Annotated in this window: 122 protein-coding genes (2 of these 122 cut by a window edge); 32 read left to right on the top strand and 90 right to left on the bottom strand. The window is 41.6% G+C overall.

Annotated features, from left to right (window positions below; all coding sequences use genetic code 11):
• Together MHI08_RS16585 and MHI08_RS16590 are read left to right on the top strand one after the other, a co-directional pair.
• Positions 1–1,009, top strand: partial view of an SWIM zinc finger family protein gene (locus MHI08_RS16585; protein WP_041115535.1) — the 3' portion only. Its footprint begins 599 nt before the window's first position; only the last 1,009 of its 1,608 coding nucleotides appear in the window; its start codon lies beyond the left edge, outside the window; the stop codon is at positions 1,007–1,009.
• Positions 996–3,773 carry a DEAD/DEAH box helicase gene (locus MHI08_RS16590; protein ID WP_034624472.1) on the top strand — a complete coding sequence of 926 codons (2,778 nt, stop codon included), beginning with the start codon at positions 996–998 and terminating at the stop codon, positions 3,771–3,773. The genes MHI08_RS16585 and MHI08_RS16590 overlap by 14 nt, the downstream gene beginning before the upstream one ends.
• A 68-nt stretch (positions 3,774–3,841) precedes the next feature.
• On the opposite strand, the gene MHI08_RS16595 is transcribed toward MHI08_RS16590, so the two are convergent.
• From MHI08_RS16595 to MHI08_RS16605, 3 genes are all read right to left on the bottom strand, one after another.
• Positions 3,842–4,630, bottom strand: a complete 789-nt coding sequence (locus tag MHI08_RS16595) for an STAS domain-containing protein (RefSeq protein ID WP_029706346.1) — start codon at positions 4,628–4,630, stop codon at positions 3,842–3,844.
• A gap of 153 nt (positions 4,631–4,783) precedes the next feature.
• Entirely contained in the window at positions 4,784–5,644 is an 861-nt protein-coding gene (locus MHI08_RS16600) for a Cof-type HAD-IIB family hydrolase (protein WP_342500202.1), read from the bottom strand.
• 406 nt (positions 5,645–6,050) lie between these two features.
• Positions 6,051–6,407 (bottom strand): hypothetical protein, encoded by a 357-nt coding sequence (locus tag MHI08_RS16605; protein WP_024426317.1) that lies wholly within the window; start codon positions 6,405–6,407, stop codon positions 6,051–6,053.
• Between the two features lie 117 nt (positions 6,408–6,524).
• Here MHI08_RS16605 and MHI08_RS16610 point away from each other — a divergent pair, with 117 nt between their 5' ends.
• Positions 6,525–6,935, top strand: coding sequence for a YwpF-like family protein (locus tag MHI08_RS16610; protein ID WP_024423692.1), 411 nt, complete (start codon positions 6,525–6,527; stop codon positions 6,933–6,935).
• A 27-nt stretch (positions 6,936–6,962) separates the two neighbouring features.
• On the opposite strand, the gene mscL is transcribed toward MHI08_RS16610, so the two are convergent.
• Positions 6,963–7,358, bottom strand: a complete 396-nt coding sequence (gene mscL / locus MHI08_RS16615) for a large conductance mechanosensitive channel protein MscL (protein ID WP_024423693.1) — start codon at positions 7,356–7,358, stop codon at positions 6,963–6,965.
• A gap of 127 nt (positions 7,359–7,485) precedes the next feature.
• Positions 7,486–7,920, bottom strand: coding sequence for a 3-hydroxyacyl-ACP dehydratase FabZ (gene fabZ / locus MHI08_RS16620; RefSeq protein WP_012011512.1), 435 nt, complete (start codon positions 7,918–7,920; stop codon positions 7,486–7,488).
• Between the two features lie 219 nt (positions 7,921–8,139).
• Between fabZ and MHI08_RS16625 the strand changes: the two genes are divergently transcribed.
• Positions 8,140–9,195: a tetratricopeptide repeat protein gene (locus MHI08_RS16625; RefSeq protein WP_151039776.1), complete on the top strand. Its 1,056-nt coding sequence runs from the start codon at positions 8,140–8,142 to the stop codon at positions 9,193–9,195.
• Positions 9,196–9,209: 14 nt separating this feature from the next.
• Here MHI08_RS16625 and MHI08_RS16630 read toward each other — a convergent pair whose 3' ends face one another.
• The 4 genes from MHI08_RS16630 to spoIIID form a co-directional block, all read right to left on the bottom strand.
• Complete coding sequence (locus MHI08_RS16630) at positions 9,210–10,028, bottom strand: flagellar hook-basal body protein (protein WP_024426319.1); 819 nt, start codon at positions 10,026–10,028, stop codon at positions 9,210–9,212.
• A 30-nt stretch (positions 10,029–10,058) separates the two neighbouring features.
• On the bottom strand, positions 10,059–10,898 hold the full coding sequence (locus MHI08_RS16635; RefSeq protein ID WP_024426320.1) for a flagellar hook-basal body protein: 840 nt from the start codon (positions 10,896–10,898) through the stop codon (positions 10,059–10,061).
• A gap of 124 nt (positions 10,899–11,022) precedes the next feature.
• Positions 11,023–12,024: a cell shape-determining protein Mbl gene (mbl, locus tag MHI08_RS16640; protein WP_007497573.1), complete on the bottom strand. Its 1,002-nt coding sequence runs from the start codon at positions 12,022–12,024 to the stop codon at positions 11,023–11,025.
• Positions 12,025–12,208: 184 nt separating this feature from the next.
• On the bottom strand, positions 12,209–12,487 hold the full coding sequence (gene spoIIID / locus MHI08_RS16645; protein WP_008343327.1) for a sporulation transcriptional regulator SpoIIID: 279 nt from the start codon (positions 12,485–12,487) through the stop codon (positions 12,209–12,211).
• A gap of 347 nt (positions 12,488–12,834) precedes the next feature.
• Between spoIIID and MHI08_RS16650 the strand changes: the two genes are divergently transcribed.
• The 3 genes from MHI08_RS16650 (at position 12,835) to MHI08_RS16660 (ending at position 15,165) form a co-directional block, all read left to right on the top strand.
• A complete protein-coding gene (locus MHI08_RS16650; RefSeq protein WP_024423697.1) occupies positions 12,835–13,248 on the top strand; it encodes a MarR family transcriptional regulator in 414 nt (137 codons plus the stop codon).
• 15 nt (positions 13,249–13,263) lie between these two features.
• Positions 13,264–14,451 (top strand): MFS transporter, encoded by a 1,188-nt coding sequence (locus MHI08_RS16655; RefSeq protein ID WP_197202549.1) that lies wholly within the window; start codon positions 13,264–13,266, stop codon positions 14,449–14,451.
• Positions 14,452–14,565: 114 nt separating this feature from the next.
• A complete protein-coding gene (locus MHI08_RS16660; protein ID WP_024423699.1) occupies positions 14,566–15,165 on the top strand; it encodes an undecaprenyl-diphosphatase in 600 nt (199 codons plus the stop codon).
• Positions 15,166–15,203: 38 nt separating this feature from the next.
• On the opposite strand, the gene MHI08_RS16665 is transcribed toward MHI08_RS16660, so the two are convergent.
• Complete coding sequence (locus tag MHI08_RS16665; RefSeq protein ID WP_034622560.1) at positions 15,204–16,592, bottom strand: MFS transporter; 1,389 nt, start codon at positions 16,590–16,592, stop codon at positions 15,204–15,206.
• 199 nt (positions 16,593–16,791) lie between these two features.
• Between MHI08_RS16665 and MHI08_RS16670 the strand changes: the two genes are divergently transcribed.
• From MHI08_RS16670 to MHI08_RS16690, 5 genes are all read left to right on the top strand, one after another.
• Entirely contained in the window at positions 16,792–17,637 is an 846-nt protein-coding gene (locus MHI08_RS16670) for a transporter substrate-binding domain-containing protein (protein ID WP_225315515.1), read from the top strand.
• Positions 17,638–17,679: 42 nt separating this feature from the next.
• Positions 17,680–18,357, top strand: a complete 678-nt coding sequence (locus MHI08_RS16675) for an amino acid ABC transporter permease (RefSeq protein ID WP_080652918.1) — start codon at positions 17,680–17,682, stop codon at positions 18,355–18,357.
• A gap of 10 nt (positions 18,358–18,367) precedes the next feature.
• Positions 18,368–19,108: an amino acid ABC transporter ATP-binding protein gene (locus tag MHI08_RS16680; protein WP_342499787.1), complete on the top strand. Its 741-nt coding sequence runs from the start codon at positions 18,368–18,370 to the stop codon at positions 19,106–19,108.
• Between the two features lie 192 nt (positions 19,109–19,300).
• Positions 19,301–20,509, top strand: coding sequence for an ammonium transporter (locus MHI08_RS16685; RefSeq protein ID WP_024426325.1), 1,209 nt, complete (start codon positions 19,301–19,303; stop codon positions 20,507–20,509).
• A gap of 18 nt (positions 20,510–20,527) precedes the next feature.
• Positions 20,528–20,875, top strand: coding sequence for a P-II family nitrogen regulator (locus MHI08_RS16690; RefSeq protein ID WP_024423704.1), 348 nt, complete (start codon positions 20,528–20,530; stop codon positions 20,873–20,875).
• Positions 20,876–20,959: 84 nt separating this feature from the next.
• On the opposite strand, the gene MHI08_RS16695 is transcribed toward MHI08_RS16690, so the two are convergent.
• Entirely contained in the window at positions 20,960–21,856 is an 897-nt protein-coding gene (locus MHI08_RS16695) for a peptidoglycan DD-metalloendopeptidase family protein (protein WP_034281210.1), read from the bottom strand.
• A 116-nt stretch (positions 21,857–21,972) separates the two neighbouring features.
• Here MHI08_RS16695 and MHI08_RS16700 point away from each other — a divergent pair, with 116 nt between their 5' ends.
• Positions 21,973–22,482: a GNAT family N-acetyltransferase gene (locus tag MHI08_RS16700; protein ID WP_029706351.1), complete on the top strand. Its 510-nt coding sequence runs from the start codon at positions 21,973–21,975 to the stop codon at positions 22,480–22,482.
• A gap of 31 nt (positions 22,483–22,513) precedes the next feature.
• Here MHI08_RS16700 and MHI08_RS16705 read toward each other — a convergent pair whose 3' ends face one another.
• Genes MHI08_RS16705 through MHI08_RS16715 form a run of 3 tightly spaced genes read right to left on the bottom strand, consistent with a single transcriptional unit; the run spans position 22,514 to position 25,399 of the window.
• The gene (locus MHI08_RS16705) at positions 22,514–23,044 is read right to left on the bottom strand and encodes a thioredoxin fold domain-containing protein (RefSeq protein ID WP_125585877.1); all 531 of its coding nucleotides are present in this window, start codon (positions 23,042–23,044) and stop codon (positions 22,514–22,516) included.
• On the bottom strand, positions 23,041–23,598 hold the full coding sequence (locus MHI08_RS16710) for a MauE/DoxX family redox-associated membrane protein (protein WP_044333378.1): 558 nt from the start codon (positions 23,596–23,598) through the stop codon (positions 23,041–23,043). Before MHI08_RS16710 ends, MHI08_RS16705 begins: the two co-directional genes overlap by 4 nt.
• Before the next feature lies 1 nt (position 23,599).
• Positions 23,600–25,399 (bottom strand): ABC transporter ATP-binding protein, encoded by a 1,800-nt coding sequence (locus tag MHI08_RS16715; protein ID WP_135031387.1) that lies wholly within the window; start codon positions 25,397–25,399, stop codon positions 23,600–23,602.
• 98 nt (positions 25,400–25,497) lie between these two features.
• On the opposite strand from MHI08_RS16715, the gene MHI08_RS16720 reads away from it, so the two are divergent.
• Positions 25,498–26,007: a thiol:disulfide interchange protein gene (locus MHI08_RS16720; protein WP_342499788.1), complete on the top strand. Its 510-nt coding sequence runs from the start codon at positions 25,498–25,500 to the stop codon at positions 26,005–26,007.
• 46 nt (positions 26,008–26,053) lie between these two features.
• Here MHI08_RS16720 and MHI08_RS16725 read toward each other — a convergent pair whose 3' ends face one another.
• Positions 26,054–26,449, bottom strand: a complete 396-nt coding sequence (locus MHI08_RS16725; RefSeq protein WP_342499789.1) for a hypothetical protein — start codon at positions 26,447–26,449, stop codon at positions 26,054–26,056.
• A 525-nt stretch (positions 26,450–26,974) separates the two neighbouring features.
• Here MHI08_RS16725 and MHI08_RS16730 point away from each other — a divergent pair.
• The 4 genes from MHI08_RS16730 (at position 26,975) to rpsN (ending at position 29,257) form a co-directional block, all read left to right on the top strand.
• A complete protein-coding gene (locus MHI08_RS16730) occupies positions 26,975–27,397 on the top strand; it encodes a DUF5362 family protein (RefSeq protein ID WP_024426331.1) in 423 nt (140 codons plus the stop codon).
• 144 nt (positions 27,398–27,541) lie between these two features.
• On the top strand, positions 27,542–27,691 hold the full coding sequence (gene rpmG, locus MHI08_RS16735; RefSeq protein WP_024423713.1) for a 50S ribosomal protein L33: 150 nt from the start codon (positions 27,542–27,544) through the stop codon (positions 27,689–27,691).
• Between the two features lie 83 nt (positions 27,692–27,774).
• A complete protein-coding gene (locus tag MHI08_RS16740; protein WP_024423714.1) occupies positions 27,775–28,971 on the top strand; it encodes a GTP-binding protein in 1,197 nt (398 codons plus the stop codon).
• 16 nt (positions 28,972–28,987) lie between these two features.
• Positions 28,988–29,257 carry a 30S ribosomal protein S14 gene (gene rpsN / locus MHI08_RS16745; protein ID WP_025093900.1) on the top strand — a complete coding sequence of 90 codons (270 nt, stop codon included), beginning with the start codon at positions 28,988–28,990 and terminating at the stop codon, positions 29,255–29,257.
• Between the two features lie 253 nt (positions 29,258–29,510).
• Here the strand turns inward: rpsN and moaA are convergent, their stop codons facing one another.
• Both moaA and fdhD read right to left on the bottom strand, forming a co-directional pair.
• Positions 29,511–30,518 (bottom strand): GTP 3',8-cyclase MoaA, encoded by a 1,008-nt coding sequence (moaA, locus tag MHI08_RS16750; RefSeq protein ID WP_342499790.1) that lies wholly within the window; start codon positions 30,516–30,518, stop codon positions 29,511–29,513.
• Between the two features lie 10 nt (positions 30,519–30,528).
• Positions 30,529–31,317 (bottom strand): formate dehydrogenase accessory sulfurtransferase FdhD, encoded by a 789-nt coding sequence (fdhD, locus tag MHI08_RS16755; protein ID WP_041115522.1) that lies wholly within the window; start codon positions 31,315–31,317, stop codon positions 30,529–30,531.
• A gap of 134 nt (positions 31,318–31,451) precedes the next feature.
• On the opposite strand from fdhD, the gene MHI08_RS16760 reads away from it, so the two are divergent.
• Entirely contained in the window at positions 31,452–32,717 is a 1,266-nt protein-coding gene (locus MHI08_RS16760; protein WP_024423718.1) for an OFA family MFS transporter, read from the top strand.
• An 82-nt stretch (positions 32,718–32,799) separates the two neighbouring features.
• The gene (locus MHI08_RS16765; RefSeq protein WP_056765565.1) at positions 32,800–35,148 is read left to right on the top strand and encodes an FdhF/YdeP family oxidoreductase; all 2,349 of its coding nucleotides are present in this window, start codon (positions 32,800–32,802) and stop codon (positions 35,146–35,148) included.
• 51 nt (positions 35,149–35,199) lie between these two features.
• On the opposite strand, the gene MHI08_RS16770 is transcribed toward MHI08_RS16765, so the two are convergent.
• From MHI08_RS16770 to MHI08_RS16795, 6 genes are all read right to left on the bottom strand, one after another.
• Positions 35,200–35,877, bottom strand: a complete 678-nt coding sequence (locus MHI08_RS16770) for a VWA domain-containing protein (RefSeq protein ID WP_024423719.1) — start codon at positions 35,875–35,877, stop codon at positions 35,200–35,202.
• Positions 35,878–35,960: 83 nt separating this feature from the next.
• Positions 35,961–36,659, bottom strand: a complete 699-nt coding sequence (locus MHI08_RS16775; RefSeq protein WP_034622539.1) for a VWA domain-containing protein — start codon at positions 36,657–36,659, stop codon at positions 35,961–35,963.
• A 323-nt stretch (positions 36,660–36,982) separates the two neighbouring features.
• Positions 36,983–38,008 carry a stage II sporulation protein D gene (gene spoIID / locus MHI08_RS16780; protein ID WP_024426338.1) on the bottom strand — a complete coding sequence of 342 codons (1,026 nt, stop codon included), beginning with the start codon at positions 38,006–38,008 and terminating at the stop codon, positions 36,983–36,985.
• A gap of 259 nt (positions 38,009–38,267) precedes the next feature.
• On the bottom strand, positions 38,268–39,575 hold the full coding sequence (gene murA, locus MHI08_RS16785) for a UDP-N-acetylglucosamine 1-carboxyvinyltransferase (protein ID WP_024423722.1): 1,308 nt from the start codon (positions 39,573–39,575) through the stop codon (positions 38,268–38,270).
• Between the two features lie 32 nt (positions 39,576–39,607).
• Positions 39,608–40,342: a YwmB family TATA-box binding protein gene (locus MHI08_RS16790; RefSeq protein ID WP_024423723.1), complete on the bottom strand. Its 735-nt coding sequence runs from the start codon at positions 40,340–40,342 to the stop codon at positions 39,608–39,610.
• A 129-nt stretch (positions 40,343–40,471) separates the two neighbouring features.
• The gene (locus tag MHI08_RS16795) at positions 40,472–40,702 is read right to left on the bottom strand and encodes a DUF1146 family protein (RefSeq protein WP_024423724.1); all 231 of its coding nucleotides are present in this window, start codon (positions 40,700–40,702) and stop codon (positions 40,472–40,474) included.
• A 137-nt stretch (positions 40,703–40,839) separates the two neighbouring features.
• Here MHI08_RS16795 and MHI08_RS16800 point away from each other — a divergent pair, with 137 nt between their 5' ends.
• Positions 40,840–41,346, top strand: coding sequence for a hypothetical protein (locus tag MHI08_RS16800; RefSeq protein WP_235566664.1), 507 nt, complete (start codon positions 40,840–40,842; stop codon positions 41,344–41,346).
• A gap of 41 nt (positions 41,347–41,387) precedes the next feature.
• On the opposite strand, the gene MHI08_RS16805 is transcribed toward MHI08_RS16800, so the two are convergent.
• From MHI08_RS16805 to prfA, 21 genes are all read right to left on the bottom strand, one after another.
• Entirely contained in the window at positions 41,388–41,783 is a 396-nt protein-coding gene (locus tag MHI08_RS16805; RefSeq protein WP_003214592.1) for a F0F1 ATP synthase subunit epsilon, read from the bottom strand.
• Between the two features lie 24 nt (positions 41,784–41,807).
• Positions 41,808–43,229, bottom strand: coding sequence for a F0F1 ATP synthase subunit beta (gene atpD / locus MHI08_RS16810; RefSeq protein ID WP_008354929.1), 1,422 nt, complete (start codon positions 43,227–43,229; stop codon positions 41,808–41,810).
• Positions 43,230–43,253: 24 nt separating this feature from the next.
• Positions 43,254–44,120, bottom strand: a complete 867-nt coding sequence (locus tag MHI08_RS16815; RefSeq protein ID WP_024423727.1) for a F0F1 ATP synthase subunit gamma — start codon at positions 44,118–44,120, stop codon at positions 43,254–43,256.
• An 88-nt stretch (positions 44,121–44,208) separates the two neighbouring features.
• Positions 44,209–45,717, bottom strand: coding sequence for a F0F1 ATP synthase subunit alpha (atpA, locus tag MHI08_RS16820; RefSeq protein ID WP_024423728.1), 1,509 nt, complete (start codon positions 45,715–45,717; stop codon positions 44,209–44,211).
• A 16-nt stretch (positions 45,718–45,733) separates the two neighbouring features.
• On the bottom strand, positions 45,734–46,279 hold the full coding sequence (locus tag MHI08_RS16825) for a F0F1 ATP synthase subunit delta (protein ID WP_041115517.1): 546 nt from the start codon (positions 46,277–46,279) through the stop codon (positions 45,734–45,736).
• Positions 46,276–46,797 carry a F0F1 ATP synthase subunit B gene (atpF, locus tag MHI08_RS16830; protein WP_008354935.1) on the bottom strand — a complete coding sequence of 174 codons (522 nt, stop codon included), beginning with the start codon at positions 46,795–46,797 and terminating at the stop codon, positions 46,276–46,278. The genes MHI08_RS16825 and atpF overlap by 4 nt, the downstream gene beginning before the upstream one ends.
• A 120-nt stretch (positions 46,798–46,917) precedes the next feature.
• Positions 46,918–47,130 (bottom strand): F0F1 ATP synthase subunit C, encoded by a 213-nt coding sequence (gene atpE, locus MHI08_RS16835; protein WP_003214968.1) that lies wholly within the window; start codon positions 47,128–47,130, stop codon positions 46,918–46,920.
• Between the two features lie 48 nt (positions 47,131–47,178).
• On the bottom strand, positions 47,179–47,913 hold the full coding sequence (gene atpB, locus MHI08_RS16840; protein WP_024423730.1) for a F0F1 ATP synthase subunit A: 735 nt from the start codon (positions 47,911–47,913) through the stop codon (positions 47,179–47,181).
• 7 nt (positions 47,914–47,920) lie between these two features.
• Positions 47,921–48,304, bottom strand: coding sequence for an ATP synthase subunit I (locus MHI08_RS16845; RefSeq protein ID WP_024423731.1), 384 nt, complete (start codon positions 48,302–48,304; stop codon positions 47,921–47,923).
• Between the two features lie 497 nt (positions 48,305–48,801).
• Positions 48,802–49,431, bottom strand: coding sequence for a uracil phosphoribosyltransferase (gene upp / locus MHI08_RS16850; protein WP_003214553.1), 630 nt, complete (start codon positions 49,429–49,431; stop codon positions 48,802–48,804).
• A gap of 147 nt (positions 49,432–49,578) precedes the next feature.
• Positions 49,579–50,826: a serine hydroxymethyltransferase gene (glyA, locus tag MHI08_RS16855; protein ID WP_024423732.1), complete on the bottom strand. Its 1,248-nt coding sequence runs from the start codon at positions 50,824–50,826 to the stop codon at positions 49,579–49,581.
• A gap of 177 nt (positions 50,827–51,003) precedes the next feature.
• The gene (locus MHI08_RS16860) at positions 51,004–51,543 is read right to left on the bottom strand and encodes a TIGR01440 family protein (protein ID WP_024423733.1); all 540 of its coding nucleotides are present in this window, start codon (positions 51,541–51,543) and stop codon (positions 51,004–51,006) included.
• Positions 51,544–51,555: 12 nt separating this feature from the next.
• Positions 51,556–52,005, bottom strand: a complete 450-nt coding sequence (gene rpiB / locus MHI08_RS16865) for a ribose 5-phosphate isomerase B (protein WP_003214714.1) — start codon at positions 52,003–52,005, stop codon at positions 51,556–51,558.
• A 133-nt stretch (positions 52,006–52,138) separates the two neighbouring features.
• Positions 52,139–52,597 (bottom strand): low molecular weight protein arginine phosphatase, encoded by a 459-nt coding sequence (locus MHI08_RS16870; protein ID WP_024423734.1) that lies wholly within the window; start codon positions 52,595–52,597, stop codon positions 52,139–52,141.
• 63 nt (positions 52,598–52,660) lie between these two features.
• On the bottom strand, positions 52,661–53,215 hold the full coding sequence (locus tag MHI08_RS16875) for a manganese efflux pump (RefSeq protein ID WP_024423735.1): 555 nt from the start codon (positions 53,213–53,215) through the stop codon (positions 52,661–52,663).
• A 60-nt stretch (positions 53,216–53,275) separates the two neighbouring features.
• Positions 53,276–54,328: an L-threonylcarbamoyladenylate synthase gene (locus tag MHI08_RS16880; protein WP_342499791.1), complete on the bottom strand. Its 1,053-nt coding sequence runs from the start codon at positions 54,326–54,328 to the stop codon at positions 53,276–53,278.
• A gap of 161 nt (positions 54,329–54,489) precedes the next feature.
• On the bottom strand, positions 54,490–54,933 hold the full coding sequence (locus tag MHI08_RS16885; protein WP_044330897.1) for a general stress acyl- n-acyltransferase: 444 nt from the start codon (positions 54,931–54,933) through the stop codon (positions 54,490–54,492).
• 63 nt (positions 54,934–54,996) lie between these two features.
• Positions 54,997–55,650, bottom strand: a complete 654-nt coding sequence (spoIIR, locus tag MHI08_RS16890; RefSeq protein ID WP_024426346.1) for a stage II sporulation protein R — start codon at positions 55,648–55,650, stop codon at positions 54,997–54,999.
• A gap of 122 nt (positions 55,651–55,772) precedes the next feature.
• The gene (locus tag MHI08_RS16895) at positions 55,773–56,252 is read right to left on the bottom strand and encodes a hypothetical protein (RefSeq protein WP_024423739.1); all 480 of its coding nucleotides are present in this window, start codon (positions 56,250–56,252) and stop codon (positions 55,773–55,775) included.
• 141 nt (positions 56,253–56,393) lie between these two features.
• Positions 56,394–57,278 carry a peptide chain release factor N(5)-glutamine methyltransferase gene (prmC, locus tag MHI08_RS16900; RefSeq protein ID WP_208946304.1) on the bottom strand — a complete coding sequence of 295 codons (885 nt, stop codon included), beginning with the start codon at positions 57,276–57,278 and terminating at the stop codon, positions 56,394–56,396.
• Complete coding sequence (gene prfA, locus MHI08_RS16905) at positions 57,268–58,335, bottom strand: peptide chain release factor 1 (RefSeq protein WP_024423741.1); 1,068 nt, start codon at positions 58,333–58,335, stop codon at positions 57,268–57,270. Before prfA ends, prmC begins: the two co-directional genes overlap by 11 nt.
• Before the next feature lie 210 nt (positions 58,336–58,545).
• Between prfA and racA the strand changes: the two genes are divergently transcribed.
• On the top strand, positions 58,546–59,094 hold the full coding sequence (gene racA, locus MHI08_RS16910; protein WP_056765560.1) for a chromosome-anchoring protein RacA: 549 nt from the start codon (positions 58,546–58,548) through the stop codon (positions 59,092–59,094).
• 35 nt (positions 59,095–59,129) lie between these two features.
• Here the strand turns inward: racA and MHI08_RS16915 are convergent, their stop codons facing one another.
• The 10 genes from MHI08_RS16915 to MHI08_RS16960 all read right to left on the bottom strand — a co-directional run bounded on the left by MHI08_RS16915 (position 59,130) and on the right by MHI08_RS16960 (position 69,524).
• Positions 59,130–60,086 (bottom strand): AEC family transporter, encoded by a 957-nt coding sequence (locus MHI08_RS16915; protein WP_024423743.1) that lies wholly within the window; start codon positions 60,084–60,086, stop codon positions 59,130–59,132.
• 90 nt (positions 60,087–60,176) lie between these two features.
• Entirely contained in the window at positions 60,177–61,877 is a 1,701-nt protein-coding gene (gene malS / locus MHI08_RS16920) for an oxaloacetate-decarboxylating malate dehydrogenase (protein ID WP_024423744.1), read from the bottom strand.
• A 279-nt stretch (positions 61,878–62,156) separates the two neighbouring features.
• Complete coding sequence (locus MHI08_RS16925) at positions 62,157–62,759, bottom strand: thymidine kinase (protein ID WP_024426350.1); 603 nt, start codon at positions 62,757–62,759, stop codon at positions 62,157–62,159.
• A gap of 87 nt (positions 62,760–62,846) precedes the next feature.
• The gene (gene rpmE / locus MHI08_RS16930) at positions 62,847–63,047 is read right to left on the bottom strand and encodes a 50S ribosomal protein L31 (protein WP_003215407.1); all 201 of its coding nucleotides are present in this window, start codon (positions 63,045–63,047) and stop codon (positions 62,847–62,849) included.
• 132 nt (positions 63,048–63,179) lie between these two features.
• A complete protein-coding gene (gene rho, locus MHI08_RS16935) occupies positions 63,180–64,463 on the bottom strand; it encodes a transcription termination factor Rho (RefSeq protein ID WP_008354975.1) in 1,284 nt (427 codons plus the stop codon).
• Between the two features lie 365 nt (positions 64,464–64,828).
• The gene (gene glpX, locus MHI08_RS16940; RefSeq protein ID WP_012011567.1) at positions 64,829–65,794 is read right to left on the bottom strand and encodes a class II fructose-bisphosphatase; all 966 of its coding nucleotides are present in this window, start codon (positions 65,792–65,794) and stop codon (positions 64,829–64,831) included.
• A gap of 32 nt (positions 65,795–65,826) precedes the next feature.
• Complete coding sequence (locus MHI08_RS16945; RefSeq protein ID WP_024423746.1) at positions 65,827–67,116, bottom strand: UDP-N-acetylglucosamine 1-carboxyvinyltransferase; 1,290 nt, start codon at positions 67,114–67,116, stop codon at positions 65,827–65,829.
• Positions 67,117–67,363: 247 nt separating this feature from the next.
• A complete protein-coding gene (gene fsa, locus MHI08_RS16950; protein WP_024426351.1) occupies positions 67,364–68,002 on the bottom strand; it encodes a fructose-6-phosphate aldolase in 639 nt (212 codons plus the stop codon).
• Between the two features lie 111 nt (positions 68,003–68,113).
• The gene (locus MHI08_RS16955) at positions 68,114–68,971 is read right to left on the bottom strand and encodes a class II fructose-bisphosphate aldolase (protein ID WP_024423748.1); all 858 of its coding nucleotides are present in this window, start codon (positions 68,969–68,971) and stop codon (positions 68,114–68,116) included.
• Positions 68,972–69,149: 178 nt separating this feature from the next.
• The gene (locus MHI08_RS16960) at positions 69,150–69,524 is read right to left on the bottom strand and encodes a response regulator (protein WP_003214681.1); all 375 of its coding nucleotides are present in this window, start codon (positions 69,522–69,524) and stop codon (positions 69,150–69,152) included.
• Positions 69,525–69,704: 180 nt separating this feature from the next.
• Between MHI08_RS16960 and MHI08_RS16965 the strand changes: the two genes are divergently transcribed.
• A complete protein-coding gene (locus tag MHI08_RS16965; protein ID WP_056765558.1) occupies positions 69,705–70,235 on the top strand; it encodes a DUF2529 domain-containing protein in 531 nt (176 codons plus the stop codon).
• Positions 70,236–70,275: 40 nt separating this feature from the next.
• Here the strand turns inward: MHI08_RS16965 and pyrG are convergent, their stop codons facing one another.
• The 8 genes from pyrG to MHI08_RS17005 form a co-directional block, all read right to left on the bottom strand.
• Positions 70,276–71,883 carry a CTP synthase (glutamine hydrolyzing) gene (pyrG, locus tag MHI08_RS16970; RefSeq protein WP_056765557.1) on the bottom strand — a complete coding sequence of 536 codons (1,608 nt, stop codon included), beginning with the start codon at positions 71,881–71,883 and terminating at the stop codon, positions 70,276–70,278.
• Positions 71,884–72,122: 239 nt separating this feature from the next.
• Positions 72,123–72,662: a DNA-directed RNA polymerase subunit delta gene (rpoE, locus tag MHI08_RS16975; protein WP_024423751.1), complete on the bottom strand. Its 540-nt coding sequence runs from the start codon at positions 72,660–72,662 to the stop codon at positions 72,123–72,125.
• 216 nt (positions 72,663–72,878) lie between these two features.
• On the bottom strand, positions 72,879–73,076 hold the full coding sequence (locus MHI08_RS16980; RefSeq protein ID WP_024423752.1) for a hypothetical protein: 198 nt from the start codon (positions 73,074–73,076) through the stop codon (positions 72,879–72,881).
• A 146-nt stretch (positions 73,077–73,222) separates the two neighbouring features.
• On the bottom strand, positions 73,223–74,365 hold the full coding sequence (locus MHI08_RS16985; RefSeq protein ID WP_342499792.1) for an acyl-CoA dehydrogenase: 1,143 nt from the start codon (positions 74,363–74,365) through the stop codon (positions 73,223–73,225).
• 16 nt (positions 74,366–74,381) lie between these two features.
• The gene (locus tag MHI08_RS16990; protein ID WP_342499793.1) at positions 74,382–75,494 is read right to left on the bottom strand and encodes an acyl-CoA dehydrogenase family protein; all 1,113 of its coding nucleotides are present in this window, start codon (positions 75,492–75,494) and stop codon (positions 74,382–74,384) included.
• Between the two features lie 11 nt (positions 75,495–75,505).
• Complete coding sequence (locus MHI08_RS16995; protein ID WP_342499794.1) at positions 75,506–76,369, bottom strand: 3-hydroxybutyryl-CoA dehydrogenase; 864 nt, start codon at positions 76,367–76,369, stop codon at positions 75,506–75,508.
• A complete protein-coding gene (locus MHI08_RS17000; RefSeq protein ID WP_342499795.1) occupies positions 76,369–77,562 on the bottom strand; it encodes an acetyl-CoA C-acetyltransferase in 1,194 nt (397 codons plus the stop codon). The genes MHI08_RS16995 and MHI08_RS17000 overlap by 1 nt, the downstream gene beginning before the upstream one ends.
• A gap of 103 nt (positions 77,563–77,665) precedes the next feature.
• Positions 77,666–79,777: a heterodisulfide reductase-related iron-sulfur binding cluster gene (locus tag MHI08_RS17005; protein ID WP_024426357.1), complete on the bottom strand. Its 2,112-nt coding sequence runs from the start codon at positions 79,775–79,777 to the stop codon at positions 77,666–77,668.
• Positions 79,778–79,920: 143 nt separating this feature from the next.
• Here MHI08_RS17005 and cls (MHI08_RS17010) point away from each other — a divergent pair, with 143 nt between their 5' ends.
• The 3 genes from cls (MHI08_RS17010) to MHI08_RS17020 all read left to right on the top strand — a co-directional run bounded on the left by cls (MHI08_RS17010) (position 79,921) and on the right by MHI08_RS17020 (position 82,420).
• Positions 79,921–81,117: a cardiolipin synthase gene (cls, locus tag MHI08_RS17010; protein WP_024423757.1), complete on the top strand. Its 1,197-nt coding sequence runs from the start codon at positions 79,921–79,923 to the stop codon at positions 81,115–81,117.
• A gap of 12 nt (positions 81,118–81,129) precedes the next feature.
• A complete protein-coding gene (uvsE, locus tag MHI08_RS17015) occupies positions 81,130–82,092 on the top strand; it encodes a UV DNA damage repair endonuclease UvsE (protein ID WP_056765545.1) in 963 nt (320 codons plus the stop codon).
• Positions 82,093–82,165: 73 nt separating this feature from the next.
• Complete coding sequence (locus MHI08_RS17020) at positions 82,166–82,420, top strand: hypothetical protein (protein WP_056765544.1); 255 nt, start codon at positions 82,166–82,168, stop codon at positions 82,418–82,420.
• 229 nt (positions 82,421–82,649) lie between these two features.
• Here the strand turns inward: MHI08_RS17020 and MHI08_RS17025 are convergent, their stop codons facing one another.
• From MHI08_RS17025 to cls (MHI08_RS17035), 3 genes are all read right to left on the bottom strand, one after another.
• Positions 82,650–83,648 carry a S66 peptidase family protein gene (locus MHI08_RS17025; protein WP_056765543.1) on the bottom strand — a complete coding sequence of 333 codons (999 nt, stop codon included), beginning with the start codon at positions 83,646–83,648 and terminating at the stop codon, positions 82,650–82,652.
• Positions 83,649–83,851: 203 nt separating this feature from the next.
• Positions 83,852–85,567: an ABC transporter ATP-binding protein gene (locus tag MHI08_RS17030; RefSeq protein WP_056766823.1), complete on the bottom strand. Its 1,716-nt coding sequence runs from the start codon at positions 85,565–85,567 to the stop codon at positions 83,852–83,854.
• Between the two features lie 105 nt (positions 85,568–85,672).
• Positions 85,673–87,175, bottom strand: a complete 1,503-nt coding sequence (cls, locus tag MHI08_RS17035; protein WP_056766821.1) for a cardiolipin synthase — start codon at positions 87,173–87,175, stop codon at positions 85,673–85,675.
• Between the two features lie 152 nt (positions 87,176–87,327).
• On the opposite strand from cls (MHI08_RS17035), the gene MHI08_RS17040 reads away from it, so the two are divergent.
• From MHI08_RS17040 to MHI08_RS17050, 3 genes are all read left to right on the top strand, one after another.
• Positions 87,328–88,302, top strand: coding sequence for a S66 peptidase family protein (locus tag MHI08_RS17040; protein ID WP_342499796.1), 975 nt, complete (start codon positions 87,328–87,330; stop codon positions 88,300–88,302).
• 97 nt (positions 88,303–88,399) lie between these two features.
• Positions 88,400–90,403 carry a P-loop NTPase fold protein gene (locus tag MHI08_RS17045; protein ID WP_342499797.1) on the top strand — a complete coding sequence of 668 codons (2,004 nt, stop codon included), beginning with the start codon at positions 88,400–88,402 and terminating at the stop codon, positions 90,401–90,403.
• Positions 90,404–90,748: 345 nt separating this feature from the next.
• Entirely contained in the window at positions 90,749–91,066 is a 318-nt protein-coding gene (locus MHI08_RS17050; protein ID WP_342499798.1) for a hypothetical protein, read from the top strand.
• A gap of 41 nt (positions 91,067–91,107) precedes the next feature.
• Here MHI08_RS17050 and argS read toward each other — a convergent pair whose 3' ends face one another.
• From argS to speE, 5 genes are all read right to left on the bottom strand, one after another.
• Positions 91,108–92,781 (bottom strand): arginine--tRNA ligase, encoded by a 1,674-nt coding sequence (gene argS / locus MHI08_RS17055; RefSeq protein WP_342499799.1) that lies wholly within the window; start codon positions 92,779–92,781, stop codon positions 91,108–91,110.
• A complete protein-coding gene (locus MHI08_RS17060) occupies positions 92,778–93,200 on the bottom strand; it encodes a DUF1934 family protein (RefSeq protein ID WP_003215400.1) in 423 nt (140 codons plus the stop codon). The genes argS and MHI08_RS17060 overlap by 4 nt, the downstream gene beginning before the upstream one ends.
• Positions 93,201–93,324: 124 nt before the next feature.
• Entirely contained in the window at positions 93,325–93,672 is a 348-nt protein-coding gene (locus MHI08_RS17065; protein ID WP_034621833.1) for a hypothetical protein, read from the bottom strand.
• A gap of 78 nt (positions 93,673–93,750) precedes the next feature.
• Complete coding sequence (gene speB / locus MHI08_RS17070) at positions 93,751–94,623, bottom strand: agmatinase (protein ID WP_024423766.1); 873 nt, start codon at positions 94,621–94,623, stop codon at positions 93,751–93,753.
• A 69-nt stretch (positions 94,624–94,692) separates the two neighbouring features.
• A complete protein-coding gene (speE, locus tag MHI08_RS17075; RefSeq protein ID WP_024423767.1) occupies positions 94,693–95,523 on the bottom strand; it encodes a spermidine synthase in 831 nt (276 codons plus the stop codon).
• Positions 95,524–95,747: 224 nt separating this feature from the next.
• Here speE and MHI08_RS17080 point away from each other — a divergent pair, with 224 nt between their 5' ends.
• The gene (locus MHI08_RS17080) at positions 95,748–97,817 is read left to right on the top strand and encodes a transglycosylase domain-containing protein (RefSeq protein WP_342499800.1); all 2,070 of its coding nucleotides are present in this window, start codon (positions 95,748–95,750) and stop codon (positions 97,815–97,817) included.
• Positions 97,818–97,941: 124 nt separating this feature from the next.
• Here the strand turns inward: MHI08_RS17080 and MHI08_RS17085 are convergent, their stop codons facing one another.
• Together MHI08_RS17085 and MHI08_RS17090 are read right to left on the bottom strand one after the other, a co-directional pair.
• Positions 97,942–98,460: a YwhD family protein gene (locus MHI08_RS17085; protein ID WP_024423769.1), complete on the bottom strand. Its 519-nt coding sequence runs from the start codon at positions 98,458–98,460 to the stop codon at positions 97,942–97,944.
• A 12-nt stretch (positions 98,461–98,472) separates the two neighbouring features.
• The gene (locus tag MHI08_RS17090; protein ID WP_024423770.1) at positions 98,473–99,129 is read right to left on the bottom strand and encodes a site-2 protease family protein; all 657 of its coding nucleotides are present in this window, start codon (positions 99,127–99,129) and stop codon (positions 98,473–98,475) included.
• A 113-nt stretch (positions 99,130–99,242) separates the two neighbouring features.
• Between MHI08_RS17090 and MHI08_RS17095 the strand changes: the two genes are divergently transcribed.
• On the top strand, positions 99,243–99,428 hold the full coding sequence (locus MHI08_RS17095) for a 2-hydroxymuconate tautomerase (RefSeq protein WP_003214939.1): 186 nt from the start codon (positions 99,243–99,245) through the stop codon (positions 99,426–99,428).
• 50 nt (positions 99,429–99,478) lie between these two features.
• On the opposite strand, the gene MHI08_RS17100 is transcribed toward MHI08_RS17095, so the two are convergent.
• The 4 genes from MHI08_RS17100 to MHI08_RS17115 form a co-directional block, all read right to left on the bottom strand.
• The gene (locus tag MHI08_RS17100; protein WP_024423771.1) at positions 99,479–100,291 is read right to left on the bottom strand and encodes a zinc-dependent metalloprotease; all 813 of its coding nucleotides are present in this window, start codon (positions 100,289–100,291) and stop codon (positions 99,479–99,481) included.
• A 224-nt stretch (positions 100,292–100,515) separates the two neighbouring features.
• The gene (locus tag MHI08_RS17105; protein ID WP_024426378.1) at positions 100,516–101,016 is read right to left on the bottom strand and encodes a YwgA family protein; all 501 of its coding nucleotides are present in this window, start codon (positions 101,014–101,016) and stop codon (positions 100,516–100,518) included.
• Positions 101,017–101,046: 30 nt separating this feature from the next.
• Positions 101,047–102,348 carry an HD domain-containing protein gene (locus MHI08_RS17110; protein ID WP_007497716.1) on the bottom strand — a complete coding sequence of 434 codons (1,302 nt, stop codon included), beginning with the start codon at positions 102,346–102,348 and terminating at the stop codon, positions 101,047–101,049.
• 170 nt (positions 102,349–102,518) lie between these two features.
• Positions 102,519–102,740: a DUF1450 domain-containing protein gene (locus MHI08_RS17115; RefSeq protein WP_003215259.1), complete on the bottom strand. Its 222-nt coding sequence runs from the start codon at positions 102,738–102,740 to the stop codon at positions 102,519–102,521.
• Positions 102,741–102,980: 240 nt separating this feature from the next.
• On the opposite strand from MHI08_RS17115, the gene MHI08_RS17120 reads away from it, so the two are divergent.
• Positions 102,981–103,790, top strand: coding sequence for an RsfA family transcriptional regulator (locus MHI08_RS17120; protein ID WP_024423774.1), 810 nt, complete (start codon positions 102,981–102,983; stop codon positions 103,788–103,790).
• A gap of 32 nt (positions 103,791–103,822) precedes the next feature.
• Here MHI08_RS17120 and MHI08_RS17125 read toward each other — a convergent pair whose 3' ends face one another.
• The 14 genes from MHI08_RS17125 to MHI08_RS17190 all read right to left on the bottom strand — a co-directional run.
• Positions 103,823–104,056: a DUF5970 family protein gene (locus MHI08_RS17125; protein WP_034621844.1), complete on the bottom strand. Its 234-nt coding sequence runs from the start codon at positions 104,054–104,056 to the stop codon at positions 103,823–103,825.
• Positions 104,053–106,329 (bottom strand): glycosyltransferase, encoded by a 2,277-nt coding sequence (locus tag MHI08_RS17130; RefSeq protein ID WP_342499801.1) that lies wholly within the window; start codon positions 106,327–106,329, stop codon positions 104,053–104,055. The genes MHI08_RS17125 and MHI08_RS17130 overlap by 4 nt, the downstream gene beginning before the upstream one ends.
• Positions 106,330–106,447: 118 nt before the next feature.
• Complete coding sequence (locus MHI08_RS17135; RefSeq protein ID WP_125585832.1) at positions 106,448–106,933, bottom strand: tetratricopeptide repeat protein; 486 nt, start codon at positions 106,931–106,933, stop codon at positions 106,448–106,450.
• 40 nt (positions 106,934–106,973) lie between these two features.
• Positions 106,974–107,819 carry a lipoate--protein ligase family protein gene (locus tag MHI08_RS17140; RefSeq protein WP_024423778.1) on the bottom strand — a complete coding sequence of 282 codons (846 nt, stop codon included), beginning with the start codon at positions 107,817–107,819 and terminating at the stop codon, positions 106,974–106,976.
• A gap of 241 nt (positions 107,820–108,060) precedes the next feature.
• On the bottom strand, positions 108,061–108,456 hold the full coding sequence (locus MHI08_RS17145) for an SMI1/KNR4 family protein (protein ID WP_087976033.1): 396 nt from the start codon (positions 108,454–108,456) through the stop codon (positions 108,061–108,063).
• Between the two features lie 160 nt (positions 108,457–108,616).
• Positions 108,617–109,006, bottom strand: coding sequence for a hypothetical protein (locus tag MHI08_RS17150; RefSeq protein WP_087976032.1), 390 nt, complete (start codon positions 109,004–109,006; stop codon positions 108,617–108,619).
• Positions 109,007–109,022: 16 nt separating this feature from the next.
• Positions 109,023–110,714, bottom strand: a complete 1,692-nt coding sequence (locus MHI08_RS17155; RefSeq protein WP_087976031.1) for a T7SS effector LXG polymorphic toxin — start codon at positions 110,712–110,714, stop codon at positions 109,023–109,025.
• 11 nt (positions 110,715–110,725) lie between these two features.
• Positions 110,726–111,004 (bottom strand): YwqI/YxiC family protein, encoded by a 279-nt coding sequence (locus MHI08_RS17160; RefSeq protein WP_056765510.1) that lies wholly within the window; start codon positions 111,002–111,004, stop codon positions 110,726–110,728.
• Between the two features lie 4 nt (positions 111,005–111,008).
• Positions 111,009–111,404 carry a DUF5082 family protein gene (locus tag MHI08_RS17165; RefSeq protein WP_056765509.1) on the bottom strand — a complete coding sequence of 132 codons (396 nt, stop codon included), beginning with the start codon at positions 111,402–111,404 and terminating at the stop codon, positions 111,009–111,011.
• Positions 111,405–111,579: 175 nt separating this feature from the next.
• Positions 111,580–111,846: a hypothetical protein gene (locus tag MHI08_RS17170; RefSeq protein WP_034281262.1), complete on the bottom strand. Its 267-nt coding sequence runs from the start codon at positions 111,844–111,846 to the stop codon at positions 111,580–111,582.
• Positions 111,847–111,859: 13 nt separating this feature from the next.
• Entirely contained in the window at positions 111,860–113,194 is a 1,335-nt protein-coding gene (locus MHI08_RS17175) for a TRAP transporter large permease subunit (RefSeq protein WP_087976029.1), read from the bottom strand.
• 42 nt (positions 113,195–113,236) lie between these two features.
• Positions 113,237–114,115 carry a prephenate dehydrogenase/arogenate dehydrogenase family protein gene (locus tag MHI08_RS17180; protein WP_056765507.1) on the bottom strand — a complete coding sequence of 293 codons (879 nt, stop codon included), beginning with the start codon at positions 114,113–114,115 and terminating at the stop codon, positions 113,237–113,239.
• A gap of 11 nt (positions 114,116–114,126) precedes the next feature.
• Positions 114,127–114,798, bottom strand: coding sequence for an RraA family protein (locus MHI08_RS17185; RefSeq protein WP_056765506.1), 672 nt, complete (start codon positions 114,796–114,798; stop codon positions 114,127–114,129).
• Positions 114,799–114,950: 152 nt separating this feature from the next.
• A protein-coding gene (locus MHI08_RS17190; RefSeq protein WP_056765504.1) for a MurR/RpiR family transcriptional regulator crosses the window boundary here: on the bottom strand, positions 114,951–115,343 show its end. It continues 459 nt past the right edge of the window; 393 of the gene's 852 nt are visible here — the last part of the coding sequence; its start codon lies off the right edge, out of view — the gene reads right to left on this strand; its stop codon occupies positions 114,951–114,953.

A 115,343-nucleotide genomic window follows, 5' to 3' on the forward strand; every position in this document is an offset into this window, starting at 1 on the left:
CCATGAACTCGTCGACCTCGGCCGGCTTGATGCCGAAAAAGACTTTTATTCCATGAATCCCTATGTAGAACAGCTCATGAACACCATTTTCGATTCAGTGGATCATTTGAAGACATACGCTCTTTCCTTTTCCCTCGATCCGTTTCTTGAAAACACACCAACTGCCGTTCGCACACTTCTTCAAATCAATGGACCTTTCCAGCATGAACGAGTAGCGGTCTTTATGGAGATTTGGGGCACCATATTAAATAGAGGGAAATGGGTCAAAAAAGAAACAGAATTACTAAAGAACGCCCAGAAGAAAGAACAAACGGTTGAACGTACCATCGGGCTGATGCACATGGATTATTTACTGAAAGAAGACGAAAGCCTCTTTCAGCAATTACAGCTGCTTAATGCGGATATGCTGCCAAATGTGCTCAATTGGCTGAAGGATCTCACAAACCGAAAGGACTGGAAGCGGCTCAAGCTCTGGTATCATGAAATCACCTATATATTAGAGGAATATTGCCAGCTCGACCTTTCCTACAGAGAACTGCGGGGAGCCGTCAGTGACTTCTTCTTTTATTTAGATGCATACTTTAAGCAGACGAAGGATCATCATTTATATGAACGTTATCTCCAAATCTGTATGCCCTATGCGTTTACAGAATACAGTCAGCTTTTGTATGCACAGCAGCGTTATGCGGAATGGATTGAGATTCACAGCCTTGTTGGTTTCTCCATTAGTGAACTGGAGAAGGATTTGATCAAACAGATTGCAAAAGAGGAGCCGGAAGCCCTCATTCCATCGTACCACCGTGAAATCTCACTGCTTCTCGATCAAAAGAATCGAAGTGCTTATCGAGAGTCTGTGAAAATGCTGAAGAAACTGCGTACGCTTTATCATAAAACGAAAAAAACCGTGATCTGGGAAAGGTATGTAAAGCAGCTGCAAGATTCAACAAAACGGCTGCGTGCGTTCCAAGAGGAAATGAAGAAAGGAAAATTGATTGATGACACGCCATAAACAAATTGTCATTCATGCAGAACAAACTGAAGATTTCTCTTTCACCATTTCAGCGCAAGCAGAGGACGGACACCCTGTTCCGCTTAATGAAATGAAGAGGCAGCTTTTCCAATGGCACGAATCTTCTTTCTACGGAACATTTTTAGAAGATGTCAGCTTTATTGGCACTCCTGCCTTTCTGTTAAGCCCTTGGATGACCGTTGAATTGCTAGGAAAAAATTCATTTAATACGTTTAGTCATGTGACATTAACGGATGAAACGGAACCACTGATGAAGACTGCCTCCACCATTTACGAATTCATCGAGGACGAAGATTTCGTTCCCGATTATGAGGCGTGGACAAAAGGCGAGCTTCGGTTTAAAGATAAAGAAGGCCTATTAGATGGTTATACGGCTGATTGGTTCTCCTTTGCTGTACAGGATTACATTCAGTATGATGATGCCTTGCAGCACAAATGGGAACTCATGAACGCACAATCGCCTGCGCTCTCAACCTTCCAAGGACATTTTCTAGATGAGCAGGATTTCTTGGAGACGATTGGCTGGATAGATGATGAGACGCCGTTCACTGTCGGCTTGCGCTTAAATGAACCGGATTTTGACGGAGATGATTGGAAAATCGAATTGTTTTTGCGGGACAAGAAAAACAGTGACCTTCACTTTTTTGAAGGCATTCGTTCATTGAAAAGGTCTTGGCATCCGTATCAAGATAAAATTTCAAGAGAGCTGGAACGATTCAGTCAAATCGTCCCTTGGCTTTCTTTCACATCTGGCACCACACTTATGTCAGAAGAAGAAGCATGGCTCTTCCTATCTGAAGCAAGTGAAACACTTGTCAATATGGGCATTGAGATTCTGCTCCCATCGTGGTGGCAAATTGTTAAAGACAGCACGATGATGTTAAAAGCAAGGATTTCTTCTACACCGCGAGGCGAATCGCATGTCGGAATGGACGCATTAATGGACTTTAATTGGCGCTTTGCTACAAACGGCATTGAACTGACAGAAGATGAGTTTAACGAACTTGTCCAAAGCAAACGACGCCTTGTCAACATTCGAGGACAATGGATCAAAATAGACCCGACCTTCATTCAGCAAATGAAAAAGTGGATGGAGCGTGCCGAAAATGAAGGACTTCACATGTCTGATATTTTGTCACGCGAACTGGCAGATCAAGAAGCTTCCTCTGAATCGATTCCAGAACTACTAGACAGTTCAGCATTTGCCCATATTCAATTTGAACTTTCATCGCAATTAAGAGGGCTTGTCCACCAATTAAATGATTCGCACGAGCTGCCTTCTTACGAAATGAGTGAGTCCTTCAAAGGCACACTGCGTCCGTATCAGCAGCATGGCGTGAATTGGCTTTTATTTTTAAGATCTCATGGATTTGGGGCTTGTTTAGCAGATGATATGGGACTTGGAAAAACGATTCAAATGATCGCGTATTTCACGTATTTGAAGGAGCAGGAGCAAAATGCCGCTCCCTCTCTCATCATTGCGCCGACCTCTGTTTTAGGAAACTGGCAGCGAGAGCTCGAAACATTCGCACCACATTTGAAGGTTGCCCTGCATTATGGCCCATCGCGTCCACAGGGAGAGGACTTCACAAAAGCATACGAGTCAACAGATATTGTTCTGACGTCTTATGGACTCTCACATTCTGATCGTGATGAATTAACGGCAGCAAAGTGGAATACCATTTGCTTAGACGAAGCCCAAAACATCAAGAACGCCCATACGAAACAATCGAGAGCGATTAGACAGCTCAAAGGACAGCATCACATTGCCCTCAGCGGGACACCAATGGAAAACCGTTTGACAGAGCTTTGGTCCATATTCGACTTCGTCAACAAAGGATATCTCGGCAGCCTGACCAGCTTCCATAAAAAGTTCGTCCTTCCGATTGAAAAAGACCGTGAAGAAAAAAGAATTGAACAGCTCCAGCAGCTGATCAAACCATTTTTATTAAGACGAACAAAACAAGATGAAGAGGTTGCCCTGAACCTGCCTGAGAAACTCGAAGAAAAAGAATTCATTCCGCTCTCCGCTGAGCAGGCGTCTTTATATGAACAGCTCGTGAAGGATACATTTGAACACATGGCATCATTAACAGGGATGCAGCGAAAAGCCATTATTTTAAGTATGCTTGGCAGACTCAAACAGATTTGTGATCACCCTGCGCTCTATTTAAAAGAGAGCGGAACAGATGTGAAACTGCTGAAACGTTCGTTAAAAATGGATAAACTCGCAGAGCTGTTAAAAGTGATACATGAGCAAGGAGAAAGCTGTCTCATCTTTACGCAGTATATTGAAATGGGCAACATGATCAAGCAGCTGGCAGAAAAGATGTTTGGAGAACCGGTCCAATTTTTAAATGGCAGCCTCTCAAAACAAGAGCGGGACAAAATGGTGGACCGCTTCCAGAAGAAAGAATTCAACATCTTAATTCTCTCTTTAAAGGCAGGAGGAACAGGACTCAATCTAACCGCTGCAAACCATGTCATTCACTACGATAGATGGTGGAATCCTGCTGTGGAAAACCAAGCAACAGACCGAGCTTATCGGATTGGACAAAAACGATTTGTTCACGTCCATAAGATGATCACAACGGGCACAATCGAGGAAAAAATCGATCAAATGCTCGAAACAAAACAAACATTAAATGATCAAATTATCCAAAGCGAAAGCTGGATTACAGAGCTATCGACAAACGAACTAGAAGACTTATTTACCTTAAGTGCCGCCGCTCAATCATCTTAATCACAGCAAAAAGAGGACTTTTCATTAATCTTGAGAAAAGTCCTCTTTTTCATTTCATATAACGTACGCTAAATGTTCAGTTTTTTCAATGCAGATTTCACATTCATATACGTATTTAATTCACGGAAGTCCTCTCTCATTTCTCCCATTTTCATTGCAAGATTCGGTTTAATTCCTGTCACAATGAGTTCAGTACCTGTCATTAAAATCAAATCGTTCAGCTTAAAGATCGCATCTGCCACAAATGAATCCACTTCTAATAATCCGGACAGATCGACAATAAAATAATCATCCTTGGATTGAGAGATATAGGTGGAGACCGTTGAAATGATCTTATCAAATCTAGGCGCTGTTAACGTACCAATGATCGGTAACACAGAGATACCATCTTTCACCGGAACGATTGGGACAGAAATATTCAGCACTTCATCAATTGATTGCTCAAGAAGCTCCTGCTGTTCCTTCTCTTTCGTGACATCCTTTTGCAGACCAACGAAATAAAGACGTTTTCCTTCCTTTTCGTCAATCCAAAGAGGAGCGACACTTAACTCGTTCCAAAACATTTGTCCAGATTTTTTATAATTTTTCAGCTGAACCGTGACAGCCTCTTTGTTCTCAATGGCTGTTCTAATTTGCTTGAGAGCGATTTGTTCAGTTTCATCTCCCTGAAGGAAACGACAATTCCTCCCCAATACTTCGGTTTCTTGATAGCCTGTCATATCTAAAAAGCCCTTGTTCACATATATTAAAGGATTATCAGGTAAAGACGGGTCCGTCACCGTCAGGCCAACCTGAGTATAGTCCAAGGCTTCCTTGATTAAATGCAGATTTTCGGACTTATAAGATTCCAGCGCCATTCGTTTACTCTCCTTATTTTCCTTACAAGCGGGTTATATTCATAATTAAATTATATGATGTTCCACATCATGTGTAAATAGAAGTGGTTCTGAATTCCTCTTTTGTAGAATGCGCTTCATCCTATGTGATTTATACCACGACATCTGATTCATCTATTTCAAAAGGTGCCGGATCATATGCGCGACTCCGTGTTCATCATTTGATAACGTCACGTGATCAGCGATTTCTTTTATATCCTGTCTCGCATTCCCCATTGCAACCCCAACACCAGCAGCTCGAAGCATTGATTCATCATTTAAACTGTCTCCTACAGCCGCTGCCCTACTTAAAGGAATACCTAGTCTTTCTGCCAGCCTTGTTAATGCCTGCCCTTTAGACGCGTCCTTTGAACCAATTTCAAAGTTATGATCAGCCGAACTGACCAATGTTAAATCTGAATCATCACCAAACATATCCCATCCGGCATTCAATCTATCTTGAAAAAAAGAAAAACCTAAGATATTGTAAAATGAAAGCTTTCGATCCTCACGAAACAATTCTTTATATGTATCAATATAAGAAAAACCCGACTGGCTGTATTGAACTTCTGCCGCTTGCTTTAAGACATTCTGATCCGTTTCTGGATTTGCACTTTTTAAACGGTCCATTTCAATCGCAAGAAGTTCTCTGCCGCGATTCGGTGTGAAAATGGCTTCGTTTGTAAAGACTTCATAATAATAATTACGTTCTTCAAGCCATAACAATATATGTTTAGCCTTTTCTGCTTGTAAAGCAGCTGAATGGTACACTTGTCCAGTTGGATCATGAATCACAGCTCCATTGGCACTAATCACCCATGTATTCATACCAAGCTGGTCAAAAATAGACCTCACATCAAAATACGCTCTCCCTGTTGACACGACAACCTCAATTCCATTCGCAGCTGCTTCCTTTAATGCCTGCTCGTTTTCCTGACTCACTTTGTGTTCACTGTTCAATAAAGTTCCATCTAAATCCGTTGCGATTAATTGAATGTTTGTCATCGTTCTCTCCTTTTTGTCTTTATTTTCAACCGACATACCGTTAACAAAATCCATCATCATTATGAAATGAGTATCCACTATTTGCAAGAGCTGATCGGTTAAACAGTGAATAAAAGGGTATCCGGCCACGCAAATATGACCGGATACACACATAGGGGATTCACAAGGGGACACATGACCTATACAAAGAAGCATTGGTTCTATATTACGCAGTGTTCATATGAACAAGGCAGCATCTATCAGCTTTAGCTAGAGGGGGGCTGTCAGATGATAGACGTTACCTTTTAATTCGGGACTTGCCTCCTTTCCTTTCAGCTACCCCTAGTCTACGGAGAAAGGCCGTATGGGACAAAACATGAAAATAGCAAAATAGGCCTTCAAATTCTCTATATCCTCATTAATTTCTGTTTTTTACGGCTTGCGTATAAAACATCATCTTGTTTTGTTTGATGAAATACTTATTTTTCATAAATTGATAAAAAATATCTGAATGAATCCAATTACTAGAAGGCATGTGAATATAATCAGATCCGTCCCACGCAAACCAATAAAAACAAAGCCGGCCATCATGAATCGACAGCTGAAACTCAAAACAGTCCATTTGATCCTTGGTGACATATTGAAACGTGAGTGACTCTCCTTCTTCCATATACACATCACAAAATGAAAGAATGTCTCCCCACGAATAAACACGTATATCACTCTTTGCCTTGTCGTCGCCAATATGAATGTTTCTCAATTGATAGGACTCCATAAAACATCTCCTTTCACTCATGTGCAGCTAGTTCTAAGCAGGCAGCGGTTTCATTTATACAGATGTTGTATGCTATAATAATACTTACGAATAATGAACGCTTGTGAGGTGATAAATATGAAAACCTTTAGGCTGATTGATTTAAAAATTGAACTTGATCCACAGCAAGATAAAATGTCCAGCATTCCCCTTCGTGACGGTTTAATCATTAATAAAGAAGACGGTGAAAATCACTGGATGATTGAGGCACTCATTCCAAAGAAACATAGACAGGTATTTGAGGTACTCTTTCAGCAGCACACAGAAGTGAAGATTCTTGTAACGATCACTAAAGAAAACAACCGCCCTGTTCATCTATCTGTCCAAGTCAAAAACATCGTTGCCTTAGAAGAAAACATTTCTGTATTACTCGATGGTAAAATGATTACAAATCGTTACAGAACAGAAACTGAAGAAGTATTAAAAGACCTCGTCAAAGAGGGGCTGTCAGGAGAAAAACTACTGGATGCTTTTAAACAAAACACATAAAAAAGAGCGGGATCAGCCGCTCTTTTTCTATTGCACATCTTTAGACTGGCTTTGATTTTTCAATAAATCTCTAATTTCAGTTAGCAGAACTTCCGTTTGATCCGGCGTTTCCACAACCTCTTCTTCCTCGACCTTTTTCCGTTTTAACTTATTCAAATAACGAATAAAGATAAAAATGGAAAACGAGATAATTAAGAAATCAACCACTGTTTGAATAAAGTTTCCATATAAAATTTGAGCAGCTCCGATTTTAATGGATAAACCGCTAAAATCATGCCCTCCAATAATAATACCGACAAGCGGCATGATTAAATCATTCACAAGAGAAGTGACAATTTTGCCAAATGCTCCCCCAATGATGACACCTACAGCCAAGTCAATGACATTGCCCTTGACGGCAAACTCTCTAAATTCTTTCAGCATCCTTTATCACCTTCATCTTTTTTTGTCTAATATGACGTTTTTTTGTCAAAATTGCAAGTCCTTATCCGTTCTAACTGAACGTTTCTAAATAAAAAAGCGATTCATGCTTGATGAACCGCCAGGAAAATCATGATACTTTAGGACCGATAGAAAATGTCAGTTCTGCTTCACATGCAACTTCGCCATCTACTGTCGCTACTGCTTTTCCTTTTGCAACCGGCCCGCGGAGGCGCGTCACTTCAACCTCTAAACGAAGCTGGTCACCAGGCTTGACCTGTCTTTTGAAGCGGCATCCGTCAATCCCTGCAAACAAACCAATCTTTCCTTTGTTTTCTTCCTTGCCTAACATAATCACACCAAAAACCTGTGCGAGTGCTTCTACTATAAGCACACCAGGCATGACTGGGTATCCAGGGAAATGGCCATTAAAAAATTCTTCATTCACTGTGACATTTTTAATTCCAACCGCTCTTTTTTCTCCCTCTACCTCTAAAATACGGTCGACCAATAAGAATGGATAACGGTGTGGAATAATGTCTTGAATTTGCTGAGCATCAAGCATATCTTGATCTCTCCTTCTTTTCTATATCGCTGATCTTCATTTGATTCCTATAGAAGTATATTATGAATGCTGGCATTTTTCAATATTCGCCTTATGCATATGGTAAAAAATAGAATCTACCATTACCAATTGTCATCAAATATAATCCACACTACACTCATTGTTTTTTCACAAATATGGTAATATATATTACAACATTGATTGAATAAGAGGGTAAAAATGAATTTTATGAGCGATAAATCCATAAAAAAACTTCTCCATTCCTGGTATACAATGCTAAAGCATCGACATTTTTCGAAGGCTGAAGAAATCAAAAAAACACTGCTAAAATATAAACGCAAATTATCAAAAAAACAGGAACTCTATTTCCATTATCAGCTGATGCTTTTCCGTCATCAGCTCTGGATGAATCAGACAGATGACTTAGAAAAACTCAAACATGAACTGCTGCCCCACAAAGATGAAATGAACGAAGAACTGCAATATTATTTTTATTTCTTTCTCGGATTATATGAATCTTTAAAAAGTGATCAAAATGATGCGATTCATTATCTCGAAAAGGCAGAGGAACGACTGCCATTACTTAACGATGAGCTGGAGGAAGCAGAGTTCCATTTCCGTACAAGCGGTGTTTATTATAACAACCGTTACTCGTTGTTATCGATTCGTCATATTCAAAAAGCCATGGATATTTTTGCAAAGCACGGAGATATCCATAGCATCTATCGGTGTAAAATTGTGCTCGCTCTTAACTATAGCGACCAAAAAAAATATAAGGAAGCGGAAGATATTTTCATTGAAATTATTGATTATGTGAAAAAGATTGATGATCAAGAGCTGCTCGGTATCGTTTACTATGATGCTGGCTTTATTCAGTCAAGACAAAACCGTCATAAGGAAGCGCTAGAATACTTCAAAAAAGCACTTCGTCTTCCAGCATACCGAAAGTCAGCACACTCCTATGTATCGTGCCTATACGAAACTGTGCGTTCCTGTTTTAAAGAAAATTTAACCGATGAAGGGATGAAATATATTCAAAAAGGACTGAAAGAAGCCGTTGCTTCCCAGTTTGATATATTAAGAATGAAGTTTCAAATCTTATCTCTTCTCTACAGCCAAACGCCAAAGGCAGATGAGCAGATCGCCACGCTCGTCACATGTCTTGAACGAAAAGAAGCCTGGATTGATCTTGAGGATCTGCTTGCTGATGTCTCAGATTTTTATAAAAAAAAGGGCGACTTTGAGCGAGCCGCCTTTTTTATCATGAGAGGCTGATACCAGCCTGCTGATTATCGAATTGTATTAATTAATCCCAGCATTTGATCGCCCATCGTAATCGTTCTTGAATTCATCTGATAGGAACGCTGTGTTGTCATGAGGTCTGTTAATTCTTTCGACATATCCACATTTGACGTTTCCAGTGCACCTTGCTGAAGCTGAATCGCCTCTCGGTTTGCTCCATTTAGTGCTGTTAATGCGCCTTGATAGGTTCCGTCGACCGAGAACAAATTATCTCCTTCAGAGGCAAGTGCTGACGAATTATTGACTTGTACAACGCCTAGATTCACTTGCTGATTCGGTTGATTATCTCTTGAAATCGCCGTAAGCCGTCCATTTTTATCGATTGAAATATCACGGAAATTCGCATTTAAGACGATTGCATTTCCGTTTTCATCAAGAATCGGATAGCCTTCGCTCGTGACAAGCTGCACTTGGTTACGGTTATTGCCCGGCTGTAAGTAAAGTGAGCCATCTCTTGTATAACGGATATTACCGCCGGCGTTGACCTGCAAATACTGCGACGGCGCTCCGAAGGCAACATCAAGATCACGTCCTGTTTCTTTAATCGAGCCTTGCAGCGAGTTAATGGACGCATTGACCATTGTACCCGTTCCAAGCCTTAACCCAGCAGGTGTCAGACGACTGTTTGCCACCTGCTCATTTTTTTCATCTACCTGATTAAACTGCTGTCTGATCAGCTCTGAGAAACGGGTATTTTTCGCGCGGTATCCTGTTGTTTCACTGTTCGCGATGTTGTTGCTGATGATGTCAAGCTGCTTTTGCACTTCATTCATCGATACAGCTGCATTTATCATCGTTCTAAGCATAATTTTCCTCCTTTCTTTTTCATTTCTTGATTAGTACACTCTGCCAATTTCATTCACTGCTTTTTCTAAGCTTTTATCATACGCCTGAACCACTTTTTGGTTTGTTTCAAATGCTCGGTAAGCCGTTGTCATATCTGTATATGATTTCGTCACATCCACGTTCGACAGCTCCGATACGCCTTGGCTTAACGTGTAGGACATTTGACCGTTATTGACTGCACTTGGCAGGGGCTGGTTATCAGCTGTACGGTATAAATCATTTCCTTCACGCGCTAGGTTTCTTGTATCCATCGCAACACGTACATCGATCTGACCAAGATTTTGGCCATTTTCAGACACAGTACCATCTGCATTCACTTTGAAGTTCTCACTCTGAACCGTAATCGGCTGACCCGTCACGGAAAGAAGAGCGCGTCCATTAATCGTCAGCTGCTTTTGTGCGTTCAATGTAATGGAGCTGCTTTTCGTATAACGAACGCCTTCTGGTGTGTTGACCGCATAAAATAGCGCTGATTTCTGATTGGTCTCCGGATTGATCGGCACATTATTTTCAACTAGTGCTACATCTGTTGTTTGATCTGTTGTTTTTAAAGTTCCCTGTGTAAATTGAGGGATTAATTCCTGCATATATGTCCCAGTATTGATTCCACCAATCGGCGATTGCAGTGGAACACTAAAACCTTTGCCTGAGGATGTTTGGAAACGTCCTGATTCCATTCGGCTCAGCAGCATTTCTGGAAATGCACGCATTGCCCCTTCATCCGCTTTATAGCCTGGGGTATTCGCATTTGCGATATTATTTGAAAGCATTTCTGTCCGCCGCTCTTGAGCGATCATGGCAGATGTTGCGGTGTATAGTCCTTTTAACACGTGCTCACCTCATTCAAATTCTTTCACATGACCTAAACACAATCTTCTATGAAATATATCGGCTGATTAGCAGGGTTCTTTAATAAAAATCCCCCATTCTTTCTAAAAAGAATGAGGGAAATCATTAGCTGAGTTTACGCTTTGGCAGCTTGTCCATATTATCAAGCATCACGCCAGTACCAACTGCTACACAGTCCATTGGATTTTCAGCAACGAAAACTGGTACTTTCAGCTCTTCTGCAAGCAATTGATCAAGCCCGTTTAGAAGAGCTCCGCCACCTGTAATGATGACGCCGCGATCGATAATATCAGCTGATAATTCAGGCGGTGTTCTCTCAAGAACTTGCTTCGCAGCCTGAACAATCGCAGATACAGATTCACGCAATGCTTCTTCTACTTCTTTGCTTGTGACGGTAATCGTTCTTGGTAATCCTGTCACCATGTCTCGTCCACGAATCGAAATCTCTTCGTGACGTGCGTCTGGGAATACCGTTGCAACTTGGATCTTAATATCCTCAGCCGTGCGCTCACCGATCAACAGCTTGTACTCTTTTTTAATGTAGTTTAGAATTTCCAGATCAAATTTGTCTCCAGCCATTTTAATAGAAGAGGCGGTTACAATGTCACCCATTGAGATGACAGCGATATCTGTCGTTCCGCCTCCAATATCTACGACCATGTTTCCACTTGGCTGAAAAATATCCATACCAGCACCAATCGCTGCTACTTTTGGCTCTTCTTCAAGAAATACATGCTTACCACCGCTTTTTTCAGCAGCTTCCTTGATCGCCTTCTGCTCAACAGATGTAATATTTGTCGGGCAGCAGATGAGCATACGCGGCTTAGAGAACAGCCCTTTCACATTTAATTTGTTAATAAAATGCTTGAGCATCGCTTCAGTTACTTCAAAATCAGCGATTACGCCGTCTTTTAATGGACGAATCGCAACAATATTCCCAGGTGTACGTCCAACCATACGTCTAGCCTCTTCTCCAACAGCCAAAACTTTCCCGCTGTTTTTGTCAAGAGCTACCACAGATGGTTCATTTAACACAATTCCTTTTCCTTTGACATGAATCAGTACATTGGCAGTACCAAGATCAATTCCAATATCCCTAGCAAACATCTATATATATCCTCCTTGAAAATCTGTTTCCATAGCAAATACCACATTCTGCCCTAATTATATATTCTATCATAATTTGCAGAAAAAAAGATATTTCTTTACAAAAGTCTTTACAAAATTTGTGGTTAGAAACTACCGATATGAGGAAGATATATATATTATGTTTATGAACAAAGAACTAAGCTTACTGTTTCACAGGTTCGCCTTCTAAAATTTCTTCTTTTTTATACTTTAACTTGGTGGCTTCTCCTCCTCGCAAGTGGCGGATTGATTTATGATAATCCAGTATCTCCTTTACTTCATTAGCCAGATCTGGATTAATTTCTGGCAGCCTTTCTGTTAGATCCTTGTGTACAGTACTTTTAGAGACTCCAAATTCTTTCGCAATAACACGAACGGTTTTCTTTGTCTCCACGATATACTTTCCTATCTTGATTGTTCGCTCTTTGATGTAATCGTGCACACCACTCGACCTCCCTAAAATGGATGTGAGAAGTGTGAAATGAGATCCGTATGAAGATTATCCATTTTCAGCGGCGCTTGTTCGTCGTAATTTCTCATCCATTAGGTAGTAAATGCCAAACACGATCCCTCACCTCAAACACTCTCTTTGTCAGGTTTGTAACAGTGTATTAGCATTGAATAGGGAATATGCTAAAAATGAAGATGGGACAAGGGATTTATCAGAAAAGGCAAAACAAAAAATCATTTCGGGGCGCGAAAATTTCCACTTTACAAGAAAGGATTCAGCACGTAAAATAGAAAAGGTGAATTTATTTACCTAGCTAAATATTTAAAAAAGGTGAGCATATGGATACGTTAAATAGAGAGTGTTTACATCAAATACATCAAGGCGCGCGGCTGCTGTCTAAAAAGGCGAACGAAGCGCTTGCTGCTTATGACTTGTACATGTCCCAGTGGACTGTGCTTTTTTGTTTGGATACATTCGGCCCAAAAACCCAAAAAGACATCTGGACATATTTAAACGTCGAAGCACCGACCATCACCAGAACCGTCACCCGCTTAGAAGCAAACGGCTGGGTGAAACGTGTACAAGGCAAAGACAAACGTGAGAATCTGATCGTGATGACAGATGATGCAAAAGCCCGATTTGAAGAAATCAAACGCACGATGGAACAATTTGAAGAAGAATGTCTTTCAGATTTTACCTACGAAGAAAAACAACTCCTCCATACACTTTTACACAAATTATCTACTGAATAGGAAGTGACATACATCATGAACGAACGCATATGGACAAAAGATTTTATCATGATTGTCCTGGTGAATTTATTTACGTTCACCTCTTTTTATGCCCTTTTGACATTACTGCCCATTTACACAATGGATGAACTAAATGGAACAGAATCACAGGGCGGTCTCCTTGTGACGGTCTTCTTATTATCTGCTATTGTGACAAGACCGTTTTCTGGCGCCATTATTGAAAAATTCGGCAAAAAACGGATGGCGATTTTCTCTTCTACAGCCTTTGCCTTACTCACTTATTTATACATTCCGATTGATCAATTCCAAACGCTTCTTGTGCTGCGTTTCGTACAAGGGATCTTTTTTAGTATTTTGACGACAGTTGCCAGTGCCATTGCGGCTGATATGATCCCGAAACATAAACGCGGGGAAGGACTCGGATACTTTGTGATGTCCATGAACCTCGCTGTTGTCATCGGTCCGTTTATCGCACTGAATCAAGTAGGAAAAATAGGATTTCATTCCTTATTTCTTCTCTTTTCCATTATCGTGACGATCGGAGCTGCTTTTACGATACTGATTAAACAGCCAGAGCCTGAAAACGGTGGAAGCATCGTCTTCCGATTCACGTTTTCTCACCTGTTTGAAAAAGGCGCATTAAAAACAGCGGCCGTCGGCATTATTATTTCCTTCTGTTATTCGCCGATTATTTCATTTATTTCAGTTTATGCCAATTCACTCCATTTGATGGGTGCAAGCAGTTATTTCTTCATTGTGTTTGCGGCTGCAATGCTTGGATCACGTCCATTTACAGGCAGACTTTTTGACCGGGTTGGAGCTCACGTTGTGATCTATCCTTCGATTGCCCTTTTTGCCATTGGTTTATGGATGCTGACAGCGACACATTCAGCTACAATGCTTCTTCTATCAGGCGCTGTGATTGGACTTGGCTACGGTTCGCTCGTGCCATGTTTACAAACACTTGCAATTCAGCACTCACCAGCTCACCGTACGGGGTATGCGACGGCTACTTTCTTTACTCTGTATGATACAGGTATTGCTGCTGGCTCATTTGTCTTTGGACTCCTTGTCAGTTTCACAGACTTTTCAAATGTGTACCTCATTGCAGGCATTGTGGTCTTACTGAGTATGGGCGTCTTTTATTGGAGCGAACGAAAACCCCAGGAATCAAAAGCACAAAAGGTCTCCCTTTCAGAATAAAAGGGTACTATTTTAAACTTCGCCGGAAACATGCTAATATATAGGATATTCCAAATAGAGCATACAAGCTTTGTTGAAAAATAGTTAGCATTAAGCGAAAGTATAGGTGATGTTTTGAATTACGAATTGTTTAAAGTCATACACGGGATGGCTCACCATTCTGAGTTTTTAGATCAGGCCATGATCTTTATTACGAAAAAGGCCATTCTTGTGTACGCCCTTGTCTTATTGATTTGCTGGTTTTTAGGGAATCACAAATTTAAGAAGCATGTCTTCTTTTCCGGTGTAACAGGCATTGCAGCACTTATCGTCAACTTTGCCATTACATTGTTTCATTATGAAGAGCGGCCGTTTGTGGCGCATAAAGTCGACACACTCATCCCGCATTCAGCAGACGCTTCCTTCCCAAGTGACCATACAACAGGTGCATTGGCTCTTTCACTAGCCATTCGATCCCGTAATAAAAAGCTCGGCAACATCTTGCTCGTCTTTGGATTACTTACAGGATTCTCCCGCATCTGGGTCGGTCATCATTATCCATTTGATGTTTTAGGCAGCTTGGTCGTATCGATTGTGGTTGTCTTTATCATGAATAAATTATGGAAGTTCTTTGACTCTCCAATTGATCGCATCGTGACATTTTACGAGACAATTGTAGGGAAAATTTTCAGAAGGAAGACAAAGGATCAGGGCTCAGACCTGTCCAACTCTTAAGCGGCCTTGCGATAACGTGATGAAGATTCTTCTCTCACTTATCGCGCCGCTTTTTTTATTGGCTGTCTCCCTCTAACCATATTTGAAAAATAAAGACTGACGCCAATGCCAATAAGAGAAATGATGATCAACGTCCAGCCTAATTGCGCAAAATGAGCACCAGCAATTTCATCCCCAAACAGCATACCAAGCACAGCAGACGACAGAATAGAACCAAGGTAGCGGCATGTTTGAAAAAGTCCAGAGGATGTGCCAATCATTTGCTGAGGACTTGCCTTGAGCATCGCAGCTTGAAGCGCGACATTCCCAATCCCGTAACTGAGCCCAAGCAGCGCCAGAACCAATCCTTTTCCCCATAATGGCGCAGGAATAAAAAAGAAAGTCATGGCAGACGCTCCAGCCAGCATCAATACAGCACTCGCTAAAACTGGATGGCGTTCATCCCCGCGATCCACCCACTTTCCTGTCAGCGGCGACACAATAATGCTCACCCCTGACATACACAGCATAAAAAGACCCGTCATCTCCACACGCCAGCCTAACTCATCCTGAAAATAACTCGGCAAACCAAAAAAGAGACAATAGAAAAAGATATTTAAAATGATAAATTGCACATACACAAGTGACAGCCGCTGCTCTTCTCTGAACATCCGCATTTGAATAAACGGTTCATCCACCTGATACTCCCACCAGATAAAAGCGCCTGCACTCAGGAGACAAAGAATGCCTTGAACATATTGAATACCATCACCCAGTGATAATAAAAATGAAAGCAGGAGAACAATGCAGGCGGTAAAAAGAAGCATCCCTGGCAAATCGAGTGTTCGCACAGTTTCGCCTATGCGCAGCTTTCTCTTTTTCTGCTCCTTCGGAAACAACAATAGACCGAGAAAGAAACTGATCAAAATAAACGGCAGATTCACTAAAAAGATAGCCGGCCAGCCGCCAATGGTCATCAGAAATCCGCCAAGCGTCGGTCCAAGCGCCGTCATCGCTGAAGCAAAAATGGATAATACCGCTAACGCCGAAGCCTGTCTTTCTTGAATATGATCCCGAATGAGTCCGACTCCAGAAGGATAAATGGCACTGCTTCCAATCGCCTGTAACAAACGGATCACAATCAGCACCGCAAACGTTGGGGCAAACGGCGCGCAAATGGCTGAGACTGCGACAAGAACGAGACCGAATAAAAATAAGGTTCTCCGGCTCATCACATGATCCCCAATCCGGCCGCTCACTGGCTGTGTTACTGCACTTGCTAAATAAAAAGAAGAAATAAGCCAAGATACGGTCGTAAACGACAAACCGAATTCATGCTGAATTTGATGCAAGGCCAAAGAAATCATTGATGAATTCAGCGGATTCAACATCGTTCCAAAGGCAATAGCGGTTAAAAAAACTTTTCGATTGTCTCTCCACTTGTTCATACACTGACCTCCTTTTTGCAACCCTTTCGTTATTATGAGATTCATTTCCCTTTTTTACCCTAATCAATTCAAGTTCTCTCTTAGAAAAGCAAGACATACATTCTAAAAAGGACGATTGTTGGAATAACACATATAAAATTGAGAATATGAGGAACAAATGGTAAGATGCTACACATATTGAAAAGCCTACTTTCTCCTTATATGGAGAACGGCTGAAAAGGAGGAGAAGCTTATTATTAAAAAAAGACGGTTTTGGGTCCCAGCCCTTTTCTCGGTTGCAGTATTACTTCTGTCTTCGTGTGGTTCAAATGAAACAAATGGGAACGGAGATAAACGTAATTCTACAGCGAAAGGGTCGCCAATTTTGGAGGATGGAAAATTTATTTTTGCAGCATCAGGTGAATTTCATCCGTTTAGTTACATGGATGGAAATCAGATGTCCGGCTTTGATATCGATGTAGGCAATGCGATTAGTGACAAACTAGGTCTCGAACCTATACAGAAAAAATATAAATTCGCAGGCATCGTCGAAGGCGTGAAAGCAGGTAAATTTGATGCGGCAGTTGCAAGTCATACCATCAATGAGGAACGAAAAAAACACGTCCTTTTTTCTAAGCCCTATTACTACTCTGGTCCGCAAATTTTCACAAGACCCGGATCAGACATTCAGCATGCTGATGACTTAAAAGACAAAGAAATTGCTGTATCCAAAGGATCGTCCTACGCTGATATTGCTAAGGAACATAGCGGGCAAGAACCAAAATATTATGATAGTGATGTCGTCGCCTTAGAAGCACTGGCCAACGGAAAACACGATGCAGTCGTAACAGATTTCGCCACAGGTGCAGAAGCGATGAAGAAAAAATTGAACATCACAGCACAGGAAAGACTCGGACAAAGTGAGCAGGCAATTGCTGTATCAAAAGAAAATGAACAGCTCATAAAAGAGATCAACGATGCGATTGACGCACTAAAAAAAGACGGAACATTAAAACAAATTAGTGAAAAGTACTTTGATGAAGACATCACGGTCAAACAAGATTAAAACCACGATTGTGCGCCCTTTTTATAGGCGCACTTTCTTCAAATGGAGATGATTGTTTTGCCTACCCTATCACACTTTTTTCAGACGCTGATTGATTCTAGAGGTATTTTCTTAGAAGGAATGCTGATCACCTTACAGCTGACGGTGATCAGCATCTTCATCGGTATGTTCATCGGGCTTTTCTTTGCTTTATTGAAAATATCCCGCATAGCCGTTTTCGGTTATATCGCCAATGCCTATATCTTTCTTGTACGCGGAACACCACTTATTGTTCAAATTTTTATCCTATACTTCGGCCTCACAGAATTGAATATACCCGACTTCTGGGCTGCTTCCATTGCGCTCGCCTTTCATAATGGGGCCTATATAGCCGAAATATTTAGAGGTGCTATCCAATCCATCGATCAGGGGCAAAAAGAGGCAGGACGCTCTCTTGGCATGGGTCGTTTTTTAACAATGAGGCGCATCATTCTCCCGCAAGCGATGCGGCGTGCCCTCCCCCCTCTTGGCAACCAGTTCATTATCGGCTTAAAAGATTCATCACTCGCCGCCTTTATCAGTGTCAATGAACTATTTAACGTCGCCACCACGCAAGGCTCCAACAGTTTTGATAATATGACGTATTTACTTGTTGTCGCCGTCTATTACTTAGTTCTTGTCCTGCTGTTAACATTCGCTGTCCAAACCTTTGAGAAGAAACTATCCGCCAGTGACCAATAGGAGGAGAAGCATGACAGAATCAAAGGAAATCATTCGTGTTGAAAAACTCAATAAATACTTTGGAGAGCTTCATGTTTTAAAAGATATCGATCTCACTGTTTATGAAAATGATGTGGTCGTCTTAATTGGCGCAAGCGGTTCTGGAAAAAGCACCTTGCTCCGCTGTATGAACTTTTTAGAAATAAAAAATGATGGAGATATTATCATTGATGGCAGTCCTGTTCATCCAAAGCGCGATCAATTAAACGAAATGAGACAAAAAATAGGAATGGTGTTTCAGCATTTTAATCTTTTTCCGCACAAAACTGTTCTTGAAAATATCATCGAAGCGCCTGTTATGGTGAAAAAAACAAAGAAAGCACAAGCCATCGCTGAAGCCAGCGCCTTGCTAGAAAAAGTCGGACTTGCGGATAAAGCCAACGTATATCCTTCTAAACTATCAGGCGGCCAAAAACAGCGTGTAGCCATAGCCAGATCTCTCGCCATGAAGCCTGATGTCATGTTATTTGACGAACCTACATCTGCCCTTGATCCAGAGCTTGTAGGCGAAGTGCTGCAAACGATGAAAAGCCTCGCAAAAGAAGGCATGACCATGGTCATTGTCACACATGAAATGGGCTTTGCGAAAGAAGTTGCCGGTCGTGTCGTCTACATGCACGAAGGCCGCATCGTCGAAGAAGGCGTCCCTTCGGAATTGTTTGACTCTCCTAGGGAGGAACGTACAAAACTGTTTCTCAGCTCCATTTTATAGGTCAAACGCCCTTCATTTTTAGTGCTTAACTTACGTTTTTGCTCATTTTTTACGAACTTTTCATCCATTTATATTGAACTTAACCAAAAAACCATGTCAGATAAACTTACATGTATATGTTATATATGACTTTTCTCTCTATAATGAAGAATTAAGAAAACAATAATTCTGAATGATTCGGGGGAATGCAGCATGCAAATGGGTGATACAGTATTTATGTTCTTCTGCGCACTACTCGTGTGGTTAATGACACCGGGTTTAGCTTTATTCTACGGAGGACTCGTGAGAAGTAAAAACGTGTTAAGCACAACCATGCACAGCTTAACGTCACTAGCGATCGTTTCAATCGTATGGATCGTATTCGGTTATTCCTTAGCTTTTGCACCAGGCAATGCATGGATCGGAGGATTAGACTGGGTGGGCCTGAAAGGCGTAGGTTTTGAGCCTGGTTCCTATAGTGAGACCATTCCACATTCATTGTTCATGATGTTTCAAATGACCTTTGCCGTCTTAACAACAGCCATCATCTCAGGGGCCTTTGCTGAACGAATCCGCTACTCAGCAGTCGTTGTATTTACACTCCTTTGGGTCACATTTGTATACGCTCCAGTCGCACACTGGGTATGGGGCGGCGGTTGGATTGGCGAGATGGGTGCACTTGACTTCGCAGGCGGAAACGTGGTTCACATCTCATCCGGTGTTGCGGGTCTTGTCGTGGCGATTGTGCTCGGGAAGCGTAAAGAAGCGGCAAGCTCTTCTCCGCATAACTTGATCTACACCCTTCTTGGCGGAGCAGTCATCTGGTTTGGCTGGTTTGGTTTTAACGTGGGTAGTGCTCTTACATTAGACAGCGTGGCCATGTTTGCCTTTATTAACACCAATACAGCTGCTGCTGCAGGAATCATCGGCTGGCTGTTAGTAGAGTGGATGATCAACAAAAAACCGACCATGCTCGGCGCGATCTCTGGAGCCATCGCAGGTCTTGTCGCCATTACACCTGCCGCAGGCTTTGTTACACCGTTTGCTTCTATTATAATAGGAATCATTGGCGGGATCGTCTGTTTCTGGGGAGTCTTTTCACTCAAAGCCAAATTTGGCTATGATGACGCACTAGATGCATTCGGCCTTCACGGAATTGGCGGTACTTGGGGAGGAATTGCAACAGGACTTTTCGCCACAACTTCTGTCAATGACGGCGGAGCCAATGGCTTATTTTACGGAGATCCCAGCTTACTTTGGAAGCAAGTGGTCGCGATTGTTGCCACGTACGCTTTTGTTGCCGTTGTGACATACGTAATCATCAAAGTGGTCAATGTCTTCTTCAAAATTCGTGCAACCGAAGAAGAAGAATCAGTGGGTCTTGATTTAACCATGCACGGTGAAAAAGCTTATCAAGATTAAAGAAAAAGGGGTGTCTCTATGAGCAAAATGTATAAAGTGGAGATTGTCACACGTCCAGCTAATTTTGAAACATTAAAGGTGGAGCTTGGAAAGATTGGTGTCACCTCGATTACCTTTTCAAATGTACACGGCTGCGGCTTACAAAAGGGACATACAGAGCTATACCGCGGCGTCAAAAAGGAAAGCAACGTGTACGAACGATTAAAGATCGAAATCGTCCTAAGCAAAGTACCTGTCGAACAGGTCGTTGAAACAGCTCAAAAGGTACTTCGTACAGGCGAACCAGGGGATGGGAAAATTTTTATATATGAGGTAGCGAATACAATCAACATCCGGACAGGTGAAGAAGGACCTGCCGCCCTATAGTGTATCCTCCGCCGAGTGGCGGAGGATCTTTTTAAGCAGAAAAAACCTCTGCATATTCATATACACAGAGGACCTTGTAAGTCATTAAGATTGTTTTGTTTCTTCTGACTGACTGCTGTCTTTAGAGGAATCAGAAGACTTTTCTTGATCAGAGGATTTACCCTTCTCATCAGACTTTTCTTCAGATTTTTCTCCAGCTGGCTCTTTGGCTTTATCTTCAGCAGCAGGTTCTTTCGTTTTTTCCTCAGTCTTTGGCTGAGCAGGTTCTTTTGCTTGTTCCGTCACTTCTTGCGCTGCTTTTTCAATTGTAGAAACAGGCTTGTCAATGAAGCTAAGCGGATTAAGCGCTAAACCTTCCATACGAATTTCAAAATGCACATGGTTGCCGCTTTCAGCACCATATAGATTTTTACCAGAAGCACCAATGACATCATTCTGCTTGACTTCATCGCCTTCTTTGACACTCACTTGTGACAACGATTGATAAACAGTCGATAATCCATCTTCATGTTCAATTTCAACAACGTGACCAAGAACTGGATCTTTTTTCGCTTGAACCACTGTTCCACTAAGAGCAGCTGTGACATCAAACACTTTGCCATCTTTATCTGCAAGATCAATACCTTTGCTCAAGGTATAGGTGTTATTATAGTTTACAAGTGCTGCTTCTTTTTCTTTTTGGTCAGCATCTGCTTCATAGAACTTTTTCACGACAGAAACATTATCAGAATTCTGGACCGGCATTGCGACATTTTCAATTGGCTTTCCAACTTCAACGGCATCATCGCGCTGTTCTTGCCCTGTTTGATTTCCATCAGATAGTTGGTCTTTCACATCTTTTGATACAGCTTGATACCAAAGAACGGCTGTTAACACGACCGCTGCGCTGACCAAGTAAATAGCAGGGAATACCCAGCGCTTACGGAAAAATTGCTGAACTTTTGTGATTTTGGAAGTACGTTTCTTTTCTTCCTCTCTCATTTTTCATCACCTCAGCAACATTCTGAACACTTTTCAAAAAATATATACACACGAAATCATTTTTCTTTTTATTTTGCGCAATCGCATCAATAATATGTATGATAAATGAAAAAAAGATGGGAGACTTAATTGTGAAAACTTTCAACCGTATAGCAACAGAAGATGACCTCAAAGCGATCGTTGATATCTACAATTCAACCATTGCTTCAAGAGAAGTGACCGCAGATACAGAACCAGTTTCTGTCGAGGACCGCCGGCAATGGTTTTTGAATCATTCCGAGAAAAGACCTCTCTATGTGAAAACAGATGAGGATGGAAATATCTACGGCTGGCTCAGCTTTGAAACGTTTTACGGAAGACCTGCATACAACGGGACCGTTGAAATGAGTATCTATTTAAACCAAGACTATCGAGGAAAAGGCTTAGGATCACTTTTCTTGCAAGAAGCCATTGATTTAGCACCCTCATTAGGCATTCGAACGTTACTTGCCTTTATTTTCGGGCACAACGAAGCCAGTATTCGACTATTTAAAAAGCACGGCTTTGAGACATGGGGCCACCTGCCACGCATCGCAGAAATGGACGGCAGCAGATACGATTTAGATATCCTAGGAAAAGAATTATAAAACAAGCGTCTCCCTGAAAAAGAGACGCTTTTTATGACGCATGTAACAGCTGTTCAAACTGTTTCGCATTTTGAAGAGATTTTCTTTGCAGAATGATACCATGTTCATCAATGAGAATCGCTTGTGGAACAACCGTTACCCCGTATAGCTCCATGATTTGTGAAGAACGAGTATACACAGCCTGAGACGGCAGCAATTCAAGGATCTGCGTATCATCCGCCTGTTCATCCCCATTAATAAAAATGAATTGAGTATCATCAACAGCGATTTGCTGCTGCAAGTCTGCTAAAATGCTTTTGCACGTCATACAAGTAGAGTTCACAAATAACAGCATCACAGCACTCCCGCTTTGAACATATTCCTTCAAAATGACCTTCTCGCCTAAATGGGAATAGCTTCGAAATAACGGTGCAGGATCCCCCACATCCGCTTCCTTTAATTCAATTCCATCAAGGGTTTTGATCTTATTCATAAATTTTCCGATAAAACGAGCGAGCAAAAATATCACAGCCAGCTGAGCAATGACAATGAATAACACAATAATCAATAGAATATCTGTCATTTCACATCGTCTCCTTCTATAAATAATTCAAATTGATTGATCCATTTTCTTTTAAACATTAAGACTTCTTGACCCACCGCTATTATGAAAGAGACAGCCACGGCAATGAGAAAACAAATGATGTTATATTGCCATGGAATGGTTTCTGCATAGGGATGCACATAAAACAATCCGATCACAAGAGCCAGCATCGACACATTGCGAATCACAATTCCCCAGTGAAGGCGTTCATTATCAAGCAGTCCACCACAGCCGCAAGAAATATCACGATGTCCTCTCAATAAATTGAAGGTCACCGCTCCAGTATAAATACTTAAAAGTGCTGTAAGACCAATCGCAGGTACAAGAGTCATATGCCATACGAATAAAAAAACAGTACAAACCAATTCTGCAGTTAAAAACAAATAAAACATGGGTCCCGTGAAAGAAGAAGGCAGCAGCCGATAAGCATTCATCTGCTGCATATGTGCCGTCTGTTTTTTTACTTTATCAAGCCAAGCACCAGCAAAAATGATACCTAATAAATAGACACCTATGTAATAAAAGACACTCACCTTACGCCATCTCCTTTTGTTGAAATAATTGAGATTGTGCCTCGTAAAGCCTTTTGTACTCTCCGTTTAACACCATCAGTTCATCATGGTTCCCCTCTTCAACGAAAGCACCATCTTTCATTACGATTATACGGTCTGCTAAACGGGCTGCTCCCATTCGATGTGTGATAAACAAGACACCCTGATCCTGCGTGTGATCGAATAGCTTTCGAATAAGTGAAATTTCCGATAGTGGATCAAGAGCAGAAGTTGGTTCATCTAAAATGATAAAATCACTCTCTCTAAAGAAGGTTCTAGCCATCGCGAGCTTTTGCCATTGCCCGCCAGACAGTTCATGGCCTTCTTCAAAAAATCGGCCAAGCTGCGCATCATACATTTCTTCCATTTGATGAATTCTTTTCTCTATGCCTGCTTGCCGTGCAGCTGAGATCATCCGCTCTCCCTCGTCCATATGATCAATACGGCCAAACCCGATGTTTTCTTTCACAGTGAACTCGTACTTCATAAAATCTTGAAAAAGAACAGCCATTCTTGCATGATATGACTTTTTATGAATAGTAGAAATGGACTCACCGTTGACTTTTTGCATGTTCGACTGATCTGGATCATATAAACCGGTCAAACATTTGATCAAGGTGGTTTTACCTGATCCGTTATCCCCCACCAATGCAATACGTTCACCTTTATTGATATGAAAATGTATATGCTCAATGGCAGGTGTTTTCATATTCGGATAAGTAAAAGAGAGATTTTCAAGTGTAATGGACTGAATACACTCGATTTTTCGAAGCGATGCTCCTTCTTCTGTCTGCTCATGAATCTCTTCTTCTCTCTTTTGAAAAGCTCTCATTTCATCAACATAAAGACTTGTTTCATATAAACTAGAACATTCTCTTGTTAAGTCTTGAAAACCACTTTGGATGTTTTGCACCGCTTGCAGCACAGCGACAAATGTCCCGGCAGCTAATTTTTTTTGAAAAATAAGAAAAACAATAAAAAGGCCGCAGCATACATAGGCAAATGTCATAAGCAATCCGCCCGCCATCTCCCAGCGGACTTGCCGCTTAAGCAGTTTATATTTTTCATCTGCACTTTTTACATAATGATCTTTCCATTTCTGAAGAAGATAATTCCCGATTCCATATAAACGGATTTCCTTCAATGAATCCCGTTGTGCGACAAGATCGGACACATACATTTCTCTTCTGTCATTGGCTGTTAACATACGGTTTAATTGATAACGCGCTCCTCCAAAGAAAAGCTCAATCCACAAGACAGGCAGGGTAAACACGATCAGAATGACCGCCAAGCCCCAATGGATACCAATCATATAGATAAGAAGTGATACAACAGTAATCAATGCGCTCATGATGGTAAAGATACTTCTAACCATGCTCAGAACATGCTGATGACTGTTCATCACACGTTGACTTTCATTGTAAAAAGACGGGTGTTCAAATGTAATAAACGGCAGCCTGATCGCCTTTTGAAGCAATTCACCCTTCAAATGCAAACCAATCAAATTTGTCGCTTTCTGCTGGCTAAGCTGAAGAATGAATTGAAGCCCATATCCTAAAACCACAATGACCATTTGCAGCCCAAATAACCACAAAACCTTTTGAATGTCTCCTGAAGACGTCATGAATAAAATAATTTCATTAATCAAAGTTTGAATAATCCAGACACTAGCTAAAGGCATAAAACCAACGATCACTTGGATCAACAAGGTTAAAAGAAGATAAGATCGGCTTCTTTTCCAAGTATAGGAGATTGCATATAAACAATGGTTCACTGTACTCATCAAACGCTCCACCTTACACCATTTAGTATAATTGACATATTTTTGATATTTATATTATGATAGCTTTGCGTAACTTTACTCTGAGAGGACGATATACGATGAATTCAATCCTACTTTTACAGCTCACTCTTATTCTTTGCAGCCTATTATTAACGATCGGAGTCATCATCTATTTAAAACAACAAATGGAACTGATCATCTTACCGATACAGCATGTTGGACAAAAACTTGTACATCCGCTGCTCGAAAAACCATCACCTATTCCAGTGAATGATTTACTGCAAACCAACAACAAGCAGCAGCTACTTATTTTCACTGATACATCATGTCCGCATTGCATCCCATCACTTGAACAATTCCTAGAAACGAAAAAGCAGCGTAAATTGGACGTTTCATTTAGTATTTTGCTAAAGAATGGGCAAAAAGAGGATCAAGAATTATATCGTGATAATAAAACCAACATGCGAATTATCCCTGTGGACGAGCAAATGATAGACGCATTCCAAATTGAAGAATTTCCTTATTACATTATGGTAGAAGAAGATGAAATCATCTCATACGCAGCACCTTTTCCGGATGGTCTTTATTCAAGGATATCTGCAAAATAAAGATAAATGAGGCATGTGAAGACTATCAAACACATGCCTCATTTTTTTATTGTGGATCTGACTGAACATCTTGATCTTTTTCTCCTGCAGCAGCTTCACTCGCTTCACCTGAAGCCTGTTCCTCAGCTTGTTCAAACTCACTCCGAGCCTCATTTGAAATGTCTACTTGGTCACCATGCTCATTCACAGTAACAGACGAAAAAGACGTCTCTTTTTGAGCCTCTTTCTCTAGTTCCTTTAATTTAGAAACATGAAGTTCTAAATCTTTTCCTTGCTGAACTAAAGTAAGTTGTTGAAATAATGCCTTTCTCTCTTCTGGAGAATGGTCACCTTGAACAATTTGAGCCGCTTGGGTTAAAAAAGAATTTGATGTTTGACCCGCTTGACGTCTATTTGAAGTCTGCATAGCATTTGTTAAGAATGAAATTGAAGATATGCTCATGCGTTCACATCCTATTAAATATGATCCTTAGATTTAGCAGCCACATCTAACGCGTTCTTGACTAGTACAAATCTCACCTGTGTCACGATCCACGTAGTAACGGAAAGTTCCAACACCTTGAAGGAAACAAGTCGGTGCTGATTTACATGAAGTGACTAATTTTTGCAAAATACATCTTGCAGCTGCAGGTTGAACATTGGTCATCTTGTTTAAGAAACGATCTAACATATGAATTCCACCTTCCAATTTTTATGGTAACACAACACAATAATAACCAATTACTAGACAACTAACAACATATTTTGATAAATTTACTAATTATTTTTTACTACCAATCTTATTTATGACATAATTTGTTGATAATTTTTATAGTAAATGTTACTTTTTTCTTATTTGAAAATAATTTATTTATCTGTAAATAATGAAGTGAAGATAGAAACATTTTAATTAAACAACATTCACTCTTCCTAAAGCACTACTTACTCAAGTATGATAAAGAGTGAATACATAAAGGAGTGAACACCATTGCAACAAACTGAGAAAATCATTCAATCTCTTCATTCAATCGTAAAGTGGGGAAAGGTTGGTAGTATCTTTCTCTATATTTCAGGCGGTCTGGCTATTCTTATTGGTTTTTGGCTTGTTCTTCCTGCAGCCCTTGGCGTCTTCCTCATTATGATGGGAATTCATGTACAAAAATCTGTAAAAGCAGCTGAACACTTGATTCAGGCTCCAGATACTTCTTACGAAGAATTATTAGAACAGTACGCTAAGATGATGAAAATGCAAACACTGTTTGCCATTTCAAGTATTGCCGCAGTTATTCTTTCATTCATTGCTATCGTTTTGATACTTATACTAGGCGGGTTAGCCTTCCTCCAAGAAATTCCTTATGATGTCCAGCAGTATGAAGGTGATTACGAACAAGAACTCGGTGACTTTTATTAATGGAGAGGGGTATCAATAGTCATTCGATACCCCTTTTGTTTTTATCATTTGACTTGGATCATTCTCCTATGCTTGACATTCAGTCTTGATCATTTTAAAATACAAATCGTAACTATTACGAATTAAAGGAGGATCCTATTACTTATGCGCGTGAATATTACGTTGGCCTGTACTGAAACAGGTGACAGAAACTACATCACAACAAAAAATAAAAGAACGAATCCTGACCGATTGGAGTTAAAAAAATATTCTCCTCGATTAAAGAAATATACCCTTCATAGAGAAACAAAATAAATTTTTTAGATTATAAATCGTAATGATTACTTTTTAAGTGAGGCGGAAAACAAAATGATCGTTTTCAAAAAGGACAAAAACAAATGAATAAGCGTATACCTGTTACAGTATTAAGCGGCTTTTTAGGAGCAGGAAAAACAACGATATTAAATCATGTTCTTCAAAATCGCAAAGGATTAAAAGTGGCTGTGATCGTCAATGACATGAGCGAAATTAATATTGATGCAGAACTAGTCAAACAAGGTGGCGAGCTTTCTCGATCAGATGAGAAACTCGTTGAATTATCTAACGGCTGTATTTGCTGCACTTTAAGAGAAGACTTGTTAATCGAAGTAGAACGCCTTTGTAAAGCGGGTAATATTGATTATATTGTCATTGAATCAACCGGAATTAGTGAACCAATTCCCGTCGCTCAAACGTTTTCTTATATTGATGAAGAAATGGGTATAGATTTGACCCGCTTTTGCCGGCTAGATACGATGGTCACAGTAGTAGATGCAAATCGTTTCTGGACTGATTTCCAGTCAGGAGAGAGTTTATTAGATCGTAAAGAAGCGGTTTCCGATGACGACGAGCGAGAAATTTCCGATTTACTCATTGATCAAATTGAATTTTGTGACGTGCTTATTATCAATAAATGTGATCTAGTATCTCCCTCTGAATTAGATCGACTTGAGCATGTGCTGAACAAACTACAACCAGAAGCATCTATCATCAAAACCTCAAAAGGTATAGTACAGCCAGATGACATTTTGAATACTGGTTTATTCGACTTTGAAAAATCAAGTGCTTCTGCTGGGTGGATCAAAGAAATCAACGCAGGACATGGTCAGCATACACCGGAAACAGAGGAATACCAAATTTCATCTTTTGTTTACGAAAGAAGACTCCCTTTTCATACTGGCAGACTGAATGCTTGGTTAGATCAAATGCCTGAGCAGATCGTTCGTGCGAAAGGTTTTACTTGGCTTGCCACACATCATGATTTAACCATTTTAATTTCACAAGCTGGGAAATCTGTTGCGATTGAACCAATTGCATACTGGATTGCTGCTTTGCCTGAACAAGAAAAAGCACGGATATTAAATCAGGAACCAGAGCTTCTAGATGAGTGGGACGCAGAGTTTGGTGATCGCCATACAAAACTTGTGTTTATCGGTGTAGATTTGCCTAAAGCAGAAATCATTCGTACTCTTGATCAATGCTTGCTCACACCTGAGGAATTTGATCAAGATTGGACTACATTTGAGGACCCCTTTCAATGGAAAATACAAAATTAGGCCAGGAGGGTTTTAATTGGCAAAGAAATCTAAGATTGCTAAAGAAAAAAAACGACAGCAGCTTGTATTGAAATATGCAGAATTAAGGAAAGAGTTAAAAGAAAAAGGTGACTATGAAGCTTTACGAAAATTACCTAGAGACTCTTCCCCTACCCGCTTAAAAAACCGCTGTGAATTAACGGGCCGTCCCAGAGGTTATTTACGAAAATTCAAAATGTCTAGGATTGCTTTTCGTGAGCTTGCCTATAAGGGTCATATCCCTGGAGTGAAAAAATCGAGCTGGTAAAGAATGATTTGATCTTATCACAGCACTCGTAAAAGTAAAGCAGCACACAATGAGGGAAAATCTTTTTTCCAATCTTATCTCAATCTTTTTGAGGTGTAAAATAGCAATTTAAAAACCAGCAGAGATTCTGCTGGTTTTTTTTAGTGACTGAGTTCATAAGATAAAAAGACCTGTTTTCAAAAAAGATTTTCAACCACGATTATGACATTTTCTCTTCTTTTCAAAAATACATGATCATGATACTTTATTGTCATTACCCACCGATGTATGACATCTCAACCTTTTTCAGATCTTTTTTCTGCTCTCTCTCGGCTGAATATTGGTCATGTCTATTCGACCATAATTCCTTTAACCTGTTCGTTAATTCTTCATTATCTTTTGTCGTACGAATCATCTGTTTCAGATCAAAACCCGATGATGCAAACAGACATGTAAATAATTCCCCCCGTGCAGACAGCCTTGCTCTGTTACATGTTCCACAAAAAGCATCTGAAACGGAAGAAATAATGCCTATCTCTCCTGAACCATCTTTGTAAAAAAATCGTTTGGCTACTTCACCTGTATATTGAGGAGGTTCTGGTTTGATAGGATATGTTGAATCAATTAATTCAATTATTTCTTTCTTTGTCATGACATGTTCTAGATTCCATTTATTCGTATTACCGACATCCATAAATTCAATAAATCTGAGAACGTGTCCTTCTTTTTTGAAGTAAGCTGCCATTGGTAAGACATCCTGATCATTTACACCTTTTTGAACAACCATATTAATCTTGATAGCAAGTCCAGCCTTTTTTGCAGCCTCAATACCATCAAACACTTTTTGGATAGAAATATGCCTTCCGTTCATTTGCTTAAAACGGTCGGGATTTAATGAATCTAAACTAATGGTGACTCTATTAAGACCAGCTCTCTTCAACTGATCAGCATATAAAGGTAAAAGCGTTCCATTGGTTGTCATCGCAATGTCTTCAATCCCTGGAATGTTTGCGAGCTTTTCTATTAAGACAGGCAGATCCTTCCGCATTAAAGGTTCTCCGCCCGTGATGCGTATTTTTACCACACCTAGGTTCTTTACAAAAAGGGTAGCAAGTCGTTCAATTTCTTCGAAACTAAGCAGTTCTTCTTTTTTCAAGAAAGGATAATCCGGTCCAAAAATTTCAGCAGGCATACAGTACGTACATCTAAAGTTACAACGATCAGTTACTGATATTCTTAAATCGCGCAATGGTCGATGTCTTTTATCTAAAATACTGACCATACTTTGCCTCCTATTCTGTAATACGCTGAGGATGCGTGTAAATGTTAAAGGATTTCCCTCTGACGAATCCAACTGTCGTAATATTTAATTCTTCTGCCATTTTAAGCGCCAGCTCAGTAGGTGCTGATTTTGAAATGACGATAGACACTCCTAGTTTTGCTGCCTTCAATAGAACTTCTGACGATATCCGGCCGCTGAAAACAAGGATTTTATCTCTAAGTGGAATTCGCTGAAGTAAACAATATCCATAAATTTTATCTAAAGCATTATGTCTTCCTATATCAGTTCTAGTGATGAATAGCTTCTCTGTGTCACACAGTCCAGCATTATGCACTCCACCAGTATGTTGAAATAATTGGCTTTCTTCTTGCAAACTCTTCATGAGATGCATACAGGTTTCAGCAGAAATACTGATTCGATCAATGGCTGTTTTTGCCGTCTTCACATCTTGAAGGAAATAAAAGTGTCTTCCTTTCCCGCAGCATGAACCAATCACTCGTTTTGTAAAATCTGATGAATCAAATCCACTTGAGTGAACTAAATCAACATAGGCAAAACCCATACTTTCATCTATTGTAAACCTTTTAATCTCATTTTCAAATCGAATGACCCCTTCTGAAGCCAAAAAGCCGATAACCAATTCTTTCAGGTGCTCTGGGGAACAAACAAGTGTCACAAATTCTTCTCCATTCACCATCACAGTTAAAGGATATTCTTCTACAATTTCATCAGTTTTGCAGGTAAACTGGCCTTCACGGTATTGGTGTATGACTCGTTTCTTTTTAACAGAAGAATTCATTGTATGATCTTCCTTTCAATGCAAATTTAGTTATATGATCCAATCAAATTGTGATATTATTTTAAAAAGTCATAAAAATGTAACATATTTCTATCTTATCAAACTTCTTGATTGCTTTATATGGGGGGAACAAAATGAACAAATCGAAAAATCGCTGGCTCATCGCAGCAAGTGCTGTAGGAATTCATTTATCTATTGGGTCTGTTTATGCTTGGAGTGTTTTTACGAATCCTTTACATGAAGCCTTTCAGTGGTCATTAACAGAAATAAGTCTCACCTTCAGTATTGCTATTTTATTTTTAGGTTTATCTGCTGCTTTTATGGGACATTTCGTTGAAAGGTATGGTCCAAGGGCATCGGGGCTCTTCTCAGCTATTTTCTTCGGCATCGGAATGACTGGTTCAGGATTCGCTGTCCACATGTCCTCACTGCCTCTCCTCTATTTATTTTATGGTGTACTCGCTGGAATTGGTTTAGGGGTAGGCTACATTGCACCTGTATCAACTCTAGTCAAATGGTTTCCGGATCGAAGAGGTCTTGCAACCGGCTTAGCCATTATGGGGTTTGGGTTTGCTTCTCTTATTTGCAGCCCAATTATTCAATATCTCATTGAAAAAGTGAATATCGCAAATACTTTTTATATTCTTGGAATCTCCTATTTTATCATCATGGTGATCTCATCTCTTTATTTATCACCACCAACGCCTGATGACGTCAAACAATTTGACGTATTCAAAACAAAGAAAAGAAAAATCCCTCAAGATTTATCACAGCTTACAGCAAATGAAGCGATCAAAACAAGACGTTTTTATTATTTGTGGCTTATGCTTTTTATTAATATCACATGCGGAATCGCTATTATTTCAGTAGCGTCACCTCTTGCTCAAGAAAGTGTTGGGTTCACTGCAGGTGCTGCAGCTACTCTTGTGGGCATTTTAGGTGCTTTTAATGGTTTAGGACGCATTGGCTGGGCATCGTTTTCAGATTATATAGGAAGACCGAATACGTATACGATTTTTTTCAGTATCCAGCTCATTGCTTTTCCATTACTCCCCTATTTAAAAGAACCGCTCATCTTTTCAATCGTTATGGCGATCATTTATACGTGCTATGGAGGAGGATTTGCTTCAATTCCAGCCTATATTGGGGATTTGTTTGGTACAAAGCAGCTTGGTGCCATACACGGTTATATTTTGACTGCTTGGGCCGCTGCGGGATTAGCAGGACCACTATTTTCATCCTTCATCCGAGATATAACAGGTAATTACACACAAAGCCTTATGGTGTTCTCTGGCTTATTTTTCATTGCTTTTATCATATCACTTCTCATTCGAAAGGATATTCAGCAGCTAAGAGAAAAAAACCTATCTGCTGCTTCCTCTGTCTCAGCCCGATCTTAATTTGAATTTGACAGAATCACAATCTAAAGGTAATTTTTAGATATGAAAACGCTTTACAAAGTAATAGGAGGGTGATGATCTCATGGGGAAAACAAAACATAAGGGGCCTGTTAAACTCAATAAAAAACCCTCACCAAAGCTATGGGCCTCTTTTGTACCAATGGGGCTTGGCAAAGTGAAACCGAAACACATTCGAGATACGATGAAAGTGGCATGGGAGAACAAAGATAACCTTCCCTACGCGTACCGTATTTTAACGCAGGGTGTTTGTGACGGCTGTGCCCTTGGCGTCTCAGGACTGTATGATCAAACGCTCGCAGGACCTCATATATGCACCACAAGACTAAATGTGCTTCGTCTTAACACAATGCCAGCTATTGATCCAAAATGGTTTGAAGATATTCAGCAGCTAAAGCAAATGGACAGCACCTCTCTTCGCAAGCTTGGGCGGATTCCTTATCCATTGATCCGAAAAAAAGGTGACAATGCCTTTACACGTATTTCTTGGGATGATGCACTAGATCAAATCGCTGCTAAAATCCAATCAATTGATAAACGGCAGCTTGCTTTCTATTTAACCGCCAGAGGAATTACAAATGAAGTTTATTATACGGCTGCAAAAACGGCTCGATTTATAGGGACGAATCATATTGATAATGCTTCTCGCATTTGCCATTCACCAAGTAAAACTGCTCTTAAACGGTCTCTTGGCATCGGTGCTTCCAGCTGTAATTACAGTGATTGGATTGGAACGGATGTATTAATTTTTTGGGGATCTGTTGCAGCAAACAATCAGCCTGTTTCCACTAAATATATGTACGCTGCTAAAAAGAAGGGAACAAAAATTATCGTCATCAATCCGTATAAAGAGCCTGCTATGGAAAAGTATTGGGTTCCTTCTATTCCAGAGAGTGCTTTATTCGGTACAAAAATTGCAGATGATTTTTACCAAGTCAATATAGGCGGAGATATTGCATTTATGAACGGCGTCATCAAGCATTGGTTTGACATGGAGCAGCATGCTCCCCATTCGGCTCTTGATCACGAATTTATTCAAAAACATACAACGGGCATACAGGATTTAAAGCAGCATGTCGCACAATTGAAGTGGGAGGACCTAGAAGCATCATCAGGTTTATCAAAAGAAAGAATGAAGGAATTTGCGACACTGCTTGCCAATGCTAATTCAGGCGTTTTTATTTGGAGTATGGGCCTTACTCAGCACCGCTTTGCAACTGATAATATATCACAGGTTGCCAACCTTGCCATGCTGCGCGGATTTATCGGCAGAAAACATTGTGGTGTCATGCCAATTCGGGGGCATAGCGGCGTCCAAGGTTCTGGTGAAATGGGTGCTGATCCATTCGTTTTGCCGGGTAGTGATTTTGATGAAGAGAATATTGAAAGAATCGAACGTATATGGGGGTTTGACATTCCTAAATGGCATGGTGACACCATTGGGCAATCCTTTGAGAAGATGGCTCTCCCAAAAGACCATCCACAAAAACTCAAAATGCTGTTTACGAGTGGCGGAAACTTTTTAGAAACGATGCCAAATCCGGAAGCGATCGAAAAAGCATTATCTGAACTTGAACTCCGTGTTCACCAAGATATCATTTTGAATACCTCTACGCTGGTAGACGCTGAAGAGGCGGTGATTGTGCTGCCTGCTATGACAAGGTATGAACAACCAGGCGGCGGCACATCAACCAGTACGGAACGCATGGTATATTTCAGTCCAGAAATTGAAGGACCTCGTATTGAGGAAGCCAGAGCGGAATGGGACATTTATGTTGATCTTGCGAAAAGAGTCCGGCCAGAAGATGCCGAGCTGATACATTTTGAAACAGCTGAAGACATTCGTCGTGAGATTGCGGTCGCCAACCGAAATTATGATGGCATCCAGCATTTACGTCACAAGGGAGACGTTTTTCAATGGGGAGGTGCATGGCTTTGTGAAGATGGCGTGTGTCCAACACCAGACGGCAAGGGACATCTTCTTCCTGCCCAGCTGCCTCAATATCGAAAAACCGAAGGACATTTCAATATCACGACAAGAAGAGGAAAGCAATTCAACTCCATGATCTACAGTGAAAAGGATGCCTTTAATGGTGGAAAACGTCATTCTATCCTAATGAATGAAGAAGATGCAAAAGAGCTTTACATCCAAGAAGGTGATCCAGTTGTTCTCTTTAATCAATATGGATCCTATCAAGGAGTGGCTCAATTCGGAGAGTTGAGACGCGGCAATATCGCAGTTTATTGGCCGGAAGGGAACGTTTTAATTCCTAAAGGTGTGTATGAGAGCTACTCACAGATTCCCGAGTATAATACAGCTGCCATATTAGAAAAAGCCGAAACCTTCCATGCAAGAAAGGATCAGCATTATGTGGAGAAACGAATTGATGAATTAGAAACGACTTTGAATTAATCGTCAACTTAAAAACAGCTGGGGTTGTTTTCCCCAGCTGCCATTCACTCTCTACCGACCAAAAGCGCTCGCTTCCTGTTGAAGAATATGGTTCAATTCTTCGGCATTTGCAGCCGGTTGATATTGTCCTCCACCCGCTTTTGCAACAGATTTAAGACTTTTTGCTTCCTTTTCATTCACATCGAAGCCAATGATATTGACGATTGTATCTATTCCGTCTTCATGTAATTCCTTTGCTGCTTGTGAAGGGCTTCCACCACAAGTTTCTTCACCATCACTGACAACATAGACAATATTTTTCCCTTCAGCTTGGTGATCTTCAAAATCTTGTTTCGTATCCGTTAATGCTTTTGCAAGTGGTGTCCAGCCAGTTGGCTTATACACATTCAGTGCTTGTTGAAATGTTGATGGCTCATATGATCCAAATCCGTAAACGGCTTCAGAGCTTGAACAAGAAACGGCTTTCCCTGCATTTTTATTGGTTCCTTCATGACCAAACACACGAAGCAGAACTTGTGTATCTTCTGATAAAATGCTCGCAAAGCTTTGAATAGACCGTTTGGCGATTTCAATTTTCTTTTCACCTTCAACTGACTGTGCCATGCTGCCGCTTAAATCGAGTAATATCACCACATGAGCAGGCGGCTCCTGTTTTGTTACAGCATGAGCTGGTGAAGAAAGAAGCAGGACAAGACTAGCCAAAATGGTTAATACGATATTTCTTTTCATCAAAAAAGACCTCCCTTTTTTACTTTTGTACAGAAAAAGAGAAACGAAAGCATGAATCAATCGTTTCCCTTTTGTTCAGCAAGTTATTCGTGTAGTTTTAATGATTCTGCTGAAAAGATAGATCCCATTTCTTTACCTGTGCTTGCTTGGTAGTAATGGCCTTTACCAGCTTTGGCTACTTGCTTCAATTGACCTTCATAGCCATCGTTAAAGTCTAACCCGATCACATTTACAACAGTTGATCCTTTTGAGTTATGCAATTCTTTTGCTACTTTTACTGGATCTCCGCCACAAGTTTCTTCACCATCAGTGATTAAGTACACAATATGCTTTGTTCCTTCAGTAAGCTGCTCATCCGCTTGCTTTGCATTTTCAAGTGCACGTGCAATCGGTGTCCAACCAGTCGGCCCAAGTCCGTTTAAAGAGTTCTCAAAGCTGTCTTTTTCATAAGGCTGTACGCCGTAAACGCCTCTAATGACTTCACATGATTGAGCTTTACCTGAATTTTTGTTGTTTCCTTCAGAACCAAACAAGCTCATACGAATTTTAGCGTCTTTTGGAAGTGACTGAGCAAATTTAAATACCTCTTGTTTAGCGAGATCAAATTTGCGCTCTCCCTCTACTTTTCTTGCCATACTTCCGCTTGCATCAAGTAAGATTGTGACTCTTACATCTTTATTATGTTTTTTGACTGTAGATGCTTCTGCAAATACTGGTGAAGAGATTGACATAGATAATGTCAATACAGCTAAGGTTACGAGTGAGAATACTTTTTTCAACATAATTTTCCTTCCTCCTTATGTATTTAATTGAAACACCTTAATCGTAAATTATTCTGTCTTGGAATGGTATAGGACTCGGTCCCTTTTTCTCTTTCATCAAAATCACTAAAATTCTGTCAGATGTCTAGATATTTTCACCTAACACACCCATTATCCTCTCGTTTTCTCTGTCTTTCGAGGGACTTTGTATCGGCCATCGGTTCTTGTCAGGACATAAATGTTTAAGATTTCCTGACCTGCGTCTTAAGTCGCGATTTGACACATTCTGTTCAAATCTCTTTGAACACACAAAAAAAATGCCTCATTTCTGAGACACCTTTGCTTTATTTTTTAGCCATATACGTGTTGAGAAAACGATCGGCTGATTCGATTTGAATTCCTTTATAATAATGTTTCACGATGGCATCTACTTTTTTGCCTGCCTGCGCCATATAATGCGCACCATATTGACTCATGCCTACACCATGACCATATCCTTTTGTTGTAATGACAATCTGCTGGCCCTTGCGTTCCCATGTAAAGTCCGCTGAATGAAGGCCTAGTGATTCTCGAATGTCTCGGCCTGACAGTGTTTTACCGTTGATCACGGCTTTCGCTACTTGGTTTCCTGGTGTCCGTTCTACAATCTGTCCGACCTGAGCCTGCTGAGTGAGTGTCACACCTAATTTTTGCTGAAATTCACTGACTGAGATGGTTTTCTTATTTTGAAATTTTGGCGATTTTTCGTCCCATTTACTTGAGACACTTTTCAAATAAGGGATTTCGTTTTTCCAATAGGCTTCGGCATTTTCCGTTTTTCCGTTACTTGTTGAAAAGAATGAAGCATCAATTGGTTTCTCGTCATAAGTCAGCACTTTTCCTTGTGTGCTGGCGACAGCTTCCGTGACCTTTTTTAATTTCCAATTGTACGCTTTCCCCCAAATTTTCTTGAGTTCCTGTTTGTTTTTGTAAACTTGGAACATTTGGGTATCATCTACAAGAGATCCCTTAGGTGATTTGACAGTCTTATCACTGATCATTTGTCTGACGATATACGTTCTTGCTGCGAGCGCCTGTGCTTTGAGTGCTTCCATTTCAAAATCAGCTGGCATTTCAGATGCTACGACACCGATCACATACTCTTCTAAGGGGATGTTTTCTACCTGCTGATGAGCTGAGCGATAGACGGGGATAGCGACGGGTGATTGCTTCAATTTGACTGAACCCTTCACTTCTTTTTTAACTGATGGTTCTGCTGCTACGTGCTGGCTTGCCGCCGGTTTCCCTTGGAACGTCGGCAACACAAGTAATGTTGGAATCATTAAAATAATGATGCATATTCCTGCGATTGTCCATATCATTGGTTTCATATTTGGCTGCCCCCATTTGTCATTGAATCTCTTTTATCCTATGGGCAGGGACAAGCTAATATGACAGCTTCTTTCATTTAGTGGACAAGTCTTTTATGAAAAGTATGGGCCTGTTCTTAGAATGGATTTTACTGTTCGTCTGTATGAATAAAATTTAAGATGGTTGGATACACTAATGATAAGCTTCGTGAAATGAGGCATTCTATGATTCTAATAAAAAATCAGCATGCCCCAATGGACACACTGATTTCTTTCATGATTAAGCGTTCAGATCTGATACAACTTGTTCTTGTGTCACATCTGCTGATTCATCGTTAACTCTTTCAATATCTGCACCGATTGCTGCAAGCTTTTGGTGGAAGTTCACATAACCACGGTCAATATGCTTCAACTCAGTGACACGTGTATGACCTTCTGCCACTAATCCAGCAAGTACAAGTGCTGCTCCTGCTCTTAAATCAGTCGCTGCCACTTCAGCACCTTGAAGTTGAACCGGCCCATTGATAATGACAGAGCGACCCTCAATTTTAATATCGCCATTCATGCGGCGGAATTCTTCAGCATGCATAAAGCGGTTTTCAAACACCGTTTCTGTGATCATGCTTGTTCCGTTCGCACGAAGCAATAGCGCCATCATCTGAGATTGCATATCCGTTGGGAACCCAGGATGCGGCATTGTTTTTAGATCGATTGGCTTGAGCTCAGATGGTCCAATGACTCTTAAACCTTCTTCTTCTTCAATGATCTGAATACCCATTTCTTCCATTTTTGCCACAAGTGATGTCATGTGCTCTGGCACTGCGCCTTTTACAAGAACATTTCCTTCTGTAATGGCTGCTGCCACCATGAAAGTACCTGCTTCAATTCTGTCAGGGATGATGTTGTGTTTTGCACCGTGAAGTGTTTCCACACCTTCGATTTTGATTGTACCAGTACCAGCACCGCGAACCTTACCGCCCATGGCATTGATGTAGTTTGCTAAATCAACAATTTCAGGTTCTTTTGCTACGTTTTCTAAAATCGTTGTTCCTTCAGCTAATGCTGCTGCCATGATGATGTTTTCAGTTGCCCCTACACTTGGGAAATCCAAATAGATTTTTGCACCTTTTAAACGGCCTTTTACTTCAGCCTCGATGAAACCATTACCTACTTGAATTTTAGCACCCATTGCCTCAAAGCCTTTTAAATGCTGATCAATTGGTCTTGAACCAATCGCACAGCCTCCAGGTAATGCAACTCTTGCATGACCTGTTCTTGCTAAAAGTGGTCCCATGACAAGCACGGATGCTCGCATTTTACGGACATACTCAAACGGAGCCTCAGTTTCTAGTGCATGAGATGCATCAACTGATACTTCGTTATTTTCAAAATGTACTTCTGCTCCTAAATGACGTAACACTTCATTGATTGTATATACATCGGAGAGCGTAGGTACATCACAAATTACGCTTTTTTCTGTACTTGCTAACAAAGATGCAGCGATAACTGGTAAAACGGCATTTTTTGCGCCTTCTACTTTAACTGTGCCGTTTAACTTTTGACCGCCGCGGACGATGATTTTTTCCAAGGTCTTCCCCTCCGCGTCCCAAATTCTCTATATTAATATTCAGTCGTTACGATTGGTGTGCCAACCGTAATCGTATGATTTTCGTTCATTTCCGAACTTCTGATGGCAATTTGAACATTCATTTTATCATTTGAAGTCATAATGAACTGTTCCCACTTATCTGTGTAAGCGGAAAGCGACACAAAATTAGACTCAACGAGATACTCAACTGGTTTTGCTTGAAATTCATTTGCTAACATTTCAGCTTTTTTTTGCAAAACAACATCCATCATACCATTTACATGACCATCGAGACAAGTAAAAATTACAATTTTCTCTTGTAATATGCTTTTTGCATGACGTACGAACTGATCATATGTATGCTCCCAGGTATTCAGTGGGCGAGCACCTTTTTGCTCATATAATAAATACGACTTTTGATTGGATTTTGTGTCGGTCTTCACGAGTAAAATTTTCGATTCTGTATCATTTTTTTCATCTTTGTAAATTCCTGTGACTTTGGTGACATGTTGCTCTTTTTTTTCGGTCCACTCATACTGTCGTAGTTCGTCTTTCAAACGTTTCACTTTTTTTGAAAATTGTTCGGATGAAATATCTACATTTGTCTTGGCATGGAGGGTCCACCCATCGACTTCAATTTGCTGGTTTTTCAGACCTTCTGCTATTTGAGCGAGCGGGGAAGATTCTTCCGCACGAACACCTTGAATCATCAGAACAAAAAAAAGAATAAACGCAAATAATGGCCAACCTTTCAAATACTTTCTCACTTGTCATTCCCCCTTGCTACAAGTGTTGCCGCAAGGAGGTCAATGCATACGTGGAAAAGACAACAAAAGGCCAACCTTTTGACCCTTCCTTTTACGTTCCCGCAGAAGGTCATGACCAAACCTTTTATGTTAGAACATATAAGGAATTTGTCTGGAGAAATTTAAGTAATCAAGGAAGAAATTGCTGACCGCAGATGCGATGGCAATGGTAATGAGCATCATCAGCAGCCTTGCTTGAACGATTTTCCCTTTTTTAATGAGTGGATCAATATTAACAGCTAGCAGTGCCCACCATGTAACCGCGATAAAAAATAGGTGGATCACAATGCCCACGATTGCTTGTTGTCCTACGTCTTCCATACAATTGAATCCTCCTTTTATTTATTTCTGTAAAGGAAAACTCCCTTTCATTATATCCTCGAAAATCGGAAAGATGAATCATTTGGAAAAAAGAGCTACATTTAGTGTGAATCCCCTCTTATCCTGATGCCAAGGAGATGATATACTGCGTGTGGAAGGAGCTGAACACATTGAAAGATTCTTTTCCTGACTTTGTTGATTTGTACGGAGAATTGGTTCCCTCATTTGATTATGAATGGGAGGCCATTGCTTTCTACTTTGATTATAGACAGACACAGCTAGAAGAATTAGCGCAATTGTGTCATTTTCATAACATTTCTTTGGATTACTCTGAGGAAAGCCTGTATCAGTTAGAATCACTATACTTTGATGCATTGACCAAGCAGCTGTTCGCTGAGTGGAAAATGCCGATAGATGCATTAGAAGCGATGATGAGTGTGTATTTAGGAGAGGTTGTCATCCGTCATCATTCAGATGCTGACTGGGTGGTGCGGCCTTATATGGATTCTCCGCATCAATATACGCTTGGTTTGCGCCGTCACAATAAAACGTGGCATAGTACGCAGTTTTGCGAGCACTTATATCTTGAAAAACAGGATTCGCACCCTTATGTGTCCATGTATCAATCTCTCATGTCATTCTAAAAAAAACCTTCTTATCATTGTGATAAGAAGGTTTTTCTGTTTTATTTCCCTGCTACATTTAAACGGTTTAACGCCCGTTTTAATGCGAGTTCCGCCCGGCGTACATCACTTTCATTCGGGTGGTTCAAATGCTCTTCAGCACGCTGCTTCGCTGATTTAGCACGATCGACATCAACTTTATCTGATGTTTCAGCGGCCTGAGCCAGAATGGTTACTTGTTCAGGGCGGACTTCAACAAATCCGCCACTTACTGCAACCAATTCAGTTGATCCACTATGTTTTAAGCGAACTGCACCGATTTTTAGCGGAGCAACCATTGGAACGTGGCCAGCTAAAATACCAAGCTCACCGCTTTCTGCTCTTACACTGACCATTTCCACATCCGCTTGATACACTGGGCCGTCGGGAGTAACGATATTGACTTGAACGGTCTTCATGCTTTTACCCTCCTAAGGACCAGATTAGGCCTCTACACCCATCTCTTTGGCTTTTTCAACCACTTCTTCAATGCGTCCAACTAAGCGGAATGCATCTTCTGGGAGGTGATCGTATTTACCAGATAAGATTTCCTTGAAGCCTTTAACAGTTTCTTTCAATGGCACATAAGAACCCTTTTGGCCAGTGAACTGCTCTGCTACGTGGAAGTTTTGAGATAGGAAGAATTGAACACGACGCGCTCTGTGTACCACAAGCTTATCGTCCTCAGATAATTCATCCATACCTAAAATGGCAATAATATCTTGCAGCTCTTTATAACGCTGTAATGTTTGCTGCACTTCACGCGCAATCGCATAATGCTCTTCACCAACGATCTCAGGTGCAAGTGCACGAGATGTTGAAGCAAGAGGATCAACCGCTGGGTAAATACCCATTTCAGTCAGCTTACGCTCAAGGTTTGTCGTTGCATCAAGGTGAGCGAACGTCGTTGCAGGAGCTGGATCTGTATAGTCATCCGCAGGTACATAGATCGCTTGAATCGATGTAACCGATCCTACGTTTGTAGACGTGATACGCTCTTGGAGCTGACCCATTTCTGTTGCAAGTGTCGGCTGATAACCTACCGCTGAAGGCATACGTCCAAGAAGGGCTGATACTTCAGAACCTGCTTGTGTAAAGCGATAGATATTATCGATGAAGAACAATACGTCTTGACCTTGTTCATCACGGAAATGCTCTGCCATTGTCAAACCAGTTAGGGCAACACGCATACGTGCACCTGGTGGCTCGTTCATTTGACCGAAGACCATGGCTGTTTTCTCGATAACGCCAGAATCTTTCATTTCGTAGTAAAGGTCGTTTCCTTCACGTGTACGCTCTCCAACACCAGCGAATACAGAAATACCGCCGTGTTCTTGTGCGATGTTGTTGATCAATTCTTGAATCAGAACGGTTTTACCTACACCAGCTCCACCGAATAGACCGATCTTTCCACCTTTGATGTAAGGAGCAAGCAGGTCAACAACTTTGATACCTGTTTCAAGAATTTCAACTTCTGTAGAAAGTTGATCAAAAGAAGGCGCTTGTCTGTGGATTGGATCTCTTTGAGCTTCCACACCAAGTGGCTCATCTAAGTCAATGTTATCTCCCAGTACGTTGAATACACGTCCAAGTGTTACGTTACCAACTGGTACTGAAATTGGTTTTCCAAGGTCTACAGCTTCCATACCGCGCTTCACACCGTCTGTTGATGCCATTGCGATGGTTCTCACTGTATCGTCACCTAAATGTAGTGCTACTTCTAAAGTTAAGTCGATATCAACTTCACTTTCGCTTTCCGCTTTATGCGAAACTTTGATCGCATTATAAATCTCAGGCAAGTGACCGTCTTCAAAACGAACGTCTACGACTGGTCCCATGATCTGACTGATGCGTCCTGTTTTCATTGCATTCCCTCCTGACAATTATTTCTATTCTAAGGCAGCTGCTCCGCCGACAATTTCTGTAATCTCTTGTGTAATCGCTGCTTGACGAGCACGGTTGTAAGAGAGTGTCAGGCTGTCGATCAATTCTTTTGCGTTGTCTGTTGCACTCTTCATTGCTGTCATTCTTGCAGCATGTTCACTTGCTTTGCTGTCAAGAAGCGCACCGAAAATCAAACTCTCTGCATATTGAGGAAGGAGAACTTCAAGAATTTCTTCTTCAGAAGGCTCAAACTCATAAGATGCGGAACGTTTATTTGGTGTCGCTGCGGCCGAAAGGTCCGTTAGCGGCAATAATTTCTTCTCTGTTACTTCTTGTGAAATCGCACTGACAAAGTGGTTGTAGAACATGTAAAGTTCGTCAAACGCTTCATCAGAGAACATTTGAACTGTACTGCTTGCTAATTCTTTAATATCAGCAAACGCTACTTCGTCTCCAAGCCCTGTTACTTCAGAAATAACTGGAATACCACGCTTTTTGAAGAAGTCGCGTCCGATTTTACCAATGACAATCACCGCATATTCATCAGCGGATTGATGACGAGATTGAATGGTTTGGTAAGCGGCACGCAAAATCGAGCTGTTAAAAGGTCCTGCAAGCCCTCGATCAGATGTAATGACGAGATACCCTGTTTTCTTGACAGGTCTTGAAAGAAGCATTGGGTGCTTAGCACTTGTTCCAGTTGCGATTGCAGCAACCACTTCCTGGATTTTCTCCATGTAAGGAACAAAAGACTTCGCATTGTTTTCAGCACGATTCAGTTTCGCAGCTGATACCATTTGCATCGCTTTTGTGATCTGACTCGATTTTTTCGTTGACGTGATCCTTGACTTTATATCGCGTAATGAGGCCAAAGATTTCACCACCTTTTTTCAGGAATCCGTGTTCATTTACGTGAAAAGAGAGAAAAAGAGAATCTTTTTCTCTCGGAAAGATTACTAATTAGTTGCTTGGTGCAAACGTACGTTTAAAGCCTTCGATTGCTGTCTTCCACTCTTCATCAGCAGGCATATTTCCTGTTTGAGAGATTGTGTCAAACAAGCCTTTATGGTTTTCTTCAATGTACAAGAATAACTCAGCTTCAAAACGTTTAACATCAGCAATGGCTACATCGTCTAAGTATCCTCTTGTTAGTGCGTAAAGAATCGCTACTTGTTTTTCAACTTTAAGCGGTTTGTTCAAGTCTTGTTTTAAGACTTCAACTGTTCTTGCACCACGGTTTAATTTCGCTTGAGTGGCTTGGTCTAGATCAGATCCAAACTGAGCGAATGCTTCAAGCTCACGATAAGAAGCAAGATCCAGACGAAGTGTACCTGCTACCTTTTTCATCGCTTTGATTTGTGCAGAACCACCTACACGGGATACAGACAATCCTGCGTTTACCGCTGGACGTACGCCTGAGAAGAAGAGGTCAGATTGTAAGAAAATCTGTCCATCTGTGATGGAAATAACGTTTGTTGGGATATATGCAGAGATATCGCCAGCCTGCGTTTCTACGAAAGGCAATGCTGTGATAGAACCGCCACCCTTTTCGTCACTAAGCTTCGCTGCACGTTCTAATAAACGAGAGTGAAGATAGAAAACATCACCAGGGAATGCCTCACGACCTGGAGGACGACGAAGCAATAATGAAAGCTCACGGTAAGCTGCCGCTTGTTTAGAAAGGTCATCATAGACAACAAGTACGTGCTTGCCGTTATACATGAATTCCTCACCCATCGTTACACCTGCATAAGGAGCAAGGTAAAGAAGTGGAGCTGGCTGTGATGCAGAAGCTGTGACAACGATTGTGTAGTCAAGCGCACCATGCTTACGAAGTGTTTCAACAACACCACGAACCGTAGATTCTTTTTGTCCGATGGCAACATAAATACAGATCATGTCTTGATCTTTTTGGTTTAGAATCGTATCGATTGCAACAGATGTTTTACCTGTTTGACGGTCACCAATGATCAATTCACGCTGTCCGCGGCCGATTGGAATCAAGGCATCAATTGCTTTAATTCCTGTTTGAAGTGGCTCATGTACAGATTTACGATCCATAACGCCAGGTGCTTCACTTTCGATTGGACGTGTTTTGCTTGTTAAGATTGGACCTAGTCCATCAACAGGCTGACCAAGCGGGTTCACAATACGTCCGATTAACTCTTCACCTACTGGAACCTCCATGATACGACCTGTACGTTTTACGTCGTCACCTTCGCGGATATCTTTGTAAGGTCCTAAAATAACGATACCTACGTTAGACTCCTCAAGGTTTTGAGCCATACCCATTACACCGTTAGAGAACTCAACCAGCTCTCCTGCCATAATGTTGTCAAGGCCATGTACACGCGCGATACCGTCCCCTACTTGAATGACTGTACCGACATCTTTTACTTCAATTTCTGATTGATAGTTTTGGATTTGCTGCTTTATCAGCGCGCTAATCTCTTCAGCTTTGATACTCACTAAGGTTTCACCCCTTCTAACGATTTTCGCCTGCAAGCTGACGTTCAATGCGGGAAAGCTTTCCGCTGACACTGCCGTCATAAATGCGGTTTCCGATACGGATTTTCACTCCGCCTATTAGATCCTTGTCAATCACATTTTCAACACGCAGTGATGTGACTCCGGCTTTTTTGGCAAATACTTCAGATAAAGATTGAATTTCAGCACCGCTCAGCGGTTTCACTGAATACACGACCGCATCGTCTATTTGTTTCGCACGGTTTGCAAGTTTCACAAACTCAGACGTCATTTCAGAGAAAATATTCGTGCGTCCGCGGTCAATCAGTAAATACATTGTGTGCAATACATAAGTAGAAACACCTTTGAAAGCTTCAGCAATCAACTGTTTCTTTTTGTCTGCCGTAATCTTTGGATGAACAAGGAAGTCATTGAGTTCTTGATCAGCCTTTAGAACTTTTTTGATCTCATTCAGCTCTTTTTCAGTTTCGTCTACTGCCGAAGAAGCAAGAACGATGTCAAAAAGAGCAGAAGCGTAACGCTTAGAGACAATAGTTACGCTCATCGGCTTTCGCCTGCCTCTTTAAGGTACTCTTGAATCAATTTCTCTTGTGCCTGCTCATCAAGTTCTTTTTCAATCACTTTAGATGCAATCAGCACAGATAGTGATGCAACCTGCTCACGCAGTGCAGCCACAGCTTGTTCTTTTTCTTTCACGATTTCAGTTCTAGCAGACTCTTTCAAGCGCTCTGATTCTTGACGTGCTGCTTGAATGATCTCTTCTTTTTGTTTCTCACCAATCTTTTTCGCATTTTCGATGAGTGTATGTGATTCTTCGCGTGCTTCTTTCAATAAGACACGTTGTTCTTCAAGAAGCTTTTCAGCTTGAACGTGCTTTTGTTCAGCACTTGAAATTTCATTTCCTATATAATCTTCACGCTGCTTCATAATACCTAATAAAGGTTTAAGCGCAAATTTCTTTAAAAGTGCAAGCAAGATGAGCATAGCGATAAGCTGGAATAACATATCACCGGCGTTGAAACTTAAGCCCCCTGCTCCTAAAACCACTGGTAACTGAGACATTTAGTACGGCAACTCCCTTCTTTAAATAATATGTTAAGAAACAAAACATAAAGGAATGGCGAAGTTTCGAACTAATCTGATCTTCGCCATTAAAATTCATATTAGAACGCTTCTCACATATTAACCAAAGAATGCCAAGAATGCGATAACGACAGCGATAATTGGAAGTGCCTCAACTAAAGCGACCCCGATGAACATAAGTGTTCTTAGTTCTCTACCAGCTTCTGGCTGACGAGCGATTCCTTCAACTGTTTTAGATACGATTAGACCGTTACCAATACCTGCTCCTAGTGCTCCTAAACCGATTGCAATTGCTGCTGCTATTAAATTCATTAAAAAGCTCCTCCTTTAAAATAACGTCCTTTTTGGACTCTCAATTTTTTAGTGTTCGTCGCTGACTTTATGGGAAATGTACACCATTGTCAGCATGGTGAAGATAAATGCCTGGATTGTTCCGACAAACAAACTGAATGCCTGCCATACAATCATCGGCACGATGGCACCTAATGTACCAACGATACCAAGCGCAATGTTTTGCGTGTAGAAATTGGTCGCAAGTCCTGCAAGTAACCCAAGAAGAATCTCTCCAGCGAAAATATTTCCATAAAGACGCAAACCAAGTGTTAACGTGTTTGCAAATTCTTCAATGATTTTCAGCGGCACTAAATATGGGATTGGCTTGAAGAAGTCTTTCGTATATTCCTTGACTCCTTTTGCCTTGACACCGTAGAAGTGTGTAAGTCCCATGACCATAATTGCTAGTGTCATTGTGATTGCAGGATCAGCAGTTGGTGATTTCCACCACAAGTTGTGATCGACCGTAATCGAGAATGGCAGTCCAAGCATGTTTGAAACAAATATGTACATGAGTAATGTAACGCCAAGCGCTAGAAATGGGGCTCCTGTTTTCATGTCCATCGAACTACCTATGATATTTCGAACAAAATCAACGATCCATTCCATGAAGTTCTGCGCCTTAGTCGGACGAATAGACAGAACACGAGTAGTCAGCACCGCTATGAGAAGAACGATGATACTAGCAATCGTAATCATGAGAACATTGGATAAGTTGAACGTTAACCCTAAAAATTCTGTAGTTTTTGAACTGTGACCCAAAGAGTATTCACCTCTCTTCCATAGTAGAACGTTTAAGTTGAATGAAGGAATCTATCATAATGACAGGATATATTGTCATTAATCCTATAACAACACCTGCCAGATGAACTTCATTAGGGTAACGCCAAGCAATCGCTACTGCGAGAATCGCGTTGGCCCACCTGGCTGTACTCCCCATTGAACGAATGGATTTTCCTTTTTTAACCGCTCGATCAAAAGCGTGCATTCTCCGTATAAGTAGGAATAAATTAAAGAAAGCAAAAATTGTGCCGATAATGAAACCAAGAAACAGTGGTTTAAAACCAGGCATGGCATAGCCAAACACAAAAATTGCCAATAGATAGAACATGTATTTACTCTGTCTGCGGAAAATCGCGTTTGGATCGTTCATTCATCTGACTCCCGATGAAAAGTATTGTAAAAAAGGTGATAAATGGTGATGAAAACTGCGTAGAAGACGCTGATGATAAGCCGTCCTATTCGAAAAAAATCAATCACCCATCGGTCTAATTGCACAATCAGACTTGAAATCTTTAGATCTATGGGATGCTGCTTCATTCGTTGATACAAACCCTGATTATTAAAGGGTTCACAATGAGGATTAGTAGAGTGCTATAGGCTATGAAAACCTTACCATAATACCCTCGTTTAGCATACAATAGCGTCTATGATGTGTCAATCGGTTGAAAGTTAAAAAACTTTTCTATAGTGATAGAGCACACAAAATGTTCACAATTTCATCAAACTTTAGGAGAGATGTGACATTCATTGAAAAAAACAGCCAATGTTCAGTATACATTGATTTTTCTAAGAACGGTATCAACCGTTTGTCATATATTTCAAAAAGCCCACATGCACGTTTGCATGTGGGCTTTTATTAAGACTTTCTTATTTCGTTCCGTACATACGGTCACCAGCATCACCAAGACCTGGGATGATGTAACCTTTTTCGTTTAGTTTCTCATCTAATGCTGCAATGTAGATATCAACATCTGGATGATGCTTTTGCATTTCTTCTACACCTTCAGGGGCAGCAATCAGACACATAAAGCGAATGTTTTTCGCACCGCGTTTTTTCAAGCTGTTTAACGCTTCGACTGCTGAACCGCCAGTTGCAAGCATTGGGTCTACTACGATAAATTCACGTTCTTCCACATCAGATGGAAGCTTCACATAATATTCAACAGGCTTTAATGTTTTCGGATCACGGTATAAACCAACATGTCCCACTTTAGCAGCTGGAATGAGTTTCAAAATCCCGTCTACCATTCCAAGACCTGCTCTTAAAATTGGCACAACCCCGAGTTTCTTCCCTGAGATCACGTTTGATTTGGCTACTTGTACAGGTGTTTCTACATCTACCTCTTCAAGCGGTAAGTCTCTTGTGATTTCAAATGCCATTAATGTTGCGACTTCATCCACTAGCTCTCTAAATTCTTTAGTTCCTGTATGAACGTCACGAATATATGTAAGTTTGTGCTGAATAAGCGGGTGATCAAATACATAAACCTTTGCCATTGCTTGCTACAACTCCTTTTCTGTCATCTTCCGGTGAACTTTGCACACTTCCTACAATTCTACATAAAAAGACATCATCTTTCAATATGATTCGCAAATCCTACAAAAAAAACCCACATGCCAAAAATAGGCAAATGGGTCTGTTTTTTAATAATCTAATTCGTTATATAGAGGGAAACGGGCCGTAAGATCAGATACACGCTTTTTCGCCTCTTCTAATTTCGCTTCATCTTCATGATGTTTTAGCGCAAGTGCAATAATGGAACCGACTTCTTTCATCGCTTCTTGATCAAAACCGCGGCTTGTTACTGCTGCTGTACCTACACGTACACCGCTTGTGACAAATGGTTTCTCTGGATCATAAGGAATTGCATTTTTGTTCACTGTAATACCGATTTCATCAAGAACATTTTCTGCAATTTTTCCTGTGATGCCAAGAGAACGCAAGTCGATGAGAACAAGATGGTTATCTGTTCCGCCAGATACAAGCTGAATATCTTCAGATAAAAGTGTTTCAGCTAGTTGTTTTGCATTATTAATGACGTTTTGTGCATATGTTTTGAAATCTCCGTTCAATACTTCACCGAAAGAAACAGCTTTTGCAGAGATGACATGCATCAGTGGTCCACCTTGAATACCAGGGAAGATCGATTTGTCGATCTTTTTACCAAACTCTTCACGGCATAGGATCATTCCGCCGCGAGGTCCGCGTAATGTTTTGTGAGTTGTTGTTGTCACAAAATCTGCGTAAGGAACTGGATTTGGATGAAGACCTGCTGCAACAAGACCAGCAATGTGAGCCATGTCGACCATAAAGTAAGCACCGACTTCATCAGCAATCTCACGGAACTTTTTGAAATCAATTTGGCGTGGGTATGCACTTGCACCCGCAACGATGAGTTTCGGCTTATGTTCACGTGCTTTTTCAAGTACATCTTGATAGTCGATATGCTGAGTTTCTTTATCTACACCGTATTCTACAAAGTTGTACTGTACACCACTAAAGTTTACAGGGCTTCCATGTGTTAAATGTCCGCCATGTGATAAGTTCATGCCAAGTACTGTATCGCCATGCTCAAGAATTGTAAAGTATACGGCCATGTTCGCTTGAGCACCTGAGTGAGGCTGTACGTTCACATACTCAGCGCCAAAAATTTCTTTTGCGCGGTCACGTGCGATATCTTCCACAACGTCTACATGTTCACAGCCGCCATAGTAGCGTTTACCAGGATAGCCCTCAGCGTATTTGTTTGTTAATACAGAGCCCTGTGCTTCCATGACTGCTTCGCTTACGAAGTTTTCTGATGCAATTAATTCGATTTTGTCCTGCTGGCGTTTCCGCTCTAGTTGAATTGCTTTGAATACTTGTGCGTCTTGCTCAGGTAAATGTTTCATCAGCGAAATCCTCTCCAATCTATTTCCATTCGATGTTTTCACCATCTCATTGTACACGGTTTTTGAGTAAAATGTAAAAGTTTTTTTTGGAAAATCGACTTCTTTTTTATGAAAACCCGAATATTCAAGTGGTAAAGCGTCTTCATCATTCAACATTATATTAGAAATATATCGAAGCTATGATCTTGTATAAACGGCTCGTTCTCCGCCAATCAGCTTCGGACGCGTTTTCGCAAAAGTCACATGTGCATGTCCTAATCGATGACGACTGAGGCGGACAGGTACTGCGACTCTCTTTAAGTGCATCCCAATTAACGTATCGCCGATATCAATTCCAGCATGTGCCTCAATGCATTCGACCAATACAGGATGTTCCATTTGCTGATACGCATGAGCCGCCATCGAACCACCCGCTTTACGGACAGGTACTGCAGCTACGATCTCCAGGTTAAAACGGAAAGCCACTTCTTCTTCAACAACAAGGGCACGATTTAGATGTTCACAGCATTGAAAGGCGAGCTCGATGCCGGTCTCTCGTCTTAACTGATCCAATTCTTGATAGATAGAGGCAGCAATTTGCTCACTTCCTGCAGTACCAATATGCTCACCAGCCACTTCTGACGTACTGCAGCCAATGACTAAGATTTGCCCGGCACGCAATTCAACTGTTTGATGAAACTCTTTTAACATTTCAAGCCAATCTTGACCAATGTTCATGTTAAGCGCTCCTTATAGGTGCTTTTCTTCGTAATCAGCAATTTTGCCAATCCGCACAGCATGGCGTCCTGCTGTAAACTCTGTCGTCAGCCAAATGTGCGCAATCTCACGTGCTAATCCTGGTCCAATCACTCGCTCTCCCATTGCAAGAACGTTCGTATCATTATGTTCTCTCGTTGCTTTCGCACTAAATGTATCATGAGCCAATGCACAGCGAATTCCTTTTACTTTATTTGCTGAGATGCTCATGCCGATGCCTGTCCCACAAATTAAAATGCCGCGGTCGACTTCTCCGTTTGCCACCATATTGGCTACAGGAAAAGCATAATCTGGGTAGTCTACAGAACCTGATCCGCATTCACAACCCATATCAATGTATTCAATCTTCAATTCATCCATCAGTTGTTTGATTTCTTCACGAATATTCGTTCCGCCGTGATCGGATGCAATGGCTACTTTCATCGGGCAATTCCTCCTAAGGGTGAGTTGATCTGTTATGTCTTACATTCATTCTTTATTTACAGTTATATTTTAACCTCTGCCTAGTGATTTGCAAACAATAGCAGAAAAACCGTTGAGGCAACGGTTTTACAGGTTATCTATTATGATGATCTTTTTTCAGCTTCTCAGCGAGCTGATACAGCAAGGCTTCTAGTTCATCTCGAGTTTCCTGATAAACAGAAAGACTTCCTCCAAACGGATCGGATACATCGCCTTCTGTTCCTGTCGCAAATTCCTTTAAAGTGAAGACCTTGCCTTTTGCATGCGCATATTGCTCTGCAATCAACTGTTTATGCTGCATCGTCATCGTAAAGACGTAATGAGCTTCGCGTAGAAGATCCTCTGTCAATTTTGATGATGAGTGATTCAGTGGAATGCTTTTCTCAAATAATGCTTCGATCGCTTGAGGAGAAGCCTTCCCTTCATCGGAGGCAAAAATGCCCGCTGATTTTACAGTGACCTCTAAGCCTTTTTCATCTGCAATTGAAGCAAAAAGGGCTTGAGCCATTGGACTTCTGCATGTATTTCCCGTACAAACAAATAAGATTTTCATCTTTCGCCCTCCTTTTCTTCTATTATATAGCATTTCATTCTACATGTTATGTAAGGAGACTGGCTAGAGCGGAAATAATAATTTGATACCAAAGGCTAGTAAAATGATCCCACCAAGCGCGCCGCTATATGAACCAACCCATGACCGAACCTGTTTACCGAGTAATAATCCGAGCCATGTGAGGAGCATACTAAAAAAACCAAACAATAATATAGTCATCCACACCTGGGAACCGTAAATCCCGAGGCTTAAACCAACGGAGAAGCTGTCTAGGCTTACACTTGTCGCAAAAAGAACAAGACCAGCCCCAACTGGTGCAATAAAGGGCTTATCCTCTTTGCGGATAGAAGCAACAATCATTTGCAGTCCCAGCACCAAAAGCAGCGCCCCGCCAATATAGGTGGCAAGAAGTCCAAGCCATCCAGATAAGAGCTGACCTGTCAGCATGCCAAAAAGCGGCATAAACATATGAAATATCCCAATAACAAGTCCAATATAAATGATCTGGCGGAACCTCAGCTGAATCATCCCCATACCAAGTCCAACCGAAAAAGCATCCATCCCAAGTGCAAAAGCCATGATGCTGAGTGTCAGCAATTCGCCAGCTAGTTCGTTCATGTAAATCCCCCTTGGACACACATTCTCCTTTAACCTATGTTTGTCCAAGAAAGGTTAGAACTATTGGAACGAAGGGAGTGTACGCCCTCCTGCGGCTTTTTGCAGACGGTTCATAATGGCAGAACCAACCCCCTGCTCTGAAAAGGCTTCTGAAATAATCAAGTCTACATCCGTTTCATCAAATTGTCTCAGTACACGATAAAGGTTTGCAGCAACCGTTTCAGGTCTTTCTCTCCATCCACAGCTGTACACAACATCTGCCGCAAACAGCGATTTCTTTTCTTCTGTTGTCAGCACTCCGACTTTTAAACCTTCAGCTCTGTATTTCTGAATGTGACGCTGCATGTCTTCATCACTTCCATGAAAGATATACATCTTGGCTTCAGGTGCATAATGTGTGTATTTCATTCCGGGCGATACAGGCGCCTCGTCCTTTTTTGTCAGCCCTGGGTCTACACTCACCGTTCCGACTACCTCTTCTAATGCTTCTTTTGTAATCCCGCCTGGTCTTAAAATCACTGGGGTCTCACCGACACAGGATACAACCGTTGATTCAACGCCAATTCCAGTTGAACCGCCATCCACAATCCCAGCGATTCTTCCTTCGAGATCACTCGCTACATGGTCAGCTTGTGTTGGTGAAGGCTTTCCCGAACGATTGGCACTTGGTGCAGCAATTGGCAGACCCGCTGCTCGGATGAGCTCAAGCGCAATGGGATGGTCAGGCATTCTCACACCTACTGTGGATAAACCTGCTGTAACCTGCTTTGATAAAGTGCCCGGTTTACACGGAAGAACAATGGTTAAGGCGCCCGGCCAAAAGGCATCCATCAGCGCCTTCGCTTTTTCGCTTTCTATTTGTGCAAATTCGTGAAGCTGCTGAACCTCCGCAATGTGAACAATCAACGGATTATCACTCGGACGCCCTTTCGCTTCATAAATTTTCATCACGGCTTCTGTCTCTTTCGCATTTGCCCCGAGTCCGTAAACGGTCTCTGTCGGGAAAGCAACCACTTCATTTTGCTTCAGCAGATCGGCCGCCTGTTTAATTTGTGGATAGTATGTGGATAAATCCTTTTCTAAATCCACAGACCACCTTTTTGTATTTAACATCATACAAACTCCTTTTAAAAAAGATAAAACTGTTGATATATCTCAATTATCCTTTTGAAAGTATAAAAGATGATGATCAATAAAACAAGCGTTGTCCACAATTTGTGGATAACACTTGTTTTGTAGTGGATAAGTATGTGTATAAGTCCATCATTTTGTGATTAACTGCCTTTTTTTTGCAGGACCACAGCCTGTTCTTTCCCCAATGTCTCTTTCGCATGTGCAGAGCTCCATATGCTTTCTGGAATTTCCTTTAAAGGCGTAAAGCCCATTAATGCCAAAAAATCATGGGAAGAGGAATGGTTTGCGACGACATAAAAAGTATCCACACCCATTTTTTCACCGAGCGTTTGAACACTTTGGAACAAAGAGACAATGTGTCCCTGACCGAGCTTATCTGATATGACAAGAGACCGCAGCAATCCCTCTTGTTCATTGAGCTGTTCAAGACCTAAGCAGCCTGCCAACTGACCATCCGCATCTTCCATCACTACAAATGCCGTTCGCTCTGCAAGCGTTACTCCGCCTTTTGCTTGTCCCTTTTCAAGAAAAGCATTGATCGCCGGGACATCTTCTTCTGTAGCTATTCTTAATTGATAATACATGCTTTCACCTCTTTTTGATCTCTTACTTCAACTCTATGAGGCAAAAACCGATTTATACCTTTTTTAAGAGAAAAGACTAGAGACCCATTCGAACAAAAAGAACTTCACTTCACCTGTCTCTTCTTCCTCTTCTTTCACCACTTCATTAACAGACTCTTTCGTTTGCTGCGCTGTCACTTGTTTATCATCATCCCCTTCTGGTGAGGCGATGGCTTCTCCGTTTGAAAAATCGATAAAGCAGAGCGGCGGAAATAACACACACCACCAGTTGGCACCGTCTCCTTCTCCAAGCGTAATTAAAATGGCTTCATATTTCCCAGCAGGGTAGACGAAATTTCCATAGAGCTTTGTTGGAAATGAAGCTTTTTGAAAACTGACCGATACGGATTGATCTATGTGCTGTTCTTTCAATTTCGCTTTAGCAATACGATTGATTTCTGGCAGCTTTGATCGAATGACACGTCTTGCTTCTTCAATGGATGTGAGGTCTTTCACCCACTCCGTCATATTCGCATTGACCTCGTCACGAATACTTCTTTTCACATCCTGATCCGCTGAACGATCACTATTTGCTAAAATGCGTAATCGAATCGCTTCATCTGGTATAACAACAGGCTGATTTGCAGAAGCAGCGGCCGTCTCCTCCTTACCAAGGTTTGCAAAAGCACCGCATAATAATAGAAACATATAAAGACAAATCATCGTTTTACTTTTCAACATTGTGTGTTCCCCCCACTTTTTCTCTTCGCTACAAACATTGTGTCCAGGAAACTCATTTCATAAACAGTCAATATGAATTTTTTAATAGATTATGAGTCAAAACAAAAAAGCCGTTCTCATTAAGAACGACTTTTGAGTGAGGATTGGTAGTCAGAAGGGTATAGTCTCCCATCCCAATCTCGGCTGATTTTTAAACCAGATTCTGTTTTGATGACAGTCATGGCTCCTTTTTTCTCGATTTCTTTTTTGACTTTCCCTTTTTGATCGATAAATTGGATCACCATTTCATAGTTAAATTCAATTCTGTCATCGCTTTCATCTGAAGGCGTAAACATAATTTTCTTCAGCTTAATTTGACAATCTTGATCCTTCGCCGCTTCTAATATGCTCGGGAACATGCTGTCTTGTGTATATTCTTGATATTCATGTTCGGTTAAATAAACCTTCAGCTTCTCTTTCATGTCAGATAGGTCATCCGTTCGATTCACTGTGTATTGTGCTTTTTTATAGCTTTCTCCAAATGCTGCTGCCTCTTTTTTAAAGCTCGGTTTACCACAAGCACTCACAATCAATAGTACACTGACGATGACCAACACCATCGCATACCTTTTGTTCACACCATTCGCTCCTTCAAAACAAATTTATGTAAAAAATCATGATCAGAATGTTCATTCTTCTATATATACGTTTCTCTTTTACCATAAGTTTCATCTTTACATAATAAAATAGTCCGGCTTTCTTCAGCCGGACTTTCCGTTTTGAATGTGTGCGCAAACAGCTCGATCTTTTCCGTTAATATCTTTGACGATGCAGACATCCGCTTTAGGAAATGCCTGCTCAAGTAGCGCTGTGACATCTTGACCTTGCGTATGTCCAATTTCAAAGACAACAACTGCTTGATCACTCAGCACGCTGGGAAGATCATGAACGAGACGCTGATAAAACCACAAGCCATCACGTCCGTCCGTCAGCGCATTCACCGGCTCATGCTTCGTCACAACCTCAGATAGACTGTCCATTTCTTCCGCCGCAATATAAGGTGGATTGGAAATAAATACATCTACTTTAATGCCTTGAGCTATAACCGGTTCAAGCAAATCTCCATGTAAAAAATGAACGTCTGCACCGAGCGCTTGTTGATTCCGTTTTGCTACCGCAAGCGCTTCTTGTGAGATATCAGTCGCTGTGACAGATAGTGATTTTTTTTCAAGAGCCAGCGTAATCGCAATGGCTCCGCTTCCTGTGCCAACGTCAACTGCTTTGAGCGGCTGATCGGGCGGGAAAACGTCACCTACCAAATTGAGCGCCGCCAGAACAACTTCTTCCGTTTCAGGACGAGGAATAAGAACATGCTTGTTCACCTCGAAAGGACGTCCGTAAAAGAATTCAACACCCGTTAAATGCTGAACAGGAACACCCGCCTTATGCTGTGTCACAAATTTGCTGAACAGTTGATCTTGCTCCTCAGGCAGCGCATCATGAAATCGCGCAAGAAGCTCACTTCTGCTCCAGCCGAGCACATGCATCAACAGGAGTTCTGCTGCATTTTGGTCTCTGCCAGCTTCCGTTAACAAAGAAGAAGCCCATTTAAGGGCTTCGAAGATTGTTCGCTCTTTATTTTGCATCTTGAAGCTTTCTTGCTTGGTCTTCCATAATTAGTGCATCAATGACCTCGTCAAGTTTTCCTTCTAAAATTTGATCAAGCTTTTGAATCGTCAATCCGATGCGGTGGTCTGTTACACGGTTTTGCGGGAAGTTGTACGTACGGATACGCTCTGAACGATCCCCTGTTCCAACCGCAGATTTACGTGTTTGATCATATTCAGCCTGTGCTTCACGCTGGAATTTATCATAAATTCTCGCACGCAGCACTTTCATGGCTTTTTCTTTGTTTTTAATTTGTGATTTCTCATCCTGACAGGACACAACAACACCTGTTGGAAGGTGAGTTAATCGAACAGCAGACATGGTCGTATTGACACTTTGTCCGCCAGGTCCGCTTGATGCAAATGTATCCACACGGATATCTTTTTCATGGATATCAATTTCAACTTCCTCAGCCTCAGGTAATACAGCGACTGTCGCAGTAGATGTATGGATCCGTCCGCCTGATTCTGTTTCCGGAACACGCTGCACGCGGTGTGCACCATTTTCAAACTTTAGTTTGGAGTATGCGCCTTTCCCGCTGATCATAAAGATGATTTCTTTATAACCGCCTGTGCCAGTGACACTTGCTTCCATGACTTCCGTTTTCCAGCCTTGCATTTCAGCATAACGGCTGTACATACGGTAAAGATTTCCCGCAAAAAGAGCAGCCTCTTCTCCACCCGCTGCACCACGAACCTCCACAATAACGTTCTTATCGTCATTCGGATCTTTCGGGATCAGCAAGATTTTCAGCTCGTCTTCTAAACGTTCCGTTTCTTCCGTGAGCTCTGAAATTTCTTCTTTGACCATGTCGCGCATCTCGGCATCCAGCTTCTCTTCGAGCATTGCTTTCGCATCATTCAGCTGGTCGTATGCCGCACGATATTGTCTATATACCTCAACAGTTTCTTGAATATCGGATTGTTCTTTCGAATATTCACGAAGCTTCTTAGGGTCGTTCACCACTTCAGGGTCACTTAAATATTCATTTAGCTTTTCATAGCGTTCTTCAATTGATTTTAAACGGTCTAACATGGTCTTCACCTCTGTTTTGTGCGTAACAGTCTAATTATAGTATAGCGGGGTATGACAGTCAAAAAAATTTCCAAAACAATTGATTTCCTGCAATTTTTCGCTAGAAAACACGATCTTTGGCGATTGGTTACTTGTTTTGTCTAACGTGAAGGAACAGGTCCTCCTTAAAGAGAATGGTACTTGTAATTGAAAAAAGGGAGGGCATTTGGTTTGAATACAAATGAGGTTGCAAAGGAAATTGGTGTTTCTTCAAAGACGATTCAGCGCTGGGTCAAACAGCTCAACATCCCTGTCGCCCGGAATGAACTTGGACATTATGAATTTCATGAAGATATTCTGCAGCTGCTCAAAGAGGTCAAACACCAAATGAGTGAAGGTGTGATCCTCCAAGATATTCAACTGCCAATCCATAAGGAAACCGTTCGTCAATCAGCACCTGCTGCCGAAGCTGATATCTCTACACAGCGGATTGAAGCATTAGAAAAACAAGTGAAAGCGCTCATTCAGCAGCAATTACATGTCACTGATGTAGAAGACCGCCTGCAAGAACTTGAACGGAAATTGGCTAAAAAAGCAGATGAAGGTGTATCGTATCAGCTGCTTCAGCACCGCAGAGAAATTGAAGACTTATCCACAAAATTTGACCGCCTCGCCGCAACCTTGAAACAACCGTCACAAGTAGAAGAAAAAAAGGAAATCGCACACCCCGACATCAAAAAAAAGCGTGTACTCTTCCCTCTGTTTCATTCATTTCGCTAAGAAAGGCTGCCTCGTTTGGCAGCCTTTCTACTATATTATACGGTAAGTGCAATAATGATCGGTAATGTAATGAGTGACATGATGGCACTGATCACAAATGCGGATGCAGTTTCCGCCTCTTGTTTTTCAAATCGTGTTGCGATCATCGCTGCAACAGCTGAACCTGGGAAGGCAACAAGCAATACAGCTTTTGTAATTTCATCAGCCGAAAGACCCATAAGAACGGCAATGAAATACATAAGTAATGGTTGTACAGCTACTTTTAGCAATGCAATACTAAAGGCTGGCAAGCTTAATTTAATTTTGCGGATACCAACAGTGACACCGACTGCGAATAATGCCACACCTGATGTGACGCTGCCAATTTCCTCTAACATTTCATGTCCGATTGCAGGAAGTTTAAATCCTAAAAGAACAAGAATGATACTGGCTAACGGTGCAAGTGCAAGCGGCTCTGATAAACCGTGCAAAATTGCTTTTGTCGTCATTTTTAGGAAGCTTTCGCCTTCTTTGGCTTTTCCTTTTGTTTTTTCACCGACAGTTGATACAATTATTGCAATTGGATCAAGCAGTGCATTTACAACTATTCCGGTAATTGCAATCGGAATTGCAACCTCTTGAGCTCCAAATAAACTGCCCAAGACCGGAATCCCCATAAATGCAAAGGTCGGTTGTGCTGAGTTTAACGAGAAAACAGAAGAATCTGTTAAATCATATTTAAAAGCAAATTTCGTAACTAAAAGGATAATGATATAAAAACCAACGATTCCGAAAATCAATGCAACGAAAAATGGGATTTGACTATAGAATTTATCTTTTGGTGTTGACAGAATACTGGCGATAAAGTGCGCTGGTAAAGCATACTTTGTAACAAGTGTACTTACACCTTTTGCAGATTTAGCGTCATAGCTGCCGAAGTTCCCTGCGAACCAACCCAGCGCGATAACGAAAAAAATCGGTGCTAGGAGGATCAAAATATTTAAAAAGTCCATCTTACTCTTCCTCCTTAAATCCTTTACATGTTTCTTATTTATTGCGGCATTGCTTAGATTACCCGAAGCAATGCCGCGTTACACATTTTATTATGCTCTTACAATTTTTTTATATTCAGGAATCCACATTGCGTCTTTCACAGCTTGTTCGATGTTGTCAGGCGTTTTTCTTGCGACACCATCTTCAATTGCTGCTTTCGCTACTTCAACAGCTACATGAATTGACACTTCTTGCAATTTATCAATACTTGGAAGAAGACCAGCACCTGGTTTCTCATGATCAACCATTTCAGCAATTGCATTCGCAGAAGCAACGAACATGCCTTTTGTGATGATTTTTGATTCTGTTACGATTGAACCAAGACCAAGTCCAGGGAAAACGAATGCATTGTTTGATTGTCCGATTTCATGTTCAATTCCGTTATACTCAACGTTTTCGAACGGGCTTCCTGTTGCAACAAGCGCACGGCCGTCAGTCCATTTGAATAGATCCTCTGGCACAGCTTCAGCAAGCGGTGTTGGGTTAGACATTGGCATGATCACTGGACGCTCTGTATGAGCTGCCATTTCTTTAATGATTTCTTCAGTGAATGCGCCGCCTTGACCTGATGTACCAATAAGGATGGTCGGCTTCACCCTGCGAACAGTTTCAGCAAATGAGATTTGTCCTTTTTCATCGCGTGCCCAGCCTTCTACTTCATCAGAAGTACGCAGGTATGGTTTTTGGAAATCAAGCACTTCATCTTCAAATTGATCTGTTAGCAATCCTCTGTAGTCTAATGTCCAGAATGCATTGTTTGCTTCTTCTTCTGTTAGACCTTCAAGAACCATTGTGTCACGCATTTGATCTGCAATTCCGATACCAGCTGATCCAGCTCCGAAGATGACAACACGGTGATCTTTTAATTGAGTACCAGTTTTCTTGACAGCTGCAAGAACACCCGCTAAAGTAATGGCACCAGTACCTTGAATATCATCGTTGAACGTTAAGATGTTATCGTTGTATTTTTTCATGATGTTACGCGCATTTTTGTTTCCAAGGTCTTCCCAGTGAAGCAATGCTTTCGGGAAGAATTTAAGTGCTGCCTTCACATAAGCATCAATGAATTCTTCGTATTTTTCACCTTGTACACGTTTGTGATGGTTCCCAATGTATAATGGATCATTCAATAATTTTTCATTGTTTGTTCCAACATCTAATACAACTGGAATCACGCGGCTAGGATCAATACCTGCTGCAGCCGTGTAAACAGCTAATTTACCGATTGCGATGTTGATACCACCAACACCCCAGTCACCAATTCCAAGAATACTCTCAGAGTCAGTTGCAACGATGAGGTCAATATCTCCAGCAGTTGCGTGCAAGTTTTCAAATGCTTTCTCGATTCCGTCAATGTCGTCGATTGAAAGATAGACACCATGAGGTCTTCTGTATTCATGGCTGTATTCTTGAATCGCTTCACCAACAGTTGGTGTGTACACAACTGGAAGCATTTCACGAAGCTTTTCTGTTAGAAGCTTGTAGAACAATACTTCGTTACGGTTTTGCAAATCACTTAAGTATACGTTTTGACGAAGACGATCCGGCTGAGCTAGAAACTGCTTGTACGCTCTTTCCGCTTGCTGTTCTAAAGTGAGAACCGTTGGAGGAAGTAAGCCTTCTAGTCCAAGCTCTTGTCTTTCTTCTTCAGAGAAAGCAACGCCTTTGTTCAACGTTGGAATCGATAATACATCTTTACCTGTCAAAGTGGTTTCGAGGTACCCTTCTTTTGTTTTCTTCACGTTGTTCATCAAAAACTACCCTCTTTCTAAAATATAAATAAAGTGAACTATTAATCCAAAGAACGATTAAGGAGAAAAATCCTTAATCAAAAAAATTATGACAAGAAATCGAACTTTTCGTTTAAATGCTTTACACTACAGTTAGTCATTTTATGCCTGCTTATGACAAAACGCAAGCGTTGAAAATTAGATAATTTAATCGTAGTGTTATTTAATTTATTTAAGTACAAATGATGGGTGTTCAGCCAAAATCTCGAAAAACGAAACACAGCGGCATTTGCTATTTTTTTATTTGTCAAGTGTTGTACCAACATCAAGTCTTGGTACTTCATGGTGATGTCTGCATCGTGCTTCGTATGATTCCTGCGCACCTACTAAAATAATAGGATCATCATAGGATGCGGGTTTACCGTCGATCAAGCGTTGTGTTCTACTCGCTGGGGAGCCGCATACCGAACAAACTGCTTGAAGTTTTGTTACAAGCTCTGCACATGCCATTAAATGCGGAACAACACCAAATGGCTCTCCTCTGAAGTCTTGATCCAGGCCTGCAACAATGACTCGATAGCCTTGGTCAGCCAATTGAGTGACAATGTCAATGATTGTCTCATCAAAAAATTGCACCTCATCAATGCCAATGACATCGGTTCTTTCTGATATGTGCGTTATTATGTCTTTTGGTGAGGCTACTGCAATCCCATCTAATGATGAACCGTTATGTGACACAACTGAGCTTGTACTATATCGGTTATCAATCGATGGTTTGAATATTTTTACTTCTTGTTTGGCAAAGGTGGCCCTTTTGGCTCTCCGAATCAATTCTTCCGACTTTCCAGAAAACATACTGCCGCAGATGACTTCAAGCCAACCGCTTTGTTTCATCACATACATAAGGTCTTCTCCCCCGTTTTAAAGTTCCATCAATCCACGTAAAAAAACAGGCAAGAACGGATTCCTGCCTGTTTATTGTATCTATTATTACTTAAGACCGTATTTTTTGTTAAAGCGGTCAACACGTCCATCAGCAGAAGCGAATTTTTGACGGCCTGTATAGAAAGGATGGCACTCAGAGCAAATCTCGATGCGTACCTCTTCTTTTACTGATCCAGTTTCAAACTCATTTCCACAAGCGCATTTGACTGTAGCTTTTTTGTAGTTAGGATGAATTCCTGTTTTCATCTACTGTCATCTCCTTCCGCCCTGAATCCAATTCGGAAACAGAGTTAATATCTCAGAAATAAATTCTGAAACGCACATGATAAAATTATAACAGTGTGAGTCTATGATTGCAAATGTATTTTTTCAGAGAAGCTATCTTCTTGATGCAGACATATTGGCTTGTTTCCATTCTTGCGTTAAAATATCGAAAAATTCTTGGTTTGTCTTTGTTTTTCTCATTTTGCGCATGAACTTCTCAGCGAAGTCAGGTGTATCTGACATCGATTTTCTCATAGCCCATAAACGATCAAGATGCTCTTTTGGCACAAGCAGTTCTTCTTTTCTCGTACCAGAACGGCGAATGTCGATCGCAGGGAAAATTCTTCTTTCGGCCAAAGAACGGTCCAAATGAAGCTCCATGTTCCCAGTTCCTTTAAACTCTTCATAAATTACGTCATCCATACGTGATCCTGTATCAACAAGTGCAGTGGCTAAAATCGTCAAGCTTCCGCCTTCTTCAATGTTACGCGCAGCACCAAAGAAGCGTTTTGGACGATGGAAAGCCGCAGGATCAATACCACCTGAAAGCGTTCGGCCGCTTGGCGGAATCACAAGGTTGTATGCACGAGCAAGCCTTGTGATGCTGTCCATTAAGATGATGACATCTTTCTTATGTTCAACAAGACGCATAGCACGCTCTAAGACAAGCTCTGCTACTTTAATGTGGTTTTCCGGTACTTCGTCAAAGGTTGAACTAACAACATCCCCTGCAACAGAACGTTCGATATCTGTTACTTCTTCTGGGCGTTCGTCAATCAAAAGGACAATCAGCTCTGCCTCTGGGTGATTTTCAGAAATGCTGTTGGCAATTTCTTTAAGCAAAATGGTTTTCCCAGCCTTAGGCGGTGCAACGATTAAACCACGCTGTCCAAATCCAACTGGCGCCATCATGTCCATAATTCTAGTAGACAGGTGATTAGGCTGTGTTTCAAGAATCATTTGACGGTCAGGAAATAGCGGTGTGAGTGCAGGAAAGTGAACACGTTCCTTTGCTGATTCTGGGTCGTCCCCATTTACCGCTTCTACATGAAGGAGGCCATAGTAGCGTTCATTCTCTTTTGGAGGTCGTACCTTTCCAGACACTTTATCTCCATTTCGTAAATCAAAGCGTCTGATTTGTGAAGCTGAAATATAAATGTCTTCAGAACTTGGGGAGTAGTTAATCGGTCTTAAGAAACCAAATCCCTCAGACTGAATAATTTCAAGAACCCCTTCCATAAATAAGAGATCCTCTTGCTCAGCGTTCGCCTTTAAGATGGCAAAAATTAATTCTTTTTTTGTTAGTTTGCTGTAATAAGAGATTTTGTATCGTTTTGCTAACTCATACAGCTCTTTTAATTTCATATTTTCCAAAGATGAAATCGATACATCTTTCAATATGGACACCACACTTTTCTAGTCAATGTATTTCTTTACAAATGCATGACCATTGTATTTGATTAGCTTTTAATTCCGTTGTTGTTGGAATGACCTCGCTCTGATGGTAACGCTCCCACTCGTTTTATCGTGAAAGATAGGAACAATGTGAAATAGAGCTTTGTCAACATAGAGAAGGATAATGAGTATATCGTCATGATGCGGCAGTATTTAAACTTGTTGAAGCTTAAAAGAAGTAAATTCGCAGAAAATTTCGCAGCACTCTTTAGTTTTACCTCATTTGCAGAGAATATTCAACTTTTAAAAGAAAATGATATACATTTGACACCTATATGAAAAGCGGGTAATGAATACCCGCTTTCAGATTACGGACGAATGACAAGATTCGGTTTTTTCTTTAAGCTGTGTCTGCCGTCTACGAAACGAACCGTACCTGATTTCGCACGCATGACAACACTATGTGTTGTTCCAACAGAGCCTTTGAATTGAACACCTTTAAGTAATTCTCCGTCCGTTACACCTGTCGCTGCAAAAATGGCGTCATCTCCTTTTACGAGATCTTCCATTCTGAGGACTTTCCCAACATCCAGCCCCATTTTCTCACAGCGTCTTAGTTCTTCTTCACTTTGAGGAAGAAGCTTACCATGAATTTCACCACCAAGTGCCTTTAACGCAACAGCAGAAAGGACACCCTCAGGCGCTCCGCCTGAACCAAATAGAATATCAACACCTGTGTGATCAAATGCTGTATTAATGGCTCCTGCAACGTCACCATCGTCGATCAGTTTAATTCTTGCTCCTGCTTCTCTCAGTTCAGCAATAATTTTCTCATGTCGATCTCTGTTTAAAATCGTTGCAACCACATCTTCAATATCTTTGTTTTTTGCTTTTGCAACAGCGCGAAGATTATCAATGACAGGCGCTTCAATGTCGATGCAGCCTACCGCTTCTGGACCTACTGCGATCTTATCCATGTACATATCAGGTGCATTCAGCAGGTTGCCATGATCTGCAACTGCAATGACAGCTAAGGCATTCCAGCCGCCGCTTGCCACAATGTTTGTTCCTTCTAATGGATCAACAGCGACATCCACGCGAGGTCCATATCCGTTCCCAAGCTTTTCCCCAATATAAAGCATTGGTGCTTCGTCCATTTCTCCTTCGCCAATGACCACTGTTCCCTTCATCGGAATGGTATCAAATACATCACGCATTGCACTTGTTGCAGCATCATCCGCTTCGTCTTTTAATCCTCTTCCCATCCAACGGGCAGATTTTAATGCAGCTGCTTCTGTCACCCGTACTAGTTCCATCGATAAACTTCTTTCCATTTTTGTCCAAATCTCCTCTCACAGTCAAAGCCTTATGAATTTTGAAGTTCTTCTATTTCTTGGTCATTCAGCTTTTCACGCCAGATGGTTGCACCCAAGCCTTCAAGCTTCTTCTCAAGCAAACTATATCCTCTGTCTATATGTTCAAGCCCTGTGATTTCGGTCACACCGTCTGCCATTAACCCTGCGACAACAAGACAAGCGCCTGCACGCAGATCACTTGCTTTAACCTTTGCTCCTTGGAGCTGTGTTTGTCCGGTAATAATAGCAGATCTTCCTTCGACCTTCATGTTTGCACCCATTCGACGCAATTCGTCAATGTGCTTAAAGCGGGCTGAGTAGATCGTATCTGTGACCACACTCGTGCCTTTTGCTTTTGTTAACAGCGCCGTCATCGGCTGCTGAAGGTCCGTCGGAAAGCCCGGATACACAAGGGTTTTGATATCGACAGGCTTGAGTCCTTCGTTTCTGCCAACGATCAGCATCTGATCGTTGCTCGTTTCAATGGTGAACCCCATTTCTCTAAGTTTCGCCGTAATTGATTCTAAATGAGTTGGGATCACATTATCAAGTACAACTTCATCACCCATCGCTGCACCAGCTATTAAAAATGTTCCTGCTTCGATGCGGTCAGGGATGATTGAATGCTTACAGCCATGAAGAGATTCTACACCTTCGATTCGAATGACATCGGTACCCGCACCTTTGATTTTGGCTCCCATGCTTGCAAGCAGTGTCGCTACATCAATAATTTCGGGTTCCTTTGCAGCATTTTCAATCACGGTTTTTCCTTCAGCCAGTACGGCTGCCAGCATGATGTTGATCGTCGCACCTACACTGACAACATCAAGATAAATCCGGGCTCCGACTAATTTTTCAGCACGCAAATAAATCGCACCCTGCTCGTTTGTCACCTCGGCTCCAAGTGCTTCAAAGCCTTTGATATGCTGATCGATCGGCCTAGGTCCTAAGTGGCATCCTCCTGGCAGTCCGATGACAGCCTGCTTAAATCTGCCCAGCATGGCGCCCATTAAATAATAGGATGCACGCAGTTTCTTCACTTTTCCATTAGGAAGCGGCATACTGATCATGGAAACAGGATTCACAACCATTTCACCTTTTTCAAAAGTGACCTTTCCGCCAATTTCTTCTAACAGATCCCGTAATGTGTCGATATCTGATATATGCGGAAGGCCTTCAATGGTTACTGGAGAATCAGCAAGAATCGTGGCAGGAATCAGTGCCACAGCACTATTTTTCGCACCACTAATATGTACGGTCCCGCGCAAGGGATCACCGCCGGCAATGTTTAACTTTTCCATATTTGTCTCCCTTCTTAAAGAAGATCACTGTTGGAGTTATACTGTTTGTGGATGTCGCGCTTTAAAAGGTCTTGTCCAAAATTTAGCCAATATCAAGAGAAAGAATACAGGTTAAACGAAATTTGTCGGAAGAAAAATAATCGAAGCTTTGCGAGGCTGTGATGTTCTCTTCTTTGCACAAAACATTTCTTAGCGTTTATAAGGAAAACTGCGGCAAACGAGAGACGATCCCGCCTGCCACAATCATTTATTTATTCCAGTCTGCTAAAAATTGCTCAATGCCTGCATCCGTTAATGGGTGTTTCGTCAGCTGCTTGATGACTTTCAGCGGCATTGTGCCGATATGAGCACCTCTAAGCGCAGCTTCTGTCACATGCTGCGGATGACGAATAGATGCAGCAATGATTTGTGTATCTAATCCATGAACATCAAAAATAGTTTTCACTTCGCTGATGAGATCAAGACCATTTTGGCCAATGTCATCTAAGCGGCCAAGGAATGGAGAAACATACGTCGCACCAGCTCTAGCTGCAAGAAGTGCCTGGTTTGCACTAAAAATCAATGTGACGTTTGTTTTAATTCCAAGGTCTGTTAATGCTTTGACAGCTTTAAGGCCATCTGTAGTCATTGGAATTTTGACTGTGATATTCGGTGCAATGGCAGCTAGCTCTTTTCCTTCTTCAATCATTTCCTCTGCTTTTAAGGAAATCACTTCTGCACTGACAGAACCTGATACCACGTCAGTGATTTCGCGAAGGCGGTCGTGGAATGAGACGTCCTTTTCTTTCGCTACTAAACTAGGGTTTGTTGTGACGCCTGCTAAAATGCCAAGCTCGTGCGCCTCTTTGATGTCTTCAATATTCGCTGTATCTACGAAAAATAACATAACTGTGCCACTCTCCTATCAATAAATTGTCTGAAATGTAAATTTGATTGCGCTTTCTCAAGATATGGAGAAAACCGCCTGTGACTCAGGCGGCTTTCGGTTCTCATCAAATTATGCTTGGTTAGAAGAACCAAATTCGCGCATTTTGCCGATAACAGTCGCTTTAATTGCGTCACGAGCTGGTCCAAGATATTTACGTGGATCATACTCTTCTGTTTTTGCTGCAAGTGTTTCGCGTACTGCTTTCGCAGAAGCAATTTGGTTTTCAGTGTTTACATTGATTTTTGCTGTACCAAGTGAAATTGCACGCTTGATGTCAGCAGTTGGGATACCTGTTCCGCCGTGAAGAACAAGTGGAAGACCAGTTGTTTTACCGATTTCTTCCATTTCAGCGAAACCAAGGTTTGGTTCACCTTTGTATGGACCATGTACTGAACCTAATGCAGGTGCAAGGCAGTCAATACCAGTGCGTTCTACAAGCTCTTGGCACTCTTTTGGATCAGCATAAATAACGCCTTCAGCGATGACGTCATCTTCTTGCCCACCAACAGTTCCAAGTTCAGCTTCTACAGACACACCATGGAAATGTGCAAGTTCAACGACTTTCGCAGTTGTTTCCACATTCTCATCGAATGGATGGTGAGAAGCATCGATCATGACAGAAGTAAATCCTGCATGAATCGCTTTTGCACAAGATTCAAAGCTTGAACCGTGATCTAAATGAATCGCAACAGGAACTGTTACATTATATTCTTCGATTAACGCTTTAACCATTGCGACAACTGTTTTGAAGCCGCCCATGTAGCGTCCTGCTCCTTCAGATACTCCTAAGATAACAGGAGACTTCTCTTCTTCAGCAGCTTGTAAAATCGCTTGCGTGAATTCTAAGTTATTTAAGTTAAACTGTCCAACAGCGTAACCTTTTTCCTTTGCGTCTTTCAACATTTCTGTCATTGAAACTAAAGGCATGATGAAAAATCCTCCCTATGTAGCTAATTTGCTTGCTAAAAAAAGCTCTCCACCCTAGCATGACCAGAATTTCTCGCCATATGTAAACTTTCAAAGTCAGATCGCTTTCTTCTTCTTTTCTAGAATACCAATTATTCGACAAATCGGCAACAGAATGACTCGATTCAATCATTTCCATCTAGCCATTTGTTTCAAGCGGCAGGTATTCTTTAACAGCATCTCGGATTTCATCAATATCAAAAGGCTTAGCGAAGTGCGTCAATGCACCGAGTTCTTTGGACTCTTGGATCATATCTAATTCTCCATAGGCTGTCATAATGATGACACGAATGTCTTCATCAATTAATTTCATTCGTTTTAAAATTTCGATACCATCCATTCCGGGAATTTTCATATCAAGCAGGACAAGGTTCGGTCTATGGTTTTTCACAATATCTAATGCCTGAAGTCCATTGGCAGCTTGAAAGGTTTGATAGCCTTCTTTATGAAACACTTCATTCAATAATATTCTAATACCGTACTGATCATCGACAATTAAAATTTTCTCATTCATCTGTTACACCCCATTGCTTTCATTTTTCGCCATAAAAAGAGCTGTTGTTAAATAATTCTGTTTGATTTTCACATTTCCTTTAATTATAATAGTTTACTTTACGACATTTTCTGAGCATTTTTCCTAATATTCTCTTTATATTCTATTATAAAATGATCTGACCGAAGGAGGAAATGAGTCTTGTTAAAAATTTTTACGACCCAGTTATCAGGTATTTTTTCACGTATTGGAGAAAAGCAGGCTGAAGCGATTGAGGACGGTGCACGCCTCCTTGCACAGGCTGTGGTCAGTGGACATGCCGTTTATTTTCACGGAAAGAATGAACTGGCTGCTGTCGCCCTAGAAGCATCTGAAAGCAAGGAGCCATTTCCCGGTGCGAAGGTACTGCCGCTCGATCAAAAGGAGCGCAGCTTACTTCATCCAAGTGACAGGGTGCTGCTATTTTATTCAGACCCAGAAGATCCAGAAATTCAATCTCTTGTCAAAGAACTGCACGAACAAGGGACGCCCGTTGTTGGTGTAGGACCGGCACAAAAGGAGCCGTCCACGATTGAAGAGTATTGTGATGTCCACATTGATTTCCAGCTCAAGAAACCGCTTGTGCCCGCTGAAGATGGGACAAGGTTTGGTTATCCTGCTTTAATGACCTGCTTATACGTCTACCACGCTCTATCGTTTACTGTGAAGGAAATCGTCGAGGAATATGAATAAAAAAACTGCCGAGAAGTGATATTCTCGGCAGTTTTTTGTTTTATTTTGATTCAGATGCTTGAAGTGAAGCACCAACGAAATCTCTAAATAACGGCTGTGGTCTTGTCGGTCTTGAAACAAATTCTGGGTGGAACTGAGAAGCAAGGAACCAAGGGTGATCCTTCAGCTCAATAATTTCAACAAGACGTCCGTCTGGACTTGTACCTGAGAAGACAAAGCCTGCTGCTTCCATTTGCTGTCTGTATTCGTTATTAAACTCGTAGCGATGACGGTGGCGTTCGTAGACCACTTCGTCATTGTATGCAGCAAATGCTTTTGAGTCTTCATTTAATTTACAAGGGTATAGACCGAGACGAAGTGTTCCGCCTAGATCATCTACATCCTTCTGTTCTGGAAGAAGGTCAATGATTGGGAATGCTGTTTCAGGATCAATTTCCGCTGAATGAGCTCCCTTAAGGCCTAATACGTTTCTCGCGTATTCGATAGATGCCACTTGCATTCCTAAACAGATTCCGAAGAATGGCACTTTGTTTTCACGGGCATATTGCGTAGCAATGATTTTCCCTTCTACTCCGCGGTCTCCGAAGCCTCCCGGAACAATAATACCGTCAACATCTTGTACGAAATCAGCGATATTCTCTGCTGTCACTTCTTCTGCATTGATCCATTTAATTTGAACATCTGCATCAAACGCATAACCAGCATGACGAAGTGATTCAACGACTGAAATATAAGCATCTTGCAGCTCAACATACTTCCCTACAAGACCAATTGTGACTTGTTTCGAAAGGTTTTGCACTTTATCAACAAGCGCTGTCCACTCCGTCATGTCTGCATCTTGGCAGTCAAGTTTCATATGTTCACATACTAGCTTGTCCAGCCCTTGTTTTTGTAAATCAAGCGGAATGGAGTATAGCGTGTCCGCATCCTGACATTCAATAACAGCTTTTGTATCAATATCACAAAATAGCGCAATTTTGTCCTTCATATCTTGCGTCATTGGCATTTCCGTTCTGACCACGATGACGTTTGGCTGAATACCAAGACTGCGGAGTTCTTTTACACTATGCTGTGTTGGTTTTGTTTTCAATTCACCCGCTGCACGGATGTAAGGAACAAGGGTACAATGAATGTACATCACGTTTTCACGGCCGATGTCACTCTTCATTTGACGAATGGCTTCAAGGAATGGAAGGGATTCGATATCTCCTACTGTTCCGCCGATTTCTGTAATGACCACATCTGCACCCGTTTCTTTTCCGGCACGGTACACGCGGTCTTTGATTTCATTTGTAATGTGGGGAATGACCTGTACTGTTCCACCTAAGTAATCACCGCGGCGCTCTTTCTTCAGAACAGTAGAGTAGATTTTACCAGTTGTGACGTTGCTGTACTTGTTTAAGTTAATATCAATGAAACGCTCGTAGTGACCTAAGTCAAGGTCTGTTTCAGCACCATCATCTGTGACAAAAACCTCACCGTGCTGGTATGGACTCATTGTCCCTGGGTCTACGTTGATGTATGGATCGAATTTTTGAATGGTAACATCCATCCCTCTATTTTTCAGAAGGCGGCCTAACGATGCAGCCGTGATTCCTTTTCCAAGTGAGGAAACAACTCCTCCTGTTACAAAAATATACTTTGTCATTTCGTATGCTCCTCTCTTTTTTACCCTTGCATGTCTACACATGCACAGCTTCATCCTTTTTAGAGTGTATCCCTAAATCTCTTGAAAAATAAGAAAGCTCCCTTTCAAATAAATGAAAGGGAGCGTAAATGAACGTATCTTTACGTACTCTTTTTTAGAGAGCCCAAAATACATACTACATAGTTCGCTCTCGAAAGTCAAGACGGTTTTGTCCTGTTTTGAAGACCGGTTTGAGAGGGTTATTTGTCTTCCTCATCATCGTCTAAATCGTCTTCATCAATCTCCGTTAAGCCGTCATCATCTTCATCATCATCTTCGTCGAAGTCTTCAAGATCTTCTTCAATTTCTTCATCATCGTCTAGGTCGAGATCATCGTCGTCTTCAACAAGATCAAGATCTTCTTCAAGCTCGTCGATTTCTTCTTCCTCTTCGATCTCATCGAAGTCATCTTCAACGACAGCTGCTTTTGATTTTTTCTTTTTCGCTTTTGTTTTCACAGCTGGCTGAACTTCTTCTTCGATTTGATCAACTGGATACCAGCTGCGAAGTCCCCATCTCTGATCACCTAACGAAATAAAGCGGCCATCTATATTTAAGTCTGTATAAAATTGAGCAAGTCGATCATCTAGATCGGATTTTTGTATTCCTTGCAAACGGACAATTTCATCTATTAACTCGGAAAACGTAATTGGTGTTTTACTGTCTCTGAAAATTTCATAAGCAAGTTCAACTAAAGACATTTGTTTGAGCTGTTCCTGTGAGTATTCTTTCAAACTCAAGGTCAGACACTCCCTTTCTATTACATGTATGTATCCATTTATCAGTGAAATAATAAGTACTTATACCTTATTCTTACGACAAACCATACCTCTCATTATAAACAAATTAGGGGAGTTTATGCCACCTTTATTGATGTTAATTTTTGATTTTTCTCACGGGGAGCACCTAGAGTGTGTACGGTATGCTTTTTGTCGTTCAGTTTTTTCTCGTCTGTTTTAAAATGGGATGTTCTGAATGAGTGAGACAACGACAGGAATCGTGAATAACATTCCAGCAGACATGAGTACGATTAGTTTTCTGCGGCTGTTTTCTTTTTCTTCCTGCTTTTTTGGAGATTTGGAAAGCTCCGCGGACACCATGATCCAGATCACCATCGTGACGATTGCCAAAATGCCCATAATTGTTGAGTTCATCATCATAACCTCCATATTGATATTTTCCCTAATTTTAACATAATACGATGATGATATGGATGAACATTGACAATGCGCTTACATTTGAAAACTGCATGACGAACAAAAACAGACCACCTCACGTTCAGGCGGTCTTTGCTTGTTTTCTATATATCTAGCAGTTTCCTAGAGATGACCAGGCGCTGGATTTCCTGAGTTCCTTCATAAATTTGAGTGATTTTCGCATCACGCATGTATCGTTCGACTGGGTAATCCTTTGTGTAGCCGTACCCGCCGAAGATTTGAACCGCTTCTGTCGTCACCTTCATCGCTGTATCACCGGCAAAGAGCTTGGACATGGCAGATTCCTTCCCATACGGAAGGCCTTTCGTTTCGAGCCATGCCGCCTGGTAAGTAAGCAGCCTTGATGCTTCAATCGCTGTTGCCATATCAGCCAGCTTAAAGGCGATCCCTTGCTGCTGAATGATTGGTTTGCCAAATTGTTTACGTTCCTTGGCATAATCAACCGCCGCATCAAGAGCGCCTTGAGCAATCCCAACCGCCTGTGCAGCAATGCCGTTTCTGCCGCCATCGAGTGTCATCATGGCTATTTTGAACCCTTCTCCTTCTTGACCGAGCCGGTTCCTTTCATGAATTCGGCAATCTTCAAATCGAATTTCAGTTGTTGGAGAAGAACGTATGCCCAGTTTGCTTTCCTTTTTGCCAACGGAAAAACCAGGTGTCTCTTTTTCTACAATAAAAGCAGTTGTATTTCGAGATGAAGCTTCTTGGTCTGTTACGGCAAACACAATATAATAATCTGCAATGCCCCCATTTGTAATAAAAATTTTCGCCCCGTTCAAGACATATTCACTGCCTGCCTTGACGGCCGTTGTCTTCATTCCGCCGGCATCTGAACCAGAACCGCTCTCAGTAAGTGCGTATGCTCCTATCTTCTGCCCTTCTGCAAGCGGCTTTAAGTAGGTCTCTTTTTGTTCATCTGTTCCGAATGTATAGATTGGCCATGAAGCAAGAGATGTATGAGCGGACAGGGTGACACCTGTAGAGGCGCACACTCTTGAAAGCTCCTCAACTGCTATGACGTAGGCTAAATAGTCACTGCCAATTCCGCCCACGTCTTCCGGCCAAGGGATACCCGTTAAACCGAGCTCCGCCATTTTGCGAAAAATAGATGGATCATATGTCTCTGTTTCGTCTCGCTTTGCTGCTGTTGGCTCCACTTCATTTTTCGCAAAGTCTCTCACCATTTTTTGAATCATTTCATGTTCGTCACTTAATTGGAACTGCATCGTGAGCCACCTCGTTTCATATTAGCTGTTTACAGATGACCAGCCTTTGAATTTCACTTGTTCCTTCATAGATTTCACAAATTTTCGCATCACGAAAGTAACGTTCTGCTTGATAGCGATTCGTATAACCATCCATGCCTAGCAAATGGATCGCTTCTGTACTGATCTCTACCGCCGTTTTTGAAGCAAATAGCTTTGCCATTGATGCTTCCTTTGTGACCGGTCGATTTGCCTCTTTGAAAGAAGCCGCTTGATAGACGAGTAGTTTGGCTGCCTCAAGCTTCGCCGCCAAGTCGCCCAGCCGAATCGTCGTTTCAAGACCTGCTGGATGCTTCTTTAAATAGGTCACTGCCTCGGTTAAAGCGGCTTCTGCAATGCCAAGGCTTTGAGCCGCAATTCCGATTCTCCCTGCATTTAGGCTGGACATGGCAATTTGAAAGCCCTCTCCTTCTGCACCGAGCAGCTGATCTTTTGGAATCCGCACGCCATCAAAATGAAGCGTGACTGTTTTTGAACCGTGCAGTCCCATCTTTTTCTCATCTTTTCCAATCGTAAATCCCGGCGTATCTTTCTCGACAATGAACGCCGATATATTTTTTCTCGCAGAAGCCGGATCAGTCACCGCAAAGACAAGATACAGTTCTGCTTCTCCGCCGCTTGTGATAAAGATTTTCGTCCCATTTAATACATAATCGCCGCCCATCCGCTCTGCTCTTAACTGAATACTGGAGGCATCTGATCCGGCCTTTGGTTCAGTCAGACAAAAGGCGCCCAGCTTCTTCCCGGATGCAAGCGGCGGGACATAAGTTTCTTTTTGTTCCTTCGTTCCAAAAGTCAAAATAGGCATCGTCACAACAGATGTATGAACGGACACAATGACACCGATGGTCGCACTCACTTTCGATAATTCATGGATTGCGATGATATACGTTGTAAAATCTGCTCCTAAGCCTTGATACGAAGCTGGTATTGGAATTCCTAGATAGCCTTTCCGCCCCATTTCACTTAAAAGGGTGTTTGGAAACCGGCCTAGTTCCATGGCTTCTACTTCAGGGAATATACGCTGGCGTGCAAATTCTGCTGTCTGTTCTCTCCAGAGACGCTGTTTATCCGTAAGCAAAACATCCATCTTGACTCCCCCTATGAGTGGTCGTGGTATGTGTAAAAACCTCTCTTTGTCTTTTTGCCCAGCCAGCCTGCATTCACGTATTTTTTCAAAAGAGGACAAGGCCGATATTTGCTGTCTCCAAGTCCCTCGTGAAGGGTATTCATAATAAATAAACATGTATCCAGTCCGATGAAATCAGCTAGACGAAGCGGCCCCATTGGATGATTCATCCCAAGTGTCATCACGTCATCAATGCTTTCTGCATCTGCTACGCCTTCATACAGGGTGTAAATGGCTTCATTGATCATTGGCATCAATATGCGATTTGATACAAACCCCGGGAAGTCTTCCACTTCAATTGGGGTTTTGTTTAATGTCTTCGCTGTTTCATAAACAACTTGATATGTGTCATCACTCGTTTGCAGTGCTCGAATGACTTCAACCAGTTTCATGACAGGAACCGGATTCATAAAATGCATGCCAATCACTTTCTCCGGTCTGCTCGTCACAGCTGCTAATTCTGTGATCGACAAGGAAGACGTGTTTGTCGCAAATATGGCCTCAGCCTCTGCAAATTGATCAAGTGTTTCAAAGATTTGTTTTTTCACACTCATTTGTTCTGATGCGGCTTCTATGACTAAATGAGCCTGTTGCATGTCTTTTAAATCTGTGGAAACGGCAAGCCGCTGCGTAATATCTCGGACTGCCTGATGTGCCAGCTTTCCTTTTTCTGCCCGCTTCGTCAGTTGTTTGGTCATGGAGGAAATCGCTCGATGAATCTGCTTTTCTGATACATCATGGAGCAGAACTGTATAGCCTGACTGAGCAAACACTTGGGCAATGCCTGATCCCATTTGACCAGCCCCAACGACCATAACGGTATCTTCTATACTCATCAATAAACGCCTCCCTTTTCATCTACCTTTATCATGATGGCGTCTCCTTGACCGCCTCCGCTGCAAATCGCCGCAATGCCAAGGCCTCCGCCTCTTTGTCTTAATGCATGAATCAATGTCAATATGACGCGTGTTCCGCTTGCCCCAATCGGATGACCGAGTGCGACAGCCCCCCCGTTGATATTCATTTTCCGCCGGTCGATCCCGGTTATTTTTTCACATGCCAAAGCCACAGCTGAAAAGGCCTCATTGATTTCAAACAAATCAATATCCTCTAGGCGCTTTCCTGTTTTCTTTAAAAGCTTCTCGATAGCAAAGGCTGGTGTTTTCGGAAAATCCTTCGCCTCTACAGCAATCTGAGCATGACCGAGAACGACTGCCATTGGCTTTACGTCATGCCGTGCAGCATACGTGTCTTTCATTAAAAGGAGCGCACTTGCACCATCATTGACACCTGGTGCATTTCCAGCGGTGATGGTCCCCTTCTGATCAAAAACAGGCATGAGCTTTGACAGCCGTTCATATGACGTATCACGCCGCGGAGACTCATCTTCTGTGATCAGCCGTTCTCCCGTTTTTATTTTGACGGTGACGGGGGTGATTTCATGTTGAAAAAAGCCGTTTTTTTGCGCTTCGATGGCCCGTTCATGACTTCTGAGTGCCCACAGATCCTGCTCTTCGCGCGTGATGCCGAGCTCCATTGCAGCCATACTTCCATACTCACCCATATGAACGCCTGTAAACGAACAGGTTAACCCATCTAAAATCATCGCATCTTGTACTGCACCATCTCCCATTTTGTAGCCCCATCGCGCTTTTTTTAGCAGATAAGGAGCGTGAGACATAGATTCCATACCGCCCGCTGCGATGACCTCAGCATCTCCGGCTCGAATGATTTGATCTGCTGCAGTCACACTGCGCATTCCGGATGCACAGACTTTATTGATGGTTTGTGTTGGAACAGACCAAGGAAGATCAGCATATCTTGCTGCTTGCCTTGAAGGAATCTGCCCTTGCCCTCCTTGTAACACACATCCCATGATGACCTCATCTATTTCATGAGAACCCGAAACTCTTTCCAGTGCAGCCTTGATCGCTATACCGCCTAGTTCTGCGGCAGTCAAACCACTGAGAGCACCGCCTAGTTTTCCAAATGGTGTTCTTGCTCCAGATACAATGACCGTCGTACTCATATATGCCCCTCCCCGTTTGTTACCGCTTACATATCATTTAGGCAGCTGATGAAGCAGCGCCATGGATAAGCCGATGAACATCCTATTCATCGGCCTGTCATGTTTACGACACCTGCTTTCCAGGCTCACCAAACACTGATTTTTCAAGAAGTTCGGCGACATCAAATGTGCCTACCTGCTCCTCTACTTCCTTCGCCTTCGTCCCATCTCCCAGCATCGTTAAGCAATAAGGACACCCCGAGCTGATGATGGACGGCTGTACCTGTAAGGCCTGCTCCGTTCGTGCAGTGTTAATCCGGGTACCCGTCTCTTCTTCCATCCACATTAAGCCCCCGCCTGCTCCGCAGCACATACCAGTTTCACGATTGCGCTCCATTTCTTTCAGCGTCACACCAGGAATGGCTTTTAAAATGTCTCTTGGCGGGTCGTACACTTCATTATATCTGCCTAGGTAGCAAGAGTCGTGGAAGGTAATCACTTCGTTTACTTCATGTACAGGTGTTATTTTCCCTTCTTTCACTAACTCTGCCAGTAATTCTGTATGATGGTACACTTCTGCCTCAAGTCCGAAGTCTGGATATTCATTTTTAAATAAGTTGTAGGCGTGTGGATCAATCGTGACGATCTTTGTAACGCCGTTTTTCTGGAATTCTTCAATGTTTTTTGCAGCAAGCTCTTGGAATAAAAATTCGTTTCCGAGTCTTCTTGGTGTATCACCTGAGTTTTTCTCTTTATTGCCTAGGATCGCAAAGGATACTCCCGCTTCATTGAGGAGCTTTGCAAAAGCAAGTGCAATCTTTTGGCTTCGATTGTCATATGCCCCCATTGACCCAACCCAGAATAAATAATCAAAGGTTTGCTCTGCTTTTTTCAGCTCTTTCACTGTCGGCACATGCACATCTTCTCTCAGTTCACGCCAATTTTCTCTTTCTTTCCGGTTTAATCCCCACGGATTCCCTTGGCGCTCAATGCTTGTCATGGCACGCTGTGCATCTGCGTCCATTTTTCCTTCGGTCAGCACAAGATATCTGCGCATATCAATAATCTTATCAACGTGTTCATTCATGACAGGGCATTGGTCTTCACAATTTCGGCACGTCGTACATGCCCAGATTTCTTCTTCTGTAATGACCTCTCCAATAAGAGAAGGATGATATATCGAGCTGGCAGCCGACTCTTCCGCACCTGCTCCTCTCGCCTGCAGTGCCAACTGGTTTCCTGTTGTCTGCTTGAAGGCAAGCTGCGGGACCCAAGGTGTCTTTGATGTAATAGCGGCCCCTTTATTGGTTAAATGATCTCTTAACCTTAAAATCAAATCCATCGGAGACAGCATCTTCCCTGTCCCTGTTGCCGGGCACATATTCGTGCAGCGCCCGCATTCCACACAAGCGTAAAGATCGATGAGCTGAGACTGACGGAAGTCTTCAATTTTCCCCACACCGAAGGTCTCTTGTGTCTCATCTTCAAAATCGATTTTTTGCAGCTTGCCTGGCGGGTCTAATCTGCTGACAAATACGTTCACAGGCCCTGCAATCAGATGGGCGTGCTTTGACTGAGGAACATATACTAAGAATGTCAGCAAAATAAGAAGATGCACCCACCATGCGGCATAAAAAACAATCGCAGCCGCAAGAGGTGAAATTCCGCCCAGCAAGAAAGCAATACCAGAAGCGATTGGCTCAGTTGGTGATAGAGAGTGTCCATGCCAGATGATGTTCATGCCGTTCCCAAGTAAGACTGTCAGCATTAAGCCGCCAATAAATAAAAGCACTAGACCTGATTTGAAGCCTCGTTTTAAACGGACAAGCTTCTCCACGTATCTTCTATGGAAAGCCCATACAACGGCCACTAAAATGAGAAGTGTGACCACCTCTTGGAAAAACGTAAAGACGCCGTACACCGGACCTAAAGGAAGCCCGCTGTCTGGAATAAGCCCCTTCAGAATAAAATCAAGGGCTCCGAACTGTACGAGGATAAATCCGTAGAAAAACAGCACATGAATGATACCGCTCTTCTTGTCCTTTAACAGCTTCTTTTGCCCAAATACATTGACCCAAACACGCTCTAAGCGTTTCTTCATGTCTTGTTGAAACTCTTCTTTTTTACCAAGACGAATATACGCCGCTCGTGTTCGAATGAGATAAACAAACAAATACACTGCGTAAGCGGTCACCGCCGCAAATGCGATCAAGTTGATAATTAAAAGGCTATTCATCTTGCTCCCCCTTTCATTCCCCAAAACCCACTTTGTTCCGTTTCCATGTTGTACCTCTATCATAAATAATGAATGAGTATTCAGTCAATATTTTTTACACGTTTGGGTACACTATTGAAATATGCAAAAAAGGAGGAAGTTTCATGATCGCATTGATCATCCTACTCGTACTCATTGCCATCGTTTTGCTCGTGATGTTAGACCTTTATATGGGGAGGAAATATTTTTCTACTCACGCATTTGAACGGTCTTTTGACCAAACAAGCGGCGATGCCGCCTTTTATCATGATGGCGAACCATTTTTCGATCAGCTGCTTACCGATATACAGCAGGCCTCTTCTTCTATTCATATGATGTTCTTTATTGTAAAGAACGACAAGATTGGTCAAAGGGTCTTACAAGCCTTGAAAGCCAAAGCGGAGCAAGGAGTTTCCGTCTTTTTGCTGACCGACCGATTAGGCTCCTATCCGTTTGATCAAAAGGCGATTGACATGCTAGAAAGAAGCGGGATTCAATTTTACTTTTTAAATAAGCCTCGTTTTCCTTTTTTGATTTACCGTCTAAACATGAGAAATCACCGTAAAATTACGGTGATTGATGGGAAAATTGGCTATATTGGCGGATTTAATATAGGCGATGAATATGTTGGGAAGAAAGGCCGGTTTGGCATTTGGAAGGATTATCATTTGCGGATGACCGGACAGGTTGTCGCAGATCTCCAGCATGTGTTTCTGAATGATTTGTACCGTTCGTCTGGCATTCATCAGCTGCAATATGAGGTTTTCCCTGCATTGGAACCGGGAACATTACAATGCACAACACGCGCGACTGCCGGCTTTTCTTTAGAAGCTTTATTTCTCCAAGATATTCAGCAGGCGAGGAAACAGATCATCATCTGTACGCCTTATTTTATTCCATCAGCCCCTCTTCTAAAGGCGCTGCTTGATGCACGAAAGCGGGGCGTCACAGTTGAAATCATCATTCCAATGAAAGCGGATCATCCACTTGTCAAAGAGGCTGGCTTTCATTATTTGAAGGACCTCATTGCCTCTGGATGTCTTGTTTATCGTTTTTATAAAGGGTTTTATCATTCGAAAGCCATTTTGATTGATCACAGCCGCTGTATGATCAGTACCGCGAATTTTGATAAACGCAGCTTGTTTTTAAACGAAGAAGTAGATGTAGCCATTGATGATCCCGCTTTTACTGCACACGTAGAAGAAAAGATTCGGGAGCATATGGAGGTTTCTGAGATCTTGACAGAAGAAACATTGTCAAAGCGCCCGCTTTTCACTCGGCCGCTTGAGTGGGTTGCCGCCATGTTCTCGTATTTTTTATAAAGGAGATGACCTATGCGTTATCGATTTGGTTATGTATCCAATGCCGTCACCTTGTGGGAAGCTTCTCCTGCCAAGTCGCTGACCTTTGCTAGATACAGCAAGCTGGCTAAGGGAGAAAGAAAAGAGGCTTTATTGCGAACAACGAAGGCCAATCTCGTGAATACATTAAGAACGCTTTATTTCGCCATTGCTCATGATATCCCGCTTTACCGTTTTTCAAGCTCGATCGTCCCGCTCGCGACCCATCCAGAGGTGCGCTGGGACTTTGTGACACCTTTTCACAAAGAATTTCTTGAGATCGGCAAGCTGGTGAAACGGCACGGCTTACGGGTCAGCTTTCACCCCAATCAATTCACCTTGTTTACTAGCCCCAAACCTTCCATTACAGAAAATGCCGTCATCGATATGACGTACCATTATCAGATGCTTGAGGCGATGAAGCTCGATAAGGAAGGCTACATGAACATTCATGTAGGCGGGGCGTACGGCGATAAAGAATCGGCTCTTCAACGCTTTGATGAAAATATCAAACAGCTTCCAGCTCATATCAAAGCGAGAATGACACTTGAGAACGATGACAAAACATATACGTCGCTCGAAACGCTTAGTGTATGTGAAAAGCATGATATTCCGTTTGTTTTTGATTACCATCATCACGTGGCAAATAAAGATGACGATGCCGCACTCGATGACATCCTGCCAAGAATGTTCGTCACGTGGATAAACACTGGCATTCCGCCCAAAATCCATTTGTCTTCACCTAAATCAGAAAAAGCTATACGCAGTCATGCAGATGGAGTAGATATGAATTTTGTCTTACCGCTTTTTCAAGCATTAAAACCGTATGGCCTGGATGTAGATTTCATGATTGAAGCAAAATTAAAGGATCAGGCTCTGCTCCGTCTAGTCGAAGAGCTGTCTGCGATAAGGGGCAATCGGCGGACGGGCGGAGGAACCATTGAGTGGAAATCATAAAGAAAGGTTTACCTTTGTGCAAATGGGGGTAACAAAGCTATTGTGAGAAAGTAATTAACAGGAGGATATGAAGATGTCTCAAATCTATTCAATCCGAATCGCTGCGAAAGCGTTGAATTTACATAAGCTTATTTCTCTTTATGAAAAGTGCCAGCAGGCTCAGCATCGTATATATGTGTATTCTAAAAAAACAATGTGTAGCATTAAGAACATCGTAGAGCTTGAAACCTTCAGGCTCACTCATTTAGAGTCTGACTACTTAATTGTCGTAGAGGGGAAAAAAGCGCAAGACCTCCTAAGGCCATTTGAAAAAGAGAAGGTTTCATAAAGAAGAGCAGCCACGGGCTGCTCTTTCAGATTGGTTGACAAAGGGCTAAAATGATGTTGATTTTAGCCCTTTGTCTTCTTTTCAGCGTGATAGTAAACCTTTGCAGCCTAGGAAGGACGAGTACCGGCGCGGAGCGAATTTGACATTCGTGAGCACCGGCACGCAGGCCTGACACAGAATGCGAGGGTTTGTCTACATGCTGGGAGAGCAGCCGCGGGCTGCTCTTTTGCTATATCCACTCTTTTGTTAACCAAACTTGTTTGGAGGATGCATCCATTTTCACTTGTGCCCCGATTGGCATCGTAAGCATTGGGTGCGTATGGGCACAGTCAAAATCAGCGATGAGTGGTCTTTTTGTCTCTCCGAGCACCTCAAGTAAAATCTCGTAAGGTTCTTTGCCCGTTCCTTCATCATCAAACAGCTCATGTTTTCCTAAAAGAATCCCTGATACCCGTTCAAACACTCCATTTACTTTCAATAAAGAGAAGTTCTTTTCTACAACTGACGCGGTTTTCATACAATCTTCAATGAGAAGGATGTCTCCGTTTTTCACCGCTGGCATGAATTCACTTCCCCATATGCCGTACATCGCATTCAAGTTTCCGCCGATCAATCTGCCTTCTGCCTGTCCCTCTATGGCGCACAGCCAATCATTCGGACGCTGTTTTTTGTCACGCGTCTTCTCTTCCCAATTGATTCGTTCATCTGTCCAAAAAGGCGGTTTTTCAATCTGATAAGGAATGGTTTGTTGGGACATCAGGATGTCCTCAAATGACTGATATGTATTATTAACAAACGGTTCAAACTCGCCAAAAGAAGGAACAAGCGCCGGCCCGTAGAAAACAGTCAGTCCCGTTTTTTCGTACGCCGCTAGTAGAATCGCTGTCGCATCTGAATAACCGATCATGATTTTCGGATGTTGTTTCAGCAGGTCAAAATTAAGATAAGGCAGCAAACTATTTGAATTCGTCCCGCCAATCATTGACATGATGCACGCCAAGTCCTCTCTAGCCATCAGCTCATTCAGCTCATCTGCTCGTTCTTGAATTGTACCTGAACGATAGTAATCCTCTTTCCCTGTTAATGATCCTGGAACCACAATGAATCCTTTTTGCTCAAGCCACTTCTTCGCCCGCTCATACCTAAGAGGCGAGGTCGCTGATGCAGGACTAGAAGGTGAAAAAATACCGATCTTATCGCCCTTTTGTAATCGCCGAAGCCCCTTCATTCCATCAGATCCTTCCTACAAACGTTTTTTCTATCCTAACAAAAAAAGCCCTTTATCAAAAGGGCTCAGATTGTTTTTCATTCAGCGTGATAGAAAACCTTTGCAGCCCTAGGAAGGACGAGTACCGGAGCGGAGCGAATTGACATTCGTGAGCACCGGCACGCAGAACTGCGGGCGAATGCGAGGGTTTGTCTACGCGCTGATCAATGACCAAACTGCGCTTCATGCAGTCTGCTGTATACGCCGCCCATTTGAATGAGATCTTGGTGGCGGCCTTGTTCTTGGATGCCTTCCTCTGTCACGACGATGATACGGTCGGCGTGTTTAATTGTTGCCAAGCGGTGGGCAATGACGAGTGTTGTCCTGCCGACAGCCAGTTCGCTTAGTGCATCTTGTATGGCTTTTTCTGTTTCTGTATCAAGTGCTGATGTGGCTTCATCTAAAATAAGAATCGAAGGATTTTTTAGGAACATCCGCGCAATTGACAAGCGCTGCTTTTGACCGCCTGACAATTTGACGCCGCGCTCGCCTATCACCGTATTTAATCCTTCTGGGAAACGCTGAACGAGTTCCTCTAAATGCGCACGACGTACAGCCTCCCAAATCTCTGCATCGCTGGCTTCTAGGTTGCCGTACGCAATGTTTTCACGAATGGTGCCTGAGAATAAAAAGACATCCTGCTGCACAATGCCGATCTGCTGTCTTAAAGAAGACAGGGTCATCGATTTTGTACTCACACCATCAATTGTAATCTCCCCTTCATCCACATCATAAAAACGTGGCAGCAGGCTGCAAATCGTCGATTTCCCGGCTCCTGAAGGCCCGACAAACGCAACAGTTTCTCCTTGTTTGATTTTCAGATCGATGTCCTTTAACACATGGCTGTGCTCATCGTAGCCAAATGTCACGTTTCGATATTCAATTTCACCTTTCAATCCGAATACATCACGAGCTCCTTCTGTATCCTTCACATCTGGCTCTGTTTCAAGTAAGTCGACATAGCTTTTAAAGCCCGCAATTCCTTTTGGATACATTTCAATCACCGTGTTGATCTTATCAATCGGTCTGAATAAGACGTTTGTAATTAGAACAAACGCGATAAATCCACCTGCCGTTAATTGACCCTGCAAAACAAACCATGTCCCTGCTAGAAGGACAAACAGTGTCACAAGACGGGTGAGAATGTAACTGATTGAGCCGTTAACCGACATGATTTTATATGAAAGAAGCTTCGCTTTCCGAAAGCGGTTGTTGTTTTCAGCAAAACGCTTTTTCTCGAAATGTTCGTTGGCAAAGGCTTGAACAAGACGAATGCCGCCAATATTGTTTTCTACCCTTGCATGAAAGTCTCCAATGTCATTGTTTAACTGCGTAATCGCATGTGTCATTTTCTTATTAAAATGAAGGGCAAGCCAGATGATGACAGGCATAATCAGGAAGGTTAAAACGGCAAGCTGCCAGTTAATCATCAGCATGACAGCAAAGGCGCCAAGAATCGTCATAATCGCAATAAACAAATCCTCAGGTCCGTGATGAGCTACCTCACCAATGTACATGAGGTCATTTGTCATTCGAGACATAAGCTTACCCGTTTTGTTGTTATCAAAGAACTTAAATGAGAGACGCTGAAAATGATCAAACAGCTTCTTCCTCATATCTGTTTCAATATTGATGCCAAGCATGTGTCCCCAGTACGACACAATAAATTGCATAACCGAGCTGAGTGCATAAATGATAAACAGAGCAAGTGCGGTCCAGGCTATGACCGTCCAGTTCCCTGTTGGTAATAATGTATCAATGAAGTAGTTCACGATCAGCGGGAAACCTAGTTCCATCAGTCCAACTGCGACAGCGCAAAAGAAATCTAAAAAGAACAGACCGCGATAGGGCCTGTAATAGGCGAAAAAGCGTTTTAGCATATGTAAAAGAACCTCATTTCCTCTATAATTGATAATCATTTTCAATTATAGAGGAATCCTCTTCAAAATACTAGATCAGGAAATGATTTCTTTGACTGGAAATCCTCATAATACGCCAGAAAACAACCGAGCAAATGATTCCTTCAACCGCTCTTTTAAGCCTCTTTTATAAAAATGAACAGGACCCATTTGCTCACATTCTTTCATATCTTCCTCATAGTGGGCCATTAATTGCTCAATTGGCTTTTTCGCGGCTGTAAAGACATTGACCTCAAAATTGAGCTGAAAGCTTCTCATATCGACATTCGCGGTGCCGACAGAGGCGAGTTCTCCATCTGCGATCATCACCTTTTGATGCATAAACCCTTTTTGATAGTGATACACCTTGATGCCCTCTTTTAGAAGTTCAGAAAAATAGGATCGTGTGGCATATTGCGTGAGAAAACCGTCATTGATCTCCGGTACCATCACCCGCACATCCACCCCTCTTGTGGCAGCGATTTTGAGCGCAGTGCGAATCGATTCGTTTGGTACAAAGTAAGGTGTGGCAATCCAAACAAATTGTTTCGCATTAGAAATGAGGGCATCATATAAATCACTCATACTTTCTTTCATATCAGGTCCAGTTGGTACAACCTGAATGACATCCTCGCCTGTCACAGAATGCGGCGTATGATACTTCGGATCATCAATTAATACTTCATCTGATACATACTCCCAGTCCAGCATAAAAACGGAGTGAAGGGTCTGAACAGCCTCACCCTTTAACATGGCATGTGTATCACGCCAAAATCCGATCTTTTCATCCCGTCCTACGTATTCCTTGCCGACATTTAACCCGCCGACAAACCCTGTCTCTCCATCAATAATGACGATTTTCCGGTGATTTCGGAAATTGAATTTTTGATTAAAGAATCCATATTTTAAAGGTAGAAAAGGAGCGACCTTGACCCCTGCCTGCTTCAAGCGTTTAATATCTTTTCGCGAGAAGCGGATGCTGCCTGCCGCATCATATATGAAACGGACCTCTACCCCTTCTTTCACTTTTTCAATCAAAATCTCCATCATCCGGTGGCCGAGGAAATCGGATTTGAACATGTAATATTCAATATGAATGAACGATTTTGCCTTTTTTAGCTCTTCAAAAATTCTGGGGAACGTCTCCTCCCCATTCTTTAAAATCTCCATATCACTATTTGTGTTCACATGCATACCTGTTGCTTTTTCTGTGTAATGAAAAAAAGCACGCTGATTATCGGTTAAACGTGACTCATTCGGCTTACTCTCAAGCTCAGAGATTCTGCGTAATTTCTCGCGGTTATACATTCTCTTTGATTTGAATAAATGACCCTTTACATAGAGCTGCCCTGAGAACAGATAGAACATATAGCCAATGATCGGGAAAAAAATGAGCACATATATCCATAACAATGTGTGCTGTGATGTACGGTTCTCCAGCATGAGTGAGATGATACTAAATAAAATAATGGCGATATAAATCGCTGCGTACAGCTGAACGCTCCACGCCGGCACAGTCCACCAATACACCACATATGCCCCGAATATCATAAAATATAAAAATAAAAATTCCAGTCTTCTCTTTTTCACATTCTCCGCCCTCATTCTGTCTTTTTCTCTTCCATACCCTTTGCACAGCTTGTATGAAACGCACGACCCAATCCTTTTTCCTAGCCTTTACAGACTTGAGCTATTTGATCCGATATAATGGAGAAATATGTGATGGAAAGGAAGATTTGTTTATGCATACACCCTCTCCTTTAAAAAAAGGCGGCCATATTCGTGTCATTGCCCCAAGCCGAAGTGCCAGCATTTTATCAAAAGAAGGAATTTCTCAAGCGAAAAAACGTTTAGAGTCTTTAGGTTTCACTGTCTCTTTTGGACAGCATGTGTTTGAATGTGACATTCATTCCTCATCGTCTATTGAACACCGCTTGTCTGATCTGCATGAGGCGTTCAAAGATGATGAGGTTGATGGTATTTTGACAGCCATCGGAGGCTTTAACTGCAATGAGCTTTTGCCTTATATTGATTACGATTTGATCCGACAGCATCCTAAAGTCCTTTGCGGCTATAGTGACATCACTGCACTTGCAAACGCCATTACAGCGAAATGTGATATGGTGACATATTCTGGCCCCCATTTCTCAAGCTTTCAAATGGAGCAGGGACAGGAGGAGCAGACCGTTATGTTTCAAGCTTGCTTGATGAACGGCGGCGAACCGTTTGATGTGATTCCTTCGACAAAATGGAGTGATGACGCGTGGTATTTAGATCAAGCGAACAGGCAGTTTCATCCGACAACATGGGGGATTTATCAGGAAGGAACAGCTGAAGGCACCTTGTATGGCGGAAACCTTTGTACACTGAACTTACTGCAAGGGACATCGTTTATGCCGAATGTAAAGGATGCCATCTTATTTGTGGAGGATGATGAGTTGGTGTTCCCTGAAATGTTCGCCAGAGACCTTACCTCCCTCTTGCAGCATGCAGAAACAATCAAAGGGTTGATCATCGGGCGCTTTCAGAAGAAATCCAAGATGACAGAGGAACATTTGAGGTTCATTTTAGATAAGCATCCAATGCTCAAACACATCCCAGTAATTTACGACGTCGATATCGGACATACACAGCCAGTGTTCACCTTCCCGATTGGCGGGAGTGTCGAGCTAACGTGTAATGGCCGTGAAGTGAAGCTGCGAATTTTTCAAAACTAAGAAGCCTATCTATTCAAAGAATAACGCTTTTAAATGTCTATTTTTAAAAAACTGAATAATAAAATAAAAAAATAACTTATCATTAGAGGTGTGTTTTTTGCAGAAAGATTTAGAAATCAAGTCAGTAGAAGATGATAATTTAGGTATCTCAGATAACGTAGATAAATTCATAGAACAGTACATTAATTCTAATTTTACAGGTTCAATACTATTAAATGGAAAGTGGGGAATTGGCAAAACAAGCTACTTAAATTTAATTAAGGAAAAATCCGATTCCAAAAGAACCAAATTTATTGATATCAATTTTTGGACTGACCCTTGGATTATTAAACCATTTGAATTATTCTCAAAAAAACTAAATCCTATGTTCTATTGGATCGTGAAAACTTCACCGATTTTATTAGTAGTGTTGTTAGCACTTATACAGTTTTTTTATAATATTATCACCAAGCCAACAGATAATATTTCAGGAATGGATTTTTTCATATGGGGCGCTTTAATCCTTACAATAAGCTTGCTCAATTTAATATTAGATAAATTCTCTACAGAAAGTATATTTGAATGGCTTGTTAAAAAAAAGTTAAAGAGTAAAAATTACAACAAGAAGGTAATTTTTATCTGCGATGATTTTGATAGATTAGAATCAGAAAATAGAAAACAACTTTATGCATACTTGTCAAAATTAAATTCTTTTGAAAAAAGTATTCTAATAGTTATAGGCGATTATAACAAAATTGTGCAAGATGAAGGCGACTCTTTATTCATTCAAAAGATCCTTTCAAATTTAGAGAGCATGCCGTTGAATAATAAAGCTTCTCAAATTTGGATCAAAGTAATTGAAGAACAATTCAATAGTGATAATATAAAAATTATGGATTTAACAGATTCGGATATATTATTAATTCAAAAACTTCGAAATATTTTTGTAGATGAGCAAAGAACATTTCGCGAGGCGAAACTCCTACTTAATATTTTCTATAAAAAATCGCCAAAATCAACTAAAATAAATGTTAATATCAGCGAACAGCTTGCTTTGTGTTATTTTTATCAATTTCATTATAAAATTTACGAATGGATAGTTGAGAATTCAAATTTTTTATACCAAAAAAAAGTTATTCCTCACAAAGATTTTGTCAGTATAGAAAAAAATCAACTTATATTAAAAGATACAATTGAAAAAGATATAGGAGAGAATAACTCGCCCAATTTATATGAATTCTTATATTCTATATTTATTAATCGTGAGCATGATAAATTCAACTTCCCTAGTATAAAAAACGAAAAAAACTTCGAATATTACCAGATTGAAAATATATTGAGCGTAACAACATTGAATATTGAAGCAGTTAAGGATGTATTTATAAATTTTAATAGCAATTTGAGTAGATTGATTGAAATACACTCAAAAGGTCAGATGGAGGATTTCAGCGATTTTTTAAGGAAACATTACCTTAATTTAAATAGTAATACTCCGGAAACTAAAATATTATCGTTATTGAGGAATATAATCATTTTTAAGATGCAAAATCTAGAACAAGACGCAGCTTTTTTAAGACTCTCTATATCAGACTCTATAATATACGATTGTTTAAATGTACTATCAAATAAACAAAATCGAAAAAAATCAGATATTTATATAAATAATATTTTACCTCTTGATGAGTTGGATATTTCCGAAAAATTAGAAATCTTACCTACGTTTGTACCTGCACGTTCAGATGAAGAATCAAAAGAACAATTAAAACTAGTTAAGATTATTTTTGAAAAGTTCATCAATAATGATTTCGATATACTTACTCAAAAAAAACCGAGGTGTTGTTTTCTTTTCTTTAAAAAATATCATTCAAATATAGATCAAAAATCAGATTATCAAGTGGTTTTTGACAAATTACTAACTTTAAATGATCCTGATTTTTTTTATTGCTTAAAAGATAAGCTATCTTATAAAATAACCTACCCAAACAATTCGGTAGCCAAAGCTCTGAGCTTAGGTGAGATAAGTTATAATCAAGAATTTGAAATAAATCTAAAAGAAAGAATAGTCAATTTGCCGCCACATCAAAAAAATATTTTAGAAAAAATGATTGAGCTAAAGTTTTAAAATAGGATTCAAGAAAGTTTTTAGAAAAAGTGATCCAACCTCCATCCCCTTCGTTAAGTAGATATAAAAAGAAAAGAGAGGAGGCAAAAACATGTTCTCTGATGTACTTAGCCAATTATTTGATTCTATTTCTAACATAATTAATACGCTTGGATAATTTTCAAAACCCGCTGTCTCTTAAAGGATAGCGGGTTTTACATATTTTGAATAGATGAGATTGGTTGTCCCATTAAATAAACCTAGAACACTGCCTTCTATGAGCATGTTTCTGTTAAGTTATTAAAACAAACCTAATTGGATGATATAATCCATTAAAAGAATATATTGACTATTCGAGGAGATATCATGAAAAAACGTTTGATTGGTTTGTTTTTTATTACTCTTTGTATTCTTGGATTAAGTTCCACTCCAAATCGTCTCACTCTTTCTGAAGAAGAATTAGATCAAAAGGTGACACAGGTATTAGACTCATTATGGAAAGAGCATGGATTGCTTCATTATCAAATCGTTAAGACAGATCCCACAATTTCTATTGGCATTGATACTTCAAAAGATATAGCAGGCTTGCAGTCTGTATTAGAAAAAAAACTTCCTAAACAAGCATTAGAGGATTATGAAATTGAGATTTTCCAGAGAAATAAAAATGATATACACGTTGAATGACAAAAAACCCACTCTTATGCCGAGTGGGTTTCTTCGTGTTATTACATCTTCTCCGGTGCCGATACACCAATTAGTTTTAATGCATTAGCAAGCGTGATTTGTGTTGCTTTCATGAGTGAAAGACGTGCTGTTGTTTTTGTTTCTTTTTCTGCGTCAATGACCTTCTCGGCATTGTAGAAGCTGTGAAGGGCTGATGCAAGGTCATAAATATAGTTCGTCACGCGGTGCGGAATACGCTTTTCAGCTGCTTCTGCTACAACTTCTGGGAAGCTGCCAATGATTTTCAGAAGATCGTATTCTTTTTCCGATTGAATGTGAGAGAAATCGGCTTTTTCAAGGTTAGGTTCGTAGCCTTTTTCTTCTCCTTGACGCAGCATGCTGCAAATTCTCGCATGCGCATATTGTGCATAGTACACAGGGTTTTCGTTAGACGTAGAAATCGCTAAGTCTAGATCAAAGTCCATATGTGTCGCCGCACTTCTCATCGCAAAGAAATAACGAGTCGCATCTAAGCCGACTTCTTCAATCAGATCACGCATTGTGACGGCTTTTCCTGTACGTTTACTCATCTTCATCTTTTCGCCGTTTTTGTAAAGATGCACAAGCTGAATGATTTCTACTTCAAGCTTGTCAGCTGGATATCCAAGTGCTTGGATCGCCGCTTTCATCCGAGGAATATAGCCGTGATGGTCCGCTCCCCAAATGTTAATGAGCTGGTCAAAGCCTCTGTCCAATTTGTCTTTATGATATGCGATATCTGGAAGCAGGTAAGTGAAACTGCCGTCTTTTTTAATCAGCACACGGTCCTTGTCATCACCAAAATCAGTTGAACGCAGCCATGTTGCGCCGTCTTCTTCAAAGACATAGCCTTTTTCACGAAGTGTTTCCAGCGCTGGTTCGATTTTTCCGTTTTCATATAAAGAAGTTTCTGAATACCATACATCAAATGGCACACGGAAATTCTCAAGGTCTACACGTAATTTCTCTAATTCGTATTTCAATCCGTATTCACGGAAGAACTTCATCCGCTCTTCTTCCGGTTCATGAACGAAACGGTCACCAAATTCATCCGCAAGCTTTTGTCCGATGCCTTTGATGTCTTCTCCTCTGTAGCCGTCTTCAGGCATTTCTTTTTCAAGACCGAGTGCCTCAAAATAACGTACTTCTACAGATAAAGCGAGATTATTGATTTGATTCCCTGCATCGTTGATATAGTATTCACGGCTCACATCGAACCCTGCTTTATCAAGGATGTTGCAAAGGGAATCTCCTACAGCTGCTCCGCGGGCATGTCCAAGGTGAAGGTCACCTGTTGGGTTGGCTGAGACGAATTCGACTTGCACCTTTTGACCGCCGCCTGTATTCGTTTCGCCATAAGCTTCTTTTGCCTCAAGGACAGCTGGAATGAGCTTTGTTAAATACTGATTGTTCATATAAAAGTTAATGAATCCTGGACCTGCGATATCCAGTTTTTCAATGGAAGCTTTCCCTTTATCAAACGCATTGACGATGTCCTCTGCGATTTGACGAGGTGCTTTTTTCGCAATGCGGGCAAGCTGCATCGCCATGTTGGTAGAGTAATCACCGTGAGTTTTGTCTTTCGGCACTTCTAAAAGGACATCTGGCACCTGGCTTTCATCGGCAAGTCCTGCTTTGACGACTGCCGCTATGATTTCTTCTTTTAACGCATCTTTGACCTGTTCTGCGATATTCATGAACGTAAATCCTCCTTATACGAAATCGATAATGTATGTAAATGCTTTTGATCTTCTCCTGTCAGCATATCGTACGTAATGTGCAGCAGCCCCTTGTCCACATCGAGATCAATACCATGTGTGTGCACATCTAGCTGAAGTGTACCGAATGGCATCGTGTAATGTGTGACGGTCGTTTCTCCAATGAGAAAGCGCTGCTTCATTTGAATAGCCCCTGATCTCATCACAAAAATTTCTTTTTCACTCATTTTCACAACGGTTTTTACTTGACCCATTTCATGTTCTTCATGGTAAGTGAGATACGTTTTGTCATTCTTCTCTTGGTACGTTCCAGTCGTGCGGAATTCGATCGTTTCAGCCGGCTCCGTCTCTGGTTTCATCACTGACTTTACATGAATTGAAATTTGGTTTTGTGTCATTTTGCACTTCCTTTGCTAAGACCCGTTTAACTAAAATAGTATACCATAATCATGATCGCCTATCATACCATCATTTCTCTTCTTCACGGCGATTAAACTTCGTTTTTCATTTTCAGACATCCCTTTAGAAAAAAAGAAAAATACAACTGACCACTACGACAAGTCCAGCCTTTACACCTAAGTCTTTTCTTTTCATTAAGTAAAAAAGAGCCTGTATGCCTGAACTTGCCAAAAATGCCTGAAAAAAATCAAATGGTGCGATTTGATCCTTTTTAAAAACCACCTGCATGAATAACGCAATGGCCGTCAGATAGAAAAAGCCTCGATCGTGAAACAGCCCCAGCATCTCTTCCTTTGCTTCCTTCTTTGAAGCAAAAACAGGCGGATCAGCTGCGAGCTCTCGTTTCAATGTGAGAAAGCCTGCCCCTAACACACATAAAGCGAGGAACACCATCAATATTGACGAAAACATGAGCTCCCTCCTTTATTTTTTGACCAATGTAAAAAAAGAGCTTGTCCACATGAGATGACAAGCTCCTCTATCAACTGATTATTTCACAAATCCAAGCAGCATTTCGCGTAAAAGCTTACTCGCTGTATTCGCTGTTTGGTCAGAGTGATCATATACAGGTGCTACCTCGACAAGGTCTGCCCCAACGACTTGGACGTCAGATCCTGCAATCGCATGAATGGATGCAAGCAGCTCTTTTGATGTAATACCGCCAGCATCTACCGTTCCTGTACCAGGTGCATGAGCTGGATCAAGTACATCAATGTCAATCGTCACATACACTGGACGCCCTTTTAGCTTTGGCAATACTTGCTTCAATGGCTCGAGTACTTCAAATTTAGAAATGTGCATACCCGCTTCTTTTGCCCATTCAAATTCTTCTTTCATCCCAGAACGGATGCCGAAAGAAAATACATTTTCAGGTCCAATCAGTCCTGCAACTTTACGAATCGGTGTTGAATGTGAAAGCGGCTCACCCTCATATTCCTCACGAAGATCCGTATGTGCGTCCATATGGATGATGGCCAAATCAGGGTATTTCTTATACATCGCACGGAAAACCGGCCAAGACACAAGATGCTCGCCGCCCATTCCTAATGGAAACTTCCCTTTTTCTAAAATGCTGTCAACATACTCTTCAATTAAATCTAAGCTTTTTTGTGCATTCCCAAAAGGAAGTGGGATGTCACCCGCATCAAAGAATGGCACCTCATGCAGCTCACGATCTAAATAAGGGCTGTATTCCTCTAAACCGATCGATACTTCACGAATGCGGTTCGGACCGAAACGTGAACCTGGGCGGTAGCTGACTGTCCAGTCCATCGGCATGCCGTATAAAATGACCTTTGCATCTTCCCATGTCGGATGACTTCCAATAAACACTTTTCCTGAATAAGCCTCGTCGAATCTCATGCAAGATTCCTCCTTTTACGCTTCAAAAAATGCGCAAACCGTCATTTGCGCATGTCCATTTCGCTTGATTTATTTGATTAAGTCGCTCACAAATTTCGGCAGAACGAATGCCGCTTTGTGCAATTCTTTTGTGTAATATTTCGTCTCAATATCAAAGAAACGGCTGTCTTCTACAGCAAGTGGATCATATTTTTTAGAACCGATGGTGAATGTCCAAAGACCGCTTGGATACGTTGGAATATTCGCTGTGTAAAGCTTCGTAATTGGGAAAATTTCTTTTACATCACGCTGTACATTTGTAATCAACTCAGGTGTGAACCAAGGGTTATCCGTTTGTGCAACGAAAATACCGTCTTCTTTCAGTGCTTTTGCGATTCCTGCGTAAAATCCTTTAGAGAACAGGTTCACAGCTGGTCCAACTGGCTCAGTAGAGTCAACCATGATCACATCATACTCGTTGTCAGCTTCAGCAATGTGCATAAAACCGTCTCCTACTTTCACATCTACACGAGGATCGTCTAGTTTCCCAGCAATAGAAGGAAGGAATTTCTTCGAGTATTCGATGACCTTTCCGTCAATATCAACAAGTGTCGCTTTTTTCACACTTGGGTGTTTGAGGATCTCACGAATGACACCGCCATCTCCTCCACCTACGACAAGAACATTTTCCGGTTTTGGATGAGTGAAAAGAGGAACATGTGCCACCATTTCGTGGTATACAAACTCATCTTTCTCAGATGTCATCACCATGCCGTCTAAAAACAGCATATTGCCAAACTCTTCTGTTTCCACCATTTCTAAATGCTGAAAGTCTGTTTGTTCTGTGTGAAGGGTTTTGTTCACCTTCAATGTAATACCAAAATTCTTCGTTTGCTTCTCTGTATACCAAAGTTCGCTCATTGTTCATCTTCCTCTCATCCAATAATAAACAAACATCTATTGTTAGCGCCTTTTATCGGCTTTGACTATATCGATTGTCCAAGAAAAAAGTATAGTGGATTCATATCAAATTGTAAAGAACCGCATGAGTTCTCTTCATTTTTTAAAGCGCTCCTGCAATCGCTTGTTTAAAACGGTTTTCTTTGTTCCATACTGATAAAAAACCGTCAAAATGGGGGCTTTGCATGGACACAATCATGAGTAATAAAAAAATCCGCATGACCGTGAAAACGATTCGAGCCTGTTTTTTTATCGGCTTGCTCGCTTTTCTATTTGCAGGTACCGTCTTTTTGACGATTCTATTGATAGCTAAATGGCAAGGTGCCCCTTCTGTTCAAGTTCCCCAATCCACGACCATTTATGCAGCCGATGGCTCAAAGCTTGGAGAATCCAGCTTTGGAGAAAAGAGATATTGGGTGCCATTAAAGGAGATGTCTCCTCATATCAGACAGGCAGTTGTCGCTGTTGAAGATAAAACCTTTTATGAGCATCATGGCTTTGATGTGAAACGGATGGCAGGTGCTGCGGTGGCCGATATTCGTGCCATGGCTAAGGTGCAAGGTGCCAGCACGATCACCCAGCAATATGCACGAAATCTGTATTTAGATCATGATAAAACGTGGAAGCGGAAGTGGAATGAAGCCTTTTACACGATTCGTTTAGAACAAAACTATACAAAAAATGAGATTTTAGAAGGATACTTGAACACCATTTATTATGGTCACGGAGCGTACGGTGTGGAAGCAGCGTCCCGTCTGTATTTCGGGAAAAAAGCAAAGAACTTAACCCTCGCTGAATCTGCCCTGCTTGCCGGTATCCCAAAGGGGCCTTCTCTCTATTCCCCTTATGTGAATGAGGAGAAAGCCGGCGCAAGAAAGAATATGATTTTGAGACAAATGCACGAGGATGGCATGATTACGAAAAAAGCAGCCGATGACGCTGCGAAAGAAAAGCTGTCCTATCGCCCTTTGCAAAAGAAGCAGCTGCAAGCAAAGCAAGCCCCGTATTTTTATGACGATGTGATTCGAGAGTTGAAACAAAGCTTGGGGTTAACAGAAGAACAGATTGAAACCTATGGGCTTCATATCCAAACGACTCTCAATCCAGAATTACAGAAAATCGCAGAAAAGACGTTAAAAAATACGATGAATTCCAAATCAGAAATCCAAATCGGCTTTGCCGCCATCCATCCTCAAACAGGGCATGTACTTGCCCTCATAGGCGGGAGGGATTATGAGAAAAGTCCATTCAATCGGGTGACACAAGCAAAAAGGCAGCCCGGTTCAACCATGAAACCCCTTCTTTATTACATTGCCTTGCAAAACGGGTTTACACCCGCAACCGTCATGCGCAGTGAGGAAACGGTGTTTGAATTAGATGATCAAGGCAGCGATGCCGCTTATTCACCAAGCAATTATCACGGCTATTACGCCAATGACGGCATTACAATGTTTCAAGCTTTAGCACTGTCTGATAATATTTACGCTGTAAAGACCCATCTATTTTTAGGAATGGAACAGCTTGTACGTGCTGGCAAGACATTTGGAATCAAGGAGAAACTAGATCAAGTACCCTCTCTTGCCCTGGGCACGTCTCCTGTGAAACCCATTGAAATGACCAATGCTTACGCCATGCTGGTCAATGGCGGAAAACGCGTCAAACCAACCTTTATTACGAAAGTAACCGACGCAAAAGGTAATGTGCTTTTTGAAGAGAAACAAAAACGAGAACAAATCCTCGATGAAAAAGCAGCATTTGTCACCACCGACATGATGTCAGGCATGTTCAATGATCAATTAAACGGCTATACAAGTGTCACTGGCCGCACCATTATAAAGGACCTTACAAGAACATACGGAGGAAAGTCTGGGACTACAGGCGCCGACAGCTGGATGATCGGCTTCTCTCCCCAGCTCGTCACAGGTGTATGGACAGGCTATGATAAAGGCCGCACCATTGACTCAGTCGAAGAAACGGCCTATGCGAAAAAAATATGGGCTTCCTTTATGGAATCAGCTCTCTCGAAGCAGCCAGCCTCTTCCTTCATGCCGCCAGACGGTGTCAAAGGGGTATATATTAATCCAAAAACCGGCGACCTCGCAGGTCCAGGATGTGAATCAAAGGTATTCACCTATTTTATAGAAGGAACGGAGCCGACAGGTGTCTGCTATGGTGCTGAGGACAAAGCCTCTGAGCAGGAACCAGTTCAAGATCAAAAGCCAAAGAAATGGTGGGAAAAGTGGCTGAAACGTTAAAAAAGACATGAAAAACCCCGAGATCTGCATCTCGGGATTCTCCATGTCCTAGCTTTAACACCAGTTTACTCAAAAACCGGAGAGAATTGGTAGCCATCCGCCAATCTTCACAAAAATTTCACAATTATTCAGGGACAGCCAATCCTTCTTTTAATTCATCTGTTGATGCGTCCCATAGCGCTTGATTATGACCTTTTAAGAAATCAGCCAGCACCTTTTTGGATACGTCATCCATATGACTAACGACAATTTTTCGCTTCATCGATTTATCCATTAAATTCACATGCTCTGGAAGTGACTTATACCCGCGGCGGATCGAACGGTCAACGGTCATTTCACAAGCCGTCACACCTGCATAATAAGGCCCTTCTTCTCTGCGGTCAATCGTCACCCATACAAGCCAATACGGTTTTCCGTTCGGCACCTCTTCTTTTGTTTTCAAAAATTTAATTCCTTTTTCGACGGCACTTCTTGCATGCATAGCACCAATATCAATGACAGCTTCCTTTTCCTCTACATCAATGATGACTGGCGAGATATTATCAAGGCTGAGTGCACCTGCCCCAAAGCCTCCATGTCCGTCGGTTGCATCTGTTTTTTTAATGATGTTAAAACCAATTGGTTTCTTCTTTTTACCTTCCATTTATTAAACCTCCTAAAGCAGCGGCTTCAAAATAAGATTAAACCAGTGTATGATTTGATCCCGCATTCCGATCAATGGACCAAACACAAACTGTCCCAGCGGTGTGATCACGAATATAAGAAAAATAATGATCCCATATTGTTCAAATTGCGTCATTTTCGCCCGGATACGGGGGCTGACGACGTCCTCAATAATCCGATACCCATCCAGCGGCGGAAGTGGTAATAAGTTAAATAGGAACAAGATGACGTTTAAGTTAATAAAGATTAAAAAGAAATTATCGACTCCCGGCTCAAAGCGCATGATCCACTCCCCGCCAAATTTCTGAAGAAGCACATACACAAAAAAGCCCAAAAACGCCAGCACTAAGTTACTTAATGGCCCAGCAATGGAGACACAAATCCCTGCTAAGCGCGGTTTTTTAAAATGGTAACGATTCACCGGTACAGGTCTCGCCCAGCCAAACCCGGCCACAAAGATCAAAATTGTTCCGAATACATCGAGATGCTTCAGTGGATTTAACGTCAGTCTCCCTTGATTCTTAGCCGTCGGGTCTCCGAATCGGTACGCAACATATGCATGCGCCAGCTCGTGCATCGTAAATGCAACAACAAGCGTAATGGCGACATATGGAATAAGTTCTAATGGATAAACAAGAAATTGGTTCAAAGGCATGAATCCCTCTTTCTTTCTATACAATGATTTACTTCATTCAGTATACTATAAGAAGTCCCTTAAACTAAAGGGAAGCGTAGCATTAAAGGAAAAAGGAGGTTTTCGCCATGCCGATTGTCACCGTTCAAATGCTTGAAGGAAGAACAGACGAGCAGAAAAGAGCTCTTGTGGAGAAAGTCACTGATGCCGTTGTAGAAACAACAGGCGCAGGTGCAGAAAAAGTCTCTGTTATTATTGAAGAAATGAAAAAAGAACACTATGCCGTAGCAGGAAAGCGAATGAGCGATCTGTAAGCATATAAAAAGGACAAACACTCAATGTGTTTGTCCTTTTGTCTGCATTCTTATCTGTACCACGCTTTATTACGGTTCACTTGATTTTTATGAGCCGCATCGAAGAAATCGACTGTGTAGGAATAATCATAATTCATTAGGCAGACAATGCCGCTTCCTTGCGGGTCGTGCGGTAAGCCAAAGTTATGACCGTATTCATGCGTAGCCGCTTTTGCAGTGTTCGCTGTTCCTTGATCAAGGTTAACGGCGAATGCACTTCCGCTTGGTGCACTATTGTAGACATAAGCGATTCCGCCAGCATCAAAGTTTGGATTTGCTGTAAATCCAGTGACAAAGTCATATCCTCTGCCATCAAAGCTGCGCGCAAGGTTAGACAAAATTTGCTCTGCATTTGAACCCGAAGACGTCCATGATCCTACTGCTTGTACGACAAAGTCCACATCATGATCACGGTTAAACGTGACATCTGCTTGCTCGATGATGCTGACAATCCGTGTTTGCCAGTCACTATATTTCGCACGATACTGCGCATCAGCGACAGCATAAACAGTGACCTTCTGACTGCCTGTGCTTGCCTTTGTTGAAATTGAATCTCCTGTATTGGCCTTAAAGGTTCTTGAGCCTACCTGCTTACCAGACTCATCTAATACCTTTGTTGTCACATCTCGTTCAATTGGAGGTGCTGTCGTCAAATCTTTAAAATCCTTTGCTTTTGGCAACCCCTCACTAATATGGGTTTCGAACGGCGCATGACCATGATCATGCCCATGACCTGCACTCGCTACTGGTGCTGAAGCTGAACTTACCCCCGGTAACAAACTACCTACCAATAAAAATGACAAAAAGACTGAACGCTTTTTCATTCCTATCCCTCCTTTGTTTTTCACAAGGTTATATATTCACTGAAAATTCACCATTTTCCTTCTATTCAGTCAAAAACAGGGAATTAGATGCACAGGAAGAAAGTCGAATCACGTCATTTTCACTAATTTTTCGGATATTTTGACACACATTTCATCGAAAAATAGCGCTTTTGGTCTGTGTCTTACAAAACAAAAAAAGCCCTAAAAGTCGGGCTTTTGTTCAACTAGTTCAATTCCTTCAACTGATCAATATAAGCAAGGGCCGCCTCAAATTCTTCGTCCGTATAGCGCTGCTTGCTTTTAATGGTGAAGACCTTTTCCTTCACCTCATCTTCTGGCAGGTTATCAAAATATAAAATCGTTGAGACAAGCTCTAGGAAACGGGATGATTGCTCGTTCATCTGCTGCGTCAGCGCTTTGAGGTCAGGCATGTCCACTTCACACTGATCGAGAAACTCTTTCCCATTGTCCGTCAGCGAATAGCGATATTGATAGTATCCGCCCTTTTTTTCCTTCATTTCGTCCAAGAATCCAAGGTTGCACAGCTCTTCAATTCTGAGCGTCAACTCCTCTGAATAGGGGCCATAAAAATGAAAATCGTATTTCTCGTAAAAAGGCAAATCTAGCTTCTTTGCTATGTAAATCATCTTTTGCAGCTTCTTCCGTCCAACGATTTCCCCTGATTCAGAGAATACCTTCATCAACTTTGCATGCTCTTTCAACAAATTCCCGACATCTCCTTTTTCAGTACTTCCTTATCCCAAACCAAGCAGCTTCATGATCGCCTTTTTTTCTTCAGCTTTTTCCGACATATCTACAATTAAGTCCATCGGGAAATAAAGTTTATGATCGGTTCTTCGTTTACCGGAAATGGCGTCAACAATATCTGACTGTCTCGACAGTTCTTTAATATGACCGCTTTGCGTCAAAAGGTGGATTGGCAGCCTCTCTTCTTCCTCGCCTGGTCTGTAGAAGTCATAGGGCAAGTCAGAGGAAGAGTCGACCACTAAATAATAGTCAGGATCAATTCCTGCCTCCTTGAACAAGGCGGTCAGCTTGAAATATTTCGTCATTTCTTCATTTGGATTAAACTCTGTATATTGGAACAATCGGCGGTTCATAAAACGGCGGCACAAATCAGCCAGCACGTGATCTTCTTCATCTTCCCACGCCTGGAAATAAAATAAGACAATGGATTCATCCAGCTTAATATAGTCCTCTGTGGTGACATTCCCCTCAAAGATTGAATAAAAGTGAACGGGGGCATGTGTGAAAATATAACCCGTTTCATGCAGCTCTTTTGCACGGTGAAGGATTTTCGTTAAAATGACTTCCGCACTGCGTGTCACTGGGTGGAAATAGACTTGCCAGTACATTTGATAGCGGCTCATAATATAATCTTCAACCGCATGCATCCCGCTCTGCTTCATCACAATCTGATCTTCTCTCGGGCGCATCACACGTAAAATACGTTCCATATCAAAGTGGCCGTAGCTGACGCCTGTATAGTAGGCATCACGCTGCAAATAGTCCATTCGGTCGGCATCAATTTGACTTGAGATCAAACTGACCACCTGCTTGTTTTGATACGTTTTGGCAATGACTTCAGCCACATGCTTCGGGAAATCATCACTCACCCGGCGGAGCACTTCATTTACTTCCGTCTGCCCTAAAATAATATCTCTTGTAAACGATTCATGGTCTAAGTGGAAGACCTTTTCAAAGGAATGAGAAAATGGACCATGTCCGAGGTCATGAAGCAAGGCTGCACTAAGTACAAGCTCGCGCTCTCCTTCATCCCATTCAGGCCGCCCTTTAAACACATCATCCACAATTCGTCTCACAATCTCGTATACACCGAGTGAATGATTGAATCGGCTGTGTTCTGCACCATGAAACGTCAAATACGTGGTTCCTAGCTGTTTAATCCGTCTCAGGCGCTGAAACTCTCTTGTTCCTATTAAATCCCATATTAATGCATCCCTTACGTGAACATAACGGTGCACAGGATCTTTAAATACCTTTTCCTCAGATAATTTCCCTTTTGGATACGCCATCGTTTCGTCCCTCTTTTTTTAAGACGTGTTTCTATTATATCGGGTAACTTTTCCCGAAAACATCCTTGAATTTGCTGGTGAATGTGTTCTCAAAGATTGCACGGACGTAAAAAGCCCGACCTGACAGGGACGGACCTCTTTTTAGGTCGACTGAACACATTCAGTGACATTTATTTGACTTTTTTTTGAACCTTTTCGAGTAATTCATCTTCTGTTGGTGCGGATAATGGGCGATTGTTCACAAACGCAAAAGCCTTTTTTCGTCCTGGACCACAATAGGATTGACAGCCGATCTCAATTTTTGCATCAGGGTCAACCGATTTGAGTCGAGGCAATAACGTCTTTAGGTTCGTCGCATCACAATCGTCACATACGCGAAACTCATTAGCCATGGTCTTACGCTTCCTTTCAATGATGATACTTCATTCTATATGAAACAGTTGGACAGCCAATCGTGAATAATATACCACCCAACATTGTACATCGAAGCGCCTGGACTTGCAAGATGCTTTGCCGCCCCCATCATCCGCTTACATAAAAGCTAGTATTTTCCACTATCCTTTTAGCAAACTTGTATAAACCTTCTTGAACTTGGCTAATCTAATACCATCAAATCTTATGGGGGTTTAAACATGTCAAAACAAAGACAAGATGCTTGGTCAGAGGAAAATGATCTCCTCCTGGCAGAAACCGTCTTACGTCACGTCAGAGAGGGTAGCACGCAGCTAAATGCGTTTGAAGAAGTTGGAGACAAGCTGAACCGCACCTCAGCGGCATGCGGATTTAGATGGAACGCTGTCGTCAGACATCAATATGAAAAAGCGTTGGCACTTGCCAAAAAACAGCGAAAACAACGGATGCGCGCACTTGGCAATGGCCAGCCTGCGAAAAAACGATTACTTTATCAGCCGCAAGTAGAAGAAACGGTGACTCAAGAGGAATTCTCACAGGAATTGGAGCCAGCAAAGGAAGAAACATTTGCACCGGCAGCTGAAACGGCTGAACAGCTTCAGTTTGTGGATCAAAGCTACAATGAAGAGTTAGCTAGTTTATCACATTTATTGTCACAGGCTGCTCCTGCCCCAAATACCGCAGAGAAAAAGCCGGAAGCAAATCCATTTAGGCAGCATCAAGAATTAACCATCGACGATATCATTGATTTCTTACGCCGTTATGAAGGCGATGGTCAGCAATCCACTGCCTTACGTATGGAAAACAGCCGCTTAAAACGAGAGAACAATGAGCTTTCTCATAAAGTCTCGCAGCTAGAAGCTGAAGTGAAGAAGCTTGAAAAGGATCAGCTCACGATTCAAGAAGATTATGAAACACTCGTCAAAATCATGAACCGTGCAAGAAAACTAGTTTTATTTGAAGAGGACGATAGTGCCGCACCAACCTTTAAAATGGACCGGAACGGCAACCTTGAAAAAATGGCAGAATAACAAAAAGTGCTCCCCGCCTCGGGAAGCACTTTTTAAATGCCCAACAATAACATCACACTAAAAAGGACATTGATCAAAAACACAAACATAAAAATATACCTGACCTGCCTTACCTGAAAATCACCAAACATAAAAATATAAAGACCTGCAATGCCAAGTGTCAGGACAGGCTGAAGAAATGGCACTAAAAGCGAAATGCCGTAGCCGGCTCCCATGATGACAGGAAGCCATAATAAATAGAGGTAACCGCCGTTTTTGGACTTCAAGAAACCACTCCCTCTCTTTCTTCTATCTGCTTGATTTCAGGCTGAACAAACTTAAGTCCGGCCATTGTGCGACCGCGTTTTTGTGATATCCAGACTGCAATCGCCGGCTGATCTGTGAGAGATTCTGTGTCAATGGTGATCAGCACTTTCTCATGTAATTCAATTGAAGCTTCAGACTCGATTTTGCACCCAGATACACTAATATCATGTATGTTCACCGGCACCTTCTCTTCTAACCGGCCCTCATAGGACAGCGTGCCTGTCACGCTTTGCAACGGTCTTCTCACCCATTTGCGCCGCAAGGCCCTTGGTACTTTCTCCGTTTCTCTTATAAAGCGGAGAAATGTCCGAACAGCATAGGATTTTTTCTCACGATCCGTTATCGATACATGTTCTCGTGTGAATAAGAAGCGGATCAGTGATAGATACTCTGATTTTTCTGTATCAGTAAAAGCAACACCAACCATCAGCTTGTCTCCCTCTGGATGGCTCCAAACCACATCACACGCCACACTTTGATCCTCTGAAAAGAACAATTGCATTTGTCCTTGATTTAAAGAAGAAGCTTGATCCAATGGAATGGATAGACGCGCACCTGAATCACTCATGTCTAGTAGAAAACAAGCAATCGATTCATCTTGACGATCAGAACAGAGATGCCCCTCTTTTTCTATGGCAAACCGCTCTGATTTTCGATAACGCGGACGGTCAAACGCCACAATCAGTGCCATAAATAGACCTGCACCGTTATAAAGCACCCAAAAAATATTAATCAACGTGAGATCAGCATTCATCGTCCCATTTACCTTCATATCGTATCCTATTTTCACAAGGACAAGCAATGAGAGCAGCAAGAAGATCAAATGAGGAATCATCGTTTTCAAATGAAAATGTCTCTTGTCCGTTTGAATTCCCTTCGGCGTGACAAGGAATTCAACCCTCTTCTTCAAAAACAGCTCACTTAAAGCTACACCAGCCAAGTGGAATGCCATAGAGCTTTCGTAAATATGACTCCAAAACATACTTCTTTTTTGATTCGACACCAGTTTAAACGCTAAATACGAACTAAAGAACGCCGGCAGCCAAAACATAAAAATGGACTGGAAATCTGCCCAGAAACTTTGAATACCAAACAATAAAAACAAAATCGGTGTAAGAATGTAAATCATTTTAAACAAACCGTTAAACCAATACACAATGCCATCTAAATAAAGAACTCGCTGCATAAGCGTTAAGCCGCGAACTTTCAATGGATTAAACTTACGGGCGCACTGAATGTTCCCTCTCGACCACCGGTCTCTCTGCTTTAACAAGTCAAGCCAGCTTTCAGGTGCGAGACCGACAGCTAATACTTCTCCGACAGACACAGATTTGAACTTCCCTTGGAGAAGCATTCCGGTCGCCATGTCTTCTGTAATCACTCCAGTAGCAAATCCGCCAATTTCCTCTAAGGCCGTTCTTCTAAATACAGTATTACTCCCGACATACATCACCGCATTGAACCGATCCTTACCAGCCTGGAGGGTTTGCATGAAGAAGTCCTGTTCATTTGGAATTCGATCCTTCGAGAACATATTATATTGGAAAGGATCTTCGTTATAAAATGCCTGTGGAACTTGAACAAACGCAGTCGCTCCATCATGAAAGTAAGGCACTGTCTTTTCTAAAAAGGCAGGAAGGGGGACCATATCAGCATCAAGTGTGAGAATCAGCTCCCCATTCGTTTGAGACATCGCATGGTTTAAATTACCCGCCTTAGCAAACTTGTTATCTGTTCTTGTCAGATAATGAACGCCAAACTCAGATGCAAGCTGCTCCACAGACTCCCTCTTGCCATCATCACATAAATAAATATGGACGCTGTCTTTTGGATAAGAGAGATTCAAACAGCCTGCAACCGTGCGTTTCAGCACTTCAATCGGTTCATTATATGTAGCTATGAAAATATCAACTGTTGGCAGCCTGTCAAGATCACTGATCGTGACTTGTTTCCGATTTGAAGGCTTCCAAACAAGTGTATAAAACACAAGCAGCTGTAAAAATCCAATACATTCACAGGCAACAAGCAAGATGCCCATTATCATATTAAATGTACCTTCATGCGGCAGTGTAAAGAAGAGACGCCAGCAAATATAGGCAGCATTTGTTAACACACAGAGCACAATGATGATTTTTTTAACAGTAGAGGCAAGCGGCTGAATCCGATACATCACATACAACACAGACAAAACACAAAGCATAAACAGCGGGTAATACGTGGTGAATAATGACAACAAATTTACCTTCTTTCTTACGCCATAAATGACTATCACATATAAAATTCCATAACAAAGGAGGGGATTTTTTCATCACATTGCCCCTCCAAATCTATTCAAGCAGCCAAATCAACTATTATTTCCATAACCTATCTAATTGATTTGAATAAAAATCAATCGCTTTTCGATAACTTAAAATAGCAGGATCTTTTGTCGTTTCAGTTAAACAGTTCAGTAATATTTCCATCGCTTTGCTATGTTCCTTTAAATTATACAAAGTCATGGCATAGAACGTTTGAATGGCTTTGTTGTCCGGATAAGTTTCCATCCCTTTTAGGAATATCTGTTTTGACTTTTCATATTCTCCTAAAGTTCTGTATGTACTTCCTAACCCTAGTAAAGCGTCTTCTAGTTCTTCTGAAGACAATCCTAACTCAATGGCCCTTTCATAAAAAAAGACAGCTTGCCTTTCCTCTCCTAACAGGTCATAACTCCAGGCACATTGATAATGAATAGAGGCATCGTCTGGATACTCCTCTGTAAGATGAGACAGCAATTCATTTGATTCTTGAAGATGTCCACTTTTTCGAAGTTCAATGGCTTTTTCAAGCTTTGTTTCCATCACTTCACCTCTACTCTTTTCAAGATAAAAAGACTGATATTTACGAAAACACCTTTTCATTCCGCTCAATCATCCGCGTCATGTTTTTCTCAAATTCCAGCTGTTCTTCTGCATTCAGGCCCGAGGCTGTCAGCTGATCACTAAGCTTTTGAAGCTCCTCTAGTAATAAACGCATAAGAAGCGTACAATCAATCGGTTCACCGATTAATTCTGATAAGGATGCCATCGTATCCGGCTGTATATCAGGAAATACTGCCTTCACTTCTTGCCGTTTATCCTTTAAGGCGGCATCATAAAAACGGCGGATCAAGTCGGCACGTTCACGCCCGCTTCCATCTGCACACAAATAAATTTGCACAGCGACCCCACCGCGTAATCTACGCTGAGAAATGCCTGCAAATTTCTTTCCATTGATACTTAAATCGTAGCTGCCTGGACAATAAGAGCCGACTATTTCATAGGCTTCAATGTCCACATCATACATAGACAGCATCCGGCTGATCAATTCCACCATCGCATCATATCCGCGGTCAATATCAATGCCCTTCTTTTGTTCCGCAAAGATTAAAGACACATTCAGTACACCTTCATCCAGCACCACAGCAAGACCGCCTGAGTTGCGCACAATCACACGATATCCCTCTTCCTCAAGCAGCTTTACGCCATCTTGGAGAAATGGAAGTCTTGTATCCTGAATCCCAAGCACAATCGTATTGTGATGCACCCAAGAACGGGCTGTCGCTGGTGAAAGGCCCTTCCCCACCGACGCGCAAAGCGTATCATCCATCGCAAAAGATTGCTTCGGGTCCACATAAAGACCAAGGCTCGATTGATCTATGATTCGCCATTTCGGCTGTGTCAGTAACTCAATAGGTTCATTTTTCATCTCCTGTATATCCTCTCGTACATAAACTGTGTTTATTATAACATGGGATGAATGGGGGGAGAATGCAAAAAAGCTCCATAACATTTGGCGTCACAGAGCGTTTCAGTTGGATGATTTGGTTTTCTTGTTCTTGCTTTTCATGATGAAATATACAGAGAAAACTAAAACGATGGGTATCACAACTACGAGACAAGCAGTGATCCATGTATTCCAAGGCAATGTGATCATCTCCTTTATTGGATTACGCTTCTATATTACAGCCCTCACTCACCCATTTCAGAAAGTTGTCGGTTAGGAGCTCTGCATGCTGAGGGTCCATCACACCTGCATCCACCATCCACACCTTTTTCTCCTCATCAGCCAGCCGCATGAGAAATACTTGTCCGCCGCCATCGTCGCCAATTGCTACATAACCGCTTGCATATTGCTGAACCTCCCATGTTGCATTGCGTTCCACCATGTCCTCCGTACCGTATAGAAGCACCTCACCGCCAATGGAACATCCATTTGTCTGTTTCAGCAAAGCCTTATAAGCACGCGGCAGCAGCATGTTTAGCTGTGATTCTGCCTCTGTGATATGTATGTCACTGGCTGGTTTGTTCACGTGCAGATGTGGGATTTCAGGTAAGTTGATCATTTTTAAGAGCCTCCTCTATGTTAAGCCGCTGATTTTTTTATGACCCTTTTATACATTCGAAGAAGCATCTTTAAAGAAAATAGATAAAAGCATGATGTTCGTGATTTTTTTCTGATCTGCATATCTTTCTATACAAAATTTGTAAATTACCCCTTACCAATTAGTTAGTTTTGGTTCTTAAAAATTCTATGCTAATTCTATCAACTTTTATTTCAACAGTTTTATTCATTAATTCAGGAAAGTCGAGAAAATACTCATCTTCGTCAGTAAAAATTATGCCTGCATCAATTTTATCCTCTTTTAGCAAACCTCTTATATAATATTCATATCCTGAATCAATGCGTTCTATCTCTTTCTTCTCTATTGGAATTTCATGAATTATCAACTCGTCTAATATAGTAAATCCTATTGATACTGGATAACTTTTTCCCACTTCAATTTCATATGGACAAATATCAGCAAATCCTGTAAATTCTATTCCATTAATCTCAATAGTTGTTTCCTCCTCAATCTGAGGATCAAGTCTTTTAACAAAACAGTCGTATACCATAATACACCCTCACTCTCTAATCTGATGGATTGATGACTGGAATATTTTCACCATTAATCGTTTTCCATATCTTCTTACCACTCTGGGTATGGTAAGTTGTAATTTCATTTTTATTATTTGTTCCTACAAATTCAAACTTAGCCCTACCATGTTTATTATTCCCCATAAATTTGACATACCCTGTCCTTATTTCACCTTTATATTGATACTTGACCTTTATGCCGCTATTAATGACCGTTTTTGCACCTTCAAGGTATTCGTTAGCATTTTTATATAGTCCTGAGAACTCTTTTCCATGTTTATCAAAATGCCCTTCTAATTTTGCCCGATCAGCAAAGGCTGAAGGTAGTTTTTTTATATCCTTAGCCGTCTTCTCAACCCTCTTCACATTCTTCCCTTGATCCAACCTAAAAACATATTTCCCAACCTTCACTATTTTCGTTATTGGGATGATAGAGGCGGCGGATAGAGCTTGGTCTGTGCTGCTGATATTTTGGCTGGTTTCTGGGTCTTTGCCAGTAACGGCTCGGTAGCCGTCGTAGATGCCGCTGTATTCTAAGATGATGTTTTCGGTGGTTGAGACGACTTCACCGTCTAATATGCGTTTAGCGTTGCCACGGCTGCGGCTTTCTGGAATTTTGTCGACTTCTTCTATTCTTATTTCGCCGTTTGCGATATACGTTCGTATGATTTGTTTATTGGCGTAAACGGTGTATCTTCCACCAATAAAATCAATATCCGACGGATCCGTGACGACTTCATCTGCGATGTCGAATTCTTTTAACTTTTTAATGTCTTTTACGTTGTATAGTCTACCATTTATGACTCTGATGTCTCTATGAATCCTGTTTTTACCGTTCACTGCTTCCCTTTGCAATGTCGTAAGCGATGGATCGTTTGCTGTGACTTGTTTACTGATGTTTTTATGGGTGTCATTTCGAACAACCGTCTCCACATTCGCCTGTTGTTTCTCTTTCAGTTTCTTCAGCATGATCATCATTGGATTGTCTTTTGGGTTGTCTATTTTATTCTTCAATCCACTGATGGTGCTGCTTACTTTTTCTTCTTTTCCATCTTTGAAAATAGATCCTTTTTGATAGCTCGTGATGTCGATTTTTGGGCCGGTGAACATGGTATTTAAGGTATCTATGTATTGCTTCATTGTTTGAAGGGAGCTTTTGGTTTCATGTAAAGCACTTGTCTGCTCCCTGTCAAATGCATGAAGCAGACCAATGGTTCTTGATGTCTCGAGCCATGCCTTTTGATAGTTTTGCTGAAACACTGATTCGTCTACATTTGGCAAATGAACAATATGACCAACTCTGCCGATGGCATGGTTTACCTCTGATACGATTTCAGAAATCGTTCGTTCAGCTTTTTTTAAGCCTTGATCAAGATCATGTTCGATAAATGCTTGTGATATAAATCCGTGCTCATTTGATTCTAATGCGTGAAGAGCCTGCTTTGTGTTTTTTAATGCAGCGCTATATTCCTCAATGACGACCTGAAAGAATTGCAGGAAGGGAATATGGCATTCTGTATAAAAGGCGCGGATGGCTTGTCCCGCCTCTCCCTTTAGTGCGCCATCGAGTGAGATGATGTGATTGATTTGTTTTTCTAGGGAGCTGATTTGCTGCGACTGCTGCTTTAACGCATTCAGCGTTTGATCTATTCCATTTATTAGCGCAAAGGCGTCAAGGGTTTTCATTGCGTTCTCCTTTATTTTCTTTTACTGCTGGAAGCAAGCGCCTTGTCCGTTTCAATCATGGTGTTCACCGCTTGTTCTGTTTGTACAAGCTGTTTCTGAAGAATGCCTATATAGGATGTACTTAATTCGTTCAGCTGCTGATTGATCTTTTCTATTGTGTCTACCGTCAGGAGCTGATTTCTTCCTTTGACGGTTGTTGGAAGGGCTGCATTCATTTGAGCGCCTGATTGTTTTGCATGCTGTAATACTCGTTTGACCTGACTGGCATCTATTTTAATTTCTCTGCTCATGTGACTACCCTCTTTTTTCCAGTTGTTGCTGCTTTTCTTTCTCTATTTTTCTTTCAACCGAATGAATTTCATGTTCTAACGAATGGATCTCCGATGTGAAATCATTGATTTTCTCATCGATTCGATTTAATAGATTGGTCAGCTGTACACCTTTTATTTCCTGACTGGCGGAAGCCATTCCATCTCGAATGTCATCAAACGTGTCTGCCAAATGGCCAAACCATGTATGTGATGTCAGATCTGGATGAGTGATTTTTTTGCTGGCATCTGACAGGGCCCATTTTGCCTCTTTGATTTCTTTTCGGCACATATTAAGTTCGATGATTTGTTCTTTTTTAATAGATATATCTGCCTTTAACGAATACAAGGCTGCTTTATAACCGATGATTGCTCCAGATATGGTTAAACACCTCTATTCCTTAAATAGTCCTCCGTTATGTTACCATTTACTAGCACAAGAGGCATATGATTGAAAGTGAATTTACCAAAAAATGAATCGTACGTATTGGGTTTTAATACCTATTTCTCGCGCACAAAAAAGCTGGATTCATTTACTGAATCCAGCTTCTTATTGCTTATTTGAGCGAATCACCTGCTGTTGCTGATGGATGATCGCTAAATGAGGTGTCTTTCTTTTCAGGAATATAATGGAGAGAGAAACCGACAAGACTGAAAAAGGCACTTAACACCAATGTTGGGTTTTTGAATAGGTTCGTACTTGCAATGATCATATCTCCCTTTTGCAAAAGAATCCCTAGTATTTGACCGAATACCAACAGGGCTCCTGACGTTAAGAACAGGACAAGCAGCACTTTAAATAAAAATTCCATCAATGCTCTCATGTGTTTCTCCTTTCTATACTGGAAGTATTCCCATTCCGATGAGCCAGCCAATTCCTACGATCGGCAGCATATAGTAGAGAATCAGTGGTATAAATGTTTTCTCCGGTCTGGCCCCTGCAAGACCAGAAGCAATGAAAATCGATCCTGATGCCGGCGGGGAAGCACCTTCTGTCGATGAAAAAGCAAGAATGGCGACAACAGCCACAACTGGGTCCACTCCGACTGAGACTAGAGCTGAAAATGAGACAAGTCCAACAGCTGTTAACGTGGCTGTAGAAGATAATGGCCCAGCCACCAGCGTGACAAGAATTCCCACAATGAGCACCATAAGCCACTTCGGAATGGTAAGTACTGATGTGATTTGCGTCAAATCTTCTGCCAATCCTAATTCAGCAAGCACCTGACTAGCAGCAACAGCAAACAGCATCAAGGCACCGATCGTTGTAAACTTAGGAATGGCCGACTTGAAAAACTGAGACCAATCTAGTGCAGACGCCTTTTTCCTTCCAATTGTTAAACTAATTAACATCATGAGAATCGGAATCCACGTAATTAAAGAAATTTGATCCATTGCCTCTGGGCCAATGTTCGGATTACTTTTTAAGTAGTTTGCCAGCGGACCTATTGTGATAATGATAGGAATCAAGGCACCGAAAAAAATAAAGATCGACTTCCACCCTTGTTTCACAGCTTCCCTAAAAGGAAGAATATCATCTGGCGGCATGGCTTGAATTTTATTCTTTTTCACCAGAATATACACAAGAATAAATCGGTATACGACTTGATACAGTCCTCCTATTAACAGGGCAATATATAAATCTCCCTCAGATACAAGGGCTGCAATTGGTGCAAACCCCAGCATGATAAACATGGAAGAGTTCGGAGGCAGTGCTGCCCCAAGTCCGCCATTCCCTGCTAAAATCGTGGCTGTATGGGTTCGGCTCCAGCCTGATTTAATCATCCAAGAAGCTGTGATAGAGCCAGTGGCCGCTGTGTTTGCAGAATTTGAACCTGAAAGAGCACCTAAGACTGCTGAACCTAACGTACTCATATAAGCCGCCCCACCAGGAAGTTTTCCTACAACCGAATTTAAGATTCGCAAGAGTGCATGAATTAATTCCAGCTTTTCGATTAAATAGGCCATGAATACAAATGCAACAGCTGCATAGAGCACCTCATATGTGGATGCAAATTTTAATCCATCCCAGAAAAGTCTTAATGCATCCAATCCGCCAAATAATGTGGTTGCAATAAAGCCTAATAGCATGGCTTCTCCCATATTCCGTTTCACGAAGACATTCCATATAATGATGACAGCTATGAATACAATCAACGCAATAAAACCCATATCGTTTTTCGCCTCCCCTTCGTTAAATAAAACGCTTACAATTTATTGCCCCTGCTGCATCACGTCAATGACTTCTTCCCAGCTCGCCGGCTTTTTCCCATTAAACCGTTCAACGAATTGAAAGTCTGCTAATCTCTCAAGCTTTTGTTGTGCTGCCCGAGACATACTGGCATCAACCTCTGCTTCATCTAGCATTTCAATAGAGCCAAGAAGCTCGATCGCTCGCCTTTTTGCATGAAGTGCACTCCCTGTCACAAGACGGTTCATAGTCTCTTCAAAACTTTTGCTATCCATTGTATCGCTTAGTGAAGAAATCACTTGTTGTTCCACATTATATTTTTTGGAAATTTCCAAAAATTCAATCATGAGACCAACGATCCCCTTCATATAAACGCTTCTGATCAGCTTCAAGGCCGAAGCATCTCCTGGCTGGTCACTGATTTTTGTGATATTCATGCCATAAGCATTCATTACTTTCATGAATTGGTCAGTTCCACTGCCGCTTGCCGTGATCGGAACCTTGTGTTTGTTGACTGGAAGAGGCCCTAGCATGGCAGCATCTACGAATAGAGCTTTTTGCTTTTCAATTTCGTTTGCCACTTGTTTTTTGATGTCTGGGGTTGATGCCGATACATCTACATATACTTGATTCTCTTTCAAACTTCCCGATACGGATTGGACCACTTCTAAGGTTTTATTTGCCGGCACAGCAGCAATCACAATATCAGATTTCTCAATGACTTCGCTGATACTGCTTGTCAATTCCACTCCTGTACGGGCTGCTTTTTCTTTTATCGCTCCAGCCAATTTCTCATTTTGTAAAAGTACATCATACGCATAAAATTGGTCTAATCCTTCTGATTTCAATCCCGTTGACAACTCGTATGCAGCTTCTCCATATCCAATAAAGCCTATCATCATCACAAATTCCCCTATCCCTGATATTTTTTCATTCTGCCTTCCAGCCATGGCGGTGCTAAAAGACTGATGTCTTGCTTTCCTTCGTTCATATACTGTTGAATCGTTTTTAATCTTTGATTTTCATACGCTTGTTTCTCTTCCGCTAGTGTCAGCAGGTGTTCCGCCTTTTCCTTTGGAACGATGACGACTCCATCATCGTCTGCAATGACTAAATCACCTGGTGCTACTTTGACACCGCCGCACGAGATGGTTTGATTCAATTCCCCAGGACCATCTTTAAAAGGTCCATTTGGCATAAACCCTTTACTGTAGATCGGAAACGCTAGTTCCTCTAAAGCGAGTTTGTCGCGAACAAGCCCGTCAATCACGATTCCTTCTATTCCTACAGCCTTTGCAGCACCTGCCATCAATTCCCCTAAATATGCATGACCCTTATGGTCTTTTCCATCAACAATCAGTACATCTCCTTCTTTTGCAGAGTAGATCGCTTGATGAAGAAATAAATTATCCCCTGGCCGTAAGCTAACGGTAAAAGCTGTACCTGCTACATTCATGCCTCTTGCAACTGGTTTGATTTGATGATCCATCGCACCGGTGCATCCCATCACGTCTGACAGCAAAGTTGAGTTAAGCTTTCTTGCCCGATCTATTAGATCATTTGACACGAATTGAACAGTACTCATTGTTTCCTTCATCCCCTTTCAGTTATATTCATTACATTTAATATTATATAAAGTAATATATATTACTTTTGTGATAAGATCATACCATCTCATTTTTATTTAGTAAAGCGCTTTCATAAAATTTTAAAATAAAAAAATGAGTCACCACACGACTAATGTGTTGTGTGATAACTCATTTTCGTTAACATATGATTGATTTGATCTAAACGAGGTTTTGTCCTTTCAGGGTCATTAATGGCTAAGGCACTTAAAATGTAATCTACGATAAAGATAGCAGATACGACAGAGTTATGAGAGCCCGCACTTGCTGAGGAACATGGTAATACATATTGTGCATACTTGGTTAGTGGAGAGCTGTAGCTGTCTGTAATTAAAAGCACTTCCACCCCATATGACTTCGCTGCCTCCAGCAAATCCTTTATACGCTTTGCATAGCGAGGATAGCTGACCGCTATAATGAAATCATCAGATTGAAAATGAACGAGTTCGTCGACCCAGTCACTTTTGTCTGCATCAATATATTGACAGTTCCCCAACAGGCGATT

The sequence above is a fragment of the Bacillus sp. FSL M7-0791 genome (assembly GCF_038627085.1).
Lineage (GTDB): Bacteria > Bacillota > Bacilli > Bacillales > Bacillaceae > Bacillus > Bacillus safensis.

What these genes read in the sequence shown, in the direction of transcription:
- MHI08_RS16590 (WP_034624472.1), top strand. Translation starts at nt 996, where the DNA reads ATGACACGCCATAAACAAATTGTCATTCATGCAGAACAAACTGAAGAT.
- MHI08_RS16595 (WP_029706346.1), bottom strand. Translation starts at nt 4,630, where the DNA reads ATGGCGCTGGAATCTTATAAGTCCGAAAATCTGCATTTAATCAAGGAA.
- MHI08_RS16605 (WP_024426317.1), bottom strand. Translation starts at nt 6,407, where the DNA reads ATGGAGTCCTATCAATTGAGAAACATTCATATTGGCGACGACAAGGCA.
- MHI08_RS16610 (WP_024423692.1), top strand. Translation starts at nt 6,525, where the DNA reads ATGAAAACCTTTAGGCTGATTGATTTAAAAATTGAACTTGATCCACAG.
- mscL (WP_024423693.1), bottom strand. Translation starts at nt 7,358, where the DNA reads ATGCTGAAAGAATTTAGAGAGTTTGCCGTCAAGGGCAATGTCATTGAC.
- fabZ (WP_012011512.1), bottom strand. Translation starts at nt 7,920, where the DNA reads ATGCTTGATGCTCAGCAAATTCAAGACATTATTCCACACCGTTATCCA.
- MHI08_RS16625 (WP_151039776.1), top strand. Translation starts at nt 8,140, where the DNA reads ATGAATTTTATGAGCGATAAATCCATAAAAAAACTTCTCCATTCCTGG.
- MHI08_RS16630 (WP_024426319.1), bottom strand. Translation starts at nt 10,028, where the DNA reads ATGCTTAGAACGATGATAAATGCAGCTGTATCGATGAATGAAGTGCAA.
- mbl (WP_007497573.1), bottom strand. Translation starts at nt 12,024, where the DNA reads ATGTTTGCTAGGGATATTGGAATTGATCTTGGTACTGCCAATGTACTG.
- MHI08_RS16650 (WP_024423697.1), top strand. Translation starts at nt 12,835, where the DNA reads ATGGATACGTTAAATAGAGAGTGTTTACATCAAATACATCAAGGCGCG.
- MHI08_RS16655 (WP_197202549.1), top strand. Translation starts at nt 13,264, where the DNA reads ATGAACGAACGCATATGGACAAAAGATTTTATCATGATTGTCCTGGTG.
- MHI08_RS16665 (WP_034622560.1), bottom strand. Translation starts at nt 16,592, where the DNA reads ATGAACAAGTGGAGAGACAATCGAAAAGTTTTTTTAACCGCTATTGCC.
- MHI08_RS16675 (WP_080652918.1), top strand. Translation starts at nt 17,680, where the DNA reads ATGGAGATGATTGTTTTGCCTACCCTATCACACTTTTTTCAGACGCTG.
- MHI08_RS16680 (WP_342499787.1), top strand. Translation starts at nt 18,368, where the DNA reads ATGACAGAATCAAAGGAAATCATTCGTGTTGAAAAACTCAATAAATAC.
- MHI08_RS16685 (WP_024426325.1), top strand. Translation starts at nt 19,301, where the DNA reads ATGCAAATGGGTGATACAGTATTTATGTTCTTCTGCGCACTACTCGTG.
- MHI08_RS16690 (WP_024423704.1), top strand. Translation starts at nt 20,528, where the DNA reads ATGAGCAAAATGTATAAAGTGGAGATTGTCACACGTCCAGCTAATTTT.
- MHI08_RS16695 (WP_034281210.1), bottom strand. Translation starts at nt 21,856, where the DNA reads ATGAGAGAGGAAGAAAAGAAACGTACTTCCAAAATCACAAAAGTTCAG.
- MHI08_RS16700 (WP_029706351.1), top strand. Translation starts at nt 21,973, where the DNA reads ATGGGAGACTTAATTGTGAAAACTTTCAACCGTATAGCAACAGAAGAT.
- MHI08_RS16705 (WP_125585877.1), bottom strand. Translation starts at nt 23,044, where the DNA reads ATGACAGATATTCTATTGATTATTGTGTTATTCATTGTCATTGCTCAG.
- MHI08_RS16715 (WP_135031387.1), bottom strand. Translation starts at nt 25,399, where the DNA reads ATGAGTACAGTGAACCATTGTTTATATGCAATCTCCTATACTTGGAAA.
- MHI08_RS16720 (WP_342499788.1), top strand. Translation starts at nt 25,498, where the DNA reads ATGAATTCAATCCTACTTTTACAGCTCACTCTTATTCTTTGCAGCCTA.
- MHI08_RS16725 (WP_342499789.1), bottom strand. Translation starts at nt 26,449, where the DNA reads ATGAGCATATCTTCAATTTCATTCTTAACAAATGCTATGCAGACTTCA.
- rpmG (WP_024423713.1), top strand. Translation starts at nt 27,542, where the DNA reads ATGCGCGTGAATATTACGTTGGCCTGTACTGAAACAGGTGACAGAAAC.
- MHI08_RS16740 (WP_024423714.1), top strand. Translation starts at nt 27,775, where the DNA reads ATGAATAAGCGTATACCTGTTACAGTATTAAGCGGCTTTTTAGGAGCA.
- moaA (WP_342499790.1), bottom strand. Translation starts at nt 30,518, where the DNA reads ATGGTCAGTATTTTAGATAAAAGACATCGACCATTGCGCGATTTAAGA.
- fdhD (WP_041115522.1), bottom strand. Translation starts at nt 31,317, where the DNA reads ATGAATTCTTCTGTTAAAAAGAAACGAGTCATACACCAATACCGTGAA.
- MHI08_RS16760 (WP_024423718.1), top strand. Translation starts at nt 31,452, where the DNA reads ATGAACAAATCGAAAAATCGCTGGCTCATCGCAGCAAGTGCTGTAGGA.
- MHI08_RS16765 (WP_056765565.1), top strand. Translation starts at nt 32,800, where the DNA reads ATGGGGAAAACAAAACATAAGGGGCCTGTTAAACTCAATAAAAAACCC.
- MHI08_RS16770 (WP_024423719.1), bottom strand. Translation starts at nt 35,877, where the DNA reads ATGAAAAGAAATATCGTATTAACCATTTTGGCTAGTCTTGTCCTGCTT.
- MHI08_RS16775 (WP_034622539.1), bottom strand. Translation starts at nt 36,659, where the DNA reads ATGTTGAAAAAAGTATTCTCACTCGTAACCTTAGCTGTATTGACATTA.
- spoIID (WP_024426338.1), bottom strand. Translation starts at nt 38,008, where the DNA reads ATGAAACCAATGATATGGACAATCGCAGGAATATGCATCATTATTTTA.
- MHI08_RS16795 (WP_024423724.1), bottom strand. Translation starts at nt 40,702, where the DNA reads ATGGAAGACGTAGGACAACAAGCAATCGTGGGCATTGTGATCCACCTA.
- MHI08_RS16800 (WP_235566664.1), top strand. Translation starts at nt 40,840, where the DNA reads ATGATATACTGCGTGTGGAAGGAGCTGAACACATTGAAAGATTCTTTT.
- MHI08_RS16805 (WP_003214592.1), bottom strand. Translation starts at nt 41,783, where the DNA reads ATGAAGACCGTTCAAGTCAATATCGTTACTCCCGACGGCCCAGTGTAT.
- atpD (WP_008354929.1), bottom strand. Translation starts at nt 43,229, where the DNA reads ATGAAAACAGGACGCATCAGTCAGATCATGGGACCAGTCGTAGACGTT.
- MHI08_RS16825 (WP_041115517.1), bottom strand. Translation starts at nt 46,279, where the DNA reads ATGAGCGTAACTATTGTCTCTAAGCGTTACGCTTCTGCTCTTTTTGAC.
- atpF (WP_008354935.1), bottom strand. Translation starts at nt 46,797, where the DNA reads ATGTCTCAGTTACCAGTGGTTTTAGGAGCAGGGGGCTTAAGTTTCAAC.
- atpE (WP_003214968.1), bottom strand. Translation starts at nt 47,130, where the DNA reads ATGAATTTAATAGCAGCAGCAATTGCAATCGGTTTAGGAGCACTAGGA.
- MHI08_RS16845 (WP_024423731.1), bottom strand. Translation starts at nt 48,304, where the DNA reads ATGAACGATCCAAACGCGATTTTCCGCAGACAGAGTAAATACATGTTC.
- upp (WP_003214553.1), bottom strand. Translation starts at nt 49,431, where the DNA reads ATGGCAAAGGTTTATGTATTTGATCACCCGCTTATTCAGCACAAACTT.
- glyA (WP_024423732.1), bottom strand. Translation starts at nt 50,826, where the DNA reads ATGAAACATTTACCTGAGCAAGACGCACAAGTATTCAAAGCAATTCAA.
- MHI08_RS16860 (WP_024423733.1), bottom strand. Translation starts at nt 51,543, where the DNA reads ATGAACATTGGTCAAGATTGGCTTGAAATGTTAAAAGAGTTTCATCAA.
- rpiB (WP_003214714.1), bottom strand. Translation starts at nt 52,005, where the DNA reads ATGAAAGTAGCCATTGCATCCGATCACGGCGGAACGAATATTCGTGAA.
- MHI08_RS16870 (WP_024423734.1), bottom strand. Translation starts at nt 52,597, where the DNA reads ATGAAAATCTTATTTGTTTGTACGGGAAATACATGCAGAAGTCCAATG.
- MHI08_RS16875 (WP_024423735.1), bottom strand. Translation starts at nt 53,215, where the DNA reads ATGAACGAACTAGCTGGCGAATTGCTGACACTCAGCATCATGGCTTTT.
- MHI08_RS16880 (WP_342499791.1), bottom strand. Translation starts at nt 54,328, where the DNA reads ATGTTAAATACAAAAAGGTGGTCTGTGGATTTAGAAAAGGATTTATCC.
- MHI08_RS16885 (WP_044330897.1), bottom strand. Translation starts at nt 54,933, where the DNA reads ATGTATTATCAATTAAGAATAGCTACAGAAGAAGATGTCCCGGCGATC.
- MHI08_RS16895 (WP_024423739.1), bottom strand. Translation starts at nt 56,252, where the DNA reads ATGGTGTTGGTCATCGTCAGTGTACTATTGATTGTGAGTGCTTGTGGT.
- prmC (WP_208946304.1), bottom strand. Translation starts at nt 57,278, where the DNA reads ATGCAAAATAAAGAGCGAACAATCTTCGAAGCCCTTAAATGGGCTTCT.
- prfA (WP_024423741.1), bottom strand. Translation starts at nt 58,335, where the DNA reads ATGTTAGACCGTTTAAAATCAATTGAAGAACGCTATGAAAAGCTAAAT.
- MHI08_RS16915 (WP_024423743.1), bottom strand. Translation starts at nt 60,086, where the DNA reads ATGGACTTTTTAAATATTTTGATCCTCCTAGCACCGATTTTTTTCGTT.
- malS (WP_024423744.1), bottom strand. Translation starts at nt 61,877, where the DNA reads ATGAACAACGTGAAGAAAACAAAAGAAGGGTACCTCGAAACCACTTTG.
- MHI08_RS16925 (WP_024426350.1), bottom strand. Translation starts at nt 62,759, where the DNA reads ATGTATGTGATGAAACAAAGCGGTTGGCTTGAAGTCATCTGCGGCAGT.
- rpmE (WP_003215407.1), bottom strand. Translation starts at nt 63,047, where the DNA reads ATGAAAACAGGAATTCATCCTAACTACAAAAAAGCTACAGTCAAATGC.
- glpX (WP_012011567.1), bottom strand. Translation starts at nt 65,794, where the DNA reads ATGGAAAGAAGTTTATCGATGGAACTAGTACGGGTGACAGAAGCAGCT.
- MHI08_RS16945 (WP_024423746.1), bottom strand. Translation starts at nt 67,116, where the DNA reads ATGGAAAAGTTAAACATTGCCGGCGGTGATCCCTTGCGCGGGACCGTA.
- fsa (WP_024426351.1), bottom strand. Translation starts at nt 68,002, where the DNA reads ATGTTATTTTTCGTAGATACAGCGAATATTGAAGACATCAAAGAGGCG.
- MHI08_RS16955 (WP_024423748.1), bottom strand. Translation starts at nt 68,971, where the DNA reads ATGCCTTTAGTTTCAATGACAGAAATGTTGAAAGACGCAAAGGAAAAA.
- MHI08_RS16960 (WP_003214681.1), bottom strand. Translation starts at nt 69,524, where the DNA reads ATGAATGAGAAAATTTTAATTGTCGATGATCAGTACGGTATTAGAATA.
- pyrG (WP_056765557.1), bottom strand. Translation starts at nt 71,883, where the DNA reads ATGACAAAGTATATTTTTGTAACAGGAGGAGTTGTTTCCTCACTTGGA.
- MHI08_RS16980 (WP_024423752.1), bottom strand. Translation starts at nt 73,076, where the DNA reads ATGAACTCAACAATTATGGGCATTTTGGCAATCGTCACGATGGTGATC.
- MHI08_RS16985 (WP_342499792.1), bottom strand. Translation starts at nt 74,365, where the DNA reads ATGCAGTTCCAATTAAGTGACGAACATGAAATGATTCAAAAAATGGTG.
- MHI08_RS16990 (WP_342499793.1), bottom strand. Translation starts at nt 75,494, where the DNA reads ATGGATGTTTTGCTTACGGATAAACAGCGTCTCTGGAGAGAACAGACA.
- MHI08_RS16995 (WP_342499794.1), bottom strand. Translation starts at nt 76,369, where the DNA reads ATGAGTATAGAAGATACCGTTATGGTCGTTGGGGCTGGTCAAATGGGA.
- MHI08_RS17000 (WP_342499795.1), bottom strand. Translation starts at nt 77,562, where the DNA reads ATGAGTACGACGGTCATTGTATCTGGAGCAAGAACACCATTTGGAAAA.
- MHI08_RS17005 (WP_024426357.1), bottom strand. Translation starts at nt 79,777, where the DNA reads ATGAATAGCCTTTTAATTATCAACTTGATCGCATTTGCGGCGGTGACC.
- cls (WP_024423757.1), top strand. Translation starts at nt 79,921, where the DNA reads ATGATCGCATTGATCATCCTACTCGTACTCATTGCCATCGTTTTGCTC.
- uvsE (WP_056765545.1), top strand. Translation starts at nt 81,130, where the DNA reads ATGCGTTATCGATTTGGTTATGTATCCAATGCCGTCACCTTGTGGGAA.
- MHI08_RS17020 (WP_056765544.1), top strand. Translation starts at nt 82,166, where the DNA reads ATGTCTCAAATCTATTCAATCCGAATCGCTGCGAAAGCGTTGAATTTA.
- MHI08_RS17025 (WP_056765543.1), bottom strand. Translation starts at nt 83,648, where the DNA reads ATGAAGGGGCTTCGGCGATTACAAAAGGGCGATAAGATCGGTATTTTT.
- MHI08_RS17030 (WP_056766823.1), bottom strand. Translation starts at nt 85,567, where the DNA reads ATGCTAAAACGCTTTTTCGCCTATTACAGGCCCTATCGCGGTCTGTTC.
- MHI08_RS17040 (WP_342499796.1), top strand. Translation starts at nt 87,328, where the DNA reads ATGCATACACCCTCTCCTTTAAAAAAAGGCGGCCATATTCGTGTCATT.
- MHI08_RS17050 (WP_342499798.1), top strand. Translation starts at nt 90,749, where the DNA reads ATGAAAAAACGTTTGATTGGTTTGTTTTTTATTACTCTTTGTATTCTT.
- argS (WP_342499799.1), bottom strand. Translation starts at nt 92,781, where the DNA reads ATGAATATCGCAGAACAGGTCAAAGATGCGTTAAAAGAAGAAATCATA.
- MHI08_RS17060 (WP_003215400.1), bottom strand. Translation starts at nt 93,200, where the DNA reads ATGACACAAAACCAAATTTCAATTCATGTAAAGTCAGTGATGAAACCA.
- MHI08_RS17065 (WP_034621833.1), bottom strand. Translation starts at nt 93,672, where the DNA reads ATGTTTTCGTCAATATTGATGGTGTTCCTCGCTTTATGTGTGTTAGGG.
- speB (WP_024423766.1), bottom strand. Translation starts at nt 94,623, where the DNA reads ATGAGATTCGACGAGGCTTATTCAGGAAAAGTGTTTATTGGAAGTCAT.
- speE (WP_024423767.1), bottom strand. Translation starts at nt 95,523, where the DNA reads ATGAGCGAACTTTGGTATACAGAGAAGCAAACGAAGAATTTTGGTATT.
- MHI08_RS17080 (WP_342499800.1), top strand. Translation starts at nt 95,748, where the DNA reads ATGGACACAATCATGAGTAATAAAAAAATCCGCATGACCGTGAAAACG.
- MHI08_RS17085 (WP_024423769.1), bottom strand. Translation starts at nt 98,460, where the DNA reads ATGGAAGGTAAAAAGAAGAAACCAATTGGTTTTAACATCATTAAAAAA.
- MHI08_RS17095 (WP_003214939.1), top strand. Translation starts at nt 99,243, where the DNA reads ATGCCGATTGTCACCGTTCAAATGCTTGAAGGAAGAACAGACGAGCAG.
- MHI08_RS17100 (WP_024423771.1), bottom strand. Translation starts at nt 100,291, where the DNA reads ATGAAAAAGCGTTCAGTCTTTTTGTCATTTTTATTGGTAGGTAGTTTG.
- MHI08_RS17110 (WP_007497716.1), bottom strand. Translation starts at nt 102,348, where the DNA reads ATGGCGTATCCAAAAGGGAAATTATCTGAGGAAAAGGTATTTAAAGAT.
- MHI08_RS17115 (WP_003215259.1), bottom strand. Translation starts at nt 102,740, where the DNA reads ATGGCTAATGAGTTTCGCGTATGTGACGATTGTGATGCGACGAACCTA.
- MHI08_RS17120 (WP_024423774.1), top strand. Translation starts at nt 102,981, where the DNA reads ATGTCAAAACAAAGACAAGATGCTTGGTCAGAGGAAAATGATCTCCTC.
- MHI08_RS17135 (WP_125585832.1), bottom strand. Translation starts at nt 106,933, where the DNA reads ATGGAAACAAAGCTTGAAAAAGCCATTGAACTTCGAAAAAGTGGACAT.
- MHI08_RS17140 (WP_024423778.1), bottom strand. Translation starts at nt 107,819, where the DNA reads ATGAAAAATGAACCTATTGAGTTACTGACACAGCCGAAATGGCGAATC.
- MHI08_RS17145 (WP_087976033.1), bottom strand. Translation starts at nt 108,456, where the DNA reads ATGATCAACTTACCTGAAATCCCACATCTGCACGTGAACAAACCAGCC.
- MHI08_RS17150 (WP_087976032.1), bottom strand. Translation starts at nt 109,006, where the DNA reads ATGGTATACGACTGTTTTGTTAAAAGACTTGATCCTCAGATTGAGGAG.
- MHI08_RS17155 (WP_087976031.1), bottom strand. Translation starts at nt 110,714, where the DNA reads ATGAAAACCCTTGACGCCTTTGCGCTAATAAATGGAATAGATCAAACG.
- MHI08_RS17160 (WP_056765510.1), bottom strand. Translation starts at nt 111,004, where the DNA reads ATGAGCAGAGAAATTAAAATAGATGCCAGTCAGGTCAAACGAGTATTA.
- MHI08_RS17170 (WP_034281262.1), bottom strand. Translation starts at nt 111,846, where the DNA reads ATGAGAGCATTGATGGAATTTTTATTTAAAGTGCTGCTTGTCCTGTTC.
- MHI08_RS17175 (WP_087976029.1), bottom strand. Translation starts at nt 113,194, where the DNA reads ATGGGTTTTATTGCGTTGATTGTATTCATAGCTGTCATCATTATATGG.
- MHI08_RS17180 (WP_056765507.1), bottom strand. Translation starts at nt 114,115, where the DNA reads ATGATGATAGGCTTTATTGGATATGGAGAAGCTGCATACGAGTTGTCA.
- MHI08_RS17185 (WP_056765506.1), bottom strand. Translation starts at nt 114,798, where the DNA reads ATGAGTACTGTTCAATTCGTGTCAAATGATCTAATAGATCGGGCAAGA.